Source organism: Arthrobacter sp. 05T423, assembly GCF_056396245.1.
Window position 1 is genome coordinate 1 of sequence record NZ_JBFTLC010000021.1, and the last position, 84346, is coordinate 84346.

Here is an 84346-nt window from a genome sequence, read left to right on the forward strand (position 1 = left end):
CCACAGCGCCGATGGTACTGCACCCGGGAGGGTGTGGGAGAGTAGGTCACCGCCGGACAACCATTAAAAAGGGTCGAGAGCCCCAACCAGAACCTGGTTGGGGCTCTCCCGCATTTAACCACCCCCTCCACCCCGCTGACGGCGCCTGCGGTTTGGAGGGCAGGGTTGAGGCGGCAGGAGGTGATAGAGCGTCCCGTGTGAGGCGGCAGGATCTGATAGAGCGTCGGGGTTGAAGCGGCAGGATCTGATAGAGCGTCCACCCGGGAGGCGCGCAAACGCGCGGAAGGACCCGGGGAAGAGCCGGTTTAGGCTGAAATCCCCGAAATACCGGTGATTTAGGTCAAAAAGTCGCGGAAACACGCGGAATTTATCCCCCTCATGGGTGCAAGCTGGTAAGTTTTCGAACAGTGGCTTGCACGCACGCCGCGTGCAGGCTCCAGAATCAAGAGCGTCCAGGAGGACATACATGGCTAAGAACCGTAGTGAACTTGTCTCAGAGGTAGCAGGCAAGGCCGGCACCAGCCAGGCAGCCGTCAACTCCGTGCTCGATGCACTGTTCGAGGTTTTCGAATCTTCTGTCGCCGCCGGCGAGAAGATCACCATCCCGGGCTGGCTCGCAGTTGAGCGCACCGACCGTGCAGCCCGCACCGGCCGCAACCCGCAGACCGGCGAGACCATCCAGATTGCCGCCGGCCACAGCGTCAAGCTGACCGCCGGATCCAAGCTCAAGGCCGCTGTCTCCAAGAAGTAGTCTTTGCACAGCTCAGAGGAGCGGCACCCGCGAGGGTGCCGCTCCTCTTGCCGTTAACCCTCAATGCGCCTAACCCTCGATTCGCCGCGTCGGCGGCGGTAGCGGACAATGGATAGGTGCCTTCAGCAGCAAAATCCCTAACTCCGCAACCCGCGCCCGATTCGGGCACGCGGGTCACTGACGCGGCCTTCGGCATTCAGCGGGCCTGGCAGCTAGCCGGACTCGGCGCCCTCCTCTTGGGACTGGTGGCCGCGTTGCTGTTCTCCGGTGCGGCAGCCGCCCGTGAGGTTTCAGATCCCGGCGCGCTGGTCCGGTGGGGGCTCCCGGTCAGCAAGGCCATTCACAACGTCTCCCTGGCCACAGTGATCGGCGGGCTCATCTTCGCTGCGGGCATCCTTCCGCATAGGCTCCGTAGCGGGCGGTCGAAGGACGATGACGCCCCCGAGCATCCGGCCTTCACCCGCGCCCTGGCCATTGCGGCCGCGGCGGGCGTGGCGTGGACGCTGTCGGCCATCGCCGTGCTGGTCCTGACGTACGCTGACGTGGCGGGCCAGGGTATCTCCGGCGACGCCGAATTCACGCGTGCCCTCGTGTACTTCATGACAGACATTGAAACCGGTCGCGCGTGGCTGGCCGTGACGATCATCGCGGCGGTAGTGACAACAGCCCTCTTCGGTGTGCGTTCGCTGACCGGCCTGGCGTTTACGCTGCTGCTGGCACTGACCGGACTGGTCCCCACCGCCCTGATCGGCCACTCGGCCAGCTCCAACGACCACGAGGGTGCCATCAACTCGCTGGGCCTGCACCTGGTGGGTGTCTGCATCTGGGTGGGCGGCATCATCCTGCTCGCACTCCTGTCCGGTAGCCTCGCCCCGCGCACCCTTGCCCGCAGCGGCCTGGCATCCCAGCCGGGGAGTCAAGACATCACCGAACCGGTCCTCCGGCGGTTCTCCTCGCTCGCGGGTTTCGCCTTTGCACTGGTTTTCGCCTCGGGCGTGATCAATGCCAGCATCCGGGTGACCAGCTGGAATGACTTGTTCGGCTCGGCCTACGGCCAGCTGATCCTCGCGAAGTCCGCCGCCGCCCTGGTACTGGGTGGAATCGGCTTCATGCACCGGCAATGGGTCATCCCCCAGCTGGCCCGGTCCGGGGCGGCCATGTCCGCGCGGCGCGTCCTCTGGCAGCTGATCCTCGCGGAGCTCCTGATCATGGGCGTCACGTCCGGCATCGCCGTCGCGCTGGGCCGTTCCGCGCCGCCGGAACCCACAACCTATGCCCCGGACGCGTCGCCGGCCTTCATCCTCTCCGGCTACGAGCTGCCCCCTGAACTGACACCTGAACGCTGGCTCACCGAGTGGCGCCTGGACTGGCTCTGGGTGGCCGTCGCTATCTTCGGCCTGGTGTCCTACCTCCTCGGCGTGGCCAAGGTCCGCGCGCGCGGGGACAAGTGGGCCTGGTTCCGCACCGTGACCTGGATCGTCGGCCTGGTGGTGCTGACGTACATCACGTCGGGACCGCCGTCGGTCTACGGCCGCGTACTGTTCTCCGCGCACATGGTGGACCACATGGCGCTGACCATGGTGGCCCCGATCTTCCTGGTCCTCGGCGCCCCCGTGACGCTGGCTCTCCGGGCACTTCCGGCGCGGAAGGACGGCTCCCGCGGCCTCCGTGAATGGCTCATGCTGTTTGTCCACTCGAAGTTCTCGCAGTTGGTCACGCACCCGTTGTTCGCCGCCGCCAATTTCGCCGGCTCCATCGTGCTGTTCTACTACTCGGACGCATTCGGGCTGGCGATGCGGGAGCACGTGGGCCATGAGCTGATGAACCTGCACTTTGCGCTGACGGGCTACATCTTTGTGCTCACCATGATCGGCACCGACCCGCTGCCGCGCCGCGCGCCGTACCCCTTCCGGCTCCTGCTCCTGCTGGCCACCATGGGCTTCCATGCGTTCTTCGGCGTGGCCATCATGGGTGGCACCAACCTTCTGGCCTCCGACTATTTCGGCAACCTCGGGCGCACCTGGGGAGGCTCGGCACTGCTGGACCAGCAGATGGGCGGCGCCGTGGCCTGGGGCATCGGCGAGGTGCCCACACTGCTGGTGGCGATCGGCGTGGCCATCATGTGGTCCAGGTCCGATGAACGTGAAACCCGGCGCACCGACCGGGCCGCGGACAGGAATAACGACGCCGATCTCACCGCTTACAACGATATGTTTGCCAAATTGGCCGAACGCGACGCCAAGCTGGCTGAACGCAACTCAAAGCTGGAAGGACGCTGATGAGCGAAACCGTACGGACCCACCTGCGGGTCCGCGCCTCCGAACTGGTAGGCCGTAACTGGCTGAACACCGGCGGCAAGTCTCTGGACCTGGAAGCCCTGCGCGGAAAGATCGTGCTTCTGGACTTCTGGACCTTCTGCTGCATCAACTGCCTCCACGTGCTGGACGAACTCCGGCCGCTGGAAGAAAAGTACTCGGACGTCCTGGTTACCGTCGGCGTGCATTCCCCCAAGTTCGAGCACGAGGCCGATCCTGTCGCGCTGGCTGCCGCCGTGGAGCGCTACGAAATCCACCACCCGGTCCTGGACGACCCCGAACTGGAAACCTGGAAGGCCTACACGGCCCGCGCCTGGCCCACGCTGGTGGTCATTGACCCCGAGGGCTACATTGTGGCGCACCTCTCCGGGGAAGGCCACGCTGACGGCCTGGCCGTGCTCATCCCCGAGCTGATCGCCGAGCACGAGGCCCGCGGCACCCTCCACCGCGGCAGCGGCCCCTACGTGGCCCCGGAGCCGACGTCGGGAACCCTGCGGTTCCCGGGCAAGGCCCTCTATCTTCCGGCCGGCCGGGGCTCCGCGTCCGACGCCGGTGCTGCCGCCGGTGCCGCCGACGCCGGCACCTGGCTGGTCACCGACACCGGGCACCACCGCGTGCTGGAGCTCGGCACCGACTTCCACACCGTGCTGAGCACGTACGGTTCCGGGGAGAAGGGCCACGCCGACGGTACGGCCGGCACCGCCCGGTTCAACGAACCGCAGGGTCTTGTCCTGCTGCCGCAAGACGTGGCAGAGAAGACGGGCTACGACGTCGTCATCGCCGACTCCGTCAACCACCGCCTGCGGGGACTGTCGCTCGCTGACGGAACGGTCACCACGCTCGTTGGAAGCGGCGTGCAGCGGCTCCTCGAGACCGGACCGGCACGCGTGGACGAGGACGCGGCAGGCTTTACCGGAAGCCTCGGGGGGCACCCCCTGGACGTTGCCCTCAGTTCGCCCTGGGACGTTGTCTGGTCCGGCAAGCTGAACGCCGTGGTGATCGCCATGGCCGGTGTGCACCAGATCTTCGGCTTCGAACCGCTGACCGGGGATGTCTCGATCGTGGCCGGCAACGGACTGGAGGGCCTGCTGGACGGGCCAGCCCACGAAGCCTGGTTCGCGCAGCCTTCGGGGCTCGCCGAGGACGCCGACGGTAACATCTGGGTAGCCGACTCCGAGACTTCCGCACTCCGCAAGCTGGCCATCGACGCCGAGGGAACAGTCACCGTGGAATCCGCGGTGGGCAAGGGCCTCTTCGACTTCGGTTTCCGCGACGGCGAGGCATCAGGGGCGCGCCTGCAGCACCCGCTGGGCGTCACGGTTCTCCCGGACGGATCCGTTGCCATCGCCGACACCTACAACGGCGCAGTCCGCCGTTACGACCCCGCGGCTGGAACCGTGTCCACGCTGGCACGGGGACTGGCCGAGCCGTCCGACGTGATCGTTGACCATACCCAGGTGGCGGGTTCCGAACCGCTGCTGGTGGTGGTGGAGGCAAACAAGCACCAGCTCGTGTACGTGCCGATCCCCAAGGAAGCCCAGCAGGTGGACGAGGGCGCCGCCCAGACGCACCGGCCCAAGAGCCCCGTGGCGCCCGGGCTGCTTGAGCTCATGGTCCGCTTCACGGCGCCCACCGGCCAGAAGCTCGATGACCGCTGGGGCGACCCCACCCAGCTGAAGATCTCCTCCACCCCGCCGGAGCTGCTCGTGTCCGGGGGCGGGACCTCCGTGGGCTTGCTCCGCACGCTTGAACTGGCCTCCGACGTTCCGCAGGGCGTGCTGCACATTACGGCCCGCGCCGCCGCCTGCGACGGGCCGGAAACCGAGGACGGCGAGATTCCGGACCACGCCGCCTGCCACCTCTACCAGCAGGACTGGGGCATCCCCGTGGTGCTGCAGGCCGACGGCGACACCGAGCTGGTGCTGGACCTCCGCGGCATGGACTAACGTCTCCGGCTGACTGAATCAAAGTGGCCCGGTTTTCCGCCCCCGCGGCGTGAAGCCGGGCCACTGCCATTAACGGGCCGTAGACCTTAACGGGCCGTAGACCTTGAGGGGGCACCCTAGAAGGTGAGGAGCGGCGTGACCTTGATCGTGTCGCCGTTGATGTCCAGGCGCGTCGTGAAGCTAAAATCGTGCTCCACGTCCAGGGGCGAGACAGCTCCGGTGAACAGGTCGATCTGCTCGGCGGTGAGCTTTGCCTTGCCGTCCAGCGGGGCCACCACCCACTTGCCGTCAAATGGCTCGATGGTGACCTTCGGGTAAGCGGTGATGCTCCACTTGATGGTCCCGGGCACCACACGGTTGTTGGTGACGTGGTAGAACGGGCAGTCGGGCTGGAGCCGCTGCTGCTGGCCGGCTTCGGCCGCGCACTTGTCGAGGAATTCCTTGACCCGGGCGGACACGGCCTGGTTCAGTTCGTCCGTGGCATGTGTCAGCAGGTTCAGCGGTGCAGCGGGAGCCTCCCGGCCGGACACTGTGGCCCGCGTGGCGGGAGCGGCGAAGTATTGGCCGTTGAGGGACGCCTCGTACTCGCCCGGGTAGAACACCGCGAAGCTGTTGTGGCCGCCGGGCATGTTCACCGGCACGCCGTTCACCGTTGCCTCGCTGGAGTTAACAACCGTCACGTCCACAGTGGGCAGTGTGGTCGGCACGAAGGACCACTTGTGAAAGAACAGCCATTCGGTGCCGGTGCTCTCCAGCAGGAACTCGGTGTGCAGCTGGCTGCCGTCGATGGAGTAGTCCATCGGCACCATCACCCGGTTGCCGCCGCGCCCCACCGCGGCGCCGAGCTTCACGTTCGTGATTCGTGCCGCCGACGTCTGCAACGCCGTCCCGTCGAGCATGGAGGCGTCGGCGTCCGGCACCGACGCGCGGAGCAGGCCCAGGGCCCGCTCGCCTTCGCCGTGCTGCAGGGCCTCCAGATATTCGCGAACAGGCTGCTGCGGACTGGCCACGGAGGAGTTGACCAGGTTGACCGAAACGATGGCGCCAACAATGGCAAGCATGAGGCCCAGCAGCCATCCGGCTGCCGTCTTCACCAACGCTTGACTCATTTGCACGCACCCCACGTTACCTGCAACGTCAGCCAACTCTGGAGTAGCGGCGGTCCCCGTGACGCTCACGCAACGTGCAGAAACGCCCGACGGCGGGACCTCACCCGCCGCTGCCGGCGCTGCCGTCAGCTACCGGCGGCGCCGGGACGAGGTGCCGAAGACGCCCCGCAGGAGTTCCCGGCCCAGCTGGGTTCCCACAGACCTGGCCATGCTTTTCAGGCCGCTGCCAAGGACCCCGCCGAGGGCGCCGGTGATGTCGTCCATCATGCCGCCGGACGCGGGAGCCTGGCGCCTGGCAGGTGGCAGCGATACCGGCCCGCTGTTCGCCCGCCCGCCGTCTGCCCGCCCGCTGCCGGGCTGCCTGCTGCTGGGACGGCCGAGGATCTCCTCCTCGATGCGGCGCCCGTCGTCGTCGACGGCCGTGGTGTCAAGGCTGCCGGGAACAAACACCCCGGGCGAGGGGACCGGCGGCTGCCCCGCTGCTGCGGCGCCCGTGGTCGCCGCAGCCTTGCCGGTCAGCTTCTCGTAGGCGGACACGTTGTCCACTGCAGTGCCGTACTTAGCGAGCAACGCTGACCCCGCCACGGTGCTCCTGACCAGTTCCCCGGTGCTGGGGCCCATGAGGGACTCGGGCGCCCGGAGGCGGGTCAGGGCAACCGGCGTCGGCGCGCCTCTCTCGTTCATGACCGTGATGACAGCCTCGCCGATGCCTGCGGACGTCAGGGTTTCCTCGAGGTCATAGTCGCTCACGGGGAAGGTGGAGACGGTGGCCTTGAGCGCCTTCGCATCCTCCGGCGTGAAAGCCCTGAGAGCGTGCTGGATGCGGTTGGCCAGCTGTCCGAGGACGTCCGCCGGGACATCCTTCGGGGTCTGCGTGACGAAGAAGATGCCCACTCCCTTGGAACGGATCAGGCGGACGGTGGTGGTGATGGCTTCCAGGAAGGCCTTGGAAGCGTCATTGAAGAGCAAATGCGCCTCGTCGAGGAAAAACACGAGCTTGGGTTTGTCGAGGTCGCCGGCTTCAGGCAGGTCCTCGAACAGGTCCGCGAGAAGCCACATGAGGAAGGTGGAGAAGACCATCGGCCTGGTCTGCAGGGTGGGCAGCTCCAGGCAACTGACGACGCCACGCCCGTCGGGCGCCGTGCGGAGCAGCTCGGCGGTGTCGAACTCGGGCTCTCCGAAGAACCGCTCCATGCCCTGCGCTTCGAGACCCACAAGTTCCCGGAGGATGACGCCGGCAGTGGCCTTGGACAGGCCGCCCAGTTCCTGGAGCGCTTCCTTGCCCTCGTCGGAGATGAGGAACTGGATGACGGCCCGCAGGTCCTTGAGGTCCACCAGCTCGAGGTCGTTCTTGTCCGCGAAGTGGAACACGAGCTGGAGGCTGGATTCCTGCGTGTCGTTGAGCTCCAGGACACGGGAGAGCAGGATGGGCCCGAAGGACGTGATGGTGGCGCGGACGGGGATGCCGTCGCCGTCGCCGCCGAGCGCCAGGAACTCCACCGGGAACGTCTTCCCGGACCATGCCTGGCCGATGCTCTCCGTCCGCTTGGCCAGCTTGTCGCTGCCGGCGGCCGCAGTGGCAAGCCCGGAGAGGTCGCCCTTGATGTCGGCCAGGAAAACAGGCACCCCGGCGGTCGAGAGCTGTTCCGCCATCATGTGCAGGGTGACGGTCTTGCCCGTGCCGGTGGCGCCGGCCACGAGCCCGTGCCGGTTCATCATGGCCAGCGGCAGCCGGACCGGTGCCTCCTTGTGCAGTTCGCCGTCGACGATGGCGGCGCCCAGCTCGATGGTGGCACCCTCCAGGGCATAGCCCCTTTGGATGGTGGCTACTTTATCTGCGGTGGACTTGTTGGCCATGCCGCCAGCATAGCGGCAGGCGCGCGGACGGGCTATGTGGACAGCGTCACCGGGACGGACAGAAATAACCCGGGTGCCGCCGTCGTTGTGCCCAATGGTGCCGGACCACCGCGAGGCCGGCCGCTGCGTAACCCCCTACGAAAGGCCATCCCGCCGTGACTGTTCCACTCTCCATCCTTGATCTGGCAACCATCGGCAAGGGCCAGACGGCGGCGGAGAGCTTTGCCGGGAGCGTCGCCATGGCACAGCTTGCCGAAAAACTCGGATACCGGCGGGTCTGGTATGCAGAGCACCACAACATGTCCTCCATCGCGTCGTCGGCGACGTCCGTGCTGATCGCCCATGTCGCCGCGCACACCGAGACCATCAGGCTGGGGGCCGGCGGCGTCATGCTGCCCAACCATTCCCCGCTCACCATCGCCGAGCAGTTCGGCACCCTGGAGACCCTGCACCCCGGCCGGATTGACCTTGGCCTCGGCCGCGCGCCCGGCAGCGACCAGAACACCATGCGGGCACTGCGCCGTGATCCGCAGTCTGCCGACACGTTCCCGCAGGATGTCCTGGAACTGCAGGGCTACCTCACCGGACCCACCCGCGTGCAGGGAGTGGAGGCGACGCCGGGCAGGGGAACCAACGTGCCCCTCTACATCCTGGGCTCCTCCCTCTTCGGGGCGCGGCTGGCAGCCCAGCTGGGGCTGCCGTACGCCTTCGCCTCACACTTTGCCCCCAATGCGCTGCAGGACGCCGTCGCCCTGTACCGCCGCGAGTTCAAGCCGTCAGGGCAGCTGGCCGCGCCGCACGTCGTTGCCGGCGTCAACGTGGTGGCCGCCGATGCTGCCCCGGACGCGCAGGAGATGCTGCGCGCCACGATGCGGGCACGCGTCTCGCTGTTCTTCGGCGGCGGACGCCAGTTCACCGACGATGAAGCGGACATGATCCTGGACTCGCCGCAGGGACAGCACGTCGCCCAGATGATGAAGTACTCGGCCGTGGGTACCCCCGACGTGGTGCTGGATTACCTGGACGGCTTTGCCCGGCACGCCGACGCCGACGAACTCATCGTGGCGCACCAAGCCACCGGGACCGCAGAACGGCTGCGCTCGGTGGAGCTCCTGGCGGAGGTGGCCGGGCTGGTAAGCGTCTGATCTTTTGACTTGGGGCGGAACGGAACCTAGCTTTAGGTGCGCAAGGTCTCACAAATAATCACTGGTTGCTGCCTGGGCGGAATGTAGCTGTGATCACCGTTCCGGGATCACTGCGCGGAATTCAGGGTGCCTACGAGTGAGGCATTGCTTTGCAACAAAGCTGTGCCCGCCCAAGCACGTCCCGCCATTGATCAGATGCAGGTAAAAGTTATGAAGATCAAGTCCACGGCTGCCGCTATTCTCATGACCTTCCTGATGGTCAGCGGACTTGTTGCCGGAGCCGCCGCTCCGGCGTCCGCCGCGGGCACCACGTACTATGTCAGCGCCGCCGGCAGCGACAGCAACTCCGGCACGGCAAGCACCTCGGCATGGAAGACGCTGTCCAAGGTCAACCTTGCCGTGCTCAGGCCGGGTGACACCGTCAGTTTCCGCCGGGGCGACACCTTCAGCGGCGGCATCGTCACCGCACAGAGCGGAACCTCCACCGCCCCCATCACGCTGAGCGGCTACGGCACCGGCAACGCTCCCGTCGTCACGGGCGGAAAGTCCGGAAACTGCATCAGGATCAACGGCAACTACACCACCGTTGACGGCCTCCGCGCCGTGACCTGCGGCTACGCCGGAATCAGCGTCACCGGCGACCGCAATATTGTGCGGAACTCCAGTGCGTCCAACAATGCTGTCGGGCTCAAAATTGGTGCCGGTTCCGACTTCGGCAAATACACCGGCAATTCACTCACCAACAACAACGTGATGAATGTGAATACGCCCGGCACCAATTGCGCAACATCGGCCGCCGTGAACTGCAGCGACGACTCGGGGGCTTTTGGCGTGCTGATCAACGGCAGCGACAACGAGTTTTCCAACAACACCGTCAGCGGTTCCACCGGCAAGTCCTATGACTACAACCAGGACGGCGGCGCGTTCGAAATCTACAACGGCAACCGCAACAACATTCACCACAACGTGTCGCTGGACAACAACAACTTCTCTGAACTTGGAAAGTCCTCGGGAACGGCAGACGGGAACACATTCCGCTACAACCTCATCCGCTCCACCTGCGGCGCCAACTGCTCCGAGGCCAAAGGCCTCATTGCCCGTGGAAACGGAACGTCGTTCGGCCCTACGAACGGCACCGTCTTTGAGTTCAACACCGTCTACCTGACCGGCGCCGAGTCCCAGGCAATCGTGTGCCACGCGACCTGCCCCGCCTCAACGGTGATCCGCGCCAACATCCTGGTGGGCGTCAAGAACTCACTGTGGATCAACGGTTCGGGCTGGACCGAGAAGCAGAACGTCCTGAACGGTCCCGTCAACATCACCCCGAACAGCACGTCAACCACGGCGCCAGCCCGCTTCGCGAATGCCCCGGCGGACCTTCGCCTGACGGGCGCGAGTCCGGCCATCGACAGGGCGGGTACAACACCCTATACGGTGGACCTCCTGAGCGCCCCCGCCGTGCAGAACGGGGACTGCACCGGAACCGCTGCCGCTGATTCCGGAGCCTACGAGTACGATTCGCCCGACTGCTGATGGTGGTCTGCGGGAACAGGGGCCACGAAGTTACACGAACGCAATAACCGGGATATTCAGGTGAAACGGCCGCGGCAGACACTTTAGGTGACCAAGACCGATTGGGGATAACCCGAAGGATCGCCGCGTATGCCCACTCCACTCAACCAGACGGTGGCCGATTCCGCACTGCTGACCAAGTCCCTTCCGCTCGGCCTGCTGCGGGCCTTCGTCCAGACGCAGGCGGCCGACGACGGGCTCACGCCCCAACTGCTCGGTGAACTGAAGATCCTGGCCCGGACGCCGGGGCTGCTGGTCGCCTGCAACTACGGCGGAACCCTGTGCGCCGCCGAAGGCATTTCCACGGAAACCCTGCCGCTTGGCGGCGCGGCCATCGCCCTCCGGGCCCTGGCTGCCCTGCCCAACACGCACGCCGCCGTCATCTCCGGACGGTCCCTGCGTGACCTGGCTGCCGTCTCCAGGCTTCCCGCCGAGGTCCACCTGGTGGGCTCGCACGGGGCGGAATTCGACATGGGGTTCGCGCACGGACTGTCCCTGGCGACCGAGTCCGTGCTGCAGCAGGCCAACCAGGCGCTGCTCGAAGCGGTGGGCGCCTACAAGGGAATCAGCATCGAACGGAAGCCCGTCGCGGTCTCCGTCCACACCAGGTCCGCTGCCCCCGACGACGCGGCCAAGTGTGCCAGGAAAGCGGAGGAGGTTGCCCGGGCCCTGGGGCTGTTCTTCATTGTGGACGGCTCCGTCCTGGACCTGTCAGTGGTGCAGCCCTCCAAGGCCGATGCCCTGGACCACCTGCGCGCACGCCTGGGCGTGAGCGCCGCCCTGTACGCGGGCGATGCCATGAGCGACGGACTGGCTATGGACACGCTCCGCGGCCCGGACATGGGCCTGTGGGTGGGAGACCTGCCGTCACCAGCCAAACACCGGCTGAAGGACCCGGAATCGTTCGCGCGGGTTCTCGGCATCCTCTTCGAACTGCGCCGCGCCTGGCTTTTCGGTGAGGACGCCGTCGGCCTGGAGCGGCACTCCATGATCGGGAACGGCTCCTCGACGGCGCTGGTGACGCCCGAGGCCAAGATCTGCTGGATGAGCCACCCCCTGCCGGACTCGGGCTCGCTCTTTGCCCACATCCTGGGCGGCGACGCCGCCGGGCACTTCTCCGTGGAACCGGTCAAGGCCTCGCGGGTGCTCGGCCAGCGGTACGTGGACAGCACCATGATTGTGGAAACGCGGTGGGCGGACGTCACCGTGACGGACTATCTCGAACCAGCCCCGGAAGGCATCACGAGCCTGGTCCGGGTGCTGTCCGGCACCGGGGCGGCACGCATCGTTTTCGCACCCCGCCCGGACTACGCCAATGCGCCGTTCAGCATGGAGGCACGCGGCGGCGAGCTTCACGTCGTCGGCACGTCCGACCCCATCATCCTGCTGGCGCCGGACGCCAGCTTCGCCATCACCTCGGACGGCCGGCACGCCACGGCCACCGCCGAGGTCAACTTGCAGCACGGACCGGTGGTCCTCAACCTCCGCTGCGGTGATACGGAGCCCCGGCACGCGGGCGGGACGGACGAGGCGGACCGCAGGGCCGCCGTCGCGCATCATTCCCGCCGCTGGGTGCAGGGCCTTACGCTGCCGTCCGTGAAGCCGTCCCTGGTGCGGCGCTCGGCACTGGTGCTGCGAGGGCTGGTCCATGAGCCTACCGGCGCCGTGCTCGCGGCCCCCACCACGTCCCTGCCGGAGGGCATCGGGGGCACCCGCAACTGGGATTACCGCTACTGCTGGCTGCGTGACGGCTCCATGACAGTCAATGCCCTGGTGGATCTGGGCTCAATGGTGGAGGCGGACGGGTTCCTCAGGTGGCTGTCCGGTATCCTGGCGAACGCCCCGGGGCCGGAGTGGCTGCATCCGCTGTATTCCGTGACCGGCGCGCCGCTGTCCACCGAGGCCATCATCGAGAGCCTGCCCGGATACGCGGGATCGCGTCCGGTGCGGATCGGCAACGCCGCGGACCACCAGGTCCAGCTGGATGTCTTTGGCCCGATTGCCGAGCTGATCCACGCGCTCAGTGAATCCCGTGGCTCGCTGGCGGACGGGCACTGGAATCTGCTGGTCCAGATGGCCAGCGCCGTGCTGGCGCGGTGGCACGAGGCGGACCACGGCATCTGGGAGGCGCGCCGCGCGCCGAGGCACCACGTGTACACCAAGGTGATGTGCTGGGTGACGCTGGACCGGGCCCTCCGCACGGCCGCCCGCCACGGCCGCAGCCCCCAACCCGCCTGGGCGGACACCGCCGCCACCATCAGGGACGAAGTGCTGCGCGAGGGATGGGACAGCACCGCCGCGTCGTACACCGTCGCCTACGACAGCCCCGACCTCGACGCCGCGGTCCTGCACATCGGGCTGTCCGGCCTGCTCGACGCCGGCGACCAGCGGTTCCTCGACACCGTCACCGCCGTGGAGCGGGAACTCCGCGTGGGGCCCACCGTCTTCCGGTACAGGTACGACGACGGCCTGCCGGGCCTGGAGGGCGGCTTCCACATCTGCACCACCTGGCTGATCGAGGCGTACGTGGCGGTAGGCCGGATCGCCGATGCCTGGGAACTCTTCGACCAGTTGGTGAACCTGTTCGGCCCCACCGGGCTGCTCCCGGAGGAGTATGATCCCGGCACCGAGACGCACCTGGGGAACCACCCGCAGGCGTACTCGCACCTCGGGTTCATCCGCTGCGCCCGGCTCCTGGACCGGCACCAGCGATGACTGCCGTTCCGGCTGCGCGAACCCCTGCCTAGGCGCGGGAAGCCGCGAAGATCGCCGGTGCGGAACCTGTTCCCGTGGCAAGGTCCGCGAGGATCCGGCCCACCACAGGCGTGAACTTGAAGCCATGGCCGGCGAAGCCCGCCCCGATGACCACGGGGCCGATCCGGTCCAGCACGAAGTTGTGGTCCGGGGCGGTGGTGTAGGTGCAGCTGATGTCGGTCATGGCGTCGGAGTCCACGCCCGGCAGCCAGTGCCTCGCGTACTGCTGGAGGGCTGCGCGCTGGCGCGGTTCGGGCAGGTAGGACCTCCGGTCCGGGTCCACCACGGGACCCACGCCGTGCCAGCCCGCCTTGACGCCCTCGCCGGGGGTCAGCATGCCGTACACGGGCGAGTAGAAGTCCGCATAGTCCCCGCCCTCTCCGGGGAAGTGGTTGAAGCCCGGCCAAGTGGCGCCGTCGTCGGTAATGCCGAAGTGGGCCGGCTGCTCCTGCGTCACGGTGAGGCGCGGTGTGGCGACTGAGCCAGCCAGCAGCTTCGAGGTCCAGCCACCCGCGGTGACCACCGCCTGCCGGGCGGTGAGCACCTCCGTCCGGCCGCCGTCGTCCACGGTGAGGCGGACGCCGTCGTCGAGGATTTCCAGTGCCACAACCGTCACGCCGTGGCGGACGGACGCGCCGTTCCGCGCCGCGAGCCGCTGGAACGCCGGAAGGGCCGCCTCCGGATTGAGCTGGCCGCCGTCGGGCATGTGCAGAACCTGCTGGTCGAAGCGAATGCCGCGCCAGCGCTCGCCGGCTTCCGCGACCGGCAGAAAGTCAGCCCGCAGGCCCGCGCTGCTCAACATGGCATGGATGTCACCGATGCGGGGGTCAGGGCCGTGGTTGACAACGCCGGTGCGCGCCAGCAGCCGCTCGCCGCTCTCGTCCTCGAGCTCGCTCCAGAGCCTCAGCGTTTCCGCCAGCATGGCGATGTATTCGGGCTCGGCGTAGGCGAGGCTCAGGTTTCGGGTGGCACCGTGCGAGGCACCCTTTTGGTGGCCGGGCGTGAACTGTTCGAGCAGGGTCACGTCGCGGCCCCGGGCGGCCAGCGCCCAGGCGGCAGCGGAACCCATGGCCCCGCCTCCGATGATCACGGTGTCCAGCATTGTGTTCAAGGTTTCCTCCAGATCGGGCGCCAGCGGCGGAACGTTCAGGGATGAGGCAGCAGTTATGCCAGCAGCAGGGCCACACCGATCATCGCAGGCACCGCGACGATCGTGGTGATCAGGACGGTGTCCTTCGCCACCGTGAGCCCGGCCTTGTAGCGGCTGGCGGCGACAAACACATTCTGCGCGGTGGGCAGGGCGGACGTGACCACAACGGCGAACAGCGCCGGGCCGTCCAGTCCGAGGGCGAAGCGCGCGAAGAGGTAGGCGATGCCGGGATGCACGAAGAGTTTGAAGCCGCTGGCCAGCAGGGCATCAGTTCTCCGCCCGGCGGTTGCCTGCAGCGGCTTCGACCCGTTCAGGCTCATTCCGAAGGCCATCAGCATGGCCGGAATCGCGGCGCCGCCGATCAGATGGATCGGCTCCAGAAGCAGCGGCGGGAGCTGCCAGCCCGTTCCGGCCACCAGCAGCCCCAGGGCGGAGCCGACGATCATGGGGTTCTTCAGGATCAGCATGAGGAACCGCAGCGGCGTTGTCCTGTGCGAGCTGGTGGTGGCATCGAGGGCCATCAGGAACATCGGCGTGAAAAACGCCAGCTGGAAGATCAGCAGGGGAGCGACGTGGCTGGCGTTGCCGAGGACGTACGCGGCAATGGGGATGCCCAGGTTGGCGGAGTTTGCCAGCGACGCGCTCATGGACGACATCAGTGACTCCGGAACGGTGCGCTTGAGCAGGAACCTGACGATGACAAAGAACAGGGCGGCGGTGGTGGCCGCGCCCACTGCTGCCACGAGCAGCGGCGCGGCGAATACCTCGCGCAGGCTTGCTCGGCTCAGCGTTTCAAAGAGCAGGGCAGGGCTGGCCACGAAGAAGGTCAGCCCGCTCAGGACCTGGCGCGCGTTGTCGCCGAGGATATTGCGCCTGCCAACGAACATGCCCACCAGAATGATGGACCAGACCACGAAAAAGCCTGCGAGGACGCCTAGCACGGGCTTGCCGCCGGGGGCAGGCTGGGGCAGGGGGCGGCATCCACCATCCCAGCCTAATCAGATTTATTCAGCCGCGGTTCACCATGTGGCAGGGATCGCACTGCCGTGTTGGCTCACATGTTTGCCCGCGGGTGGCGCTGCTGCTACCTGATTGCTAGCTCAGCGCGGCGTTGTGGAGCGCGAACGGCGGCCGCAGCAGGCCAGGGGTGAGGCCTTCGGCGGGGTCGTTGCCCAACTGGATGATGCGGTTGTCCTTGTCCACGTGGACAACCTTGGGTTCGTACGCCTTGGCTTCTTCGGTGGTCATCTGCGCGTATGTGATCAGGATGACAGTGTCGTTCTCGTGCACCAGGTGCGCCGCCGGGCCGTTGATCCCGATGACGCCGGAACCGCGTTCGCCGGCGATGGTGTACGTCTCGAGCCGGGCGCCGTTGGTGACGTCCACAATGGCCACGAGCTCGCCGGGCAGGATGTCGGCAGCATCGAGCAGGTCCAGGTCAACGGTGACCGACCCCACGTAGTGCAGGTCCGCGTGCGTGACTGTGGCCCGGTGGATCTTGGACTTAAACATTGTGCGATTCATAACGTCAACAGTTTAGCGCCGGGGTCAACGCTTGGCTGTGAGCTAGGGAACATCTGCTAGACCGGTTCTCCGCCGGCTGCCGTTCCTGCTGTTCCTTCCGTTCCTTCTGACACGGCGGCTGCGGCCGGGGCGGGGGCGCCGGAGGCGTCAGCTCCGGTGTCTATTTCCTGGGCCGCCGCAATGGAGGCGGCGGTGGAGGCCAGGATTTCGCGGGCGGCGAGGATGGCGGGGCGCTGCGCCCCCGACCGCCGCACTGAGGTGAAGACCGTCCGCCTCGGCTTGCCGGGAAGGTCCAGCAGCTGTGCCGCGGTGCCGCGGCCGGTCCACACCAGGTCCGGCATCAGGGCCACCGCGTTTCCGGACTCGATCAGGCGGATCTGGGCCTGGAGGTCAGCCGTTTCAAAGCGGACGTCCGGCTCGAAGCCGGCACTGCGGCAGGCCTGCTCTGCCCAATGCCGCGACGCCGCGCCACGCGGTTCCATCACCCACGGCATCTCGGCCGTGTCAGCGAGTGTGTCGACTTTCTTCCTGCCCTCCGCGGGCGGCGGGACCGCGAGCCGGATGGCGTCGCTCGTGAGGCGCACCCGGTCCAGTTCGGGGTAGCGGGGCGCGGCGTGGCCGGGGTACTGCTCGGCGATGACCAGGTCGAAGTCACGGGCCCACGTCTCATGCAGCGCCGTTTCGGGCTCGCGCTGGGTCATCTCGATCCGCACCTCGGGGTAGGTAGCCGCCAGGCGGGTGAGTGCGTCCGGCATGAGGGCCAGCGCGGCGGACTGGAAGACGGCGATCCGCACCGTGCCCGAGACAGTGGTCAGTGAGGCGGCCAGGTCTGCCTCCGCCTGTTCCAGCGTTTCCAGCAGATGGGCTGTATGCGCCACCAGAACCTCTGCTTGCGGGGTCAGCTGCACGCGGCGGCCTGTTTTCCTCAGGAGTTCCACCCCAACTTCCTTCTCAAGCAAGGCCAATTGTTGGGACACTGAGGATGGACTGTACTGCAGGGCTGCGGCTACCTCGGCGAGCGTGCCCCGGATCTTCAGCTCGCGGAGCAGCCTCAACCGGCGAACATCAAGCATGGGCTGTTCCTTGGGTTGCACAAATGAATAGTTGGGCTAACGAATACTGGTTAGAAGTATGCACTTTATCTAATGCAAGACTGCTTGCATACTAAACAGATTGAGTTACCCCCATCACAGGGCGACATGATGGGGCCGCACCTACGCAGGAGTCCCGATGAATACACCAGATCCATCGCAATCAATCTTGAGGCGCAAGCCTATTGACGACATCGAAGTGGAGAACAAACACAGCGGACTATTCAAGTCCCTTGGACTGTGGCAGCTGACGGCCATCGGCGTCGGCGGCATCATCGGCGTCGGCATCTTTTCGCTGGCGGGTCTCGTGGCGCACGGCAGCGCCGACACGCCCGGCGTCGGACCTGCGGTGCTGATTTCCTTCCTGATCGCCGGGCTGGCCTCGGCTGCCGCGGCCCTCTCCTACGCGGAGTTCGCCGGCATGATCCCGCGCGCCGGCTCGGCGTACACCTACGGCTACGTGGCCCTGGGCGAAATCATCGGCTGGTTCATCGGCTGGGACCTGCTGCTGGAGTACATCGCGATTGTGGCTGTGGTGGCCATCGGCATCTCCGGCTACTTTGATGCGTTCCTCTCCGGCATTGGGATCCACATGCCCGCCTGGATGACGTCCACCGTGGACGAAGGCAAGGGCGGCATCATCAACATCCCCGCCATCCTGGTCTGCCTGCTGGTGACCTGGATCCTCTCCCGCGGCACCAAGACTTTCGGCCGGTTCGAACTGATTGCCGTTGCCATCAAGGTTGTGCTGATCCTGTTCATCATCGGCTTGGGCGTCTTCTACATCAACACGCAGAACTTCAGTCCGTTCATGCCCAGCGGCTTTGGCCCCGTCCTGGCTGGCTCGGCCACCGTGTTCTTCGCCGTGTTCGGTTACGACGCCATGAGTACCGCGGCCGAAGAGGCCACCGACGGCAAGAAGCACATGCCCAAGGCGATCATCCTGTCCCTCATCATCGCCATGCTGCTCTATGTTGCCGCCACCCTCGTGCTCACCGGCATGCAGAACTACAAAGACATCAATCCCGCCGCGGGCTTCGCCTCGGCGTTCCAGGGCGTAGGCCTTCCGGTCATCGCCACCATCATTTCCGTGTTCGCGGTGCTGTCCATCCTCACCGTGATGCTCACGTTCCTCCTCGGCGTCACCCGCGTATGGTTCTCCATGAGCCGCGACGGGCTCCTCCCCGGCTGGTTCTCCAAGACCGACCGGAATGGAACCCCGCAGCGCGTGACGTGGATCGCCGGCATCGCCTCGGCGCTCCTGGCCGGCGTGTTCCCGATCAAGGCCGTCGCCGACCTCACCAACATCGGTATCCTCGCCGCGTTCGTGGTGGTGTGCGTTTCCGTGATCATCTTCCGCTACACCAAACCGGAGGCGCCGCGGACCTTCCGACTGCCGCTGATGCCGGTAGTCCCCGCGTTCGGTGTCCTGGCCTCCGCGTTCCTGATGTTCCAGCTGCACTGGGAAACCTGGCTGCGCTTCGTTGTCTGGCTCGTGATCGGCCTGGTGATTTACTTCAGCTACGGCAAGCGGCACTCGCTGATGAACCCGAACAGCCCGCGGCACGGCGAGGCAGTGGAAATGCACACGCCGGTGTAGCTCCCTCCCTTTCAGGCGCCTTGCTGACGAACCCTCCCTCACCGCTGGTGAGGGAGGGTTCGCTGTTTGGCGGCGAAAACTGATCGAGCGTTTTTGCCTCCCAACCCTCTATCAGCTATTGCGGCCATTCCCGCGACGCTCTATCACTAGTCCTCGGGGCGGGGTTTCGGGGCAGCAGGCGGGAATACAGAACGATCGGTTTTTCTAACGTGTATTGCTCAGTAAAGATCGCTTTATCTTAAGGGACGACAGGCTCATACTGATGAATAAGACGATCCCATCGCACCGAAAGAACGAGGAAAGCCATGACCAACACCGCAACGGATCACCGCGTGCAGGCAGGCAAGGACGCCGCTGTGGCCAGCGTTGTCGCCACCCCCTCGGCAGGGTCGGACGTCGCCGAGGCGACTGCCCTGGCCACTGACGCCATTGCCCTCGTCCGCCGCTGGCTAACCGAAGCCAGCAAGGTTCCCGTGGACGCCTCCGCCGAGCAGCTCGCGGGCGTCCTGAAGGACCCGAACGGGCTTGACTTCACCGTGGGCTTCGTCGACGGTGTGGTCCGTCCCGAGGACCTCCACGTGGCGGCCCGCAACCTCGCTGCCCTCGCCCCGAAGGTTCCCGCCTTCCTGCCCTGGTACATGCGCAGCGCTGTCCAGATGGGCGGCCTCATGGCCCCGGTCCTGCCGCAGGTTGTCATTCCGGTGGCCCGCAAGGTCCTTCGTGAGATGGTGGGCCACCTCATCGTTGATGCCACCGACTCCAAGCTGGGCCCGGCCATCGCCAAGATCCGCAAGGACGGCATCAAGCTCAACGTGAACCTCCTCGGCGAAGCCGTGCTGGGCGAGCACGAGGCCTCCCGCCGGCTCGAAGGCACCCACACGCTGCTGGCCCGCCCGGATGTGGACTACGTCTCCATCAAGGTGTCCTCCACCGTGGCCCCGCATTCCGCCTGGGCATTCGACGAGGCCGTGGAGCACGTCGTCGAGAAGCTCACGCCTCTCTTTGCGCGCGCGGCCTCCTTCTCCAAGGCGAAGTTCATCAACCTCGACATGGAGGAGTACAAGGACCTGGACATGACCATCGCGGTCTTCACCCGGATCCTGGACAAGCCCGAATTCAAGAACCTGGAAGCCGGCATCGTGCTCCAGGCCTACCTGCCCGACGCCCTCGCCGCCATGATCCGGCTGCAGGAATGGGCGGCCGCCCGGCGCGCTGACGGCGGCGCGGCCATCAAGGTCCGCGTGGTCAAGGGTGCCAACCTCCCCATGGAGCAGGTGGAGTCCTCGCTGCATGACTGGCCGCTGGCCACGTGGGGCACCAAGCTCGACTCGGACGTCAACTACAAGCGCGTCATCAACTACGCGCTGCACCCGGACCGGATCGGCAACGTCCGGATCGGCGTGGCAGGCCACAACCTGTTCGACATCGCCTTTGCCTGGCTGCTGGCCAAAAAGCGCGGCGTCGAGTCGGGCATCGAATTCGAGATGCTGCTCGGCATGGCGCAGGGGCAGGCCGAAGCGGTCAAGAAGGACGTCGGCTCCCTGCTGCTCTACACACCGGTGGTGCACCCGGCCGAATTCGACGTCGCCATCGCCTACCTGATCCGCCGCCTCGAAGAGGGCGCCAGCCAGGAAAACTTCATGTCCGCCGTCTTCGAGCTCAGCGAAAACGAAGGACTGTTCGAGCGCGAAAAGCAGCGCTTCCTGTCCTCCCTGGAAGAGCTCGACGACGAGGTGCCGCCGCCCAACCGCCTGCAGAACCGCAGCCTCCCGGCAGAGCTGATGCCGCGCACCGGCTTCCAGAACACCCCGGACACGGACCCGTCCCTGCCCGCCAACCGCGACTGGGGCCGGGCCATCCTGGACCGCGTCCCGGACTCGACCCTGGGCAACGCCTCCGTCGAAGCCGCGACCATCACGGACGCGGACACCCTCAACACCGTGATTGCCACGGCCGTCGACAAGGGCAAGGCGTGGGGTGCGCTGTCCGGCGCCGAACGCGCCGAAATCCTGCACCGCGCCGGTGACGTCCTCGAGGCCCGCCGCGCGGACCTGCTCGAGGTCATGGCCAGCGAGACCGGCAAGACCATCGACCAGGGCGACCCCGAAGTCAGCGAGGCCGTGGACTTCGCCCACTACTATGCCGAGTCCGCCCGCAAGCTGGACCAGGTTGACGGTGCCACCTTCGTTCCGGCGAAGCTGACCGTGGTCACCCCGCCGTGGAACTTCCCGGTGGCCATCCCGGCCGGTTCCACGCTCGCGGCACTCGCCGCCGGCTCCGCCGTCGTCATCAAACCTGCCAAGCAGGCCCGCCGCAGCGGCGCCGTTATGATTGAGGCACTGTGGGAAGCGGGCGTCCCGCGGGACGTTCTCACCATGGTCCAGCTGGGCGAACGCGAGCTCGGCCAGCAGCTCATCTCCCACCCCGCCGTGGACCGCGTGATCCTCACCGGCGGCTACGAGACGGCCGAACTGTTCCGTTCCTTCCGCAAGGACCTGCCGCTGCTGGCCGAAACCAGCGGCAAGAACGCCATCATCGTCACCCCCAGCGCAGACCTGGACCTCGCCGCGAAGGACGTTGCCTACTCCGCCTTCGGCCATGCCGGACAGAAGTGCTCCGCCGCCTCGCTGGTGATCCTGGTGGGTTCTGTGGCCACCTCGAAGCGGTTCCACAACCAGCTGATCGATGCCGTGACCTCCCTGAAGGTGGGCTACCCGCAGGACCCCACCAGCCAGATGGGGCCGATCATTGAGCCGGCCAAGGGCAAGCTGCTCAACGCCCTGACCACCCTCGGCGACGGTGAGAACTGGGCCGTCGAACCCCGCAAGCTCGACGAAACCGGCCAGCTCTGGAGCCCGGGCGTGCGCTACGGCGTCAAGCGTGGATCCTACTTCCACCTGACCGAGTTCTTCGGCCCCGTCCTCGGTGTCATGACCGCGGACACCCTGGAAGAGGCCATCGCCATCCAGAACCAGATCGAGTACGGCCTCACCGCCGGCCTCCACTCCCTCAATACGGACGAGCTGGGACTGTGGCTGGACACCATCCAGGCAGGCAACCTCTACATCAACCGCGGCATCACCGGTGCCATCGTGCAGCGCCAGCCGTTCGGTGGCTGGAAGAAGTCTGCAGTCGGCGCCGGCACCAAGGCAGGCGGCCCCAACTACCTCGCCGGGCTGGGCGACTGGACCAGCACCGAGAGCGCCCAGGGCGCTGCGGTGGGCATCGCCAACCGCAGGGTGCAGCGGCTCGTGGACGCAGTGAAGGGCGAGCTCGACGCCGCCGACCTTGAAGCCCTGCAGCGGGCACTGGGCTCCGACGCCCTCGCCTGGGCCGACGAATTTGGCACCGCCAAGGACGTCTCGGGCCTGAGTGCCGAGCGGAACATTTTCCGCTACCGTGCGCTGCCGGTCACCGTCCGGCTGTCCGACGGCGGATCCCTCCGGGCGCTCGTCCGGACAGTAGCCGCCGGGGTACTTGCCGGTGCTCCGGTCACGGTTTCCTCCGGCGTCGCACTTCCCGCCCAGCTGCGTGCGGTGCTTACGGGCCTGGACATCGCCGTGACGGTGGAGGACGACGCCGCGTGGCTGGCGTCCGCGGGCCATCTCGCCGCGGCGGACAAGCTGTCCGGTGGCCGCATCCGCCTGATCGGCGGCTCCGCAGCCGATCTCGCCGAAGCGACCGGCGGCCGACCGGACCTGGCCATCTACGCCCACGAGGTGACAGAGGCCGGCCGCATCGAAATGCTGCCGTTCCTGCACGAGCAGGCCGTCAGCATCACGGCGCACCGGTTCGGCACGCCCAACCACCTCTCCGACTCGCTGATCTAGCGATCGCTGATCCAGAGGTCCGCTGATCCAGCGGCTCTCTGGCCCAGCGGCACGCATATGGCAAAGAACGGGCGGGCACCCTCCAAGTGCCCGCCCGTTCTGTTGCTTAGCGGTTTCGCTGTTTTGCTGCTTAGCCCAGATACCAGCCGGGCGGGGCCCACGACGCGGGAACGCTGTGTGCGGAAAAGTCCTCGCAGCGCGTACAGGTGTACGCGACTTCGCCCAGCTTCCGGACGGTGCCGTCCTGGCGATGCTTGGCCGGCACGAAGGACTCGAGGTAAATGAACTCGTCAGTTCCGCACTTTTCGCAGTTGGGCTGGCCGACGTATTCGGCGTCCATGGTCATGGAGTGGCGGGTATAGCGGGGGTTTGCGGCAGTGGTCACGGTGCACCTATCCCGAACAACGCGGGCGTCATTGCCAAGCAATGTTCGTTATCGAAACCTGTGTGTTGGCGGCCGCTGCATGACCGCAACAGTCACAGCATAAGCCAGCTGCGAACCATTATCAATGATTTTTCGGGCAGCAACCCGCCTAAACCGGCTTCTTCAGGGTCCTCCCCATGATCGCCTGGGTCAGGGCGTCGATGACCTCGGCGTTCGCCAGCGGGTTCCTGATCAGGGTGAAATCGACATCCCCCACAGGGGGCAGCTCGAAGCGGCGGGTGATGATTTTCAGGTCCTCGGGCACCAGCGAGGACGGCATTACGGCAACGCCGATGCCGGCACGGACGGCCGCCAGCACTCCGCTGATCTGCTTGGTGGTGCAGGTGATGCGCCACGTCCGGCCCACGGATTCGAGGGCATCGATGGCAAGCTTGCGGCTCAGGCTCGGCGCAGGGTAGGCGATCAGGGGCACCGGATGGCCAGGCTCCAGTGAAGTCTGTTCGAGCCCCACCCAGGAGAAGGTGTCGTGCTGGACCACGGTCCCGTCCTTGGCACCGGCTACCCACTTCACGAAGACGAGGTCCAGCTGGCCGGAATTTAGGCGCTTGTACAGCTGGTCGCTTTGGCCGACGGTGAGCTCGAGATTGATCTGCGGGTAGATCTGCCGGAATTCGCGCAGGATGCGGGGCAGGCCGGTAATGGCGAGGTCGTCGGCGGTGCCGAAGCGCAGCCGCCCGCGCATGGCTGAGCCGGAAAAGTAGCGGGCGGCGGCGTCATGGGCCGCGAGGATGCTCCGGGCGAAGCCTGCCATGGCGTCACCGTTATCCGTCAGCCTGACATCCCTCGTGTCCCGGTTGACCAGCGTGCGCTTCGCGGCGACCTCGAGCTTGCGCACGTGCTGGCTGACCGTCGGTTGGGCCAGGCCCAGGCGTTCTGCCCCCTTGGTGAAACTCAGGGTTTCGGCAACGGCGAGGAACGATCGGAGCTGGGCCGGTTCGAACATGGGCCCTCCTCGGGGCGGCAAGTCATTACGTTCAGCAATGATAGTTATAGGAGCAATAGTCTTCCACAATCGAATGTGCGGACCATAGCGTTGAGGGCATCCCCCATCGGACCGCACACCTGAGGAACCCCTGTGACACCCCCACCGCCGCCACTGGCCACCGTCACCCAGCCCGTCGCCGTCGTCAGTGAACGCCTTCCGTGGCGGCACACCTTCATCTCTCTCCGGGTTCCCAACTTCCGGCTCTTCGCCACGGGCCACTTCATTGCGGTCATCGCCATCTGGATGCAACGTATCGCCCAGGACTGGCTGGTGCTCCAGCTCTCCGGATCCGTAACCGCCGTCGGCTTCACGGTGGCGCTGCAGTTCCTGCCCTCCCTTCTGCTGGGACCGTGGGGCGGAATGGTCGCGGACCGTTTCTCCAAGCGCAGGATCCTCATCATGTGCCAGTCCGCCGCTGCAGTCCTCGCCGCTGCGCTCGCCGTCCTCGCGCTCACCGGGAGGATCGAGGTCTGGCATGTCTACGGCATCGCGCTGGTGCTTGGCCTGGTCACTGTGCTGGACCAGCCCGCCCGGCAGGTGTTCGTCCATGAACTGGTGGGGCCCCGCTACCTGCGCAACGCCATCAGCGTGAACTCGACGACGTTCCAGTTGGGCGGGCTGATCGGTCCGGCCATCGCCGGGGTGCTGCTGACCGCCGTCGGCGCCGGCTGGGCGTTCGCCGCCAACGCCGCGGCCTGCTGCTCAACCGTGGCCATGCTCCTGCTGCTGCGCCGGGACGAACTGTTTGTCAGCGCGCCCGTCCCCAAGTCCAAGGGCATGCTGCGTGAAGGGCTGCGGTACGCGCTCAGCAAGCCCACCATCTACTGGCCGTGGCTCATGGTGGGGTTCATCTCGGTGTTCGCCATGAGCCTGCCGGTGCTGCTCGCCGCCTTCGCCGACCGGGTGTACGGAATCGGCGCGGGCGGCTACGGAATGCTGAATGCGCTCGTCGCACTCGGGGCGCTGACCGGCGCGGTGGCTTCCACCCGGCGCCGGCAGCTCAGGCTGCGGTCGGTGGTCCTAGCGGCCGGCATGTACGGGCTGATGTTGTGCCTGTCCGCGGCCGTCCCCACCCTTCCGCTGTTCGGCGCCGCGCTGGTGCTGTCCGGATTCTGGTGCCTGATGTTCCTCACCGCGTCCAACCAGCTGGTGCAGACCAGCTCCAACATGAGCATCCGGGGGCGGGTGATGAGCCTCTACATCATGGTGCTGATCGGCGGCCAGGCCCTCGGCGGACCGATGATCGGTTTCATCGCCGAACACGTGGATCCGCACGCCGGGTTGCTGGTGGCCGGCGGGGTGCCGTCCCTCGCGGCGGCGACTGTCGCCGTCGTGCTTGCCCGCCGGGGTGAGCTGACGCTCAAGGTGAGTCTGCGGAACCGGCGTGGATTGCTTCAGGTGGTGCGCCGGGCAGCGTAGTGCCCATCCAAAGAGGTGGTGTGGAGCGGCTGACGGGAATCGAACCCGCGTATCAAGCTTGGGAAGCTAGCGCTCTACCATTGAGCTACAGCCGCAATGCACCGAAACTGCCGGGGCAGAACCTAGCTTAGCGCAGTTGCGCCGAGGCGCCCGCCAACTGGATCCTGAGTCCGCGCGCGTCGACAACCCCGCCCGAGAGGCCTCCCGTAACTGTTCGGTAAAGGCCCGGGCGGCGCGCGGCCGTGGGCCGGCGCCGGTGACTATCCTGAATCTCGTTAGCTGCAGTACAGGGGAACGGGCTACGCAAGGCACGCCCGACGTCGGAAAAGGATCCCCATGGCAGGTGCAGAACACGAGGTCCTCGTTGCGCGCGACGCCATGACGGTCTATTCGTTTCTCCTGGACGGGCGGAACCTTGCCAGTTGGCAGGACGGCGTCCGGAGTGTGGGGTTAAGTTCCGGCAGCGCCGGCAGCACCGGAGCAAGGTATCAGGTCACCATGGAAGGTCCCAGAGGCCGCCCGGTGGCGCGCGATTACGAAATCACCCATGCGCGGCCCGGCGCCGAAATCCAGTTCCGGGTGGTCGCCGGGCCGTCCCTCCTCCGCGGCGGTTTCTACCTCAGCACCGAGCGCGCCGGAACCCGGGTGCGGTTCGCGCTGGAGGCGCCGTCCAAGGGTTTCTGGAGCTATATCCGCCCGGCGTACCGGGGCCGGCTCCGGGCGGCGGTGGGGCAGCTTGCGAAACTGCCGGGCGTTATCGAAGAGCGTACGACGGCGGACTGAGACCCCCGCCGCTTTTCCAGAGCGTTGTTCCGGCGGCCGCCTATTGTGCCAGGCGTTGGCCCGCCCACGTCCCGGGGATGGCCGACGGCGGCGACAGCACTCCGGCGTCGAGGTTCCAGTACTGCACGGGGCCGGCCATGCCGGTCCTCTGCAGGGCCAGGCCGACGGAGTAGGTGCCGGTGACGCCGTGCAGGGCGCGAATGGCTGTCACATCGCCCCACCCGCTGGCGACCAGTGTGCGGGCTTCGGCTTTGGGCGACGGCCCACCCGAACCCCGGTAGAGCACAACGTTGCCATCACCCTGGCGGGCCAGCAGGTCCTGGAAGCCGTCGCCATCATAATCCACCATGGCGAGCCGTGTCGCCGCGACGCCGGAAGCGATGAGCGTCCGCTGGGCCAGGTCGCCTATGCCCCGGTTGGGGTAGAGCCAGAGGTTTGAGTCGGAGTCGAGGGCCAGGAGCTCGGGCAGCCGGTTGGTGGAGCACCATCCGCCGACGGCCAGCGTCATGCCGGCCCAGCCGGACTGCCCCAGCGTCACCGGTGGCAGGAAGCCGCCCGCCAGCTGCCCCGGATGCATGGTCAGTCGCCCGTCGGACCATTGCGCCAGCAGATCGAAAACGCCGTCCCGGTCCCAGTCCGTAACGAAAACCTGCCTCGCGGCCGCAAATCCTGCCCCGATTGTTTCGGCCGGACCGAACTGTCCGGCGCCCAGTGCGGGCCGGTTGATGAGCTGGCCCGAAGAGTCCACCGACACGATGTCCCCGGCACTTTTGATGGCGGCGGTGGCCAGGTCCAGCGTGGGCGGCATGTGTTTGACCAGCGGCTCGCACACATCGGTCGGCTGAACTGGAACCGAGGCGCTGGCACCCGGCGCCGCGGTGGTCCCGGCAGGCAGCGCCGTGTAGCCGAAGAAGTTCACCACACCCCACATGGTGTAGCGGTTGGGGGTAGTCTGCCAGTTCCCGTCGGTGAAGGTGATGCCGATGCCGACGACGTTAAACCGGGGGTCCATAAGGATGGCGTTGTGCGCCGGCGAATTCTTCCACCACTCGACGAGCTGCGCAGCGTCGCGGTCCCAGCGGACGGCAATGACCTCGCCCGCGCCGTTGTTGGGGCTCAGGGCGCGTGCGTCAGTCCAGAAGTTGGCGCGGTGTTCGATGACCTCCCGGGAGGCAATGCTGTCCGACCATTCCTGAGCCATGCCGGCAACGGTGGCGTGGTACTTGACAGCCGGCAGGCCCAGGGACGCCCGGTAGGTGTTGATGGCGTTGAAAACGGCGGTCACCTGGGCCGCGTTGCTGTCCGGCACCAGGGCCTGCGTTGTCAGCAGGCCCTTTGCAGCGCCGCCTGGCTCCGTCCGGGCCGTGTGTTGCGGTGCCGCGAACGCATCCGCGGGAGCTGAGAGTGGTGGGATGGAGGCTGGCTCGGGCGGGCCCGCCTGCTGGGCGGGTTGGGTCGCCTGGGCCGGCCGGCCTGGAGCAGGGGCTGTAGGGGACTGGCTGGGCACAGCTGTTGCCGGGCTGGGCGCCGGTGCGGGCAGGGCAGCCGGAACGGCAGGTGTCGTCCCGGAGGGCGCTGCGGTGCCGGCCGAACCCGTGGGTGGAGGCCCGGGTAGGGTCGGCGCGGTACCTGGGCCGCCGTCGTCGGGCGTGGCCGCCGTCCCCGGCATGGCAGCAGCGGGGGCGGAACTGCCGGCTGTTGCCGTGATTGGCAGGCCGCCCGTCGGTGGCAGGCCGTTGGCCGCGGGCGTCGCCAGCGCGAGGGCGCAGGCGAGTGCAACAGCGGCCTTGGCCGCAATCCTGTTCAAAATATCCCCAGCTCTATTTCTGGCCGTATGACGTGAGACCGTCGGCCTGATTGTTCACGCAACACTAGCGGCAGGGCAGGGGAGCAGCAATGGTATTTTTGACGGTGTGCTGATCTCTGACCGCGACATTCGTGCCGAAATTGATTCCGAGCGGATCGTCCTCGATCCATTCGAAGCCGCGATGGTCCAGCCGTCCTCGGTGGATGTCCGGATTGACCGCTTTTTCCGGCTGTTCGACAACCACAAATATGCCCACATCGACCCCGCCGAGGAGCAGCCCGAGCTGACCCGGCTGGTGGAGGTGGAGGAGGGCGAACCGTTCATCCTGCACCCCGGCGAATTCGTGCTCGGCTCCACCTACGAAACCGTCACGCTGCCGGACGACATCGCCGCGCGCCTCGAGGGCAAGTCCTCGCTTGGCCGCCTCGGCCTGCTGACGCACTCCACAGCCGGCTTCATCGATCCCGGCTTCTCCGGGCACGTCACGCTGGAGCTGTCCAACATGGCCACGCTGCCCATCAAGCTGTGGCCGGGGATGAAGATCGGACAGCTCTGCTTCTTCCGGCTGTCCTCCGCTGCGGAATTCCCCTACGGATCCGGCGAGTACGGCAACCGGTACCAGGGCCAGCGCGGCCCCACCGCAAGCCGCAGCCACCTGAACTTCCACCGGACGGATATCTAGCGCGGCGTGCCCGTCGAACGGGCTCAGGCCGGGACGGGCTGCGGCCGCGTCCGGCGGGAGAACCTCTTGACGAGCGGTTCGATGTAGCGGGCAGCCAGCGGCCCGAGGATCGCCATGATCAGGACGTACGCCGTGGCCAGGGCGGCGAGCTCGCCCGCGACCACGCCGGACGTCACAGCCAGGCCCGCGATGACAATGGAGAACTCGCCGCGGGCTATCAGCGCGGCCCCGGCGCGGAAACGACCCGGCCGCGCGATGCCGGCACGCTTGGCGGCCCAGGCTCCGGTGATGATCTTGGTGGCGGCGGTGAGCACCGCGAGGACAAGCGCCCACGCCAGCACGGGCGGTATCGAGGTGGGGTCGGTGTTGAGCCCGAACGCCACAAAAAAGATCGCGGCAAACAGGTCCCGCAGCGGCTCAAGGATCCGCGTCGCACTGTGGGCCGTGGCGCCGGAGATGGCGATGCCGAGCATGAAGGCGCCCACCGCGGCGGACACCTGCAGCACCGCCGCCACACCCGAGACCAGCAAGGCGGCCCCGAGCAGGTTCAGCAGGAATACCTCCGAATTTTCGCTGTGCACGGCTTTGGAGACGTGGTGCCCGTGCTTTAGGGCAACCAGCAGCACCACGGTGACGACTGCGAGCGAGACGCCCACGGTCTGCAGGCCGCCCAGGAAGCTGACGCCGGCAAGCGTGGCGGTGAGGATCGGCAGGTAAATCGCCATGGCCAGGTCCTCGAAGACCAGGATGGAGAGAACCACTGGGGTCTCCCGGTTACCGATACGGCCAAGGTCCGTGATGACCTTGGCCGCGATGCCCGACGACGATATATACGTGACGCCGCCCATAACCATGGCGCCCACCACTCCCCACCCCAAAAAGGCAGCCAGGGCAGCGCCTGGAACGAAGTTCAGGACGAAGTCGAGGATGCCGGCCTTCCACGATCTTCGCAGGCCGGTCACGAGTTCGGTTGCCGTATATTCCAAACCGAGCATAAGCAGGAGCAGGATGACACCGATCTCACCTGCAAGGTGGGAAAACTCCTTCATACCGCTCAGCTCCACCACGCCGCCGGCACCGAAGCACAGTCCGCCCACCAGATAAAGCGGAATGGGGGACATCCCGATGCGCCCCGCCAGCCTCGCCAGCAGGCCGAGGCAGAACACGACTGCCCCCAGTTCGATGAGAAACAGGGCCACGCGGTCCACGAGGATCAGCCGTTGCGGAGGATGTCGGCCGCAGCGTCCAGGCCCTCTTGCGTGCCTACGGCAACCAGCAGGTCACCGGCGTGAAGGACGACGTCGGGACCCGGCGACGGGACCACCTCGCCTTCACGCATGATCGCCACAATCGAAACGCCGCACCGCGTGCGGATGCAGGCCTTGCCCATGGGCTGGTTCTGGAACGGGGAATCCGCGGCAATGGAGAACTGCCGCGTGACGATCCCAGGAACTTCCCGGTGCGCCTCGGTCAGCTTCATGGCAAGGTGCTGGCCTCCCAGCAGGTTTCCCAGGGTCGCCGCCTCATCGCCGGTCAGCGGGATCGAGGCCTGGCAGGTGTCGGGGTCGTCCCACGTCGAAACGAAGAGCTCAGTCTGGCCCTCGCGGAGTTCCACGACGCCAATCCGGCGGCCGGACGCCGTCATGAAGTCCTTGCGCCTGCCCAGACCTGGGAGATCCGTCTCTTCCACGTTCATGACATCAGCCTAGTCCGCGAAGGCGCGATTTCGGCCGAAACCGTGCGCCCTGCCGGGCCGCACGTGTCCGTTGGCGCTCCGCCCGGGCTAGGACTGCGGGACGACGGCAATCCCGGCTTCGCTCGGGGCCTTCACGGGCAGGAGGACCAGCAGCCCGGCGAGCAGCACCACCATGATGCCCAGGATGCCCCAGCGCTGCGCTTCCCCTTGGGCCACCAGGGGTGTCGCGACGGTGATGCACAGCGTGAAGAGAGCGGGGGCGAGGAAGCTGACGGCCCGGCCGGTGGTAGCGTACAGGCCGAAGAGCTCACCGGACTCGCCCTGCGGCGCCAGCCGGGCCAGGTACGCGCGCGAGGAGGACTGGGCGGGGCCTACGAACAGGCAAAGGAACAGCCCGAAAACCCAGAACGTCGTAGCGCCTGACCATGGTGCGCCGAAAAACGTGTGGTTGTCGTTGCCCAGCACGAGGATCGCCGTGCCTGCGACCAGCAGACCGGTGAGGGAACCGACGATCACGGCCTTGGGCCCCACCCTGTCGTCCAGGAACCCGCCCATGACCGCGCCCGCGGCCGCCACGATGTTGCCAAAGATCGCGAAGAAGATGACCTGCGGCAGCTCGAAGCCGAAGGTGCCGGCCGCGATGATCCCGCCGAACGTGAAGACCGCTGCCAGCCCGTCGCGGAAGATGGCACTGGCCAGCAGGAAGAAGATGGTGTGCGGACTGGTCCGGTAGATGGCTTTGATCCTGCGTGCCAGCAGACCGTACGACGCCAGGAAGCCGAGGCCCGCGGCCCGCCTGGGCTTGGGCAGCTCCGGTACGGCGAACATCACCGGCAGCGCGAAGATGAAGAACCACAGGGCGGAGAACACGGCCACCAGCCGGATGTTGAGGCTGTCCTGGGTGGAGGCGCCGAACCACTCGAAGCGCGGCTGCACAAACAACTGGAGCACAATGAGCAGAGCCACGATGCCGCCGAGGTAGCCCATGCCCCAGCCGAAACCGCTGACCTTGCCGATGTTCCGCGGCGTGGAAACCTGCGCCAGCATCGCGTTGTAGTTCACGCCCGCGAACTCGAAGAACACATTGGCCAGGGCGATCAGGGCCACTCCCGGGAGGAGGAACTCGGGCCGGGGAAACACAAAGAAGCACAGTGCCGTCAGGATCGCGACGGCGGCCGTGTTCACTCCCAGCCAGAGCTTGCGGCGGCCCCCGGTATCCGACCGCTGGCCCGTGACCGGAGCGAGCAGGGCGATGGCAGCCCCTGCAATGGCCAGCGCTCCGCCGAGCACCGCTGAGGCCCGGTCTTCGCCGCCGAACGACTGGGACGTCAGGTAGACGGTGAAGACGAACGTCGTCATGACCGCGTTGAAGGCGGCCGACCCCCAGTCCCAGGCTGCCCACGCCAGGACGCGGCCCTTGCTGAAAGCCTGACGCCCTGCTTCAAGTTCCGACGACGGCTGCGTCGCCTCGGATGCGGCTGCGGAGTTCATAGGCCGATGCTATCCGCCTGTGGCGAACAGGGAACGGAAACTCTCCCGCAGACTGGCGAAACTCGCGCTGCGACCGGCCCGGGCGGGGAAAACTGCCAGTACCCCCTTGATAAACTGCTGGAACCGAACCCAACGAATGACCGCCTGCTCCAACTTTTGATAACCGAATTCTGACTTTGCGGAGATACCAGTGATCACAGTCCTTGCCGTGCACTTCGCGGTGGCCGCTGTGGCGCCGTTCGTCTTCCGGAAGTTCGGCCGCAACTCGTTCTACGCGCTGGCCGCGGTGCCCGCCGGTTCGTTCGTCTGGCTCCTGTTCCAGCACGCCGCCGTCTATGGCACCCGCGGCCCCGCAGAAACCGGCGCCCCCGCAGGCTTCGGCGGCCCCGCCGAAACCGTCCCATGGATCCCGGGCCTTGGCATTGAATTCGCCTTCCGCATGGACGCCCTGGCCTGGGTCATGTCGCTGCTGGTCCTCGGCGTGGGTGCCCTGGTGCTGGTCTACTGCGCACGGTACTTCAAGGACAAAGACAGCTACCTCGGCGGGTTCGGCGCGCAGCTGCTGGCATTCGCCGGGGCAATGTTCGGGCTGGTCACCGCGGATGACCTGCTCATGATGTTCATCTTCTGGGAACTCACCACGGTCCTGTCCTACCTGCTGATCGGCTACGCGCGGACACGACTGGCGGCCCGCCGTTCCGCGCTGCAGGCCCTCATGGTCACCACCGCAGGCGGCCTGGCCATGCTCGTGGGCCTGATCATGCTCGGCGCCAGCGCCGGCACCTACCGGATCTCCGCCATCCTCGAGCAGGCACCCGGGCTCGTGTCCGGGCCCACGGCGCAAGCCGTGGGCCCCGCCGTCGTCCTCATCCTGATCGGCGCGGTGACCAAATCCGCGCTGGTCCCCTTCCACTTCTGGCTGCCGGGCGCCATGGCCGCGCCAACGCCCGTGAGTGCGTATCTGCACGCCGCTGCGATGGTGAAGGCCGGCGTGTACATCGTGGCACGCCTCGCCCCGGGCTTCACGGACACCGCCTACTGGCTGCCGATGGTCCTCGGGCTCGGCCTGGCCACGATGCTGGTGGGCGGCTACCGTGCCCTGCGCCAGACGGACGTCAAGCTCATCCTGGCCTACGGCACCGTGAGCCAGCTCGGGTTCATCACCATGGTGGTGGGGCTCGGCAAGCCCGACGCCGCGCTCGCCGGCCTGGCCATGCTGCTCGCCCACGGGCTCTTCAAGGCGACCCTTTTCCTCGTGGTGGGCATCATCGACCACCAGTCCGGCACCCGGGACATCCGCAAGCTCTCGGGCGTTTTCCGCTCCTCCCGGGCGCTCGGCATCGTGGCCGGCATCGGCGCCGCCTCCATGGCGGGCATTCCGCTGCTGGGCGGCTTCGTGGCAAAGGAATCCGTGCTCGAGGCGTTCGTGCACTTCACCGGCTCGCCCGGCTACGGCCCGTGGGGTGCAGTGGTTTTGGCGGGCGTGGTGCTTGGCTCGGTGCTGACGTTCGCCTACAGTGCGCGTTTCATGTGGGGCGCCTTCGCCGTGAAGCCGGGCGTCGAGCGCACAGAGTTCAAGGCCATCCGGCCGGCCTTCCTGGCGGCTCCGGCAGTGCTGAGCGCCCTCACCATCGTCTACGGCCTGTGGCCGGCGCCGGTTGATGCCTGGATCCAGCCGTACGCGGCCCTGTTTGCGGAGGGAACGTCCGACGCCGGCACGGCGGCAGGTGCCGCCGGACACCTGGCCCTGTGGCACGGATTGACCCCCGCGCTGGGGCTGACCGCCGTCACCTTCGCCGCCGGCGCGGCGATGTTCTACGGACGCGGCGTCGTGGACCGGGTCCAGAGCGCCGTCCCGCCCTGGTTCGACGCCGACCGCGGTTACCAGCTGACCATCGGCGCCCTGGACGACGTCGCAGTTTGGATCACCGGACGCACGCAGCGAGGTTCGCTGTACTTCTACCTGGCCGTGATCCTCAGCGTTGCCTTCGCCCTGCCGCTGTCCGCCCTGATCGTGGCGAATAAGCCGCTTCCGCCAGGTCTTTACTTCGTGGACCCCAATTCGCCGCTGCAACTGGTGGCGGGTGCCGGAATCGTCATCGGGGCGCTCGCCGCCGTTCGGGCCAACAAGCGCTTCCTGGCCGTGCTCATGGTTTCCGTCACCGGCTACGGCATCGCCCTGATGTTCGCGCTGCAGGGTGCCCCGGACCTCGCCCTGACGCAGATGCTCGTGGAAACCATCATCCTGGTGGCATTCGTGCTTGCTATGCGCAGCCTGCCCGCGGAGCTGCGGGACCGCACCCGGGGCAAGTACCGGGTGGTCCGCGTGATCATCGGCCTGTCCTTCGGTGCCACCATGGTCTTCGCCGCCATCCACGCCATGGGTGCCCGCATCGCCACGCCCGTCTCCCTCGAGTTCCCCAAACTGGCCTACGAGGGCGGCGGCGGACTCAACATCGTCAACGTCACCCTGGTGGACATCCGCGCGTGGGACACCTTCGGTGAGATCTCCGTGCTGGCGCTGGCCGCGACCGGCGTGGCAAGCCTGATCTTCGTCCGGGGGCGCGGGGACCGGCTTCGCACGGCGTCCGCGGTGGCCGAGGGGACCGTGGGCCGCCGGCACGGCGTGGACAAATCGTCGCGGGACGGCGCTGCGCTGGCGCTGACCCGCAAGTTCGCCGCGGCAGCGCGGGACCCGTGGCTCGTTGCCGGGCGCACGCTGGCGCCGGAGCGCCGCTCCATCATCTTCGAAGTGGTCACCCGGCTGATTTTCCACTCGATGATCATCTTTTCGCTCTACCTCCTGCTGGCCGGGCACAACCTCCCCGGCGGCGGCTTTGCCGGCGGCCTCATGGCCGGGCTGGCCCTCACCCTGCGCTACCTCGCGGGCGGCCGCTTCGAACTGCGGGAAGCCACTCCCATCAGCGCAGGCACCCTGCTCGGGATCGGCCTGGCCACCGCCGCGTTGTCCGGGGCCGCCCCCGTCCTGCTGGGCGGCCAGGTGTTCCAGAGCGCCATCATCGAGTTCTGGCTGCCGGTCTTTGGCGACATCAAGTTCGTCACCTCCACCATCTTCGATATCGGCGTGTACATCGTTGTCGTCGGTCTGGTGCTGGATGTGCTGCGCAGCCTGGGGGCCGAGATCGACGAGCACTTCGAGGAACGTCCCCTGCAACTTGACGAGCAGGAAGACGGGCAGGAGGGCGCCGAAGGCACTGAACAGGTGCCAGCCGGTGTCCCCGCCGGATCGACCCGAGGCGGCCAGGCATGACAGTTAACCTGACCCTGCTGACGGTCATGGGCGCGCTTTACGCCTGCGGCATCTACCTGATCCTGGAGCGCAGCCTGACCCGTGTGCTGCTGGGGCTGATGCTGCTGGCCAATGCCACCAACCTGCTGATTCTCGCCACCGGCGGCTATGCCGGACTGGCGCCTTTCTTCAGCAAGGACACGGATCCCGCGTCCTACAACGATCCCCTGCCGCAGGCGCTGATCCTGACGTCCATCGTCATTTCCTTCGCCGTGACAGCCTTCATGCTGGGCATCATCTACCGGACCTGGGTGCTTGCCCGCCAGGACGACATCCAAGACGACATCGAGGACCGCCGCGTGGCCGAAACCCCCAGCTTCGACGCGGAGGACGATGCCGTCATCCCCATGGAAACCTCCGAGTTCCCGTTGCCCATGCTCGGCTCGGACAGTTCCGCCGCCGCAGGGCCGGTGGCCACCGTCGAGGCGGGCGGCCGGACGCTCCTGGCAGAGCACGCAGCGATAGAAGAGAAACCGGGATCCGGCAACGTCAGGGCTGACCCAGAAACAGACAAAGACACAGACTCAGGCGCGGCTGCGGATGGAGGTGCGGAATGAACCTCGCAAGCCTTGCCCCGCTCGCCGTCGTACTTCCCATCCTGGGGGCGGCGCTGACGTTCCTGCTGATCCGGCATTCCCGCGCGCAGCGCGCCGTGAGCATCGGACTGCTCTCACTTACCCTGGTGCTGGAATGCCTGCTCCTCGCGTCTGTCTGGAACGGCGGCACGGCGGCGGTGCACATTGGCAGCTGGGTGCCGCCGTGGGGAATCGTTTTGGTGGTGGACCAGTTCTCGTCGCTTATGCTCGTGGTGTCCTCCGCAGTGAGCCTCGCCGTCCTGGTGTATGCCACGGGCCAGGGCATGGCCGACGGCGACCGGGACGCCCCGGTGTCCATCTTCCACCCCACGTACCTGATCCTCGTGGCCGGAGTTTCCAACGCGTTCCTGTCCGGGGATCTGTTCAACCTGTACGTCGGCTTCGAGATCCTGCTGACGGCCAGCTACGTGCTGATGACCCTTGGCGGCACGGGTCCGCGCATCCGGGCGGGCGTCACCTACGTGGTGGTTTCAGTGGTGTCGTCGGTGCTGTTCCTGATTGCCATCGCGATGGTCTACGGCGCAACGGGCACCATCAACATGGCGGACCTGGCCATGAAGCTGTCGGAACTGGACCAGGGAACCAAGACGCTCCTGCATGTCATGCTGCTGGTGGCCTTCGGGATCAAGGCCGCTGTCTTCCCGCTGTCCTTCTGGCTTCCGGACTCATACCCCACCGCGCCGGCACCGGTCACAGCCGTGTTCGCCGGCCTGCTGACCAAGGTGGGCGTCTACGCCATGGTCCGCACGGAAACCCTGCTGTTCCCCGGCGACAGCCTCAACACGCCCCTGATGGTGGTGGCACTGCTGACCATGGTCGTCGGCATCCTGGGTGCCCTCGCGCAGAGCGACATCAAGCGTCTGCTGTCCTTCACCCTGGTCAGCCACATCGGCTACATGGTGTTCGGCCTGGCGATGTCCTCCGTGGCCGGACTGGCGGCTGCTGTGTTCTACGTGGCGCACCACATCACCATCCAGACCAGTCTGTTCCTGGTCACCGGGCTGATTGAGCGCCGCGGCGGCAGCTCCTCGGTGGACCGTCTGGCCGGGCTGGCCAAGCTGTCCCCGCTCCTGGCGCTGCTGTTCTTCGTTCCCGCCATGAACCTGGCCGGGATCCCGCCGTTCTCGGGCTTCCTGGGCAAGCTCGGCCTGATTCAGGCCGGCATCGGACTGGGCACCCCACTGGCCTATGCCCTGGTAATCGGGGGCGTGCTGACGAGTCTGCTGACCCTCCTGGCCGTCGCCCGGGTCTGGAACCGCGCGTTCTGGCGCAAGGCCGAGGACGCGGAGCACCCCGACCCGGTACTCCTCGCGGTTCCGGCCCCCGTCCGGGCTCGGGAAGGTGGCTCGGCCCCGGAAGGCGGCACGGCGGCGGTCCGCCTGCTGCCGCGGACCATGGTGGGGTCCACGCTGGGTCTGGTGGTGCTGGGCGTGGCACTCACCGTCTTCGCCGGACCGCTGTTTCAGGTGGCGGACCAGTCCGCCGCGGCCATGCTGGACAGGTCCGCCTACATCCAGGCGGTGCTCGGCGACGGGGCGCCCGTGCCGGCCCTGGCGCTGAGTGGAGGCGGAAAATGAGCCGGAAACGGGTGTCCCTGCGCCAGGAACTGCCGCTGCTGGTCTGGCTTGTTTTCGTCTGGGGCGCGCTCTGGCAGGACTTCAGCCCCGGCAACCTGCTCTTCGGCGCCCTGCTGGCGATCGCCGTGGCCCGCCTGTTCTACCTGCCGCCGGTGGAGCTGAGCGGCCGCTTCAATGTCCTGAGGGCCGTTCGGTTTGGGGTGGTGTTCCTCGGCAAGGTGGTGGCCGCCAGCTGCCAGGTGTTCTACCTGGCGGTGGCCCAGGGGCCCAAGGTGACCAACGCCGTCGTCGCCGTTCCGTTGCGGAGCCATTCGGACCTGATGGTGACGGCGACCGGCCACGTGATCTCCCTGATCCCGGGGTCGCTGGTGGTGGAGGTGGACAGATCCACGTCCACGCTCTACATCCACGGACTGAACGTCGGGAACCAGGACGACGCCCAAAAACTGCGGAAGGAAGTCCGCGACACCGAGGCGGGACTCATCCGGATCATGGGAACGAAGGAAGAGCTTGCGGCCCTGAAGCAGGAGGTTGGCGCATGATGGGCCTGGTCCTCACCGTCGCGGCTGTGGCGCTTGCCCTCGCGGCTGCGGGAGCGATCATCCGCATTGCCCGGGGCCCCTCGCTGCTGGACCGGGTCCTGGCGGCGGACGTGCTGCTGGCCATTCTCGGCGCGGCCCTGTGCATCGACATGGCCGTGAACCGGCACCTGAACAACCTGATGCTGGTGGTGGCCGTGTCCGTCATCGGGTTCATCGGCTCGGTGACGGTGGCCCGCTTCGTGGCCGACAGACGGGAACAGCCCAATGAGTCCTGAAGCAAACGTCGTGGATACCGTGATCGATGCTGTTTCGGCCGTGTTCATGGTGGTGGGAGCCTTGATGTCCCTGGCCGCCGCCATCGGCCTGCTGCGCTTCCCCGACCTGATGAGCAGGATGCATGCCGCCACCAAGCCCCAGGTCCTCGGCCTGTTCCTGCTGCTGGCCGCGGTGGGGCTGCAGCTGCGCACCTGGTGGGTGTGGCCGGTGCTGCTCGTGGCCTGGATCTTCCAGCTGCTCACAGTCCCGGTCTCGGCCCACATGGTGGGCCGCGCCGGTTACCGTACCAAGCACCTCCACAAGGAGCTGCTCAGCACGGACGAGCTGGAGGCCGTGGTGGTGAAGGCCGCCAAGGCAGCCCGCGATGCGGAAGCGGAGGCGGACGACGGCGGCAACCGTACCGCTGGTTGACGGACTCAAAACAGGGGATTATTTTAGGTCGCCGGCCGGATGTTCTGGTTGGCGCGGAAGAGGTTGGCCGGGTCGTATGTGGCCTTTACGGCGGCAAGACGGTCGAAGTTACTGCCGTATGCTGCCCTCACCCGGGTCTCCCCCTCGTCGCCCAAGTCGTTAACATAAACGCCGCTAGCCGCGAACGGCTGCATCGCCTCAAAGAGGGCGCGGGCCCAACCCACGTTGCGTTCGGTCTCCGCCGGGTCAGCCCATTGGGCCAGGATGAGGAGTTCGCTTTGAGGCCGGCGATGAGGGAAGGCTGTGGCTGAGGGGGCGACGCGGGCAGCGGCGCCGTGCAGCTGCTGCATGCCGATGCCACTGGCCGGTGAGGGCATTTCGGCGGCAAAGTGAAGCAGCGTGTCGACAGCATCGTCGGTTAGGTCGCTGCAGAAGCTGGATTTCCAATAGTGGTTTTGGCCCCGCGGGAAGCCGCCATCGTGCGCGCTCTGCAGGGCGCAGTAGCCTGTCGGGGCAACGTTGTCGGCCACCGGGCCGGTGTCGCGCAGCGGCCGCAGCACCGCATCCAGCTCCTCAGGATTCCCACTCCAGCAGAGTCCGACGTTGAAAACAGGGCGACCGGAGTCGTCCCGGCCAAGACTGGCCGACATTGAGAGCTCGTCGGGACAGGAAAGGGCGAATGCAGGATAAAGCTGCAAAACCTCCCTCGTCCGCTCGGGCGGAAATGAGAGTCCTCCGGCAATGACGGTCCCCACTGGATGCAACTGGTAGGTGAACGAGGTGACCACGCCGAAATTGCCGCCCCCTCCCCGGACCGCCCAGTAGAGGTCCGGATGATGGTCCGAGCTTACGGTCAGGAGCTCGCCGTCAGAAGTCACGATCTCGGCGGAGAGCACGTTGTCGCACGCAAGTCCGAACTTGCCGTTGAGCCAGCCGATGCCGCCGCCGAGGGTCAAACCGGCGATGCCGGTCACCGAAACCACTCCGAGCGGAGTTGCCAGTCCATACGCCTGGGTGGCACTGTCGAGGTCGGCCAGAAGCGCTCCGGCTTCAGCCAGGGCTGTCCGGCGGTCCGAATCAACCCGGATGTTCCTCATGCCCGAGCAGTCCACCATGAGCGCCCCCTCGCCCACGGCGTTGCCCGCGACATTGTGGCCGCCGCCTTTGATGGAGATCGGAAGGTGGTGATCCCGTGCGAAGTCCACGGCGTGGCGGATGTCGTTAGCCTCTGCCGGACGGACTATGACTGCCGGGCGGCGGTCGATCATCGCATTGAAGACCTTCCGTGCCTCGTTGTAACCAGGTTCCCCGGGGAGCATCAGCTGTCCCCGGAGGGCCGAACTCAAACCGTTTACGAGCGCTGGCGAAGGCGTTTGGATAGCCATTCGTATCCCCTTTCGCGGTCCGGGGCATCGCTCCGTTTGGCGATGCCGCACGGTAGGTGCACTGAGCCTACGCTCGGCTCGCAGCCTGTCAACGGGACGGAGGAAAGCCTGCCCGGGTCCCACCGGTTGCCCTGCCCGGTGACCTGCTCGAATGGATCGAGGACTGACCATCCTCCGGATACGAACCGGGGCCCTGTCTGCTGTGCAGACAGGGCCCCGGTTGGTACGGACTGCCCGTGTTACCGGGTGGCCAGAGTTCCGGTGGCGGTGCCGCCGCGGGTGGACTGGACCAGGACGCTGGTGATCTGCCGGCTAGGACCCGGCTTGACCCGGTAGGACCAGGCACCCAGGGTGTCCACCTGGGCGGTGCCGATCTTGCTGACGGGACGTCCCGGCGTCGTGTCGTAGATGACCACCGTGGTGGCCGGCACCAGGACGGCCGTGTTGCCTGCCAGTGTTGAGGTCCCGTCGATCCGCAGTTCGGTGTTGAGCCGGTGCCGGGACGGGGAAACCACCACGGTGTCCGTTTGCACCGTCAGACCCACTGTTGCGGGGGCGCTGCCGATGCCGTTCTTGTCCGTGACGACCAGCTGGAGCTGGATCGGATCGTTGGATTTGGCCGTCAGCGGTGCCGTATCCGTGGTCTTGGCGTAGAACGGGACGGTGACGGTGGGCTTGGCGGCGGTGTCACTGGAGAACGTGACGGCTGGTCCGCTGACCTGGATCCACTTGTAGCTGGCTGCGCCTGTTGATGTGCTGCCGTCCAGCTGGACGGTTCCGCCGCGCGTGACTGTAGTTGATGCGGCGGTGGCTACCGCCGTCGTCGGCTGCGTTGCGCCGGGGACAGAGCCGCTGCCGGTGTCGACGACGGGACCGGGGTCCGGGGCCGGTGTGACGGCGGGCTGCCCCGTCGCGGAAGCAGCGCCGCCGGACACGGTCACCGGCAGGGAGGCCGAGCCGCCTGCCGCGGTTTTCACCGTGACGGTGGCCGGCGGAGCGCTCACCGGGAACGACTTTTCAGACGGTGCTCCGGCAGCCGGCTCATCCAGGGTGCCCAGGCCGGTGACAGTCAGCGGGTAGCCGGCCGTGGAGACGGCGGCAACCGTCAGGTTCGTTCCGTCATAGACAGCCTTGGTGATCAGCACGCCGCTGGGTTTGGTGACGCTGATCTGGCTGCTGCTGGCGGGCTTGTCGCCAATATTGGTGACCTTCACGGTGGCCGGCGCCGACCCGGTGAACTGCACCCGTGCGTAGTACCGGCCGGTGTCAGGGTCGCTGAGCATGGGGGTGGTTTCGAAGGCCCCGGCCTGCCCGTCGACCTGGACCTGGGCACCGTTCCCGCTGCTGGCAAACACATCGATCATGTTGCCGTTCACGACGGCGCTGTCGCCGTTAACCCCCTGGTTGGTGGAGATCTTGCCCCGCACCGTGAACTGGTCCGTTTCAATGGCGAGTCCGCCGCCGTTCACGGAGAACTTGTTGTAGGCGAACGGGCTCCCCACGACCGTGTGGTTCTGGGCGGGGTCGCCGAGGAACCCGTCGGGGGCAGCCGGGGCGGTGGCCGGATCCCATTTCAGGAACGGGCCGATGTTGCTCTTCAGTGCGGTGGTGAAGTTACCGGTGGCGGGGGAGATGTCTTCCACAAGCTTGCCCGCTCCGGTGCCATCCGTGTCGATGGTGATGGTGCCGTAAGGGTGCCGGAAGGTGAGGGTGCTGTTGGCCGGTCCGCCCTTAACCACGATGCGCTGCCGGCCGAAGACAATCTGGTCGCCCGGTGTGACGGTGTTGGCGAAGGCTGCCTCCAGGCCGAGGACCAGGACCGCCTTTCCCCCGCCCGGGAGGTCCAGCTGGGAGCTGCCGAGGAAGTAGAACGCTTCCTGTGGGAAATTGTCCGGGAAGGATATGGGCGCCGCATCATCCGGGATGTCCCCGGGCAGGAACCCGCAGAGCGGGTTCTGGTCGTCGAGGCAGAGCTCAACGCGCGTTTTTGTGCTGTCTTCGTACCATGACGGGAAACCATGTTCGCTGTTGACGGGGCCGACGGCGGTCAGCCCGCCTGGATTCTTCACCGTCACCTGCGTGGCGGCCAGCGAGGTTCCCGCGCCTGTGGCCGCAAGCAGCAGGGCTGTGGCGGCAGCAATTCCGCGGCCGCGGGATGCAGGCCGGGGGGCGCGGTGCCGTGGGGTCAGGCGCTGGGCCGACAGGAAATGTGGGATGGATGCCATTTTTGTCTCCTCGAAAAGACGCTGATGGCAACCACTTAAAGCGGCGGGGGTTGGGAAAACGTTCGGGTTCGAGGCTGGAAAAACCTTGGAATCCAAGGTTTTTGGCGCAGGGGTGGGGGACCACGCCAGCCCTGCCCGGGCCGTGCGGCCGGCTGCCCAGGACGGAGGGCCCGGCCGCCCAGGACCGACCCGCGCCCGCCGGGGGCCGAGCCGGGTGGACACTGCCGGCAGGACGCGAACGGACCCGGCGCCGCTTAGTTGCGGTGCCGGGTCCGGATGTTGTGAGCCCGGCCGAGGTCATCAGCACTGCCAAGTTCAGAACAGATACAGCATGGCCTGCCGTCCTTGGGGAAACCCGGTCAGAGCCCTCAGCGAGCTGCGGCCGGCCCACCCCTTTGTGGGGGACTCCAGAGCCCGGGTGGTCCCGGGAGCCCGCCCGCGGGGGAGCCTAGACGACGTCCTGGGTCTTGGCGAAGCGGGTTATGGCCCGCTGGGTGCCGCGGTTGGCCAGCACCTGGATGACCGCGCTTACGGACGCGGAGATGAGGGCGAACGTCAGGGCCGAGCGCAGCGTGGTGGGGACGTCGTCCTTGTCGCCCTTCGGCGGCTTCCGGCCGGTGACCTTTTCCCAGACCGTATCCACGGCCTTGGTGCCGGCAAACCCTGCCAGCAGGCTGATGCCGGTGCCAAGCAGCTTGATGACGAAACTCATTGCAGAACTCCTCGCGTGGTGAACACTGGTCTTTCCTTAGCCTAGCCGCATGGAACGGTGGATTTCCCGCAATGCCTGCACGACGAGGTCGTGGTCCGCCTTCTGCGGCAGCCCGGACACCGTGACCACGGCCACTGCACCCACATCCCGCACGTAGACCGGAAAGGCTCCGCCGTGGGCAGCGAAGGTGGACTGGTCGAACCAGGCGTTGTCCTCGATCCGTCCGCCGCCGGCCCTGCCCCGCAGGCCCACCAGCAGCGACGGTTCCTCGTAGCGCACGGCAGTCCGCTGCTTGGCCCGCACCCACCCTTCGTTGTCAGGCGTGGCACCCTCGAGCGCCACGTGGAAGAGGACCTGGTCACCCTTGGTGATGTCGATGGCGATGGGCAGGTTTTCTTCCTTGCCCCGTTCCACCAGTTCGAGGCCCAGGGCGAGGGCATCGTCCTTGCTGAACTTCGGGAACTGCAGCTCGGCAATTTCACCCTCGATCTGGCCGATCAGGGCCTCCAGGGCTCCAGCTGGCTGTTCCTCGGACGAATCGGGGTCAAAGGCGGGCAGGGCAGCGCTGCCGGAGTCCTGTTGCGTCATGGCCCCAATGTACTCCGGAGCGCTGTGCCGGCGGCGCGCGAAAACTCCCGCAATATGACAATGGGCCCGGGATTCCGGACCCGCCGAGGTGTAAACTGGACCAGCCCACAAGGGCAGATTTACCACGACAGGGGAGCGCCGCCGTCGGGATGCAAAGGCAACTGCCAGCGCAACCGCGGATGGGCGCTGAGAGTGCGGACCGCCGCAGACCCTCGAACCTGATCCGGCTAGTACCGGCGCAAGGGAGTCGAGTTCTCAGAGTGCCCGGCAGCGGGTGGCCCAGCCACCGGCAGCCGGGGGAACGCTTTCCCCTCCTGTTCCTCAGGAGGATCATCATGACAACTGCAGCAATCAAGAAGACCGGCTACAACTGGCGCGTGGCGGACATCGTGGTGGCGGCACTCATTGCCGTCGCCGGCGGCGTGATCTTCTGGGCCTGGGACCAGGGGGCCAACCTCATCTCCACACCCCTGTCCGCGGCCTATCCGCCGCTGTCCGGCCTGTACGCCGGCGGCTGGATGATTCCGGCCGTCCTCGGCATGCTCATCGTCCGCAAGCCCGGCGCGGCCCTGTTCTGCGAAGCGGTGGCGGCCACGGGCGAGCTCATCATGGGCTCGCAGTACGGCACCACGGTGCTCATCTCCGGCATCCTCCAGGGCCTGGGCGCTGAGCTCGTGTTCGCCGCCCTGGTGTACCGGAAGTTCAACTTCCCTGCCTCGCTGCTGGCGGGTGCCGGTGCCGGCCTTTTCTGCGGCCTCAACGACTCCTTCGCGCCGTGGGGCTGGAACATTGCCTACACCGCCGGTGACAAGCTGGCGTACATCGTGTTCTGCGCCATCTCCGGCGCGGTCATCGCAGGTGGCCTGTCATGGCTCGCCACCCGCGGCCTGGCCAAGACGGGCGTGCTGAGCTCCCTCGCCTCCCGCAAGGCAGCCACGGAGCCCGTCTTCTCCTAATGCCCGAACACCACGACGGCGTCGTCCGCCCCGCCGCTGTACACGCCCGCGGATGGGGCTGGCGGCACGCCGGCCGCACCAAGCCTGCGGTCCACGCCCTGGACCTGGACATCCGTCCCGGCGAACGGGTCCTGCTGCTGGGCCCGTCCGGGGCCGGCAAGTCCACGCTGCTGCACGCCCTGGCCGGGGTGCTGGGGGACAGTGACGCGGCCGGCAGTTCCGCTGACGGCGCCCGGACCCTCGACGCCGGGACCCTTAACACCGCGACGCCGGATCCTGACGACGCGGACGAGGCCGGCGAGCTGCTCATCGACGGTGCGTCCCCGCGTGCCCGGCGGGGCCGCGCGGGGCTCATGCAGCAGGACCCGGAAACCCAGGTGGTGCTCTCCCGCCTGGGCGACGACGTCGCCTTCGGCGCCGAGAACCTCTCGGTGCCCCGGGATGAGATCTGGCGCCGGGTGCACGAGGCGCTGGACGACGTCGGCCTGTCCCACCTTCCGCTGAACCACCCGACGTCGGCCCTGTCCGGCGGGCAGAAGCAGCGGCTGGCGCTCGCCGGCATCCTGGCGATGCGGCCAGGACTCATCCTGCTGGACGAGCCCACCGCCAACCTCGACCCGGCCGGTGTCCTGGAGGTCCGGGATGCCGTGGGCCGCTGCCTCGACAAGACCGGTGCCACCCTGGTGGTGGTGGAGCACCGGGTGGCCGCGTGGAAAGACCTGGTGGACCGCATCGTGGTGCTGCAGCCCGGCTCCGCCGCGAACGGTGCCGTGCTGATCGACGGGACCCCGGACGAGGTCCTCGACCAGGCCCGCGGGATGCTCACCGCCGCCGGCGTCTGGGTTCCGGGCTACGTTCCCGAAACCCGGCGCCGCTCTGCCGGATATTCTTCAACCACGAACGCGGGCCAGCTGCTGCTCGCCGCCGAGGAGCTCGCAGTGTCCCGGGAACGGCCCCGGCGCCGCGGCTTCCGCTCCATACCTCCAGAACCCGTTCTGCGCGACGTCACGGCACAGGTCCGGGCGGGCGAGGCGCTGACCGTTACGGGTCCCAACGGCGCGGGAAAGTCCACGTTCGCGCTGACTCTCGCCGGGCTGCTTCCGCCGGTGGACGGGAAGGTCTCCGCGACCGTTGAGCTGAGTGGCGGTGCCGGAAACGACCCGTACAAGTGGAGGGCCGAGCAGCTGATCGCCCGGATCGGCACGGTCTTCCAGGAGCCCGAGCACCAGTTCGTCACCGGCCGCGTTTTGGACGAGCTGCAGTTCGGCCCGCGCCATCTGGGCCACGGCGAAGAGCGCGTGGACGAGCTGCTGGAGCGCCTGCGGCTCACGCATCTGGTGGACGCCAACCCGTACACACTGTCCGGCGGGGAGAAGCGCCGGCTCTCCGTGGCCACGGTCCTGGCCGCACACCCGCAGGTGCTGGTCCTGGACGAGCCCACCTTCGGCCAGGACGCCAATACCTGGGCCGAGCTGGCCTCGTTCCTGTCCGAACTGCTCGACGCCGGCACCGCCGTGGTGTCCGTGACGCACGACGAGGAGTTCACCCAGGTGCTCGGCGGCACCCAGCTGCGGCTGGGCTCCGGCGGACGGCCCGAGCCGAGACCGGCTGCGCCACGCCCCGCTGCGACCAGATCCGCCGCGCCCCGCCCCGCCGAGCCCACTTCAGAACAGGCGGCGACATGAGGGACGCACTGACACTGGCCGGAAACCGGGCGGTGCTGACCCGCGCCAACCCGCTGGCCAAATTCGCCGCGGTCTTCCTGATCACCCTGGTCCTGGCGCTGTCCATCGACTGGATGTCAGCCTCGGTGGCGCTCGCGTGCGAGCTGCTGGTCTTTCCGCTGGCCGGGCTGACGTTCTCACTGCTGTGGCAGCGCGGCTGGCCGCTGATTCTGGCGGCCGCCGCCGGCGGCTGGAGCACCTCCATCCTGGCGCCGGACAGCGGCAGGATTCTGCTCGACGTCGGCCTCTGGTCCATGAGCGAAGGTTCCCTCCACCTGGGGCTGGGATTCCTGCTGCGGGGCCTGGCTATCGCCCTGCCAGCGGTGCTGCTCATGAGCTGCACCGATCCCACCGACCTGGCGGACGCCCTGGCGCAGAAGGCCCGGCTGCCGCACCGTTTCGTGCTGGGCACCCTGGCCGCGATGCGGCTGGTCGGGCTGATGGCGGAGGAATGGCAGACCATTGGCATGGCCCGGCGTGCCCGCGGCGTCGGATCGCGCGGGAACCCGTGGCAGCGGATGCGGGCCACCCTGGGGCAGAGCTTCGGCCTCATGGTCCAGGCCATCCGCCGGGCCACCCGGCTTGCCGTGACCATGGAGGCCCGGGGGTTCGGCGGGGCCAGCCGGACCTGGGCGCGCGTGTCCACTTACAGCGTGCTGGACGTCTGGGTGGTGTTGGGCGGAGTGCTCATCGCTACCGGCGCCGTGGCCGCGGCGCTGTGGGCCGGAACGTGGAACATGGTGTGGCTGGAGGGCTCCTAGGGGGCGGAGGGCCGGGCGGTTTGCGCCATCCGGACCTCGGGCAGCCCGTCCGCGTCCTCGTAGCGCCGGCGGAGCCAGCCGTGGACGTCAGGTACAGGACCGGTCGTAGTCGAAGCCGCCGGCCACGAACTGGGTGAGGACTACTTTGCCGCCCGCGGTGAGCGGCGCCGCGGAACACATGCTCCTGGCCTCGTCAGCCGTGTGCCCACCGGCCAGCCAGGCCGGCAGCGAGTAGAGGCTGCTGGCCGAACCCACGTCGCCGATGATCTGTGCCCACTGCCGCGGCAAGGAGTAAACGCCCACCCTGGCTCCGATGCTGAGGAAAAAGTCGGCCATGCCTTCGAGGTCCGCCCGGTTGGCGTTCTTGTCGCCTGACCAGCTGTTGCCCGTCTCGACGTCGAGCCACCAGAGGTACGCCCCAGGCTCGGAGACCGTGCGGAGGTAGGCGTCGTCGAACGCCTTCGCGTACCCGTACATGTAGGCGCACGCCGCGTCCTCCTGCCCCTGGCAGTCGCCGTACGGGTTGGGCACCACGCGGCCGCCGTATTCGTTGTTCGTCGGCCACCAGGATGCACGCAAACCGGGATTGGCGGTGTTCACGTAGAGCGCCAGGTGTGGGTGTCCGGTCCTGCCGCCCGAGTCCTCCGCCCAGTCAAGTTGCTGGTGAAGGCATGGATTGGTGGTGTTGGCGAGCCCGTTGGTGACGCCGACAATCACGAACGCGGGACCATCCGGCATGTCGCCGCTGCACTGCGGCCAGGAGACATCGTTGCCGGGCACGGCGTCGTTGCCCGGCGGGACGTCGTGAGCAGGCAGGGCGGCGCGGCTGGGAGTGGCGGAAGCTTCGGGTGACGCCTTGGTGACGCTGGATTCGGGCGCCGGCGGCGCGCCGTCGTCGAGCCTAGGACCGGGGATAAAGCCCACAGCGGTTGCGACAATGAAGGACAGCAGCGCTGAAGCCCGGCGCCCGACGGGGCGCCTCGTGCTTAGCACGGCGGAGCTGAAAATGGACACGGCGGCCTCCCATTTCCTTATGGCCGCAACAGGTACCGCTAGCTTGCTCCCGGATGCGCAGCCGGTCAAGGCCGGCCGCCGGCCTTGACTCGGACAGCCCGCCGCTACACGGATCCTGTCACGCTCGTATGGTCCGTTACTGAATGTATATGCGTGTAACGGGTATATCAAGGGCGCAACCGCACTACGGAGGCTGGCAGGAGACGAAATAACTCATATCTGATATATTTCTCGCATGACTCAACAGACCGCTGAACACGTCGGCCTTCTGCTCCGCGATGCCCGCGGCCAGAAGGGGTGGACCCAGGGCCAGCTGGCCGCGGAACTCGGTACCAGCCAGAGTGCCGTGGCCCGCATGGAACAGGGTAAACAGAACCTGAGCCTGAAAATGATCCAGCGGCTGGAGGCAATCTTCGGCCGCAGCATCGTCCAGCTCGGCAAACCCCAGATGACCCACCTGCGGGTTGAGGGCGGCCGGACGCTCTCCGGCTCCGTTGACGTCAACACCAGCAAGAACGCCGGAGTTGCCCTGCTCTGCGCCAGCCTGATCAACCGCGGCACCACCACGCTGCGCCGGCTGGCCAGGATCGAGGAAGTCAACCGCATCGTCGAGGTTCTGAGCAGCATCGGCGTCGAATGCACCTGGCTCAACGATAACGACCTCCGCCTCCGCCGTCCCGCGGACCTGGACCTGGAGTCCATGGACGTCGAGGCCGCACGCCGCACCCGCAGCGTCATCATGCTGCTCGGCCCGCTGCTGGACGAGACGGATGAATACCGGCTGCCCTACGCCGGCGGCTGCGACCTGGGCATCCGCACGGTGGAGCCGCACATGCAGGCCCTGCGGCAGTTCGGGCTGTCCGTGGAGGCCACGTCGGGCTTCTACGCCGTGCAGGCGCCGCCGACGGACGGGCTCGACCGGTCCTTCGTGCTGACCGAGCGCGGCGACACCGTTACCGAGAACGCCATCATGGCCGCCGCCCACCGCTGCGGCACCACGGTCATCCGCAACGCCAGCCCCAACTACATGGTCCAGGACCTCTGCTTCTACCTGCAGCGGCTGGGAGTGGAGATCGACGGCGTCGGGACCACCACACTGAAGATCACCGGCAGGCCGACCATCGACGTCGACATCGAATACTTCCCCTCGGAAGACCCCATCGAGGCGATGAGCCTGATCACCGCCGGCATCGTCACCAACTCGGAGGTGACCATCCGACGGGTGCCGATCGAATTCATGGAGATCGAACTGGCCACCCTGGGGCAGATGGGCCAGCAGCTGGAGGTCTCCGGCGAGTACATGGCCCGCAACGGACGCACCCGGCTGGTGGACGTGACCACCAAACCCTCCGAGCTGCGTGCGCCGGAGGACAAGATCCACCCGATGCCGTTCCCGGGGCTGAACATCGACAACCTGCCGTTCTTCGCTGTGATCGCGGGCAACGCCGAGGGCCAGACCATGATCCACGACTGGGTCTACGAGAACCGCGCGATCTACCTGACCGAGCTGAACAAGCTGGGTGCCCGGGTGCAGCTGCTGGACCCGCACCGGATCTACGTCAACGGCCCCACCCGCTGGCGTGCCGCGGAGGTAGGCTGCCCGCCCGCGCTACGTCCGGCGGCCTGCCTGCTGCTGGCGATGCTTGCTGCCCGCGGCGTGTCCGAACTACGCAACATCTACGTCATCGAGCGCGGTTACGAGGACCTCGCCGAGCGGCTCAACACCATCGGCGCCAAGATCGAGTACTTCCAGGACTGACCCTGCTCCGAGCGCGAACGGACACTTCAGCCTCCTTTGACCGGCAGGTTATGGGCCCCGAGGTGTCCGTTCGCGCTTCGTCATGTCGGGGACGTTTCCGCTGGCCTGGCGCACAATGAAGGCATGCGGACTTTTGGCGTGGAGGAAGAGCTCCTGATCGTTGATCCGGACAGCGGGGAGCCGCTGGCGCTCGCCGATGCGCTGTTGGCTGGCCGAAAACTCGCCGCCGACGACGCTCCGGGCCGGCCCCGGCTGCTGAAGAAAAAGGTCGAGACCAAGTGCGACGACGACCAAATGGGCCTGAGCGCCGAACTCAAGCTTGAGCAGATCGAGACGCAGACACGCCCGTGCCTGGACCATGCTGAACTGCTGCGCCAGATCCGCGCCGGCCGTGCCCTGGCCGACGAAGCCGCGCAGAACCACGATGCGCGGATTGCCGCCCTGGCCACCTCGCCGCTGGCCCTGTCCAGCCACACGACGCCGGATCCGCGCTACGCCAGGATGCTCGAACGGTTCGGTCTGACCGCCCAGGAGCAACTCACCTGTGGCTTCCACGTCCACACCTACATCGAATCCCCGGACGAAGGCGTGGCCGTGCTGGACAGGATCCGGGACAAGCTGGCCGTCCTGATCGCGCTCAGTGCCAACTCGCCGTTCTGGAACGGCCTGGTAACCGGATTCGAGAGCTACCGGACGCAGGCCTGGAACCGCTGGCCGTCGTCGGGGCCGTCCGCCATCTACGGCAGCCTGTCCTCCTACCGCCGCGTGGTGACCCGGCTGCTGGACAGCGGCGTCGTGCTGGACGAGGGCATGATCTACTTCGATGCGCGACTCTCCCGCAACCACCCCACCGTGGAGGTGCGGGTGGCGGACGTCTGCCTCCGCGCCGAGGACGCTGCGCTGATCGCCGTCCTGGTCCGTGCGCTGGTGGAATCCGCGTGCCGGGAATGGCGCGAGGGTGTGGAGCCGGCGCCTGTGCCCACCGTGCTGCTGCGCATGGCCGCATGGCAGGCCAGCAACTTCGGCCTGCGTGGTGAACTGCTCGACTTCGGCAGCTTCCGGCCCGCCCCCGCCGAGGACGTGGTGCGCTCGCTGGTGGACTACCTGGAGCCGGTGCTGGCCGAGAACAATGAGCTGGAACTGGCCCGGCAAGGCATCGAGGAGATGTTCGCCCGGGGCACCGGCGCTGCAGAGCAGCGCAACGTCCGGGAGGTGGTCCTGGACAGAACAGACCCCGACGACGGCGGGCTGGGTGCCGTCGTCGCGCACGCAGTGCGGGCCACCCACAGGGGAGCTGAGGGATATTTCGGCCCCGACGCCCAGCCCGCCCCGGAGCTATTGCGCGTCCGCCAGCACTGACCTCCGCGCTCCAGGCCCTCACAGACACTTAAGCCCCCTCGGCGTGCCACCAGGTGCCTGACATGTCCGGATAGCCGTGTGGCCTGGTGCAGCGCAGGACATTGCCGGCCGATTCCTACACCGGTTTGAACGGCGCGGCCCGCCGGCGGGGACGCGGCGCGTTCCGACGTCATAGAACTGATTGCTACGGGCCGGCCCGTTGACAAGGCCGAAAGGAGGCTGTTTAGCTTGCCGCCTGAAGACAACCGACGTCGGAAGGAGTGTCGCGTGAACTCCTCATTGCAGGCCGGGCGTGACTTACGCCCGCTTTCCGAGTCCGAGGCCGAAATGTACGTGGCCTCTGTGTGCTTTAAGACGGGTCCGCCGGGCGCTGCCGGGGTGGAAGTCGAGCGACTGGTACACGACGTCCTGAATCCACGGATCCCGGTGACGGTTGCACGGGTCAAGGGGGCGATGGCGGCATCCGAGGGACAGTTGCCCGGCGACGGCGTGATCACCTTCGAGCCGGGCGGCCAACTGGAGGTGAGCTCCGCTTGCGCGCCCGGTCTTCCCGCCCTCGTGGAGGCAACCAGGGCAGACCTTGCAGCTGTTGAGACCCGGCTTGAGGATGCCGGACTCTGCTTCGGTCAGGTGGCTTTGGACCCGGACCGGCCGGCCGTACGGTCCCTGGAACATCCGCGGTACGCGGCCATGGAGCGACACTTCGCCGGCTCCGGCCCCGCTGGACGAACGATGATGTGTTCTACGGCATCACTCCAAATCTCCCTGGAAGCCGGATTCGACGGCCCTGCTTCCACCGGCGCCGTGCAGCGCTGGGCGCGGTTGCACAACCTTCTGCCGGTCCTCGTCGCCATGTTCGCTAATTCGCCTTTCGTTCACGGCCTGCCCAGCGGATGGCTCAGCAGCCGACAGCGCACTTGGCTGGCCATTGACCCCACCCGGACCGCCGCGGTCCCCCGTTCGAAGGATCCTCGCACTGAGGATCCACGCCTGGCCTGGGCGCGGTACGCGCTCGACGCGCTGGTGCTGTGCATCCCTTCGCCGGGATCCTGCTGGGACTCGCCGCGGGGGCTGACAATGCGCGACTGGCTGCGCGGGATGGGACCCCGGCCGGCAACCCTGAGCGACCTGAATTACCACCTGACCACCCTTTTCCCGCCTGTCAGGCCACGCGGATTCATGGAAATCAGGGTGATTGATGCGCAGGCAGGGCATGACTGGGAGCCGGTCACGGCCATGGTCACAGCGCTCATGGATGATGAACAAGCCGCCGACCTGGCCGAAGACGCCTGCGCCCCGGCCGCCTCCATGCCTGATCCGATCAGGACCGCAGCCCGTGACGGGCTGACTAACCCCGTGCTCGCCTCGGCTGCCCTGGGCTGCGCTGAGGCGGCGCTGATGGCTTTGCCCCGGTTGGGGGCGGACGCAGCCACGCGGGCCCGGACCGAAGACTTTGTGGAGTCCTACACGGCGCGGGGCAGGTGCCCGGCGGACGAACGGCTGGACCTGTGGCAGAGAACCGGCAATTGGTTTGCCCGGCCTGAGCACGAAGAGGATGCCGATCATGCGTACTGACCTTCCCGGAACCCCCGCCGGCTCCGAAGCACTCAGGACCTTCATCGCCGATGGTCTGGAAAGGGCCAGGCACCGCACGCATGCGCTGACCGAGTGCGACGAGGAGGATCTGCTGAAGCAGCACTCACCGCTGATGTCACCACTGGTCTGGGACCTGGCGCACGTGGGCAGCCAGGAGGAACTCTGGCTCGTGCGCGATGTGGGCAAAATGGAGCCCCTGCGCTGCGATATTGACCAGATGTACGACGCCTTCCAGCATCCCCGCAGCCGCCGGACTTCGCTGCCCCTGCTCTCGCCGGAGGAGTCCCGAAAGTACATCGCCCAGGTCCGCGACAAGGCGCTCGATATCCTGGCACGGATCCCTTTGGAAGGATCACCGCTGGTGGAGCATGGCTTCGCCTTCGGAATGATCATCCAGCACGAGCAGCAGCACGACGAAACGATGCTGGCCACGCACCAGCTGAGGATCGGAACGCCCGTCCTGCACGGAAAACCGTTGGCGGCCAGCGTCCTGCCCCGGGACCTGGATGCGCTGCCGAAGGAGGTGCTGGTTCCCGCCGGCCCGTTCACCATGGGAACCTCGGTGGAGCCGTGGGCGCTGGACAACGAACGCCCGGCCCATACGGTGGACGTTCCTGGCTTCTGGATTGACGTGGTTCCGGTGACCAACGGCGCCTACCGGTGTTTCATCGACGACGGCGGTTACCAGGACCCCCGTTGGTGGACCGGGAAGGGCTGGGATCATTGCAGGGAAGCCGGGCTGGTGGCTCCCAAGTACTGGGAACGCGATGGTGGCGGATGGGCCAGGACCCGGTTTGGCGTCGTTGAATCCGTGCCCGATGATGAGCCAGTGCAGCACGTGTGCTGGTTCGAAGCGGACGCCTATGCCCGTTGGGCCGGGCGCCGGCTGCCAACCGAAGCGGAATGGGAAAAGGCGGCGCGCCATGATCCCGCGTCCGGCCGTTCACGGCGTTACCCGTGGGGCGACGAAGACCCCGCACCGCATCACGCAAACCTTGGCGGAGCGGCCCTCCGCCCGGCTCCCGCCGGCTCCTTTCCGGCAGGTGCCTCGCCGCTGGGGGTGCGCCAGCTCATCGGCGATGTCTGGGAGTGGGTCGCCAGCGACTTCGGTCCGCATCCGGGCTTCAGTGCGTTCCCCTATCCGGAATACAGCGAAGTGTTTTTCGGCTCCGACTACAAGGTTCTCCGGGGCGGCTCCTGGGCGGTGGATCCTGCCGCGTGCCGGGGAACGTTCCGCAATTGGGACTACCCGATCCGGCGCCAGATCTTTGCCGGTTTCCGTACGGCGCGCGACGCAACCCGGGCGGAGGAGAGCTAGCCCATGTGCCGTCATCTCGCGTACGTCGGACTGGCGATGCCGCTGGCGGAGCTGCTGCTCACCCCGCGCAATGGACTTTTGACACAGTCCTGGGCGCCGCGGCGCCAGCGGTACGGAACGGTCAATGCCGATGGTTTCGGCGTTGGGTGGTACGCGCCTGGGGATCCCGTGCCTGCACGCTACCGCCGTTCCATGCCCATCTGGGCTGACAGGACCTTCGCCGACGTCGCCCGGGTTACTTCCAGCGGTGCCGTGCTGGCGGCCGTCCGGTCAGCGACCCCGGGGATGTCGCCGGAGGAATCAGCTGCCGCGCCCTACGCGCACGGGCCATGGCTCTTTAGCCACAACGGCCGTGTGGAGGGCTGGCCGGAAGCAGTGGAGGCGCTGGCTGCCTCACTTCCGGCGTCACGTCTGCTGGCGCTGGAAGCCCAGGCCGACTCTGCGCTGCTCTGGGCCCTTGTCCTGGAACGGCTCGCGGCCGGGGAATCTGCCGGGGACGCTCTGGCGCGGGTGGTCCATGATGTCTCCGAGGTGACCCCTGGCCGGTTGAACTTTCTGCTCACCGACGGGACAGCCATAGCGGCCACGGCCGCCGGGGACACCCTCTTCTGGCGGTCCGGCCCCGGAAGTGTGGTGGTGGCAAGTGAACCAATCGATGACGGTCCAGGCTGGCAGGAAGTACCGGACAACTGCCTCCTCACCGCGACGGCCAGCCACGTCGACGTACGTCCGATCTCCAACCTCACGAAGGAACAGGTAGCCCCTTGAGCTTCTCTGCCGATCGCTCCGACATCATTCATCATCTGCCCCCGGACCACTTGGAGCGAAGCCTGCACAGCGACGTGCTCGCAGGGCTCGGTGGGTCCCCCAAAACACTGCCGCCCAAGTGGTTCTACGACAAGTTGGGCAGCGAACTGTTTGAGCGCATTACATGCCTGCCGGAGTACTACCCGACACGGGCGGAACGTGAGGTGCTTGAACTCTTTGCCGGCGAGATGGCTGCCGCCTGCCCGGCAGAGACGCTTATTGAGCTTGGGTCCGGATCCTCGAGGAAGACCCCGCTGCTGCTGAATGCCTTGGGCGAGGCGGGATGCCTTCGGCGTTACGTTGCCGTGGACGTCAGCGACAGCGCACTGCTGGACGCACGCAACGAACTGGCGCCGGACTTTCCCGGCGTTGAGCTGGAGGCTGTGGCTGCCGACTTCGAAACCCAGCTGCACGTGCTCCCGCGGACGGGACGCAGGATGGTGGCGTTTTTGGGCGGCACCATCGGCAATTTCGAGCCGGCGGCCAGGGCCCGTTTCCTCTCCGCCGTCCGCGAGTTGCTCGGCAGCGACGGTGGCTCGCTGCTTCTTGGCACGGATCTGGTGAAATCACCCGACGTCCTTGTTCCCGCCTACGACGACGCCGAGGGGGTCACCGCCGACTTTAACCGGAACGTGCTCCGGGTTCTCAATACCCAGCTGGGCGCCGACTTTGACGTGATGGCCTTCGAACACGTGGCGGTGTGGATGCCTCAGGAAGAGTGGATCGAAATGCGGCTACGCGCCACCAGACCGATGCTGGTGCGGCTGCCGGGCGTGGGCATGGATGTGCGGTTCCACGAAGGGGAGGAACTGCGCACCGAGATTTCCGCCAAGTTCCGCCTTGACGGCGTGGCCAGCGAGCTGGAATCGGCCGGGTTCTCCGTGGCAGGGCAGTGGACCGACGGGCAGAAGCGCTTCGCGATGACCCTCGCGGAAGCCAATTAGCTTGACTGCCGGGATGGGCTGACTGCCAGGCGAACACCAGCCATATCGAAGGACGTTCACCGAAGGAGGCAGACCAGCCGCTGGATCTCTGCCTCCGTGTTGTAGTAGTGAACGGAAGCGCGCACCACGGTCTCCGGCCCTTGTGCTGTCTGCGTGAGGACGGAATGGGCCTCCGTGAGGGGTGCCACAGAGACGTTGATCCGGTGGTTCGCCAGCCGGGACCTTATGCTGCCCGCCTCGCTGCCAGCAACCGAAAACGTGACGATGCCGCAGCGGATGATCCCGCGGTCATGGACAGTGACCGCCGGAACCGCCGCCAGTTCGTTCCGCAGCTGTTCTGCAAGGCCAGCCACCCGCTCCTGCACAGCGTCCAGGCCAAGGGCCAGGGCATAATCGACGGCGCGTCCCAGCCCCAGCCTTCCCGCGGCACTGCTCTCCCAGCTTTCGAAGCGCCGGGCATCGCGGCGGACTTCAAGGCCTTCCTTGCCGGCCGGAACGGCGGAATGCCCGTCCAGCATGGCGGGTTCAAGCCGTTCCAGGACTGACGCCCGCACGTAGAGGAACGCGGTGCCACGCGGCCCGCGGAGAAATTTTCGGCCAGTGCCCGCCAGCACGTCGCAACCCAGTGTTTGCACATCCAGCGCCATCTGGCCCACCGACTGGCATGCGTCAAGCACAAACGGCACCCCGGCGGCACGGCAGCGCCTGCCGACCTCGGCCGCCGGATTGACCAGGCCGTTGGCCATGGGCACATGAGTCAGGGCGACCATGGCGACGCTTCCACGCTCAAGCTCCCTCTGCAGGTGCTGCACGTCGACCTGGCCGTATGGGTCGTCGTCGAGAACCACAATCCGAAGGTCGTGGCGCCGCGCCAGCTGGCGCAGCGCAATGACGTTGCCGGCATACTCGGTGCGGCCGATCAGCAGCCGCATCCGCGGAACAAAGGGAAAGCTGTACACCGCCGCTGCCCACGCCCGGCTGCCGTTTTCGGCCAGGGCTATCTCATTCGGCTGTGCTCCGATCAGCCGGGCCACCGAGGAGTAGACGTTTTCCAGCCGATCAGCAGCCTCCTCGGCCGCCTCATAGCCGCCGATTTCCTCTTCACGGCGTAAATGGCGCATCACGGTGTCCGCCACAGGACCGGGCATGAGGGAACTTCCCGCGTTATTGAAATGGGCTACGTTCAGGACGCCGCGGGTCTGCCTGCGCACCGCTTCAACATCAATGGGCATACCCACATCCTGCCCCAACGGATCAGATCTGCTTGAGTGCCTGCTCCAGGTCACCGATGAGGTCATCCGCATCCTCCAGCCCGACGGACAGCCGCACCACTCCGTCGCTGAGCCCGATCGCGGCGCGTCCTTCCGGACCCATGGCCCGGTGCGTCGTGGTGGCGGGATGGGTGATCAGCGACTTGGCGTCGCCAAGGTTGTTGGAGATGTCGATGATCCTCAGGGCGTCCAAAAGCGCAAAGGCGGCTTCTTTGCCCGACTGGCCGGCCGTCGTCGCAAGCTCCAGCGTGAGGACGGTGCCGCCGGCCTTCATCTGCTTGGCCGCAAGCTCGAACTGCGGGTGCGACTTGAGCAGCGGGTACTTGACCCAGTTGACGGCGGGCTGGGCTTCCAGCCATTCGGCCAGGCGCAGTGCCGTGGCGGAGGAGTGGTTCACGCGCAGCGCCATGGTCTCGAGGCCCTTCGTGAGGACCCAGGCATTGAACGAGGACAGCGCCGGGCCGGTGTGGCGCATGAGCTGCTTGACCGGCCCGTCGATGAATTCCTTGGTGCCCAGGATGGCGCCGCCCATCACCCGGCCCTGGCCGTCGATGTGCTTGGTGCCGGAGTAGACGATCACGTCCGCGCCCAGGTCTCCGCAGCGCTGCAGCAGCGGTGTGGCGAAGACGTTGTCCGCCACAACCTTGGCGCCGGCGGCGTGGGCGAGTTCGCTGACCGCCGCGATGTCCACGATTTCCTGCATGGGATTGGACGGGGATTCGAAGAACACGGCGGCGGTGGGGACCGAGAGGGCCGCGCGCCACTGCTCGAGGTCCGGGCCGTCCACGAACACCGTCTCCACGCCCCAGCGGGGCAGGATTTCGTTGAGGATCACGAAACAGGAGCCGAACAGGGAACGGCTGGCCACCACGCGGTCCCCGGCCGCGAGCAGGGCGCCAAGGGCGGTGAACACGGCGGACATGCCGGACGCCGTCGCAAAACATGCCTCGGTGCCTTCGAGCAGGCGGAGCCGTTCCTGGAAGGTGGCCACGGAGGGGTTGCCGTAGCGCGAGTAAACGAAGCGTTCGTCCTCGCCGGTGAAGGCGCGCTCGGCGGCCGCGGCGGATTCGTAGACGAATCCGGAGTTCAGGAAGACCGGCTCGGTGGTCTCTTGGAAATTGGTGCGGTCAAGTCCGCCGCGGACGGCCTGGGTATCGGGGCTCCAGCCGGCGGCGTCGTGATTAAAAGTCAACTTAGTTCTTTCCCAGGTTCGTCGGCAGTCCGCGGTTCTTCCAGCCGTTCACGGTGCGCTCGCCGTAGCGGTCGGGTTCGCCCTCGAAGCCTTCGAGCACGTTGTAGGCGGTGAAACCGGCCTGCGTGGCGGCGATGGCGGCGGCGATGGAGCGCTGGCCGGAGCGGCAGAGGAAAAGCAGCTCCGCCTTGGTGTCCTCGGGAGCCTGCTGCTTCAGCTGCTCGACGAAGTCGGGGTTGGGGATGCCGCCGGGAAAGGTCCACTGGATGAACAGGGGGTCGTTGTCGGTTGCCTTAGTGTCCGGGATGCCGATGTGCGCCCATTCGCCTTCGGTGCGCACATCAACCAGGACGGCGCCTTCTTCGAGCTTGGCCCACGCGTCCTGCGGGGTGAGGTCTCCGGCGTAGCTCATGCGTGGCCCTCGTAGGCTTCTGCGCTGAGGTCCTCGTCGGAGTCCAGCCGGTCCACGGCGGTGGCGACGGCGGCATCCGCGCTGGCGACGGCGTCCGGCAGGATGACGGCCTGGGCCACGATGACGCTGGTGCCGTTGAACGTGGCGGCCGGGCTGCCGTGCAGCACGTACCCCTCGGCCAGGGCCGCGGAGATGCGCTCACAGAACGAGCGGTCGTCCGGCCCCGTGATCAGGCGGTAGGACAGCTTTTCCTCAGGTTTATCCTGCTGGGACGGCAGCGTTGCAACGCCGGGGGCGTCTGACACGACGGATCTCCTTTTCTCACGCTTGCAGCTCGAAGTGGTCGATATGCCGAGTATTCACCTGAGGCACCCCGCCGTGGAAGGAGGGTTGCCGACCGGCCAGTCAGGGCTTAATGCCGGTACTCATTACTCCCCGAAAACGTAGCACTGACGGCGGCGGCGCGCACCGCCGCCGCCGTCATCTTCCGTAACGCACCAAACGGCAACGCGGGGTCACTTACGGCCCAATCCGGGTGCGGAAGCGGCCGTAAGTGACCCCGCGTTGCGGTCACAAAGCCGTTGGCCGGGAGGATAATGACGGGAGATGAACCGCCGTAACGCCGGATGAAACCAGGCCGCAGTGAATGATTCGACCGCGAATACAGTGACTCCCATGCTGCACTTTGGATGGTTTGTGGGCCACGGCTTCGGGGTCCAGGGCTGGGGGACGCCCGGGTACGGAATCGGCTATGACTGGAAGAAACCCGCCCCTTACCAGCACGCGGTCCGGGAGTTTGAACGGGCGGGGCTGGACCTGTTCATCATCGAGGACTCGCTCACCGTCCCCGACACCTACGGCGGCAGCGCGGAGGTTTCGCTGGCGCAGGCATCCTTTGCCCCGAAGCACGATCCGCTGGCCCTGGTGCCGTACCTGCTGTCCGCCACGGAGCACCTCGGCATTGTGCCCACCATCAGCGCCTCGTTCTATCCGCCGTTCACCGCAGCCCGGCTGCTTGCCACGCTGCAGCACTTCTCCAACGGACAGCTGGGCTGGAACGTGGTGACCTCCGGCAGCGACCTTGCCGCGCAGAACTACGGGCTGGACCAGCAGATCGAGCACGACCTCCGCTACGAGAAGGCCGAGGAGTTCGTAGGCGTCGTGCGGAAGCTTTGGCGCAGCTGGGAACCGGACGCCATCCTGGAGGACACCAGGGCAGGCGTCTTCGCGGACCACACCAAGGTCCGGCCGATCCACCACGACGGGGAGTTCTTCAAGGTCCGGGGACCTCTGAACACGGCCCCGCTGCCGGAGGAACCGGTGCTGGTGCAGGCCGGGGCATCCCCGCGGGGCAAGGCCTTCGCCGGGGCGAACGCGGATGTTGCGATTGCGCTGGCCCGCGGTGCCGGCGGCATGAAGGCCTACCGCGACTCCATCCGCGCCGAGGCCGCCGCGGCCGGACGGAACGCCGACGACGTCAAGGTGCTGTTCGTCCTGAAGCCCACCGTGACCGGCTCCGAGGCCGAGGCCGAGGAGCTGCGGACCGCCCGCCGCGAGCTCACGCAGCGGGACATCGACAGCCAGCTCAACTCGATCTCCTACCTGTCCGTCATCGACTTCAAGAAGTTCGACCTCGACGCGCCCCTTCCCGAGCTCAGCACCAACAGCAACCAGGGCACCCTGGAGCACTTCACCAAGGCCGCGCCGCCGGGTTCCACCCTGCGGGAGATCCTGCAGGCCCGAAGCGGCGGGGCCGGTGACAGCATCATCGGCACGGCCGAGGAAATCGCCGACTACCTTGAGGAAACCGGGGCCGCAGTGGGCGGCGACGGCTTCCTCTTCTCCGGCTTCGTGGACCCGGCCACCATCCATGGCGTGCTGGACCGGCTGGCGCCGGTGCTGCGCCGTCGCGGGCTGCTGCGGACGAGCTACGGCGACGGCGGCTTCCGCCGGAACCTGCTGGACTTCTAGGGCCATGGCAGGGGCTGGTCCAATGGCAGGGACCGGGGGACGCCACGGAGTGAGGCCGGGCGTCCGCAGCGGCACGTTCCTGATCGGCACGGCCCACATCCGTGCCGACGACGTGGCCGCGGCAGCAGCCGATCCCGCAGTGGAGGTGGTCCTCAGCGCCGAAGCACTTGAACTCGTGGGGCTCTCACGCGAGGTGGTGCAGGCGGCCATCGATTCCGGCCACCGGGTCTACGGCCTCAACACCCTGCTCGGCTCCGGCCGTGACACGGCCGTGGAACAGGAATCCATCCGCGACTTCCAGCTGCAGGTGGTGCGGTACCACCACAGCGGCGTCGGCGAGTTGCTGGACCCGGATGAAGTCCGGGCCCTCATCCTGGCTAGGCTCATCGGATTCACCCGGGGAGGCTCGGGGGTCCGCCCGCAAACTGCCCGGTTCTACGCCGAACTGCTGAACAGGGGCGTGCTGCCGGCCGTTCCGCGCGACGGGTCCGTCGGCTCATCGGACCTTACCCAGCTTGCGGCGGTTGCCGCCGTCGCCATCGGGGAGGGGCAGGCGCTTGCTGCCGACGGCGGCCTGCTGGCCGGCGCGGAGGCACTCTCTGCCGCCGCGCTGGAACCGCTGATCCTGGCGCCCGGCGAGGCCCTCGCGCTGGTCAGCGCCAACTCCTATTCGATCGGCGCCGGCGCGCTGGAACTCCGTCGCATCCGGTGGCTCGCCGATCTGGCGGACACTGCGCTGGCGCTGTCACTCGAGGCCACTGCAAGGTACGACGGCGCCGGGAACCTCAGCCCGTTTTCGCCGGCCGTGCAGTCGGCCAAGGCGGTGAACGGCCAGAGCGTCTCGGCTGCCAACGTCCGGCGCCTGGTACGCGGTGGCTGGCTGGAGGATCCGCGGCGGCAGGTGTCGGTCCAGGATGCCCTGTCCTTCCGGGCCGCACCGCAGACGCACGGTGCCTTCAGGACCCAGGTAACCGCCCTGGCCGAGGCGCTGGAGGTGGAACTGAACGGCCGGGGCGACAACCCGCTGACGGATGTGGCTTCCGGCCGGATGGTGTCCGGCGGAAACTTCCAGCCGATGCAGCTGGCCCTGGCATTTGAGGCGGTGCGGCTGGGGCTGGCGCACGTGGGAATCAGCAGCGAGCGGCGGATCGCCAAGCTCTACCCGCCGCAGCGCCTGATCCGCCAGCTCAACCTCGAAGCGGCACGGGCCGGCACCCCGCTCGCGTCCGAGGACCTGCCGGGTCTGCTCTGGTATTCGGCTGCCGGCCTGCTGGCGGAGCTGAAGTTCCTGGCAGCGCCTGCCACGCTCGGTGCCCCCACGCTGTCCGCGGACGTGGAGGACCATTCCACGCTGGCCCCGCTGGCCCTCCAACAGCTGGAGCGATCCGTGGAGGCTGCGGCCAAGCTCCTCACCATCGAGGCATTGACGGCTTCCTACCTATTGGCGGAGGCGCAGGACACGGATCTGCGGGAGGCTGAAGTCCGGCAGCTCGGAACCGGAACCGGGGCGGTCGTGGCGCGCCTCTCGGGGCTGCTGGCCGCGCAGCTGCCCGCGGCGGTGCTGGTTGACAGTGCGCGCGCTGCGCTGGCGGACCTGCTGGCAGGACTGCCGGCATTACGGACACAGGGGCTGGACACTCCGAATAACGGCGGCCCTAACGGCGGCGGTCCGGATGACGGGGGAGGAAAACCATGACAACCGTGACAGGGAGCGGCCGCCAGCCAAGGCATGTGGGGCCCATGCTGGATCCGGCCGTCGACGCCGGCGCTGTGCTGGCACGGGTGGGGAACACCCCGCTGGTGCCACTGGACGTGCTGAGCCGGGGGCTGGGGAGCACCGTCTTCGTCAAACTTGAATCCGAGAACCCCGGCGGGTCCATCAAGGACCGGACCGCGTTAAGCATGGTCCGGGCGGCCGAGCGCGCCGGCGAGCTGCAGCCCGGCGGGACGATCGTGGAAAGCACCTCCGGGAACACCGGAATCGGGCTCGCGCTGATTGGGGCGCTGACCGGCCATCCCGTGGTGGTGGTTACCGGCGACTCCATTTCGTCCGAAAAGCTGGAGGCACTCAACCGGTACGGGGCGCGGGTGGTGTTCACGGACTGGAGCGCGCCGTCGGCTTCGCCGGAGAACGCGAGGGCGGTCGCTGCCCGGATCACGGCCCAAATCCCCGGCGCATGGCGTCCGCTGCAGTTCGACAACCCTGCCAATCCGCGGGCGCACTACGAGGGGACTGCACCGGAAATCTGGGAGCAGACGGCCGGCCGTGTGACGCACTTCGTCGCGGGCGTGGGCACCGGCGGCACCATCACCGGGAACGGGCGGTACCTCAAGGAGAAGTCCGGCGGCCACGTGGAGGTGATTGGCGCGGACCCCTACGGCTCCGTCTACAGCGGCGGGCATCCGGGCCAGATCCTGGTGGACGGCGTCGGCAACTCCTGGCCCAAACCGGACTGGCCAAAGGTCTTTGACCGCGGCCTGCTGGACCGGTTCCTGCGGATCCCGAATGACGAGGTGTACACCACCCTGCACCGGCTGCTCAACGACGAAGGGCTGTCCCTCGGGCCATCGTCGGGCCTGACAGTGGCGGCCGCGCTCCGGGTGGCAAGGGCGGCACCGCATGGGTCAGTGGTGGTGGCGATCGCTCCGGACACGGGCAGCAACTACCAGAGCAAGGCCTTCAACCCCGTGTGGCTGGCGGACAACCACATCCGTCTGGCCACCGACCTCGCGGAGGACTAGCTCAGGAAGCCGGGCCGCTGGCGGCAGTCTCACTTTCCGAACGGATCCAGGCGTTCCAATCCAGCGGGTGGATGGAGGGCCGGCCCAGGAGGTAGCCCTGCGCAGCCGCCATGCCAAGGGCGGTCACGGCCTCGAGTTCCTCCGGTGTCTCGACCCCTTGCGCGCCGACCACAGCGTCAATGTAGCGGGCGAGTTCGGCCATGGCGGCGGCCCTCAGGCGCTGGCCGGGGGAGTTCTCGATGCCCGCAATGAAGTTCCGGTCCAGTTTGATGATGTCCGGGTGAAGCTCCACGACCTGGTCCATGGACGCGAAGCCGGCTTCGGCGCCGTTCACGGCGATGCGCAGTCCGCGGCGCCGGAGCGGAGCTGTGGCCGCCGTCAGTGACGGGTACTGGTCGAGGGGGATCGAACCGTTCAGGTCGATGACGATCCGGTCCATGGCAAGCTGGGAATGTTCCAGCAGCCCCGGGATCCGCGGGTCCGCGCACGTGGCCGGTGTCAGGTTCAGGGCGATGAACATGTGGTCGGGCACGGCCTGCGCGGCAGCGAGGGCCTGGTGCAGTGCCGCGAGTTCAAGGTCGGTGCCGAGCCCGACGGATTCTGCCTCATTGAACCAATGGTCCGCGCTGGCACCGTCGTCACTGACAAACCGGGTCAGGGCCTCCACACCGATGACCTGCCCCTCGGGAAGCCCGCGGATCGGCTGGAACGCGGTCATCAGCATCCTGTCGGCAATGATGGCTTCAATACGATTCCTGCTGCGCCGGGTGAATGGCACCGGCTCAGGCGGGGCCACAGCCTGGGATGGCGCGCTGACCGGGATGGCACCGTTCTCGGCGTTGGCCAGCCCTGTGGTGGCGGTGAGGTGCTCGAGCAGCACGTATTCGGGATTATCCGGGTGGGCGTCCAAAAGCGCACGCAGCTGTGTGCGGGTCCACGCGCTCGCCGGATCTGATTCGGCAAGCAGTTCGGTGATGATCTGGTGGGCTTGCCAGCGCACAGTAATTTCCCCTATGTCCGCAGGCAACGCTGCCTGGGCCCCCAGGGCCGTGGGCAGCGAGTCCGTCAATGCGGGAAGGGAATTCTCGTCCCAAGACATCGGCTATTCCTTTATGCGTACTCATTCCGGCTGAGCCCGGAACCCGGCCGCGTGTCATTACCCCTGCGGGTACGGGCAGTTGGCCGTGGAAGAAGACTACAACGCAGGGCACCGGCTTGTCCCGCATTTTTTCGAACGGTGCCTTTTCGTTATTACTCGATTCCGGCGAACAGTTCGTTCAGCTCGGCGGTCAGCTGCTTGCGGAGCGCCGGCGTGCCGATTTCGCGGCCGTCGACGTGATTGACCGGGGCCAGGAGACGGATGCTGGAAATCAGCCAGACGGCGTCGGCGTCGAGCAGGTCCTGGGGCTTCAGCGGGCCGTAGCCCAGTTCCCAGCCGGCGGCCTTGGCGGCGGCGAAGAGCGCGCCCTGTGACGTCCCGGGGAGAATGCCGCTGTCCAGCTGCGGCGTGACGAGGCGCTTAACTGTTGCGCCGCCGTCGTTCTTTTCCACGTTGGCCAGCAGCACGGTTGAGGTCGGGCCCTCCAGCACGCGGCCGTCCGAGGATGTGAAGATGACGTCGTCCGCGCCCTGCTTGTGGGCATGGCGCAGGGCGGCCATGTTCACCGCATAGGACAGCGTCTTGGCGCCGAGGAGCAACCACGGGGCTCGTTCGGCAGCATCGCTGTCATAGCCGCGGTCCAGGAGGATGACGTCGATGCCGGTCTCGCGCTGCCGCCGTCCGGCGGCGGCCACAGGGGAGACCTGGACCCAGGAGGTGGGGGCAGCGGCGCCCTCGATGCCGCGGGTGACGATGAGCTTCACCACGGCCTCGTCCAGCTCCGGTGAGGAGGCCGGGTTGTCGGAGCGGAACGCCGCGACGCCCGTCTCGACGGCCCGGCGCCACGTGTCCGGCCCCGGAATCTTGAGGTCCATGGCCTGCGCCGAGCGCGCCAGCCGGTCCAGGTGCGCCTGGATTTTCCGCGTGTGGCCGGCGACGGCGAGCATGGACTCGAAAACCCCGTCGCCGCGGGTGGCACCCAGGTCCGTGGCCATCAGCTGCGGTTTTTCGGGGTCGGCAATCCGGCCGTTCTGATAGTCCGGATCCAGGAACACCAGCACTGTGTGGGAAGTACGAGACGTCATGCCTCAAGCTTAGTGCGGCCGCTCCCCGATAGGCTGGCCTCAGCGCTCCATACGGAATGGCTGCGAGGGAACGAAATAACGGGGGTTCCAACTGTGTTGTGGCCATTTCCGCTTGCGGAAACACTGCCGGGCTGGCTGATCCTGCTGCTCAGCGGCGCGGACCTGGTCATCAGGGTCCTGGCCGTGGGCATCATCCCGGGCAACCGGCGGCCCACCACGGCTATGGCCTGGCTGCTTGGCATCTTCTTTGTGCCGTCCGTGGGCTTGGTCTTGTTCCTGCTTTTCGGCAACTTTAAGCTGTCCCGCCGCCGCACCGAGCAGCAGCAGCTGGTCAATGAACGGGTGCGCGCGGGCACGGCCGCGCTGTCCGACGTCGACAGCGACTATTCGGGGCCTGAATGGGTCCAGTCCGCGGCCGAACTCAACCGCCGGCTGGGGTCGATCCCGCTGGTGGACGGCAACCAAGTGGAGCTGATTCCCGGCTATCCGGACTCCATCCGGGCCATGACCGAGGCCGTGCGGAAAGCCAAACGCTTCGTCAACGCCGAGTTCTACATCATGAGCACGGACCACGTCACCGACGACCTGCTCACGGCCCTCGAGGAGGCTGCGGACCGCGGCGTCCAGGTGCGCGTGCTGTTTGACCACATCGGAACCCTGCGCGTGAAGGGGTACAAGAACCTGCTGAAACGGCTCAAGGCCAGCCGCATACAGTGGCGGCGGATGCTTCCGCTGCTGCCCATCCACGGCCAGTGGCGCCGGCCGGACCTGCGCAACCACCGAAAGATCATGGTGATCGACGGCGAAGTCGCCTTCACCGGGTCCCAGAACCTGATCGAGCCTTCCTACAACAACCCCAAGCACCGCAAGGCCGGCCGGGAGTGGATCGAGCTGATGGCCTGCCTGCGTGGCCCGATTGTTCCCACGCTCAATGTTGTCTTTGCCACCGACTGGCTCAGCGAGTCGGACGAGTCACTCGAGGACCAGCTGCAGCTGCCCGCCCAGCCGACGTCCGGCGGGGTTACCGCCCAGGTGGTGCCAAGCGGCCCCGGCTTCACCACCGAAAACAACCTCCGGCTCTTCAACACGCTGATCTACTCGGCGCAGCACCGGATTTCCATCTGCAGCCCCTACTTTGTCCCGGACGACTCCCTGCTCTACGCCATCACCACGGCGGCGCAGCGCGGCGTGGACGTGGAGCTGTTCGTCTCCGAGAAGGGCGACCAGTTCCTGGTCCACCACGCCCAGCAGTCCTACTACGAGGCCCTGCTCCGGGCCGGCGTCCGCATCTACCTCTACAAGGCGCCCTTCGTGCTGCATGCCAAGCACTTCACCATCGATGACGAAGTGGCCGTCCTGGGCTCCAGCAACATGGACATGCGCTCCTTTTCCCTGAACCTGGAGGTTTCGGTAATGCTGCTGGGCGCGGACATCGTGAACAGCATGCGAGCGGTGGAGGACACGTACCGCGACATCTCCCACGAGCTCCGGCTTGAGGACTGGATGCGCCGCCCCCTCGCGGCAAGGTACGTGGACAACGTCGCCCGCCTCACGGCCACGGTCCAGTAGGGCACCCCACCAATAACGGACCAACCTCATTCGGGGAAGGTGGAGCCGAGGGCGGACAGCACCCCGAAGGCCTTGGTGCGGATCTCCTCGTACTCCTCCTGCGGAATGGAATCGGCAGTGATGGCGCCGCCGACGCCGAGGCTGAGCCGGACCTTTTCGCCCGCGGCGTCGTCCTGCACCACCAGCGTGCGGATGGCCACCGCAAGATCCGTGGCCCCGTTCAGCGAAAAGTACCCGATGGCACCCGAATAGACTCCGCGCGGACCCTCTTCCAGCCGGTCCAGGATGGCCATGGTGCTGATCTTCGGAGCCCCGGTCATGGAGCCAGCCGGGAAGCAGGCAGCCACGGCCTCGGCCCTTGGCGACCCCGGCAGCAGAACGGCGTCAATGGTGCTCACCAGCTGGTGCACCGTTGCGTAACTTTCGATCTCGCACAGCCGGCTCACCGTCACCGACCCAGGCTCGGCGAAGTGGCTGAGGTCGTTCCGGAGCAGGTCCACGATCATGATGTTTTCCGCCCGGTCCTTGAGGGAGGTCGCCAGATCGCGGCGGAGGGCGGCGTCGGCCTCCGGGTCAGCAGCCCGGCGGCGGGTACCCTTGATCGGCTCGGCGCGCATGCCGCCGTCGGACGCTATCCGCAGGAAGCGCTCCGGCGAGGTGCTGGCCACGGTAAGCCCGCCGAAGCGCAGGTAGCTCGCAAACGGCGCCGGGTTCCGCCGCCGCAGGGCAAGGTACGCGGCCCACGGGTCAAGCGCCGGCACCTCCGCTGAGAGGGTAGTGGTGAGGCAGACCTCGTACGAATTCCCCTCCGCGATCTGGTGCTGGGCTTCGGCGATCTTGCGCTTGTAGCTCGCCTCGCTGTCCCATCCGGCAAATGCCGGCGCAGTCTCAGCGGCCGCCGGAAGTACGACGCCGTTGCTGCCGCCGGCTTCCGGTGCGGCGGTGACGGCAGCGCCGGCCCGGGTAAGCCAGTCCGCTGCGTCCGGTGCGTCCAGGGCAAGCAGCCACGCCGTGTTGTCCATGTGGTCCAGGACCACGCCCCGGCCGGCAAAGATCAGGCCCGCATCAGGGGTGTCCGAGGGGACATCGCGTCCGCCGGTTTCACGCTTAAGTTCGTAGCCGAGGTAGCCCAGCCAGCCCAGCGTGAAGTCGCCCGGGTAGTCCTCGGGGCCGCGCACCGCCTTCCGTCCCCACACCGTCTCCAGCCAGCGGAAGAACGGACCGGACACGTTGGCCGTGGCGCTCCCGGCGGTAACCCGGGTGACGCCGGAAATATGGAGAACCGACTGGCCGAAGGTACCGCCGTCGTCCGCCAGAACACTGAAGCGGCTGCGCTCCGCCGCGGGGGTTCCCGCGCCAGGAGCGGCCGTTCCGGCCGCGCGCAGGGAGGAATCGAGCCAGACGGCATTGGCGGATGCCCCGTAGAGCGCCTCAAAAAGCGCGGCGGGGTCGGGGCTGGCCTCGATGCGCTCCGACAGCAGACGGAGGCCGCGCCGTGACGAGAGCTCGGGGACCAGGGCGGTGGTCAGCGCGGGGAGGTAGGTAAGCGCCTGCAAAGCGTCCGCCGGGGCGGTGCCGTCCGCGCGGTTGAGGACGCGAACGTCGGCATGCTGCGGAATATTGTCCGAGGCCAGGAGTTCCGCCTCCTGGCCGGCCCACTGGTCCCAGAACGGCCCGTAGGTCTCGCCGTCGCGTGCCAGCGCCCGGGTGCGGCGCTCTTTGTCGGAGGAGTCCGCCCAGATGACGGCGTCCAGAAGGGGCCGGGCAGCGGCGGCCGCCGCCCCGACGCCTTCCACAATCACAAACTCGGCGGGCAGCGTGACCCGGGTATCGCCGTCGTTATTGTTTTTCCAGTCCCAGCTGACCCACGTGGCCGCTTCGCCGCGGCTCAGGGGTGCGAGCACCGTGGTGACGTAGCGTTCGATGCCGGTAGACAGCCCGTCCCAGCCTGGATAGATGTCCTCCAGGTGGAACAGCGAGACCCTGTGGTGGTTCCGCAGCGTGGCCGCGAGCTCGATGGCCAATGTGGTTTTACCTGCGCCGGACCGCCCGTCAATGGCGATGATCACAGGTGCGGGGGTCATGAAATAGAGCGTACCTGCTGGCTGTCCTCAACCCGGACGTTGTGAAGCGGGCTGCTGCCGACCGGTTGGTTGTGACGCTTGCCGTTGCGTGCGCGGCGCTCAGCAATCCGGAGTGGGGCCGCGGCCGCGACTGCATGGTGCTCTCCGGCCGCGATTGCGTCCTGCACGTAGCGGACGATGCCCGGCACGGCCGCCTGGACCTGGTCCCACACGGCCTCGAAGTCGGCATGGCCGCCGTACCATGGGTCCTCGATGCCCTGTTCCAGCGGATCACCGCCCTCCAAAGCGGGGTCGAAGCTGCGGAGCATGCGGACCCTGGACAGCGACTCGTCGTCCGGGGCGGAAGCGCAGAGCCAGCCATAGTGGTCCACGTCCAGGGCAAGGATCAGGTGCCGCTCGGTGAACCATTCGGAGCGCCATTCCCGCGCAATGTGCCGGTCCGAGCGAAGGTTATGAGTGGTGAGCTTCCGTGCGGCCCGTGGGTCGATGGGGCGCCCCGCCTCGTAGGCGGTGGTTCCCGCGGAATCAACAACCACGACGTCGGCGAGCCCGGCTTCCGCGAAGGCTGCGCTGAGCATCAGCTCCGCCATGGGCGAGCGGCAAATGTTGCCGGTGCAGACGGCGATGACGCGGTACGGGCTCGTCGTTGAGTTCATTCGCTAAGCATGGAGGATGCCAGCCCCTCTTGGCTAGTAAGTGACCTTATCATCGACAATCCGCGTAAAGTTGGCCGATCCTTCTGTCACAGAATTGGCAAGTCGTGGGTCGGGGTTTAGTGGATGAAGGCCAGCAGGACGCCAACGGCGACGAAAAGCACACCGAATACCCGGTTGAGCAGGGTTTGGCCGCGTTCGTTGTGAGTAAAGCGCTGGAAAGACTTTGCTGCCGCAGCGAAGAAGAACCACATCACCAGAACGTCGATGAGCACCACGGTCGCCGCGAGCACGGTGTACTGGGGCAGCAGCGGGCTGGCTGGCCGGATGAACTGCGGCATGAAAGCCAGGAAGAACACAATGGCCTTGGGGTTGAGCAGGTTGACCCACAGTCCCCGGCGGAACATGGACCAGGCGGGCTCGTTCCGGAGCGCGGCCACCTTCTCCTTGTCGAGGTCCGGCTTGCGCAGGAACTGCCTGATGCCGAGGTACACCAGGTAGGCGGCCCCGGCGTAGCGGATGGCATTGAACGCGACGGGGGAGCCGGCAACCAGGACGCCTACGCCCAGCGCCACAACGATGACGTGCAGAATCAGGGCGGCCTGTTGCCCGAGGATGCCCCAGATGGAGCGCTTGAACCCGGCGGTCAGCGAGTTGCTCATGGTGTTGATGGCGCCCGCGCCCGGAGTGAAGCTGATGAGGACGCCGGCGCCGGCGAGGGCCAGCCAAAGGGAGAATTGCACCCATCAAGTTTAGTCGGTCTGCCGGGTGTGCTGTTCCGCAGCGGCGGGCGCGCGTTTGTCCGGGCTGCTTACGCCCGTGCGATGACCTCGCCGTTGGGGATGAGGAACCAGCCGTCGTCGGTGGAGCCCCAGCGGTGCCAGCCGGCCGAGATGCGCGTGAGGTCGGCCTCCTGCGCGAAGCCGTACTCGAGGGCCTGCTCCGCGAAGGCCGAATGCAGCACGCGTTCGCCCCACACTCTGGCCTGCCAGCGGCGCTGCTGCCCGGTGGCGTAGAGCCAGTTGCTGCTGGTGGGCGCCACGTCCGTGAAGCCGGCGGCCTGGGCCCACGAGACGAGCCGGCGGCCGGCGTCGGGCTCGGCACCGTTCCGGCGCGCGATCCGCTGGTAAAGGTCCATCCACTCGTCGAGTTCAGGAATGGCGGGGTACCAGCTCATGCCGTGGAAATCGGCGTCGCGGACCGCGACGATGCCGCCGGGCCTTGCCACCCGCCGCATTTCCCGCAGCGCCTCCACCGGATCGGTCAGGTGCTGCAGGACCTGGTGGGCGTGGACCACATTGAAGGTGTCGTCCTCGAAGTCAAGATCGTAAATGTTGCCCGCCACGAACTCCACGTTCTCCACCCCCCGGTGGGCCGCAAGCTCGCGGGCGTGGGAGATAACGTCGGGGGAGCGGTCCAGCCCCGTCACCTTCCCGGGAGCAACCAGAAGCGCAAAGTCGCACGTGATGCTTCCCGGGCCGCACCCGACGTCGAGCACCGAGACGCCGGAGGTGAGGTGCGGGATGACGAACGCGGCCGAGTTCTCCGCTGTCCGCGAGGCATGGGCCCGGACCACGGACTCGTGGTGGCCGTGAGTGTAGACGTCTTCCGGCTGCTGCGCGCTCATAGGGAAACGCTACTCCTTCTCCGCATATCGGGGAGGTTGTTGCCGGGGTTGCTTATGGTGCGGCGGAGGCCTCCTGGCTGGCCTGGACTGTGGCGGCGATCATTGCGTCCATGAACCGGGCCGCCGTCTTGAGTTCCTCCGGCGTGAACGAGCCCATGGCCCTGTCCATGTGGCGTGCCAGCGGCAGGAACATGGCGGAACCGTCGCGGTAGGCCTTGTCCGTCATCCTCAGTTGCACCTGCCGCCGGTCCTGACCCTCGCGCACGCGGACCAGATGCCCGGAGCCGCACAGCCGGTCGATGAGCGCCGTGGTGGCCGGGGAGCTGAGGTTGAGTTCCTTCCGAAGGGTTCCGGGGGTGACCACCTCGCCGCCAGCGGCATGCCGCATGACGGCTGCGAGGGCGTTGAGGTCCGTCCGGTGCATGTCGTTCCGGCCGCCTGCAGAGTCAACGTAGCGGTTGGCCTCAAGGGTGAACTCTTGGAGCAGCCGGACCAGGGGGTGCTGGATTCCGGGGACGGAGGGAGCCGGCCCGTCGGGCTGTTGCCGGGTGCCAGGCTCCTCGGCCACGACAGCCTCCTCTCCTCAATGTTGCCTTCCGGAGTTTACAGCCCCGACGTCCGCCCGCCCGCGGAAGGGTCAAGAATGCCTATATCTCCATGATGGAGATAGTCTATGCTGGAACCACTATCCACGACGTCCCGAGTGGCCGTCATGCCCAGGAGGTCCTCCCAATGAACCAGGCAGCCCGGACTCCGCGCATCCCGTTCTGGGCCCGGTGGCTCATTCCGGTGGTCATCGTCGTTGGCTGGGTAGCCATTGCCGGCGTCGGCGGGCCCACGTTCGGCAGGCTGGATGAGGTCTCCTCCAACAATCAGGCGTCCTTCCTTCCGGCCGGAGCGGAGGCCACCGAAGCCCGCGAATGGCAGCAAAAGTTCCAGGACTCCGGCGAGGTGCCCGCCGTCGTCGTTATTGAAAGCAACAGCACTCTCACCCCTGCGCAGTTGGGCGCGGCCGCCGGCCTGAAAAGCAAGCTCGAAGACCTGCGGCTGGGCAGCGCGGTGGTGGGCCCGGTGCCCTCGCAGGACCAAAAGGCCGTTCAGTACATCGTGTCCGTTGCAGCATCTGAACCCGCAGACGCCGTCGCCGGGCTGCGGAGCGCGGTCAGTGCAGCCGCCCCGGCAGGCACGCAGACGTTTGTCACCGGGCCCGCCGGGCTCGCGGCGGATCTCACCGGGGCCTTTGCCGGCATCGACGGCATCCTGCTGCTCGTGGCGCTGGCGGCGGTGTTTGTCATCCTGCTGGTTGTCTACCGCTCCCTGCTCCTGCCCTTCGCCGTGCTGCTGACGTCGGTGTTTGCCCTGTGCGCCGCCATCGTGCTGGTGTTCGGCATGGCGAAGGCGGACTGGATCCAGCTCAACGGCCAGAGCCAGGGCATTCTCTCCATCCTGGTGATCGGCGCCGCCACCGACTACGCCCTGCTCTACGTGGCCCGGTTCCGTGAGGCGCTCGAGCAGACGGCCAACCGCACCGCCGCCGCACTCACCGCCTGGCGGGCCTCCTTCGCGCCGATCCTGGCCTCGGGTGCCACGGTTGCCATCGCCCTGCTGTGCCTGCTGTTTTCGGACCTTAATTCAAACAAGGCACTGGGCCCGGTGGCGGCCGCCGGCATCGTGTGCTCCCTTTTCGCGGCGCTCACCCTGCTCCCGGCCTTCGCGGCACTCCTTGGGCGTGCCGCGTTCTGGCCGTTCCGGCCCAGGCTTTTGCCCGAAGACGCGCGTGAGCCGGAACTGACCACGGGGCTGGAAGGCCAGCGCGGTCTCTGGCGTGCCACCGGGACGCTGGTGCGGCGGCGTCCCCGCTCCGTGTGGGTGGCCTCCGTGCTCCTCCTGGTCGCCGCCTCGGCGGGAATCCTGCAGCTCAGGGCCAACGGCGTGCCGCAGACCGCCGTCATCCTCGGCGCGTCCAATGCTGTCGACGGGCAGGAAGCGCTGGCACGCCACTTCGACGCCGGCAGCGGCAGTCCCGTGGTCATCGTGTCCAGCCAGGGGAAAGCCGGCGAAGTGCTCGAAGCGGTCAAGGCCACCGGCGGCGTGGGGGCCGCCCACCTTCTGGCCGAGGGCGGCGTTCCCGTGACGGGAACCCCGGGAACCCCTGCCAGCCCGGGAACCCCTGCCGGCCCGGCCGTGCGCGACGGCAAGGTGCTTATTAACGCCACCCTCGACTTCGCGGCCGATTCCGCCGCAGCGGAAAATGCCGTGGCAGCGATGCGTGAGACTTTGAAGCAGGTGGACGCCGAGGCCTTGGTTGGCGGTGTGACAGCCATCGCCCTGGACACCAACACGACGGCGCAGCGGGACCTCGCCACCATCATCCCCGTGGTTCTCGCCGTCATTCTTGCTGTCCTCATGCTGCTGCTGCGGTCCGTCGTGGCGCCTGTCCTCCTCATCGCCTCGGTGGTCCTCTCCTACGCGGCCGCGATGGGAGTTTCCGCCGTCGTGTTCAACCATCTCCTCGGCTTTCCCGGGGCTGACGCCACCGTGCCATTGTTCGGCTTCGTGTTCCTGGCGGCACTGGGCGTGGACTACAACATCTTCCTTATGAGCCGCGTCCGCGAGGAGTCGCAGAAACACGGGACCCGCCCCGGGATTCTGCGCGGCCTGGGTGTGACCGGCGGTGTGATCACGTCGGCCGGCGTGGTCCTGGCTGCCACATTTGCGGCCCTGGGCGTCATCCCCATCATGTTCCTCGTGCAGCTGGCCTTCATCGTGGCCTTCGGGGTGCTGCTGGACACCGTCCTTGTGCGCTCGCTCCTGGTTCCCGCCCTGGCCTACGACCTGGGCCCGCGCATCTGGTGGCCCGGCAAGCTCAGCAGGCCTGATGCGCAGGTGCCAAGGAAGCTGGAAGGCGCGGCGGAGGCGATGGTCCGTTAGGTTCGCGGCGGCATTCCGGCCGGGGCCCGTCCCGTGCCGGAGACTGCAGCCAGTTCCGCGCGCCACCACTGCACGGTCGCCTTTGCGGCCAGGTGCAGGGGAGTCGGACGAAGGCCCAGTTGCTCCTCACTGGTCCGTGAATCCATCACGAACGGCCGCTGGAACTGGTAAAGCGTCTCGCCGAGTTCCCTCATGTCGGCCGAGAACAGCCCCATGCCGCGCAAAGCCCAGCCTGGTACTGCCTGCACCTTCGCGAGCGGCACCCCGGCAGCGGCGGCGAAGGCCCCAGCGATCTCGCGTTGCGTGAGCGGGGGATTGGTGGGAGCGTGCAGCACACGGTTCCGCAGTTCGGGTTTCTCCGCGGACCCGATCATGGCCGCGGCCAGGTCGGGAACGTAGGTAAACGAATGCGGCTGGTCCGCGCTTCCCACCACCTGCAGCGGGCGCCGGGAGAGGATGGCGGGCACCATGCGCTCGCCGGCGTGGGCCATCCGGACGCGGGGGCCGAAGAAATCGCCCGCCACCACGGATACGGTGCCTGTTGCGCTCGCTTCCCGCGCCCGCATCAGCGCGGCGCGGATGCCGCGCTTGCCGCCCTGCGCCTCCCGCGGGCTGTGTTCCGTCATCACTTCTTCCGGAGTGCTGTAGGAGTAAAGGCTTTCCGGAAAGACGACGACGGCGCCCGCCTCGCCTGCCGCCGCCAGGACCGCCTGTTCGGCGGCCGGAAGTTCGCGTTCCCAGGCCGCGGCGCTGTAGGAAGAACCGTGGATGCAGTGGAAGACCGATGCCGCGCCGTCGAAGGGGTCACCCAGCCCGCGGGGGTCGGAGACATCCACCTTCAGCTTCTCGATGAGCGGATGGTCGGGACCGCCGCCGGAGCGGGTGAGGACCCGGACCCGCTCGCCCCGCTCCGCCAGTTGTTCTGCCACCGTCCAGCCCACGGGGCCGGCGCCGGTGACCACATAAAGACCGGACATTGAAAGTTCTCCTTCGCGCGGACGGGCCGGTGGGCCTCGTATAGTTTTTGAGAGCACTGCTCTCGAATCAAGGATGCTGCCGCTTGGACGCAAAGTCAAGAGCGCTGCTCTCAATTGTTGCCACTGCTCTGATTCGTGCCATGCTGGGTTGATGTCAGCCAGCCCCCAGTCAGCCACCCCTCCGTCCGCTGCCGGGCCGTCCGCCGACGGGAAAATCCGCACGCCCCGAGAACGGGCCCGGGCACAGACCATCTCGGACATCATCCGACTGGGCCGTCAACACCTGGCGGAACATGGGGCCGCCGCACTCTCGCTCCGCGCTGTCGCACGTGACTTGGGGGTGGTCTCCTCTGCCGTCTACCGATACGTCCGGAACCGTGACGAGCTGCTGACCCTCCTGCTCGTGGATGCCTACAACGATCTCGGGGACGCGGTGGATGCGGCCGTCGAGTCCGTCCCCGCGGCAGAGTTCCGGGACCGGTTCGCTGGGCTGGCCCGCGCGGTCCGCGTTTGGGCGCTCCGTGAGCCGGCGCGCTATGGTCTCCTGTTCGGCAGTCCGGTGCCGGGTTATCGGGCTCCCGCGGAGCGGACCACGGCACCCGGCACGCGGGTGGTCATCCGCCTGGTGCAGATTCTGGATGCCGCGCACCGGGCCGGCCGGCTTGCCGGGCATGGTGCGGCTGCGGTGCCCGCACCGCTGGCGGCCGACCTCGAGGCAATCCGGCGCGAGCTGGAAGTGGCGGTACCGGACGCCCCGCTGGCCCGGGGCGCCCTCGTGTGGACGTCACTCTTTGGAGCCGTCAGCTTTGAAGTGTTCGGCCAGTATGGCGCCGGCACCTTTTCCGCGGCGGATGAACTGTTCGAGCACCACATCTCTGTACTGGCGGAGCTCGCCGGACTGTAGCTCGCCCGGATTCGCCCGGCAGGAGGCGGCTGTCCGTCCTCTGTTGCTGTCCGCGCCGGCTGAGTAGACTGCCACTGCGCCCGGACCAGGTGCGCCCCGTTCTTTCGAGGGAGTGATCAACCGATGACCGAAAACAGTGAGTCCGGCGCCGCGGGGAAGACCCACAGCAGCTCCAGGAATCCGGCACTCGAGGGGGACAGCGGCCAGTACGTGGAAGGCGACTACGGCGACGCCGGCGTGGCCGGGCAGGAATCCAGCGCCGAGCCCAGGGGTGATTACGCCACGGGTGATTACGGCGGCGCCGGGACGGTTGCGCCGCCCGCGGAGTCGGAGGAAGGCGAGTACCCCGAAGGCGACTATGGCCGCGCCGGCACCGTGGGCCAGGAGGTGCCCGGGGATGAGGAGGGTGAGTACCCGGAGGGCGACTACGGCGCTGCCGGGATCACGCCCGAAGGCGGCGATGCCGCAGAACTCAAGGAGGAGCTCCGGAACGGCCGGGTCGACGAGCCCCGGAACGACGATGGCGGCAGCTCCTCGAGAGCCTAGGCGCACGTTCACGCTGGGCGAAATCCCCTGCTGCTCCAACTTGAACTCCCGCTTATCCGCGGATTTTCGCGGATAAGCGGGGGTTTTCCGTATTCGGAAGGCGTGGCGAAAGGCAAAGTTGAGCGTAATCGGCTCAACTTTGGATTGACTTAAGTTTCCTGCTGAGTAAAGTTGAGTGCAGATCGCTCAAGGAAGTGGGCGGACCCCAAGTTTCCACGGAAAGAAGGAAGCAACACATGTCACGTGCAGTAGGTATCGACCTCGGAACCACCAACTCCGTCGTCTCCGTTCTCGAAGGTGGCGAGCCCACCGTTATTGCCAACGCCGAGGGTGGCCGCACCACGCCGTCCGTCGTTGCGTTCTCCAAGTCCGGCGAAGTGCTGGTCGGTGAAATCGCCAAGCGCCAGGCCGTCAACAACATCGACCGCACCATCGCCTCCGTCAAGCGCCACATGGGCACCGGCTGGTCCGTGCCCATCGACGACAAGAAGTACACGGCCCAGGAAATCTCCGCCCGTGTCCTCATGAAGCTGAAGAACGACGCCGAGTCCTACCTCGGCGAAAAGGTCACCGACGCTGTGATCACCGTTCCCGCCTACTTCAACGACGCGGAGCGCCAGGCCACGAAGGAAGCCGGCGAGATCGCCGGCCTGAACGTCCTGCGCATCGTCAACGAGCCCACCGCGGCCGCACTGGCCTACGGCCTGGACAAGGGCAAGGAAGACGAGCTCATCCTGGTCTTCGACCTCGGCGGCGGAACCTTCGACGTCTCCCTGCTGGAAGTCGGCAAGGACGAGGACGACTTCTCCACCATCCAGGTGCGCGCCACGGCCGGTGACAACCGACTCGGCGGCGACGACTGGGACAACCGCGTCGTCGACTACCTGCTGAACCAGCTCAAGGTCAAGGGCATCGACCTGTCCAAGGACAAGATCGCCCTGCAGCGCCTCCGTGAAGCTGCCGAGCAGGCCAAGAAGGAACTCTCCTCCTCCACCAGCACCAACGTCTCGCTCCAGTACCTCTCCGTCACTCCGGACGGCCCGGTCCACCTGGACGAGCAGCTGACCCGTGCCAAGTTCCAGGACCTGACCAAGGACCTGCTCGAGCGCACCAAGAAGCCGTTCCACGACGTCATCAAGGAAGCCGGCATCAAGCTTTCCGACATCGACCACATCGTGCTCGTCGGCGGCTCCACCCGTATGCCCGCCGTCTCCGAGCTCGTGAAGGAACTGGCCGGCGGCAAGGAGCCCAACAAGGGCGTCAACCCGGACGAGGTTGTGGCCGTTGGTGCAGCCCTGCAGGCCGGTGTGCTGAAGGGTGAGCGCAAGGACGTTCTCCTGATCGACGTCACCCCGCTGTCACTGGGCATCGAAACCAAGGGCGGTGTCATGACGCACCTGATCGAGCGCAACACGGCCATCCCCACCAAGCGGTCCGAGACCTTCACCACGGCTGATGACAACCAGCCGTCCGTGGCCATCCAGGTCTTCCAGGGCGAGCGTGAGTTCACCCGCGACAACAAGCCGCTGGGCACGTTCGAACTGACCGGCATCGCACCGGCGCCGCGCGGCGTCCCGCAGGTCGAGGTCACCTTCGACATCGACGCCAACGGCATCGTCCACGTCTCCGCGAAGGACAAGGGCACCGGCAAGGAACAGTCCATGACCATCACCGGCGGCACCGCGCTCTCCAAGGAAGACATCGACCGCATGGTCAAGGATGCCGAGGAACACGCAGCCGAGGACAAGGCCCGCCGCGAGGCCACCGACACGCGCAACACCGCCGAGCAGCTCGCCTACTCAGTGGACAAGCTGATCGCCGACAACAGCGACAAGCTGCCTGAAGAGGTCAAGACCGAGGTCCAGGCCGACGTCGACGCCCTCAAGAAGGCCCTCGAAGGCACCGACGACGCCGCCGTCAAGACCGCGTTTGAGAAGCTGCAGGCTTCCCAGACCAAGCTCGGCGAGGCCATCTACGCCCAGGCCGGTTCCCCGGACGGTGCCACCGGCGCTGCGGGTGCTGAAGGTGCTGCAGCCGGCGACGGCAAGGCTGACGAGGACATCGTGGACGCCGAGATCGTCGACGAAGAAGAGAAGAAGTAACCATGCCGCATCACGGTAACGAAGAAGAGCACAACTCTTCCCGAGACCAGGGCAGCAAGCGCGACGAGCCGGTCATCCGGGACCACCGCAAGGTGGACCCGGTGACCGGGGAGGCCCGGCATCCGGAGGGCGGCCAGTCCTCTGCCTCGGGAGCCGGCGCTTCAGCGGATTCCGACGGCGACGCCCTCGCCCAGGCTGAGGAGATCCTCAACCAGGTGGAGGTGCCCGCCGAGGATTCCGTGGCGCAGGGCACCGAGGCCGCCGCGGCCGCGGAGCTGAAGAACGACCTGCTCCGCCTGCAGGCCGAGTACGTGAACTACCGCAAACGCGTCGAACGCGACCGCGCCGTGGCAGGGGAGATGGCCGTCATCGGCGTCCTGAACTCCCTGCTCCCGGTGCTGGACGACGTCGACGCCGCCCGCCAGCACGGTGACCTCGCGGACGGCCCGTTCGCAGCGATCGCCACCAAGCTGGAGAACGCGCTGAAGACGTATGGCCTGAGCCGCATCGATGAGACCGGCGTGGAGTTCGATCCGACCATCCACGAGGCCCTCATCCAGCAGCCCGCCGAGGACATCGAAGTTGACACCGTCAGCCAGGTGCTCCGCTCCGGCTACAAGTCAGGTGACCGGGTCCTCCGCGCGGCCCAAGTCATCGTCGCGGTCCCTGCGTAGCATTACCCACATCGAGATAGCAGTTCGCAGCAGTGTTGGCCAACCACATTGCTGTGAACTGCCATTTCGGCTCAGATTTTTGAAAGGAAACGCCATTGGCTAGCCAGGACTGGGTGGACAAGGACTTCTATAAGATCCTTGGTGTTGCCAAGGACGCTTCCGACGCTGACATTAAGAAGGCTTACCGGAAGCTCGCGCGGCAGTACCACCCTGACACGAACTCCGGGGATGCCGCTTCGGAGAAGAAGTTCAAGGACATCTCCGAGGCGTACTCCGTGCTGTCCGATCCTGATGAGCGGCAGCAGTATGACGCCATCCGGGCCATGGGCGGCGGCGCTCGCTTTGCCCCGCACGGTGCTGGAAGCACGGCGAACGGCGGCTTCGAGGACCTCTTCGGCGGCCTGTTCACCGGCGCCGGCGGCCGCCACTCCGGCGGGTTCAGCACCGCCGGCGGTGTTCCGCCCGAGTTCGCCGACCTGTTCGGCGGCGGCTTCGGGGGCGGCTCCGCCGGTTACCAGCGCGCACCGCAGAAGGGGGCTGACCGGACCGCGGGCACCAGCATCTCCTTCGCCGGATCCATCCGCGGCACCACCATTGGGCTCCGTGAACCGGACGGCGAGGTCATCGACGTCCGCGTGCCGCCGGGCATCAAGGACGGCCAGAAGGTGCGCGTGCGCGGCAAGGGCCAGTACGGTCCGGCGGGCAACGGCGACCTGCTGGTCACCGTCAACGTCAAAACCCATGACTTTTACACACGCGACGGCGACAACCTCCGGATCCACGTGCCCGTCACCTTCCCGGAGGCTGCCTTGGGTGCCGAAATTGAGGTTCCCACGATCGACGGCGAACACGTCCGGGTCCGCGTCCCCGCCGGCACCCCGTCGGGGCGCACGCTCCGGGTGAAGGGGCGCGGCGTAAAGACGTCGAAGGCCACCGGGGACCTGCTGGTGACCATCGACGTCGCCGTTCCGCGCAACCTGAACAAGGAAGCCGAGGAGGCCGTGAAAGCCTTCGCCGCCGCCACAACCGGCGAGGACGTCCGCCAGGGCCTGGCAGCCAAAGCCCGGCTTTAGGGACCGGTGCCGGCCGTGGACATCAACTTCGATCAGCCGATCTTTGTCATCTCGGTGGCCGCCGAGCTCGCCGACATGCACCCGCAGACACTCCGCCAGTACGACCGGCTGGGCATCGTCTCGCCCAGCCGGGCGCCGGGCAAGTCCCGCCGGTACTCACAGCGGGACGTGAACCGGCTCCGCGAGGTGCAGCGGCTGTCCCATGAGGGCGTCTCGCTGGAGGGGATCAAGCGCATCCTCGAGCTGGAAAACCAGGTGGCTGCCCTGCAGCACCGGGTCAGCGAACTGACCGAGGAACTGGCCCGCCGTCGTGAGTCACTGGAATCCCGGATCTTCGCCGCCGGCGCTGCCGGAGATGTGGTGAGCCTGGCGCGCGGCCAGCGCCCCCGGCCCCGTTCGCAGGCCGTGGTGGTGTGGCGGCCGCGCGGCGACGTGTAGCCCCCCGTCCAGCCATCCCCATTGCCAGAACCGGGTGCATTGCCAAATGAGGGTGCAGTGCCAAAAATAGGGTGCAGCGCCGGAACCGGGTAACCAGCCGCAATGCCGCGGCCGGACTCGCCGTGTCCCGGGCAGAAGGGACGCAGGGCCGTGACCTACATCAAGGACTTTGACCAGCTGGGACACCGCGACCTGGACGAGGCTGGTGGAAAGGGCGCCAACCTCGGCGAGCTGGCCCGGGCCGGCTTTCCGGTGCCGCCGGGCTTCGTGCTCACCACCGCGGCCTACCAGGACTTCGTCAACGCCAACGGGATCGCGGGCCGCATTCTCGAACTCGCCGCCCTTCCCGCCGGCGCGTCGAATGACGACTACGAGTCGGCCTCGCTGCAGATCCGCTCCCTGTTCGCCGAGAGCACGCTGCCCGAGGAAATTGGCGCTGAACTCCGCGCGGCCTATGGCCGCCTGAGCCAGTGGACGCCGGCTGGAGCAGGCGGAGACGCCGGCACGGAGTCCGGCGCAGGGTACGGCGGCAAGGACCGCTCGCGCGTGGCAGTGAGGTCATCGGCCACCGCCGAGGACCTCGCCTCGGCCAGTTTCGCCGGCCAGCAGGACACCTATCTGAACGTCGCCGGGCCCGACGCCGTGGCTGCCGCCGTCGTCGACTGCTGGGCGTCGCTGTGGAATGCCCGCGCCATGGCGTACCGCTCACGGAACGGCATTGATCCGGCAACGGTGCGCCTCGCAGTGGTGATCCAGCAGATGGTCGATGCAGGGGCGGCCGGCGTGCTGTTCACCGCCAACCCCGCCACCGGCCGCCGCGACCAGGTGGTGATCAGTGCAGCCTGGGGGTTGGGTGAGTCGGTGGTGAGTGGGTCCGTCTCCACTGACGACGTGGTGGTGGATTCCGCTTCGGGCCGTGTGGAGCAGCGCCGGACGGCGGACAAGGACGTGATGACCGTGTACGGCGGGACCGGCACCACCGAGCAGCCGGTGCCGGAACAGAAGCGCCGGCAGCCGGTGCTCGACGACGATGCGGCGGCGGCGCTGGCCCGCCAGGGAACCGCCATCGCGCAGCATTTCGGGGCGCCCCAGGACATCGAGTGGGCGCAGGCAGCAGGGGAGTTCTTCATCCTGCAGGCCCGTCCAATCACGGCCCTGCCTGAGCCCTCGGCTGAGGCGCCAACGGAGTGGCCGCTGCCCTTTCCGAACGGAATGTACTTCCGGGCCAGCATCGTGGAGCAGCTGCCGGACCCGTTGTCGCCCCTGTTCGCCGACCTCATCGACGGTGCCGTGGTGAGGTCCTTGAACGCGCTGCTGGGCGAGGCCTTCGGCAAGAGCGTGGTGCGGCCCGGGGATGTTTCCCTGCCCACTGTCAACGGCTACGCGTACTACTACTACAGCAACGCCGGAATGCGGCGGGTCATGGGCAAGTCGCTGACGGCGATGCGCGCGCTGGCCCAGGGCAAGGCCAACATGGGAATCAAGGGCTGGCGCGAACATTCGCACCCGAAGTACCGCGGGCTCGTGAAGTATTGGGCGGCCAAACCGCCGTCGGACCGTCCAGCTCGAGAACTCCTGGAGGGCGTTTCCGCGCTGCTGGACGCCGGCGCCGCTTACTACACCGCGGTGCAGTCCATCATTCCCATCGCCGCAACCAGCGAGATCATGCTCCGGGGCTACTACGACAGGGTCGTCCGCCGGCCGGGCGACCCGTCGGCGGAGGTCTTCCTCCTCGGCTACGACAGCGAGCCCATCCGCGCGGAGAAATCCCTGTATGACCTGGCGGTCTGGACCCGGGAGCGGCCGCAGCTCGCCGCTGCCGTCACGGAAGGACCGGCGGCCGGCATCACAGAGGCTCTCCGCAGCGGCAAAGCCCCTACTGGCGTGGACGGGGACGCGGGCCGGAACCTGGACCAGGAGGAGTGGGACGAGTGGCGTTCCCGCCTCCAGCGTCACCTGGACAGGTACGGGCATGCAGTCTACAACCTGGACTTCGTCAACCCTGTGCCGGCCGATGATCCGTCCGCGCTGCTGGAAACCCTGAGGTACTTCGTGCGGGGGCAGGGCAAGGACCCGCATCAGCGCCAGCAGCTGTCTGCTGACCGGCGCGAGGAACAGAGCCGGCTGGTCAGCGCCAGGCTGGGGCCGCGCCGCCGCGCAGTTTTCCGCAGGCTGCTGCGCTGGGCGCAGAAGGCGGCGCCCGTCCGCGAGGACGCACTGGCCGACGTCGGCCTGGCCTGGCCGCTGATGCGCCGGATGCTGCTGGAGCTGGGGGAGCGGCTGACGGCCTCGGGCGTCCTCGCCGCGCCGGCAGACGTCTTCTGGCTCCGCCTCGGTGAACTCCGCAATGCCATCGACTTCGGCCTGGCCGCACCCGGCGCTGCCATAACCGGCACCGATGGGCCCGTGCGGGCAGAAGCCGTTGAGCAGCGCAAGATGCTGTGGCGGGGCCAGCGGAAAGCTGCTGCGCCGCAGCTGCTGCCGGAGAGCCGCTGGATGGATCGCGCGTTTGGCAGCATGATGCCTGCGCGTTCCCTGCAGCCTGCCGGCGATGTCATCACCGGCGTCGGTGCCAGCTCCGGGCAGGTGAGTGCACCGGCGCGGCTGCTGCACGGCCCCGACGACTTCGCCAGCATGCAGCCCGGCGAGGTGCTGGTGGCGCGCATGACCACACCCGCCTGGACACCGCTGTTTGCGATGGCCGCCGGCGTCGTCACCGACGTTGGCGGGCCGCTGAGCCACAGCTCGATCGTCGCCCGGGAGTACGGCATTCCCGCCGTCCTAGGCACGGGCGTCGCCACCCAGCGGTTGTCCAGCGGACAGCAGGTTAAGGTCGACGGCGACGCCGGCACCGTCACGCTCAGCGGCTCCTAGGACGTTTGGGCTTTCGCTCACCGAAGCGCCCAACTAGGTAACAGCAGAGGGCGTTCCCAGGGCTCGGAACGCCCTGAGCTGCAACTCACTTGTCATTCTCGGGCGGATCAAAAACTTCTTTGCCCGGCCCGCAAACGTGTGGTTCCCGATGCACCCTTTAATGTCGGTGGCCTCTGGGATGCTGTGGGTATGGATGGGCAGGCGGCGGTGGAGACGGTGGAGGGCGTGGAGTCCTCTGTTGCTGTGTTGGCTGTTTTTGTCCGTGAGGCCGCCGGGGCCGGTTCTGGGTCGGGTGCTGATCCGCTTCGGG

Annotated in this window: 66 protein-coding genes, 1 tRNA gene, 1 pseudogene and 2 riboswitches; of the genes and pseudogenes, 38 read left to right on the forward strand and 30 right to left on the reverse strand. The window is 67.3% G+C overall.

The genetic code is table 11. The annotated features are described in order from the left end of the window. The first annotated feature begins 466 nt into the window (after window positions 1–466). From AC1DFE_RS15285 to AC1DFE_RS15295, 3 genes are all read left to right on the forward strand, one after another. Complete coding sequence (locus AC1DFE_RS15285) at window positions 467–751, forward strand: HU family DNA-binding protein (protein WP_003803320.1); 285 nt, start codon at window positions 467–469, stop codon at window positions 749–751. Window positions 752–867: 116 nt separating this feature from the next. Then, complete coding sequence (locus AC1DFE_RS15290; protein ID WP_476906727.1) at window positions 868–3030, forward strand: bifunctional copper resistance protein CopD/cytochrome c oxidase assembly protein; 2163 nt, start codon at window positions 868–870, stop codon at window positions 3028–3030. Then, window positions 3030–5012, forward strand: a complete 1983-nt coding sequence (locus AC1DFE_RS15295) for an NHL domain-containing thioredoxin family protein (protein WP_476906728.1) — start codon at window positions 3030–3032, stop codon at window positions 5010–5012. Before AC1DFE_RS15290 ends, AC1DFE_RS15295 begins: the two co-directional genes overlap by 1 nt. Window positions 5013–5128: 116 nt before the next feature. On the opposite strand, the gene AC1DFE_RS15300 is transcribed toward AC1DFE_RS15295, so the two are convergent. Together AC1DFE_RS15300 and AC1DFE_RS15305 are read right to left on the reverse strand one after the other, a co-directional pair. After that, complete coding sequence (locus tag AC1DFE_RS15300; RefSeq protein ID WP_476906729.1) at window positions 5129–6121, reverse strand: hypothetical protein; 993 nt, start codon at window positions 6119–6121, stop codon at window positions 5129–5131. A 129-nt stretch (window positions 6122–6250) separates the two neighbouring features. Further along, a complete protein-coding gene (locus AC1DFE_RS15305) occupies window positions 6251–7978 on the reverse strand; it encodes a helicase HerA-like domain-containing protein (RefSeq protein ID WP_476906730.1) in 1728 nt (575 codons plus the stop codon). Window positions 7979–8133: 155 nt separating this feature from the next. Between AC1DFE_RS15305 and AC1DFE_RS15310 the strand changes: the two genes are divergently transcribed. The 3 genes from AC1DFE_RS15310 to AC1DFE_RS15320 all read left to right on the forward strand — a co-directional run bounded on the left by AC1DFE_RS15310 (window position 8134) and on the right by AC1DFE_RS15320 (window position 13410). Next, window positions 8134–9123 (forward strand): LLM class flavin-dependent oxidoreductase, encoded by a 990-nt coding sequence (locus AC1DFE_RS15310; protein WP_476906731.1) that lies wholly within the window; start codon window positions 8134–8136, stop codon window positions 9121–9123. A gap of 210 nt (window positions 9124–9333) precedes the next feature. Next, window positions 9334–10656 (forward strand): right-handed parallel beta-helix repeat-containing protein, encoded by a 1323-nt coding sequence (locus tag AC1DFE_RS15315; protein WP_476906732.1) that lies wholly within the window; start codon window positions 9334–9336, stop codon window positions 10654–10656. A 129-nt stretch (window positions 10657–10785) separates the two neighbouring features. Further along, entirely contained in the window at window positions 10786–13410 is a 2625-nt protein-coding gene (locus AC1DFE_RS15320) for a trehalase-like domain-containing protein (RefSeq protein WP_476906733.1), read from the forward strand. Between the two features lie 28 nt (window positions 13411–13438). Here the strand turns inward: AC1DFE_RS15320 and AC1DFE_RS15325 are convergent, their stop codons facing one another. From AC1DFE_RS15325 to AC1DFE_RS15340, 4 genes are all read right to left on the reverse strand, one after another. Further along, a complete protein-coding gene (locus AC1DFE_RS15325) occupies window positions 13439–14560 on the reverse strand; it encodes an FAD-dependent oxidoreductase (RefSeq protein WP_476906734.1) in 1122 nt (373 codons plus the stop codon). 53 nt (window positions 14561–14613) lie between these two features. Then, window positions 14614–15540, reverse strand: coding sequence for an AEC family transporter (locus AC1DFE_RS15330; protein WP_476906735.1), 927 nt, complete (start codon window positions 15538–15540; stop codon window positions 14614–14616). Window positions 15541–15694: 154 nt separating this feature from the next. Then, the gene (gene panD, locus AC1DFE_RS15335) at window positions 15695–16123 is read right to left on the reverse strand and encodes an aspartate 1-decarboxylase (protein ID WP_476906736.1); all 429 of its coding nucleotides are present in this window, start codon (window positions 16121–16123) and stop codon (window positions 15695–15697) included. A gap of 56 nt (window positions 16124–16179) precedes the next feature. Next, complete coding sequence (locus AC1DFE_RS15340) at window positions 16180–17196, reverse strand: LysR substrate-binding domain-containing protein (RefSeq protein ID WP_476906737.1); 1017 nt, start codon at window positions 17194–17196, stop codon at window positions 16180–16182. Window positions 17197–17353: 157 nt separating this feature from the next. On the opposite strand from AC1DFE_RS15340, the gene AC1DFE_RS15345 reads away from it, so the two are divergent. Both AC1DFE_RS15345 and AC1DFE_RS15350 read left to right on the forward strand, forming a co-directional pair. After that, on the forward strand, window positions 17354–18814 hold the full coding sequence (locus AC1DFE_RS15345; RefSeq protein WP_476906738.1) for an amino acid permease: 1461 nt from the start codon (window positions 17354–17356) through the stop codon (window positions 18812–18814). Window positions 18815–19119: 305 nt separating this feature from the next. Further along, the gene (locus AC1DFE_RS15350) at window positions 19120–22644 is read left to right on the forward strand and encodes a bifunctional proline dehydrogenase/L-glutamate gamma-semialdehyde dehydrogenase (RefSeq protein WP_476906739.1); all 3525 of its coding nucleotides are present in this window, start codon (window positions 19120–19122) and stop codon (window positions 22642–22644) included. 130 nt (window positions 22645–22774) lie between these two features. On the opposite strand, the gene AC1DFE_RS15355 is transcribed toward AC1DFE_RS15350, so the two are convergent. Then, complete coding sequence (locus AC1DFE_RS15355) at window positions 22775–23029, reverse strand: hypothetical protein (RefSeq protein ID WP_476906740.1); 255 nt, start codon at window positions 23027–23029, stop codon at window positions 22775–22777. Window positions 23030–23177: 148 nt separating this feature from the next. Continuing rightward, window positions 23178–24032 carry a LysR family transcriptional regulator gene (locus AC1DFE_RS15360; RefSeq protein WP_476906741.1) on the reverse strand — a complete coding sequence of 285 codons (855 nt, stop codon included), beginning with the start codon at window positions 24030–24032 and terminating at the stop codon, window positions 23178–23180. Between the two features lie 132 nt (window positions 24033–24164). On the opposite strand from AC1DFE_RS15360, the gene AC1DFE_RS15365 reads away from it, so the two are divergent. Continuing rightward, the gene (locus AC1DFE_RS15365) at window positions 24165–25493 is read left to right on the forward strand and encodes an MFS transporter (RefSeq protein ID WP_476906742.1); all 1329 of its coding nucleotides are present in this window, start codon (window positions 24165–24167) and stop codon (window positions 25491–25493) included. Window positions 25494–25514: 21 nt separating this feature from the next. Here AC1DFE_RS15365 and AC1DFE_RS15370 read toward each other — a convergent pair. Beyond that, window positions 25515–25588: transfer RNA gene (locus tag AC1DFE_RS15370), tRNA-Gly, on the reverse strand. A 241-nt stretch (window positions 25589–25829) separates the two neighbouring features. Here AC1DFE_RS15370 and AC1DFE_RS15375 point away from each other — a divergent pair. Next, window positions 25830–26276 (forward strand): SRPBCC family protein, encoded by a 447-nt coding sequence (locus AC1DFE_RS15375; protein ID WP_476906743.1) that lies wholly within the window; start codon window positions 25830–25832, stop codon window positions 26274–26276. Window positions 26277–26316: 40 nt separating this feature from the next. Here AC1DFE_RS15375 and AC1DFE_RS15380 read toward each other — a convergent pair whose 3' ends face one another. Then, window positions 26317–28083: a CAP domain-containing protein gene (locus AC1DFE_RS15380; protein WP_476906744.1), complete on the reverse strand. Its 1767-nt coding sequence runs from the start codon at window positions 28081–28083 to the stop codon at window positions 26317–26319. 106 nt (window positions 28084–28189) lie between these two features. Between AC1DFE_RS15380 and dcd the strand changes: the two genes are divergently transcribed. Then, window positions 28190–28765: a dCTP deaminase gene (gene dcd / locus AC1DFE_RS15385; protein WP_377992725.1), complete on the forward strand. Its 576-nt coding sequence runs from the start codon at window positions 28190–28192 to the stop codon at window positions 28763–28765. A gap of 23 nt (window positions 28766–28788) precedes the next feature. Here dcd and AC1DFE_RS15390 read toward each other — a convergent pair whose 3' ends face one another. The 3 genes from AC1DFE_RS15390 to AC1DFE_RS15400 form a co-directional block, all read right to left on the reverse strand. Continuing rightward, entirely contained in the window at window positions 28789–29973 is a 1185-nt protein-coding gene (locus AC1DFE_RS15390; protein WP_476906745.1) for a cation:proton antiporter, read from the reverse strand. Window positions 29974–29978: 5 nt separating this feature from the next. Further along, window positions 29979–30461 (reverse strand): cation:proton antiporter regulatory subunit, encoded by a 483-nt coding sequence (locus AC1DFE_RS15395; protein WP_476906746.1) that lies wholly within the window; start codon window positions 30459–30461, stop codon window positions 29979–29981. 87 nt (window positions 30462–30548) lie between these two features. Further along, window positions 30549–31952 carry an MFS transporter gene (locus AC1DFE_RS15400; protein ID WP_476906747.1) on the reverse strand — a complete coding sequence of 468 codons (1404 nt, stop codon included), beginning with the start codon at window positions 31950–31952 and terminating at the stop codon, window positions 30549–30551. 190 nt (window positions 31953–32142) lie between these two features. Here AC1DFE_RS15400 and AC1DFE_RS15405 point away from each other — a divergent pair, with 190 nt between their 5' ends. Genes AC1DFE_RS15405 through mnhG form a run of 6 tightly spaced genes read left to right on the forward strand, consistent with a single transcriptional unit; the run spans window position 32143 to window position 38664 of the window. Next, on the forward strand, window positions 32143–35223 hold the full coding sequence (locus AC1DFE_RS15405) for a Na+/H+ antiporter subunit A (protein ID WP_476906748.1): 3081 nt from the start codon (window positions 32143–32145) through the stop codon (window positions 35221–35223). Beyond that, complete coding sequence (locus tag AC1DFE_RS15410; protein WP_476906749.1) at window positions 35220–35819, forward strand: Na(+)/H(+) antiporter subunit C; 600 nt, start codon at window positions 35220–35222, stop codon at window positions 35817–35819. The genes AC1DFE_RS15405 and AC1DFE_RS15410 overlap by 4 nt, the downstream gene beginning before the upstream one ends. Next, window positions 35816–37435, forward strand: a complete 1620-nt coding sequence (locus AC1DFE_RS15415) for a Na+/H+ antiporter subunit D (protein WP_476906750.1) — start codon at window positions 35816–35818, stop codon at window positions 37433–37435. Before AC1DFE_RS15410 ends, AC1DFE_RS15415 begins: the two co-directional genes overlap by 4 nt. Beyond that, window positions 37432–37977 (forward strand): Na+/H+ antiporter subunit E, encoded by a 546-nt coding sequence (locus AC1DFE_RS15420; RefSeq protein WP_476906751.1) that lies wholly within the window; start codon window positions 37432–37434, stop codon window positions 37975–37977. The genes AC1DFE_RS15415 and AC1DFE_RS15420 overlap by 4 nt, the downstream gene beginning before the upstream one ends. Next, window positions 37974–38252 carry an MrpF/PhaF family protein gene (locus tag AC1DFE_RS15425; protein WP_476906752.1) on the forward strand — a complete coding sequence of 93 codons (279 nt, stop codon included), beginning with the start codon at window positions 37974–37976 and terminating at the stop codon, window positions 38250–38252. The genes AC1DFE_RS15420 and AC1DFE_RS15425 overlap by 4 nt, the downstream gene beginning before the upstream one ends. Then, a complete protein-coding gene (gene mnhG, locus AC1DFE_RS15430; RefSeq protein WP_476906753.1) occupies window positions 38242–38664 on the forward strand; it encodes a monovalent cation/H(+) antiporter subunit G in 423 nt (140 codons plus the stop codon). The genes AC1DFE_RS15425 and mnhG overlap by 11 nt, the downstream gene beginning before the upstream one ends. Before the next feature lie 23 nt (window positions 38665–38687). Here the strand turns inward: mnhG and AC1DFE_RS15435 are convergent, their stop codons facing one another. From AC1DFE_RS15435 to AC1DFE_RS15450, 4 genes are all read right to left on the reverse strand, one after another. Continuing rightward, complete coding sequence (locus AC1DFE_RS15435; protein WP_476906754.1) at window positions 38688–40049, reverse strand: FAD-binding oxidoreductase; 1362 nt, start codon at window positions 40047–40049, stop codon at window positions 38688–38690. A gap of 239 nt (window positions 40050–40288) precedes the next feature. Continuing rightward, a complete protein-coding gene (locus AC1DFE_RS15440) occupies window positions 40289–42274 on the reverse strand; it encodes a hypothetical protein (protein WP_476906755.1) in 1986 nt (661 codons plus the stop codon). Between the two features lie 448 nt (window positions 42275–42722). Beyond that, window positions 42723–42986 (reverse strand): DUF4235 domain-containing protein, encoded by a 264-nt coding sequence (locus tag AC1DFE_RS15445; protein ID WP_476906756.1) that lies wholly within the window; start codon window positions 42984–42986, stop codon window positions 42723–42725. 36 nt (window positions 42987–43022) lie between these two features. Continuing rightward, window positions 43023–43574 (reverse strand): heme-degrading domain-containing protein, encoded by a 552-nt coding sequence (locus AC1DFE_RS15450; protein ID WP_476906757.1) that lies wholly within the window; start codon window positions 43572–43574, stop codon window positions 43023–43025. Window positions 43575–43693: 119 nt separating this feature from the next. Further along, window positions 43694–43837, forward strand: a riboswitch (TPP riboswitch). Window positions 43838–43909: 72 nt separating this feature from the next. On the opposite strand from AC1DFE_RS15450, the gene AC1DFE_RS15455 reads away from it, so the two are divergent. The 3 genes from AC1DFE_RS15455 to AC1DFE_RS15465 are packed head-to-tail and all read left to right on the forward strand — an operon-like array spanning window position 43910 to window position 47015. Further along, window positions 43910–44530 (forward strand): ECF transporter S component, encoded by a 621-nt coding sequence (locus AC1DFE_RS15455; protein WP_476906758.1) that lies wholly within the window; start codon window positions 43910–43912, stop codon window positions 44528–44530. Further along, window positions 44530–46215, forward strand: a complete 1686-nt coding sequence (locus AC1DFE_RS15460) for an ABC transporter ATP-binding protein (protein WP_476906759.1) — start codon at window positions 44530–44532, stop codon at window positions 46213–46215. The genes AC1DFE_RS15455 and AC1DFE_RS15460 overlap by 1 nt, the downstream gene beginning before the upstream one ends. Next, window positions 46212–47015 (forward strand): energy-coupling factor transporter transmembrane component T family protein, encoded by an 804-nt coding sequence (locus tag AC1DFE_RS15465; RefSeq protein ID WP_476906760.1) that lies wholly within the window; start codon window positions 46212–46214, stop codon window positions 47013–47015. Before AC1DFE_RS15460 ends, AC1DFE_RS15465 begins: the two co-directional genes overlap by 4 nt. Window positions 47016–47102: 87 nt before the next feature. Here the strand turns inward: AC1DFE_RS15465 and AC1DFE_RS15470 are convergent, their stop codons facing one another. Beyond that, the gene (locus AC1DFE_RS15470) at window positions 47103–48029 is read right to left on the reverse strand and encodes a glycoside hydrolase family 25 domain-containing protein (RefSeq protein WP_476906761.1); all 927 of its coding nucleotides are present in this window, start codon (window positions 48027–48029) and stop codon (window positions 47103–47105) included. Between the two features lie 235 nt (window positions 48030–48264). Here AC1DFE_RS15470 and AC1DFE_RS15475 point away from each other — a divergent pair, with 235 nt between their 5' ends. The 6 genes from AC1DFE_RS15475 to egtD all read left to right on the forward strand — a co-directional run bounded on the left by AC1DFE_RS15475 (window position 48265) and on the right by egtD (window position 55812). Further along, entirely contained in the window at window positions 48265–49788 is a 1524-nt protein-coding gene (locus AC1DFE_RS15475; RefSeq protein ID WP_476906762.1) for a UDP-N-acetylglucosamine 1-carboxyvinyltransferase, read from the forward strand. Window positions 49789–49911: 123 nt separating this feature from the next. After that, window positions 49912–51147, forward strand: a complete 1236-nt coding sequence (locus tag AC1DFE_RS15480; protein ID WP_476906763.1) for a glutamate--cysteine ligase 2 — start codon at window positions 49912–49914, stop codon at window positions 51145–51147. A gap of 267 nt (window positions 51148–51414) precedes the next feature. After that, window positions 51415–52722, forward strand: coding sequence for an ergothioneine biosynthesis glutamate--cysteine ligase EgtA (gene egtA / locus AC1DFE_RS15485; protein ID WP_476906764.1), 1308 nt, complete (start codon window positions 51415–51417; stop codon window positions 52720–52722). Continuing rightward, the gene (gene egtB, locus AC1DFE_RS15490; RefSeq protein ID WP_476906765.1) at window positions 52712–54061 is read left to right on the forward strand and encodes an ergothioneine biosynthesis protein EgtB; all 1350 of its coding nucleotides are present in this window, start codon (window positions 52712–52714) and stop codon (window positions 54059–54061) included. The genes egtA and egtB overlap by 11 nt, the downstream gene beginning before the upstream one ends. Window positions 54062–54064: 3 nt before the next feature. Beyond that, window positions 54065–54829 carry an ergothioneine biosynthesis protein EgtC gene (gene egtC, locus AC1DFE_RS15495; protein WP_476906766.1) on the forward strand — a complete coding sequence of 255 codons (765 nt, stop codon included), beginning with the start codon at window positions 54065–54067 and terminating at the stop codon, window positions 54827–54829. Beyond that, window positions 54826–55812 (forward strand): L-histidine N(alpha)-methyltransferase, encoded by a 987-nt coding sequence (gene egtD, locus AC1DFE_RS15500; RefSeq protein WP_476906767.1) that lies wholly within the window; start codon window positions 54826–54828, stop codon window positions 55810–55812. Before egtC ends, egtD begins: the two co-directional genes overlap by 4 nt. Before the next feature lie 56 nt (window positions 55813–55868). Here egtD and AC1DFE_RS15505 read toward each other — a convergent pair whose 3' ends face one another. From AC1DFE_RS15505 to AC1DFE_RS15520, 4 genes are read right to left on the reverse strand one after another with little or no spacing between them, the layout of a single operon-like run. After that, a complete protein-coding gene (locus tag AC1DFE_RS15505) occupies window positions 55869–57044 on the reverse strand; it encodes an aminotransferase class V-fold PLP-dependent enzyme (RefSeq protein ID WP_476906768.1) in 1176 nt (391 codons plus the stop codon). A gap of 22 nt (window positions 57045–57066) precedes the next feature. Further along, window positions 57067–58275, reverse strand: coding sequence for an O-succinylhomoserine sulfhydrylase (locus tag AC1DFE_RS15510; RefSeq protein ID WP_476906769.1), 1209 nt, complete (start codon window positions 58273–58275; stop codon window positions 57067–57069). A 1-nt stretch (window position 58276) separates the two neighbouring features. Further along, window positions 58277–58687: a rhodanese-like domain-containing protein gene (locus tag AC1DFE_RS15515; protein ID WP_476906770.1), complete on the reverse strand. Its 411-nt coding sequence runs from the start codon at window positions 58685–58687 to the stop codon at window positions 58277–58279. Further along, on the reverse strand, window positions 58684–58992 hold the full coding sequence (locus tag AC1DFE_RS15520) for a DUF1737 domain-containing protein (RefSeq protein WP_476906771.1): 309 nt from the start codon (window positions 58990–58992) through the stop codon (window positions 58684–58686). The genes AC1DFE_RS15515 and AC1DFE_RS15520 overlap by 4 nt, the downstream gene beginning before the upstream one ends. Before the next feature lie 13 nt (window positions 58993–59005). Further along, window positions 59006–59120, reverse strand: a riboswitch (SAM riboswitch). Between the two features lie 242 nt (window positions 59121–59362). Between AC1DFE_RS15520 and AC1DFE_RS15525 the strand changes: the two genes are divergently transcribed. From AC1DFE_RS15525 to AC1DFE_RS15535, 3 genes are read left to right on the forward strand one after another with little or no spacing between them, the layout of a single operon-like run. After that, window positions 59363–60658: an NtaA/DmoA family FMN-dependent monooxygenase gene (locus AC1DFE_RS15525; protein WP_476906788.1), complete on the forward strand. Its 1296-nt coding sequence runs from the start codon at window positions 59363–59365 to the stop codon at window positions 60656–60658. Window positions 60659–60680: 22 nt separating this feature from the next. Then, window positions 60681–62354: an aromatic amino acid ammonia-lyase gene (locus tag AC1DFE_RS15530; RefSeq protein WP_476906772.1), complete on the forward strand. Its 1674-nt coding sequence runs from the start codon at window positions 60681–60683 to the stop codon at window positions 62352–62354. 44 nt (window positions 62355–62398) lie between these two features. Next, window positions 62399–63400, forward strand: a complete 1002-nt coding sequence (locus AC1DFE_RS15535) for a PLP-dependent cysteine synthase family protein (RefSeq protein WP_476906789.1) — start codon at window positions 62399–62401, stop codon at window positions 63398–63400. Window position 63401: 1 nt separating this feature from the next. Here the strand turns inward: AC1DFE_RS15535 and AC1DFE_RS15540 are convergent, their stop codons facing one another. Both AC1DFE_RS15540 and AC1DFE_RS15545 read right to left on the reverse strand, forming a co-directional pair. Then, the gene (locus AC1DFE_RS15540) at window positions 63402–64499 is read right to left on the reverse strand and encodes an EAL domain-containing protein (RefSeq protein ID WP_476906773.1); all 1098 of its coding nucleotides are present in this window, start codon (window positions 64497–64499) and stop codon (window positions 63402–63404) included. 152 nt (window positions 64500–64651) lie between these two features. Then, window positions 64652–65584, reverse strand: a complete 933-nt coding sequence (locus AC1DFE_RS15545; RefSeq protein ID WP_476906774.1) for an aminodeoxychorismate lyase — start codon at window positions 65582–65584, stop codon at window positions 64652–64654. A gap of 96 nt (window positions 65585–65680) precedes the next feature. Between AC1DFE_RS15545 and cls the strand changes: the two genes are divergently transcribed. After that, complete coding sequence (cls, locus tag AC1DFE_RS15550; protein WP_476906790.1) at window positions 65681–67153, forward strand: cardiolipin synthase; 1473 nt, start codon at window positions 65681–65683, stop codon at window positions 67151–67153. Window positions 67154–67179: 26 nt separating this feature from the next. On the opposite strand, the gene pabB is transcribed toward cls, so the two are convergent. The 5 genes and pseudogenes from pabB to AC1DFE_RS15575 form a co-directional block, all read right to left on the reverse strand. Further along, window positions 67180–69237: an aminodeoxychorismate synthase component I gene (gene pabB / locus AC1DFE_RS15555; protein ID WP_476906775.1), complete on the reverse strand. Its 2058-nt coding sequence runs from the start codon at window positions 69235–69237 to the stop codon at window positions 67180–67182. Window positions 69238–69377: 140 nt separating this feature from the next. Next, window positions 69378–69893, reverse strand: a pseudogene (locus AC1DFE_RS15560) (low molecular weight protein-tyrosine-phosphatase); the annotation flags it as partial. 116 nt (window positions 69894–70009) lie between these two features. Then, the gene (locus AC1DFE_RS15565) at window positions 70010–70633 is read right to left on the reverse strand and encodes a LysE family transporter (protein ID WP_476906776.1); all 624 of its coding nucleotides are present in this window, start codon (window positions 70631–70633) and stop codon (window positions 70010–70012) included. Window positions 70634–70701: 68 nt separating this feature from the next. Continuing rightward, complete coding sequence (locus AC1DFE_RS15570; protein WP_476906777.1) at window positions 70702–71517, reverse strand: class I SAM-dependent methyltransferase; 816 nt, start codon at window positions 71515–71517, stop codon at window positions 70702–70704. 52 nt (window positions 71518–71569) lie between these two features. Then, window positions 71570–72085 carry a MarR family winged helix-turn-helix transcriptional regulator gene (locus tag AC1DFE_RS15575; protein ID WP_476906778.1) on the reverse strand — a complete coding sequence of 172 codons (516 nt, stop codon included), beginning with the start codon at window positions 72083–72085 and terminating at the stop codon, window positions 71570–71572. 164 nt (window positions 72086–72249) lie between these two features. Here AC1DFE_RS15575 and AC1DFE_RS15580 point away from each other — a divergent pair, with 164 nt between their 5' ends. Further along, window positions 72250–74448, forward strand: a complete 2199-nt coding sequence (locus AC1DFE_RS15580; RefSeq protein WP_476906779.1) for an MMPL family transporter — start codon at window positions 72250–72252, stop codon at window positions 74446–74448. Here the strand turns inward: AC1DFE_RS15580 and AC1DFE_RS15585 are convergent. After that, window positions 74445–75425, reverse strand: coding sequence for an NAD-dependent epimerase/dehydratase family protein (locus AC1DFE_RS15585; protein ID WP_476906780.1), 981 nt, complete (start codon window positions 75423–75425; stop codon window positions 74445–74447). The genes AC1DFE_RS15580 and AC1DFE_RS15585 overlap by 4 nt on opposite strands. 151 nt (window positions 75426–75576) lie before the next feature. Between AC1DFE_RS15585 and AC1DFE_RS15590 the strand changes: the two genes are divergently transcribed. The 7 genes from AC1DFE_RS15590 to AC1DFE_RS15620 all read left to right on the forward strand — a co-directional run bounded on the left by AC1DFE_RS15590 (window position 75577) and on the right by AC1DFE_RS15620 (window position 84036). Next, window positions 75577–76329 carry a TetR/AcrR family transcriptional regulator gene (locus tag AC1DFE_RS15590; protein ID WP_476906781.1) on the forward strand — a complete coding sequence of 251 codons (753 nt, stop codon included), beginning with the start codon at window positions 75577–75579 and terminating at the stop codon, window positions 76327–76329. A gap of 123 nt (window positions 76330–76452) precedes the next feature. Beyond that, window positions 76453–76875: a hypothetical protein gene (locus AC1DFE_RS15595; RefSeq protein ID WP_476906782.1), complete on the forward strand. Its 423-nt coding sequence runs from the start codon at window positions 76453–76455 to the stop codon at window positions 76873–76875. Window positions 76876–77111: 236 nt separating this feature from the next. Then, entirely contained in the window at window positions 77112–78977 is a 1866-nt protein-coding gene (gene dnaK, locus AC1DFE_RS15600) for a molecular chaperone DnaK (RefSeq protein WP_476906783.1), read from the forward strand. A 2-nt stretch (window positions 78978–78979) separates the two neighbouring features. Next, complete coding sequence (locus AC1DFE_RS15605; protein WP_476906784.1) at window positions 78980–79651, forward strand: nucleotide exchange factor GrpE; 672 nt, start codon at window positions 78980–78982, stop codon at window positions 79649–79651. Between the two features lie 95 nt (window positions 79652–79746). Next, window positions 79747–80724, forward strand: coding sequence for a DnaJ C-terminal domain-containing protein (locus AC1DFE_RS15610; protein WP_476906785.1), 978 nt, complete (start codon window positions 79747–79749; stop codon window positions 80722–80724). Between the two features lie 15 nt (window positions 80725–80739). After that, complete coding sequence (locus AC1DFE_RS15615) at window positions 80740–81162, forward strand: heat shock protein transcriptional repressor HspR (protein ID WP_476906786.1); 423 nt, start codon at window positions 80740–80742, stop codon at window positions 81160–81162. Between the two features lie 150 nt (window positions 81163–81312). Next, window positions 81313–84036: a PEP/pyruvate-binding domain-containing protein gene (locus AC1DFE_RS15620; RefSeq protein WP_476906787.1), complete on the forward strand. Its 2724-nt coding sequence runs from the start codon at window positions 81313–81315 to the stop codon at window positions 84034–84036. The last annotated feature ends 310 nt before the right edge of the window (window positions 84037–84346 follow it).

Excerpts from the sequence above, each read along its gene's own strand:
- egtC (WP_476906766.1), top strand. The coding sequence starts at position 54,065 with ATGTGCCGTCATCTCGCGTACGTCGGACTGGCGATGCCGCTGGCGGAG.
- AC1DFE_RS15440 (WP_476906755.1), bottom strand. The coding sequence starts at position 42,274 with ATGGCATCCATCCCACATTTCCTGTCGGCCCAGCGCCTGACCCCACGG.
- AC1DFE_RS15480 (WP_476906763.1), top strand. The coding sequence starts at position 49,912 with ATGCGGACTTTTGGCGTGGAGGAAGAGCTCCTGATCGTTGATCCGGAC.
- AC1DFE_RS15525 (WP_476906788.1), top strand. The coding sequence starts at position 59,363 with ATGCTGCACTTTGGATGGTTTGTGGGCCACGGCTTCGGGGTCCAGGGC.
- AC1DFE_RS15545 (WP_476906774.1), bottom strand. The coding sequence starts at position 65,584 with ATGACGTCTCGTACTTCCCACACAGTGCTGGTGTTCCTGGATCCGGAC.
- AC1DFE_RS15375 (WP_476906743.1), top strand. The coding sequence starts at position 25,830 with ATGGCAGGTGCAGAACACGAGGTCCTCGTTGCGCGCGACGCCATGACG.
- AC1DFE_RS15285 (WP_003803320.1), top strand. The coding sequence starts at position 467 with ATGGCTAAGAACCGTAGTGAACTTGTCTCAGAGGTAGCAGGCAAGGCC.
- AC1DFE_RS15425 (WP_476906752.1), top strand. The coding sequence starts at position 37,974 with ATGATGGGCCTGGTCCTCACCGTCGCGGCTGTGGCGCTTGCCCTCGCG.
- AC1DFE_RS15350 (WP_476906739.1), top strand. The coding sequence starts at position 19,120 with ATGACCAACACCGCAACGGATCACCGCGTGCAGGCAGGCAAGGACGCC.
- AC1DFE_RS15400 (WP_476906747.1), bottom strand. The coding sequence starts at position 31,952 with ATGAACTCCGCAGCCGCATCCGAGGCGACGCAGCCGTCGTCGGAACTT.
- AC1DFE_RS15300 (WP_476906729.1), bottom strand. The coding sequence starts at position 6,121 with ATGAGTCAAGCGTTGGTGAAGACGGCAGCCGGATGGCTGCTGGGCCTC.
- AC1DFE_RS15590 (WP_476906781.1), top strand. The coding sequence starts at position 75,577 with ATGTCAGCCAGCCCCCAGTCAGCCACCCCTCCGTCCGCTGCCGGGCCG.
- AC1DFE_RS15585 (WP_476906780.1), bottom strand. The coding sequence starts at position 75,425 with ATGTCCGGTCTTTATGTGGTCACCGGCGCCGGCCCCGTGGGCTGGACG.
- AC1DFE_RS15515 (WP_476906770.1), bottom strand. The coding sequence starts at position 58,687 with ATGAGCTACGCCGGAGACCTCACCCCGCAGGACGCGTGGGCCAAGCTC.
- AC1DFE_RS15315 (WP_476906732.1), top strand. The coding sequence starts at position 9,334 with ATGAAGATCAAGTCCACGGCTGCCGCTATTCTCATGACCTTCCTGATG.
- AC1DFE_RS15415 (WP_476906750.1), top strand. The coding sequence starts at position 35,816 with ATGAACCTCGCAAGCCTTGCCCCGCTCGCCGTCGTACTTCCCATCCTG.
- AC1DFE_RS15395 (WP_476906746.1), bottom strand. The coding sequence starts at position 30,461 with ATGAACGTGGAAGAGACGGATCTCCCAGGTCTGGGCAGGCGCAAGGAC.
- AC1DFE_RS15460 (WP_476906759.1), top strand. The coding sequence starts at position 44,530 with ATGCCCGAACACCACGACGGCGTCGTCCGCCCCGCCGCTGTACACGCC.
- AC1DFE_RS15345 (WP_476906738.1), top strand. The coding sequence starts at position 17,354 with ATGAATACACCAGATCCATCGCAATCAATCTTGAGGCGCAAGCCTATT.
- AC1DFE_RS15530 (WP_476906772.1), top strand. The coding sequence starts at position 60,681 with ATGGCAGGGACCGGGGGACGCCACGGAGTGAGGCCGGGCGTCCGCAGC.
- AC1DFE_RS15595 (WP_476906782.1), top strand. The coding sequence starts at position 76,453 with ATGACCGAAAACAGTGAGTCCGGCGCCGCGGGGAAGACCCACAGCAGC.
- AC1DFE_RS15475 (WP_476906762.1), top strand. The coding sequence starts at position 48,265 with ATGACTCAACAGACCGCTGAACACGTCGGCCTTCTGCTCCGCGATGCC.
- AC1DFE_RS15340 (WP_476906737.1), bottom strand. The coding sequence starts at position 17,196 with ATGCTTGATGTTCGCCGGTTGAGGCTGCTCCGCGAGCTGAAGATCCGG.
- AC1DFE_RS15435 (WP_476906754.1), bottom strand. The coding sequence starts at position 40,049 with ATGGCTATCCAAACGCCTTCGCCAGCGCTCGTAAACGGTTTGAGTTCG.
- egtB (WP_476906765.1), top strand. The coding sequence starts at position 52,712 with ATGCGTACTGACCTTCCCGGAACCCCCGCCGGCTCCGAAGCACTCAGG.
- AC1DFE_RS15410 (WP_476906749.1), top strand. The coding sequence starts at position 35,220 with ATGACAGTTAACCTGACCCTGCTGACGGTCATGGGCGCGCTTTACGCC.
- AC1DFE_RS15450 (WP_476906757.1), bottom strand. The coding sequence starts at position 43,574 with ATGACGCAACAGGACTCCGGCAGCGCTGCCCTGCCCGCCTTTGACCCC.
- panD (WP_476906736.1), bottom strand. The coding sequence starts at position 16,123 with ATGAATCGCACAATGTTTAAGTCCAAGATCCACCGGGCCACAGTCACG.
- AC1DFE_RS15605 (WP_476906784.1), top strand. The coding sequence starts at position 78,980 with ATGCCGCATCACGGTAACGAAGAAGAGCACAACTCTTCCCGAGACCAG.
- AC1DFE_RS15580 (WP_476906779.1), top strand. The coding sequence starts at position 72,250 with ATGAACCAGGCAGCCCGGACTCCGCGCATCCCGTTCTGGGCCCGGTGG.
- AC1DFE_RS15445 (WP_476906756.1), bottom strand. The coding sequence starts at position 42,986 with ATGAGTTTCGTCATCAAGCTGCTTGGCACCGGCATCAGCCTGCTGGCA.
- AC1DFE_RS15465 (WP_476906760.1), top strand. The coding sequence starts at position 46,212 with ATGAGGGACGCACTGACACTGGCCGGAAACCGGGCGGTGCTGACCCGC.
- AC1DFE_RS15535 (WP_476906789.1), top strand. The coding sequence starts at position 62,399 with ATGCTGGATCCGGCCGTCGACGCCGGCGCTGTGCTGGCACGGGTGGGG.
- mnhG (WP_476906753.1), top strand. The coding sequence starts at position 38,242 with ATGAGTCCTGAAGCAAACGTCGTGGATACCGTGATCGATGCTGTTTCG.
- AC1DFE_RS15320 (WP_476906733.1), top strand. The coding sequence starts at position 10,786 with ATGCCCACTCCACTCAACCAGACGGTGGCCGATTCCGCACTGCTGACC.
- AC1DFE_RS15540 (WP_476906773.1), bottom strand. The coding sequence starts at position 64,499 with ATGTCTTGGGACGAGAATTCCCTTCCCGCATTGACGGACTCGCTGCCC.
- AC1DFE_RS15295 (WP_476906728.1), top strand. The coding sequence starts at position 3,030 with ATGAGCGAAACCGTACGGACCCACCTGCGGGTCCGCGCCTCCGAACTG.
- AC1DFE_RS15505 (WP_476906768.1), bottom strand. The coding sequence starts at position 57,044 with ATGCCCATTGATGTTGAAGCGGTGCGCAGGCAGACCCGCGGCGTCCTG.
- AC1DFE_RS15420 (WP_476906751.1), top strand. The coding sequence starts at position 37,432 with ATGAGCCGGAAACGGGTGTCCCTGCGCCAGGAACTGCCGCTGCTGGTC.
- AC1DFE_RS15455 (WP_476906758.1), top strand. The coding sequence starts at position 43,910 with ATGACAACTGCAGCAATCAAGAAGACCGGCTACAACTGGCGCGTGGCG.
- AC1DFE_RS15360 (WP_476906741.1), bottom strand. The coding sequence starts at position 24,032 with ATGTTCGAACCGGCCCAGCTCCGATCGTTCCTCGCCGTTGCCGAAACC.
- AC1DFE_RS15570 (WP_476906777.1), bottom strand. The coding sequence starts at position 71,517 with ATGAGCGCGCAGCAGCCGGAAGACGTCTACACTCACGGCCACCACGAG.
- dnaK (WP_476906783.1), top strand. The coding sequence starts at position 77,112 with ATGTCACGTGCAGTAGGTATCGACCTCGGAACCACCAACTCCGTCGTC.
- AC1DFE_RS15305 (WP_476906730.1), bottom strand. The coding sequence starts at position 7,978 with ATGGCCAACAAGTCCACCGCAGATAAAGTAGCCACCATCCAAAGGGGC.
- pabB (WP_476906775.1), bottom strand. The coding sequence starts at position 69,237 with ATGACCCCCGCACCTGTGATCATCGCCATTGACGGGCGGTCCGGCGCA.